This is a genomic window from Burkholderia sp. 4M9327F10 (assembly GCF_005503145.1).
Taxonomy (GTDB): domain Bacteria; phylum Pseudomonadota; class Gammaproteobacteria; order Burkholderiales; family Burkholderiaceae; genus Paraburkholderia.
Window position 1 is genome coordinate 1 of sequence record NZ_SCNV01000002.1, and the last position, 115,050, is coordinate 115,050.

104 protein-coding genes and 1 pseudogene (1 of these 105 only partly in view) are annotated in these 115,050 nt (G+C 62.3%); 47 read left to right on the forward strand and 58 right to left on the reverse strand.

Annotated features, from left to right (window positions below; translation table 11 throughout):
* Window positions 1–206 precede the first annotated feature (206 nt).
* Window positions 207–1,034 carry a YkgJ family cysteine cluster protein gene (locus tag FFS45_RS02400; protein WP_171029547.1) on the reverse strand — a complete coding sequence of 276 codons (828 nt, stop codon included), beginning with the start codon at window positions 1,032–1,034 and terminating at the stop codon, window positions 207–209.
* Window positions 1,035–1,401: 367 nt separating this feature from the next.
* Here FFS45_RS02400 and FFS45_RS02405 point away from each other — a divergent pair, with 367 nt between their 5' ends.
* A complete protein-coding gene (locus FFS45_RS02405) occupies window positions 1,402–2,319 on the forward strand; it encodes a DUF72 domain-containing protein (RefSeq protein ID WP_137953112.1) in 918 nt (305 codons plus the stop codon).
* 66 nt (window positions 2,320–2,385) lie between these two features.
* Here FFS45_RS02405 and FFS45_RS02410 read toward each other — a convergent pair whose 3' ends face one another.
* Entirely contained in the window at window positions 2,386–3,306 is a 921-nt protein-coding gene (locus FFS45_RS02410; protein WP_137953113.1) for a LysR family transcriptional regulator, read from the reverse strand.
* 114 nt (window positions 3,307–3,420) lie between these two features.
* Between FFS45_RS02410 and FFS45_RS02415 the strand changes: the two genes are divergently transcribed.
* The 4 genes from FFS45_RS02415 to FFS45_RS02430 all read left to right on the forward strand — a co-directional run bounded on the left by FFS45_RS02415 (window position 3,421) and on the right by FFS45_RS02430 (window position 7,057).
* Window positions 3,421–4,437 carry an alcohol dehydrogenase catalytic domain-containing protein gene (locus FFS45_RS02415; protein ID WP_137953114.1) on the forward strand — a complete coding sequence of 339 codons (1,017 nt, stop codon included), beginning with the start codon at window positions 3,421–3,423 and terminating at the stop codon, window positions 4,435–4,437.
* A 207-nt stretch (window positions 4,438–4,644) separates the two neighbouring features.
* Window positions 4,645–5,481: a helix-turn-helix transcriptional regulator gene (locus FFS45_RS02420; RefSeq protein ID WP_137953437.1), complete on the forward strand. Its 837-nt coding sequence runs from the start codon at window positions 4,645–4,647 to the stop codon at window positions 5,479–5,481.
* Between the two features lie 398 nt (window positions 5,482–5,879).
* Window positions 5,880–6,428 carry a carboxymuconolactone decarboxylase family protein gene (locus tag FFS45_RS02425; RefSeq protein WP_137953115.1) on the forward strand — a complete coding sequence of 183 codons (549 nt, stop codon included), beginning with the start codon at window positions 5,880–5,882 and terminating at the stop codon, window positions 6,426–6,428.
* Window positions 6,429–6,670: 242 nt separating this feature from the next.
* Window positions 6,671–7,057 (forward strand): potassium channel family protein, encoded by a 387-nt coding sequence (locus FFS45_RS02430; protein WP_137953116.1) that lies wholly within the window; start codon window positions 6,671–6,673, stop codon window positions 7,055–7,057.
* Here the strand turns inward: FFS45_RS02430 and FFS45_RS02435 are convergent.
* Window positions 6,993–8,435 (reverse strand): MATE family efflux transporter, encoded by a 1,443-nt coding sequence (locus FFS45_RS02435; protein WP_249362555.1) that lies wholly within the window; start codon window positions 8,433–8,435, stop codon window positions 6,993–6,995. The genes FFS45_RS02430 and FFS45_RS02435 overlap by 65 nt on opposite strands.
* A gap of 157 nt (window positions 8,436–8,592) precedes the next feature.
* Between FFS45_RS02435 and FFS45_RS02440 the strand changes: the two genes are divergently transcribed.
* On the forward strand, window positions 8,593–9,051 hold the full coding sequence (locus tag FFS45_RS02440; protein WP_137953117.1) for a MarR family winged helix-turn-helix transcriptional regulator: 459 nt from the start codon (window positions 8,593–8,595) through the stop codon (window positions 9,049–9,051).
* Window positions 9,052–9,082: 31 nt separating this feature from the next.
* Here the strand turns inward: FFS45_RS02440 and FFS45_RS02445 are convergent, their stop codons facing one another.
* Window positions 9,083–9,967, reverse strand: a complete 885-nt coding sequence (locus FFS45_RS02445; protein WP_137953118.1) for an SDR family oxidoreductase — start codon at window positions 9,965–9,967, stop codon at window positions 9,083–9,085.
* A 105-nt stretch (window positions 9,968–10,072) separates the two neighbouring features.
* Here FFS45_RS02445 and FFS45_RS02450 point away from each other — a divergent pair, with 105 nt between their 5' ends.
* Window positions 10,073–10,492 (forward strand): helix-turn-helix domain-containing protein, encoded by a 420-nt coding sequence (locus FFS45_RS02450; protein ID WP_137953119.1) that lies wholly within the window; start codon window positions 10,073–10,075, stop codon window positions 10,490–10,492.
* Window positions 10,493–10,607: 115 nt separating this feature from the next.
* Complete coding sequence (locus tag FFS45_RS02455) at window positions 10,608–10,958, forward strand: VOC family protein (protein WP_137953120.1); 351 nt, start codon at window positions 10,608–10,610, stop codon at window positions 10,956–10,958.
* An 87-nt stretch (window positions 10,959–11,045) separates the two neighbouring features.
* Here the strand turns inward: FFS45_RS02455 and FFS45_RS02460 are convergent, their stop codons facing one another.
* Complete coding sequence (locus tag FFS45_RS02460; RefSeq protein ID WP_137953121.1) at window positions 11,046–11,615, reverse strand: nucleotidyltransferase family protein; 570 nt, start codon at window positions 11,613–11,615, stop codon at window positions 11,046–11,048.
* Between the two features lie 165 nt (window positions 11,616–11,780).
* On the opposite strand from FFS45_RS02460, the gene FFS45_RS02465 reads away from it, so the two are divergent.
* From FFS45_RS02465 to FFS45_RS02475, 3 genes are all read left to right on the forward strand, one after another.
* Entirely contained in the window at window positions 11,781–13,322 is a 1,542-nt protein-coding gene (locus FFS45_RS02465) for a methyl-accepting chemotaxis protein (RefSeq protein WP_137953122.1), read from the forward strand.
* A gap of 158 nt (window positions 13,323–13,480) precedes the next feature.
* Entirely contained in the window at window positions 13,481–15,220 is a 1,740-nt protein-coding gene (gene argS / locus FFS45_RS02470) for an arginine--tRNA ligase (protein ID WP_137953123.1), read from the forward strand.
* Window positions 15,221–16,045: 825 nt separating this feature from the next.
* Window positions 16,046–18,796, forward strand: a complete 2,751-nt coding sequence (locus FFS45_RS02475) for a TonB-dependent receptor (protein ID WP_137953124.1) — start codon at window positions 16,046–16,048, stop codon at window positions 18,794–18,796.
* Between the two features lie 233 nt (window positions 18,797–19,029).
* Here FFS45_RS02475 and FFS45_RS02480 read toward each other — a convergent pair whose 3' ends face one another.
* Window positions 19,030–19,281, reverse strand: a complete 252-nt coding sequence (locus tag FFS45_RS02480; RefSeq protein WP_137953125.1) for a hypothetical protein — start codon at window positions 19,279–19,281, stop codon at window positions 19,030–19,032.
* Window positions 19,282–19,438: 157 nt separating this feature from the next.
* On the opposite strand from FFS45_RS02480, the gene FFS45_RS02485 reads away from it, so the two are divergent.
* Window positions 19,439–20,272, forward strand: a complete 834-nt coding sequence (locus FFS45_RS02485; protein WP_137953126.1) for a helix-turn-helix transcriptional regulator — start codon at window positions 19,439–19,441, stop codon at window positions 20,270–20,272.
* On the opposite strand, the gene FFS45_RS02490 is transcribed toward FFS45_RS02485, so the two are convergent.
* Window positions 20,203–20,724: a hypothetical protein gene (locus tag FFS45_RS02490; RefSeq protein ID WP_137953127.1), complete on the reverse strand. Its 522-nt coding sequence runs from the start codon at window positions 20,722–20,724 to the stop codon at window positions 20,203–20,205. The two genes, FFS45_RS02485 and FFS45_RS02490, sit on opposite strands and share 70 nt — an antisense overlap.
* A complete protein-coding gene (locus FFS45_RS02495) occupies window positions 20,721–21,716 on the reverse strand; it encodes a hypothetical protein (RefSeq protein ID WP_137953128.1) in 996 nt (331 codons plus the stop codon). Before FFS45_RS02495 ends, FFS45_RS02490 begins: the two co-directional genes overlap by 4 nt.
* Window positions 21,717–22,029: 313 nt before the next feature.
* On the opposite strand from FFS45_RS02495, the gene FFS45_RS02500 reads away from it, so the two are divergent.
* A complete protein-coding gene (locus FFS45_RS02500) occupies window positions 22,030–22,455 on the forward strand; it encodes a PRC-barrel domain-containing protein (protein WP_137953129.1) in 426 nt (141 codons plus the stop codon).
* Between the two features lie 137 nt (window positions 22,456–22,592).
* Here FFS45_RS02500 and FFS45_RS02505 read toward each other — a convergent pair whose 3' ends face one another.
* The 3 genes and pseudogenes from FFS45_RS02505 to FFS45_RS42205 all read right to left on the reverse strand — a co-directional run.
* Window positions 22,593–23,252, reverse strand: a complete 660-nt coding sequence (locus FFS45_RS02505) for a M24 family metallopeptidase (protein WP_137953130.1) — start codon at window positions 23,250–23,252, stop codon at window positions 22,593–22,595.
* Window positions 23,253–23,459: 207 nt separating this feature from the next.
* Window positions 23,460–23,969, reverse strand: a complete 510-nt coding sequence (locus tag FFS45_RS02510; RefSeq protein WP_137953131.1) for a GAF domain-containing protein — start codon at window positions 23,967–23,969, stop codon at window positions 23,460–23,462.
* Between the two features lie 307 nt (window positions 23,970–24,276).
* A pseudogene (locus tag FFS45_RS42205) lies at window positions 24,277–24,393 on the reverse strand (ATP-binding protein); the annotation flags it as partial.
* Window positions 24,394–25,221: 828 nt separating this feature from the next.
* On the opposite strand from FFS45_RS42205, the gene FFS45_RS02520 reads away from it, so the two are divergent.
* The 5 genes from FFS45_RS02520 (at window position 25,222) to FFS45_RS02540 (ending at window position 31,705) form a co-directional block, all read left to right on the forward strand.
* Window positions 25,222–26,304, forward strand: coding sequence for a porin (locus tag FFS45_RS02520; protein ID WP_137953132.1), 1,083 nt, complete (start codon window positions 25,222–25,224; stop codon window positions 26,302–26,304).
* 84 nt (window positions 26,305–26,388) lie between these two features.
* Window positions 26,389–27,750, forward strand: a complete 1,362-nt coding sequence (locus tag FFS45_RS02525; RefSeq protein ID WP_137953133.1) for an MFS transporter — start codon at window positions 26,389–26,391, stop codon at window positions 27,748–27,750.
* 546 nt (window positions 27,751–28,296) lie between these two features.
* Window positions 28,297–29,784, forward strand: a complete 1,488-nt coding sequence (locus FFS45_RS02530) for a diguanylate cyclase (RefSeq protein ID WP_137953134.1) — start codon at window positions 28,297–28,299, stop codon at window positions 29,782–29,784.
* A 157-nt stretch (window positions 29,785–29,941) separates the two neighbouring features.
* Window positions 29,942–31,060: a 3-deoxy-7-phosphoheptulonate synthase gene (locus tag FFS45_RS02535; protein WP_137953135.1), complete on the forward strand. Its 1,119-nt coding sequence runs from the start codon at window positions 29,942–29,944 to the stop codon at window positions 31,058–31,060.
* Window positions 31,061–31,114: 54 nt separating this feature from the next.
* Window positions 31,115–31,705, forward strand: coding sequence for a TetR/AcrR family transcriptional regulator (locus FFS45_RS02540; RefSeq protein WP_137953136.1), 591 nt, complete (start codon window positions 31,115–31,117; stop codon window positions 31,703–31,705).
* Window positions 31,706–31,719: 14 nt separating this feature from the next.
* On the opposite strand, the gene FFS45_RS02545 is transcribed toward FFS45_RS02540, so the two are convergent.
* Together FFS45_RS02545 and FFS45_RS02550 are read right to left on the reverse strand one after the other, a co-directional pair.
* On the reverse strand, window positions 31,720–32,283 hold the full coding sequence (locus FFS45_RS02545; protein ID WP_171029549.1) for a GNAT family N-acetyltransferase: 564 nt from the start codon (window positions 32,281–32,283) through the stop codon (window positions 31,720–31,722).
* A 1-nt stretch (window position 32,284) separates the two neighbouring features.
* Complete coding sequence (locus FFS45_RS02550) at window positions 32,285–33,169, reverse strand: LysR substrate-binding domain-containing protein (protein WP_137953138.1); 885 nt, start codon at window positions 33,167–33,169, stop codon at window positions 32,285–32,287.
* A gap of 108 nt (window positions 33,170–33,277) precedes the next feature.
* Here FFS45_RS02550 and FFS45_RS02555 point away from each other — a divergent pair, with 108 nt between their 5' ends.
* Window positions 33,278–33,793, forward strand: coding sequence for a lipocalin-like domain-containing protein (locus tag FFS45_RS02555; RefSeq protein WP_137953139.1), 516 nt, complete (start codon window positions 33,278–33,280; stop codon window positions 33,791–33,793).
* Window positions 33,794–33,824: 31 nt separating this feature from the next.
* Here FFS45_RS02555 and FFS45_RS02560 read toward each other — a convergent pair whose 3' ends face one another.
* From FFS45_RS02560 to FFS45_RS02580, 5 genes are all read right to left on the reverse strand, one after another.
* Entirely contained in the window at window positions 33,825–35,300 is a 1,476-nt protein-coding gene (locus FFS45_RS02560; protein WP_137953140.1) for a heavy metal sensor histidine kinase, read from the reverse strand.
* Window positions 35,297–35,983 (reverse strand): heavy metal response regulator transcription factor, encoded by a 687-nt coding sequence (locus FFS45_RS02565; protein ID WP_137953141.1) that lies wholly within the window; start codon window positions 35,981–35,983, stop codon window positions 35,297–35,299. The genes FFS45_RS02560 and FFS45_RS02565 overlap by 4 nt, the downstream gene beginning before the upstream one ends.
* 84 nt (window positions 35,984–36,067) lie before the next feature.
* The gene (locus tag FFS45_RS02570; RefSeq protein WP_137953439.1) at window positions 36,068–37,510 is read right to left on the reverse strand and encodes an efflux transporter outer membrane subunit; all 1,443 of its coding nucleotides are present in this window, start codon (window positions 37,508–37,510) and stop codon (window positions 36,068–36,070) included.
* A 35-nt stretch (window positions 37,511–37,545) separates the two neighbouring features.
* The gene (locus FFS45_RS02575) at window positions 37,546–38,769 is read right to left on the reverse strand and encodes an efflux RND transporter periplasmic adaptor subunit (RefSeq protein ID WP_137953142.1); all 1,224 of its coding nucleotides are present in this window, start codon (window positions 38,767–38,769) and stop codon (window positions 37,546–37,548) included.
* 22 nt (window positions 38,770–38,791) lie between these two features.
* Window positions 38,792–41,995, reverse strand: coding sequence for an efflux RND transporter permease subunit (locus FFS45_RS02580; protein WP_137953143.1), 3,204 nt, complete (start codon window positions 41,993–41,995; stop codon window positions 38,792–38,794).
* Between the two features lie 625 nt (window positions 41,996–42,620).
* Here FFS45_RS02580 and FFS45_RS02585 point away from each other — a divergent pair.
* The gene (locus FFS45_RS02585; protein WP_137953144.1) at window positions 42,621–43,637 is read left to right on the forward strand and encodes a DMT family transporter; all 1,017 of its coding nucleotides are present in this window, start codon (window positions 42,621–42,623) and stop codon (window positions 43,635–43,637) included.
* Window positions 43,638–43,741: 104 nt separating this feature from the next.
* Here FFS45_RS02585 and FFS45_RS02590 read toward each other — a convergent pair whose 3' ends face one another.
* Window positions 43,742–44,161: a type II toxin-antitoxin system HicB family antitoxin gene (locus FFS45_RS02590; RefSeq protein WP_137953145.1), complete on the reverse strand. Its 420-nt coding sequence runs from the start codon at window positions 44,159–44,161 to the stop codon at window positions 43,742–43,744.
* A gap of 168 nt (window positions 44,162–44,329) precedes the next feature.
* Window positions 44,330–45,454 (reverse strand): mandelate racemase/muconate lactonizing enzyme family protein, encoded by a 1,125-nt coding sequence (locus FFS45_RS02595; RefSeq protein WP_137953146.1) that lies wholly within the window; start codon window positions 45,452–45,454, stop codon window positions 44,330–44,332.
* Between the two features lie 126 nt (window positions 45,455–45,580).
* On the opposite strand from FFS45_RS02595, the gene FFS45_RS02600 reads away from it, so the two are divergent.
* The 4 genes from FFS45_RS02600 to FFS45_RS02615 all read left to right on the forward strand — a co-directional run bounded on the left by FFS45_RS02600 (window position 45,581) and on the right by FFS45_RS02615 (window position 51,128).
* Window positions 45,581–46,492, forward strand: a complete 912-nt coding sequence (locus FFS45_RS02600; RefSeq protein WP_137953147.1) for a LysR family transcriptional regulator — start codon at window positions 45,581–45,583, stop codon at window positions 46,490–46,492.
* A gap of 255 nt (window positions 46,493–46,747) precedes the next feature.
* Window positions 46,748–48,505, forward strand: coding sequence for an IlvD/Edd family dehydratase (locus FFS45_RS02605; RefSeq protein WP_137953148.1), 1,758 nt, complete (start codon window positions 46,748–46,750; stop codon window positions 48,503–48,505).
* A 189-nt stretch (window positions 48,506–48,694) separates the two neighbouring features.
* Window positions 48,695–49,690, forward strand: a complete 996-nt coding sequence (locus FFS45_RS02610; protein ID WP_137953149.1) for a dihydrodipicolinate synthase family protein — start codon at window positions 48,695–48,697, stop codon at window positions 49,688–49,690.
* A 130-nt stretch (window positions 49,691–49,820) separates the two neighbouring features.
* On the forward strand, window positions 49,821–51,128 hold the full coding sequence (locus FFS45_RS02615; protein WP_249362557.1) for an MFS transporter: 1,308 nt from the start codon (window positions 49,821–49,823) through the stop codon (window positions 51,126–51,128).
* A gap of 51 nt (window positions 51,129–51,179) precedes the next feature.
* Here FFS45_RS02615 and FFS45_RS02620 read toward each other — a convergent pair whose 3' ends face one another.
* Window positions 51,180–51,614: a VOC family protein gene (locus FFS45_RS02620; protein WP_137953150.1), complete on the reverse strand. Its 435-nt coding sequence runs from the start codon at window positions 51,612–51,614 to the stop codon at window positions 51,180–51,182.
* Window positions 51,615–51,979: 365 nt separating this feature from the next.
* Between FFS45_RS02620 and FFS45_RS02625 the strand changes: the two genes are divergently transcribed.
* Together FFS45_RS02625 and FFS45_RS02630 are read left to right on the forward strand one after the other, a co-directional pair.
* Window positions 51,980–52,618, forward strand: coding sequence for a LysE family translocator (locus tag FFS45_RS02625; protein ID WP_137953151.1), 639 nt, complete (start codon window positions 51,980–51,982; stop codon window positions 52,616–52,618).
* Window positions 52,619–52,626: 8 nt separating this feature from the next.
* Complete coding sequence (locus FFS45_RS02630) at window positions 52,627–53,007, forward strand: hypothetical protein (RefSeq protein WP_137953152.1); 381 nt, start codon at window positions 52,627–52,629, stop codon at window positions 53,005–53,007.
* Window positions 53,008–53,695: 688 nt separating this feature from the next.
* On the opposite strand, the gene FFS45_RS02635 is transcribed toward FFS45_RS02630, so the two are convergent.
* Window positions 53,696–55,405, reverse strand: coding sequence for a SulP family inorganic anion transporter (locus tag FFS45_RS02635; RefSeq protein ID WP_137953153.1), 1,710 nt, complete (start codon window positions 55,403–55,405; stop codon window positions 53,696–53,698).
* A gap of 625 nt (window positions 55,406–56,030) precedes the next feature.
* Between FFS45_RS02635 and FFS45_RS02640 the strand changes: the two genes are divergently transcribed.
* A complete protein-coding gene (locus FFS45_RS02640; RefSeq protein WP_137953154.1) occupies window positions 56,031–56,888 on the forward strand; it encodes a PA4780 family RIO1-like protein kinase in 858 nt (285 codons plus the stop codon).
* Window positions 56,889–56,931: 43 nt separating this feature from the next.
* Here FFS45_RS02640 and FFS45_RS02645 read toward each other — a convergent pair whose 3' ends face one another.
* The 6 genes from FFS45_RS02645 to FFS45_RS02670 form a co-directional block, all read right to left on the reverse strand.
* Window positions 56,932–58,044, reverse strand: a complete 1,113-nt coding sequence (locus tag FFS45_RS02645) for a LacI family DNA-binding transcriptional regulator (RefSeq protein WP_137953155.1) — start codon at window positions 58,042–58,044, stop codon at window positions 56,932–56,934.
* Window positions 58,045–58,068: 24 nt separating this feature from the next.
* The gene (locus FFS45_RS02650; RefSeq protein ID WP_137953156.1) at window positions 58,069–59,151 is read right to left on the reverse strand and encodes an ABC transporter ATP-binding protein; all 1,083 of its coding nucleotides are present in this window, start codon (window positions 59,149–59,151) and stop codon (window positions 58,069–58,071) included.
* Window positions 59,152–59,166: 15 nt separating this feature from the next.
* Window positions 59,167–60,099, reverse strand: a complete 933-nt coding sequence (locus tag FFS45_RS02655; RefSeq protein ID WP_137953157.1) for a carbohydrate ABC transporter permease — start codon at window positions 60,097–60,099, stop codon at window positions 59,167–59,169.
* Entirely contained in the window at window positions 60,099–61,034 is a 936-nt protein-coding gene (locus FFS45_RS02660) for a sugar ABC transporter permease (protein ID WP_137953158.1), read from the reverse strand. Before FFS45_RS02660 ends, FFS45_RS02655 begins: the two co-directional genes overlap by 1 nt.
* Before the next feature lie 8 nt (window positions 61,035–61,042).
* Window positions 61,043–62,281 (reverse strand): ABC transporter substrate-binding protein, encoded by a 1,239-nt coding sequence (locus FFS45_RS02665; protein WP_137953159.1) that lies wholly within the window; start codon window positions 62,279–62,281, stop codon window positions 61,043–61,045.
* A 74-nt stretch (window positions 62,282–62,355) separates the two neighbouring features.
* Window positions 62,356–63,747: a GH1 family beta-glucosidase gene (locus FFS45_RS02670; RefSeq protein ID WP_137953160.1), complete on the reverse strand. Its 1,392-nt coding sequence runs from the start codon at window positions 63,745–63,747 to the stop codon at window positions 62,356–62,358.
* Between the two features lie 277 nt (window positions 63,748–64,024).
* Here FFS45_RS02670 and FFS45_RS02675 point away from each other — a divergent pair, with 277 nt between their 5' ends.
* From FFS45_RS02675 to FFS45_RS02690, 4 genes are all read left to right on the forward strand, one after another.
* The gene (locus tag FFS45_RS02675) at window positions 64,025–64,477 is read left to right on the forward strand and encodes a GNAT family N-acetyltransferase (RefSeq protein WP_137953161.1); all 453 of its coding nucleotides are present in this window, start codon (window positions 64,025–64,027) and stop codon (window positions 64,475–64,477) included.
* Between the two features lie 189 nt (window positions 64,478–64,666).
* On the forward strand, window positions 64,667–64,921 hold the full coding sequence (locus tag FFS45_RS02680; protein ID WP_137953162.1) for a type II toxin-antitoxin system Phd/YefM family antitoxin: 255 nt from the start codon (window positions 64,667–64,669) through the stop codon (window positions 64,919–64,921).
* 7 nt (window positions 64,922–64,928) lie between these two features.
* The gene (locus FFS45_RS02685) at window positions 64,929–65,333 is read left to right on the forward strand and encodes a type II toxin-antitoxin system VapC family toxin (RefSeq protein WP_249362559.1); all 405 of its coding nucleotides are present in this window, start codon (window positions 64,929–64,931) and stop codon (window positions 65,331–65,333) included.
* Window positions 65,334–65,584: 251 nt separating this feature from the next.
* On the forward strand, window positions 65,585–66,352 hold the full coding sequence (locus FFS45_RS02690) for a DUF4410 domain-containing protein (protein ID WP_137953164.1): 768 nt from the start codon (window positions 65,585–65,587) through the stop codon (window positions 66,350–66,352).
* A gap of 68 nt (window positions 66,353–66,420) precedes the next feature.
* Here FFS45_RS02690 and FFS45_RS02695 read toward each other — a convergent pair whose 3' ends face one another.
* The 7 genes from FFS45_RS02695 to FFS45_RS02725 all read right to left on the reverse strand — a co-directional run bounded on the left by FFS45_RS02695 (window position 66,421) and on the right by FFS45_RS02725 (window position 73,838).
* The gene (locus tag FFS45_RS02695) at window positions 66,421–67,713 is read right to left on the reverse strand and encodes an MFS transporter (RefSeq protein WP_137953165.1); all 1,293 of its coding nucleotides are present in this window, start codon (window positions 67,711–67,713) and stop codon (window positions 66,421–66,423) included.
* Window positions 67,714–67,789: 76 nt separating this feature from the next.
* On the reverse strand, window positions 67,790–68,824 hold the full coding sequence (locus FFS45_RS02700) for an alginate lyase family protein (RefSeq protein WP_171029550.1): 1,035 nt from the start codon (window positions 68,822–68,824) through the stop codon (window positions 67,790–67,792).
* 89 nt (window positions 68,825–68,913) lie between these two features.
* The gene (locus tag FFS45_RS02705; RefSeq protein WP_249362561.1) at window positions 68,914–69,837 is read right to left on the reverse strand and encodes an SMP-30/gluconolactonase/LRE family protein; all 924 of its coding nucleotides are present in this window, start codon (window positions 69,835–69,837) and stop codon (window positions 68,914–68,916) included.
* Window positions 69,834–70,676: an NAD(P)-dependent oxidoreductase gene (locus FFS45_RS02710; RefSeq protein WP_137953167.1), complete on the reverse strand. Its 843-nt coding sequence runs from the start codon at window positions 70,674–70,676 to the stop codon at window positions 69,834–69,836. Before FFS45_RS02710 ends, FFS45_RS02705 begins: the two co-directional genes overlap by 4 nt.
* Before the next feature lie 19 nt (window positions 70,677–70,695).
* A complete protein-coding gene (locus FFS45_RS02715) occupies window positions 70,696–71,466 on the reverse strand; it encodes an HpcH/HpaI aldolase/citrate lyase family protein (RefSeq protein ID WP_137953168.1) in 771 nt (256 codons plus the stop codon).
* Between the two features lie 36 nt (window positions 71,467–71,502).
* Window positions 71,503–72,741 carry a porin gene (locus FFS45_RS02720; protein ID WP_137953169.1) on the reverse strand — a complete coding sequence of 413 codons (1,239 nt, stop codon included), beginning with the start codon at window positions 72,739–72,741 and terminating at the stop codon, window positions 71,503–71,505.
* A gap of 341 nt (window positions 72,742–73,082) precedes the next feature.
* Window positions 73,083–73,838, reverse strand: coding sequence for an SDR family oxidoreductase (locus FFS45_RS02725; RefSeq protein ID WP_137953170.1), 756 nt, complete (start codon window positions 73,836–73,838; stop codon window positions 73,083–73,085).
* Between the two features lie 214 nt (window positions 73,839–74,052).
* Between FFS45_RS02725 and FFS45_RS02730 the strand changes: the two genes are divergently transcribed.
* From FFS45_RS02730 to FFS45_RS02745, 4 genes are all read left to right on the forward strand, one after another.
* Complete coding sequence (locus FFS45_RS02730) at window positions 74,053–75,111, forward strand: LacI family DNA-binding transcriptional regulator (RefSeq protein WP_137953171.1); 1,059 nt, start codon at window positions 74,053–74,055, stop codon at window positions 75,109–75,111.
* A complete protein-coding gene (locus FFS45_RS02735) occupies window positions 75,108–76,370 on the forward strand; it encodes a glucarate dehydratase family protein (protein ID WP_137953172.1) in 1,263 nt (420 codons plus the stop codon). Before FFS45_RS02730 ends, FFS45_RS02735 begins: the two co-directional genes overlap by 4 nt.
* Before the next feature lie 98 nt (window positions 76,371–76,468).
* A complete protein-coding gene (locus tag FFS45_RS02740; protein WP_137953173.1) occupies window positions 76,469–77,353 on the forward strand; it encodes a 2-hydroxy-3-oxopropionate reductase in 885 nt (294 codons plus the stop codon).
* Window positions 77,350–78,282, forward strand: a complete 933-nt coding sequence (locus FFS45_RS02745; RefSeq protein ID WP_137953174.1) for a hypothetical protein — start codon at window positions 77,350–77,352, stop codon at window positions 78,280–78,282. The genes FFS45_RS02740 and FFS45_RS02745 overlap by 4 nt, the downstream gene beginning before the upstream one ends.
* A gap of 48 nt (window positions 78,283–78,330) precedes the next feature.
* Here FFS45_RS02745 and FFS45_RS02750 read toward each other — a convergent pair whose 3' ends face one another.
* A complete protein-coding gene (locus FFS45_RS02750; RefSeq protein WP_249362562.1) occupies window positions 78,331–78,918 on the reverse strand; it encodes a hypothetical protein in 588 nt (195 codons plus the stop codon).
* A 248-nt stretch (window positions 78,919–79,166) separates the two neighbouring features.
* Here FFS45_RS02750 and FFS45_RS02755 point away from each other — a divergent pair, with 248 nt between their 5' ends.
* On the forward strand, window positions 79,167–79,508 hold the full coding sequence (locus tag FFS45_RS02755) for a hypothetical protein (protein ID WP_137953175.1): 342 nt from the start codon (window positions 79,167–79,169) through the stop codon (window positions 79,506–79,508).
* A gap of 2 nt (window positions 79,509–79,510) precedes the next feature.
* Window positions 79,511–80,395: a 4-hydroxy-tetrahydrodipicolinate synthase gene (locus tag FFS45_RS02760; RefSeq protein ID WP_137953176.1), complete on the forward strand. Its 885-nt coding sequence runs from the start codon at window positions 79,511–79,513 to the stop codon at window positions 80,393–80,395.
* Between the two features lie 112 nt (window positions 80,396–80,507).
* Here the strand turns inward: FFS45_RS02760 and FFS45_RS02765 are convergent, their stop codons facing one another.
* From FFS45_RS02765 to tssF, 11 genes are all read right to left on the reverse strand, one after another.
* Window positions 80,508–81,419, reverse strand: coding sequence for a PTS sugar transporter subunit IIA (locus FFS45_RS02765; RefSeq protein ID WP_249362564.1), 912 nt, complete (start codon window positions 81,417–81,419; stop codon window positions 80,508–80,510).
* A 160-nt stretch (window positions 81,420–81,579) separates the two neighbouring features.
* Complete coding sequence (locus tag FFS45_RS02770; protein ID WP_137953177.1) at window positions 81,580–81,795, reverse strand: hypothetical protein; 216 nt, start codon at window positions 81,793–81,795, stop codon at window positions 81,580–81,582.
* 88 nt (window positions 81,796–81,883) lie between these two features.
* Window positions 81,884–82,177: a hypothetical protein gene (locus FFS45_RS02775; RefSeq protein WP_137953178.1), complete on the reverse strand. Its 294-nt coding sequence runs from the start codon at window positions 82,175–82,177 to the stop codon at window positions 81,884–81,886.
* A gap of 249 nt (window positions 82,178–82,426) precedes the next feature.
* Window positions 82,427–83,128: a response regulator gene (locus FFS45_RS02780; RefSeq protein WP_137953179.1), complete on the reverse strand. Its 702-nt coding sequence runs from the start codon at window positions 83,126–83,128 to the stop codon at window positions 82,427–82,429.
* Between the two features lie 63 nt (window positions 83,129–83,191).
* Window positions 83,192–85,276, reverse strand: a complete 2,085-nt coding sequence (gene kdpB, locus FFS45_RS02785) for a potassium-transporting ATPase subunit KdpB (protein WP_249362604.1) — start codon at window positions 85,274–85,276, stop codon at window positions 83,192–83,194.
* An 80-nt stretch (window positions 85,277–85,356) separates the two neighbouring features.
* Entirely contained in the window at window positions 85,357–86,373 is a 1,017-nt protein-coding gene (locus tag FFS45_RS02790) for a potassium-transporting ATPase subunit C (RefSeq protein WP_137953180.1), read from the reverse strand.
* Window positions 86,374–86,462: 89 nt separating this feature from the next.
* The gene (kdpB, locus tag FFS45_RS02795; RefSeq protein WP_249362605.1) at window positions 86,463–88,583 is read right to left on the reverse strand and encodes a potassium-transporting ATPase subunit KdpB; all 2,121 of its coding nucleotides are present in this window, start codon (window positions 88,581–88,583) and stop codon (window positions 86,463–86,465) included.
* Between the two features lie 110 nt (window positions 88,584–88,693).
* Window positions 88,694–90,496, reverse strand: a complete 1,803-nt coding sequence (gene kdpA, locus FFS45_RS02800) for a potassium-transporting ATPase subunit KdpA (protein ID WP_137953182.1) — start codon at window positions 90,494–90,496, stop codon at window positions 88,694–88,696.
* Window positions 90,497–91,042: 546 nt separating this feature from the next.
* On the reverse strand, window positions 91,043–91,708 hold the full coding sequence (gene tssJ / locus FFS45_RS02810; RefSeq protein WP_137953445.1) for a type VI secretion system lipoprotein TssJ: 666 nt from the start codon (window positions 91,706–91,708) through the stop codon (window positions 91,043–91,045).
* A 32-nt stretch (window positions 91,709–91,740) separates the two neighbouring features.
* Window positions 91,741–92,844 (reverse strand): type VI secretion system baseplate subunit TssG, encoded by a 1,104-nt coding sequence (gene tssG, locus FFS45_RS02815; protein WP_137953446.1) that lies wholly within the window; start codon window positions 92,842–92,844, stop codon window positions 91,741–91,743.
* Window positions 92,845–92,855: 11 nt separating this feature from the next.
* Complete coding sequence (tssF, locus tag FFS45_RS42210) at window positions 92,856–95,072, reverse strand: type VI secretion system baseplate subunit TssF (protein WP_249362566.1); 2,217 nt, start codon at window positions 95,070–95,072, stop codon at window positions 92,856–92,858.
* Window positions 95,073–95,341: 269 nt separating this feature from the next.
* Here tssF and tssC point away from each other — a divergent pair, with 269 nt between their 5' ends.
* From tssC to FFS45_RS02845, 5 genes are read left to right on the forward strand one after another with little or no spacing between them, the layout of a single operon-like run.
* On the forward strand, window positions 95,342–96,733 hold the full coding sequence (gene tssC, locus FFS45_RS02825) for a type VI secretion system contractile sheath large subunit (protein ID WP_137953184.1): 1,392 nt from the start codon (window positions 95,342–95,344) through the stop codon (window positions 96,731–96,733).
* 43 nt (window positions 96,734–96,776) lie between these two features.
* Window positions 96,777–98,123, forward strand: coding sequence for a type VI secretion system baseplate subunit TssK (tssK, locus tag FFS45_RS02830; RefSeq protein ID WP_137953185.1), 1,347 nt, complete (start codon window positions 96,777–96,779; stop codon window positions 98,121–98,123).
* Window positions 98,120–98,797, forward strand: a complete 678-nt coding sequence (locus FFS45_RS02835; RefSeq protein WP_137953186.1) for a DotU/TssL family secretion system protein — start codon at window positions 98,120–98,122, stop codon at window positions 98,795–98,797. The genes tssK and FFS45_RS02835 overlap by 4 nt, the downstream gene beginning before the upstream one ends.
* Before the next feature lie 7 nt (window positions 98,798–98,804).
* A complete protein-coding gene (tssE, locus tag FFS45_RS02840; protein WP_137953187.1) occupies window positions 98,805–99,236 on the forward strand; it encodes a type VI secretion system baseplate subunit TssE in 432 nt (143 codons plus the stop codon).
* Between the two features lie 30 nt (window positions 99,237–99,266).
* A complete protein-coding gene (locus tag FFS45_RS02845; protein ID WP_137953188.1) occupies window positions 99,267–99,542 on the forward strand; it encodes a PAAR domain-containing protein in 276 nt (91 codons plus the stop codon).
* Between the two features lie 113 nt (window positions 99,543–99,655).
* Here the strand turns inward: FFS45_RS02845 and FFS45_RS02850 are convergent, their stop codons facing one another.
* Window positions 99,656–100,903 (reverse strand): divalent metal cation transporter, encoded by a 1,248-nt coding sequence (locus FFS45_RS02850; protein WP_137953189.1) that lies wholly within the window; start codon window positions 100,901–100,903, stop codon window positions 99,656–99,658.
* 218 nt (window positions 100,904–101,121) lie between these two features.
* Here FFS45_RS02850 and FFS45_RS02855 point away from each other — a divergent pair, with 218 nt between their 5' ends.
* The 3 genes from FFS45_RS02855 (at window position 101,122) to FFS45_RS02860 (ending at window position 102,688) form a co-directional block, all read left to right on the forward strand.
* The gene (locus FFS45_RS02855; RefSeq protein WP_137953190.1) at window positions 101,122–101,829 is read left to right on the forward strand and encodes an MgtC/SapB family protein; all 708 of its coding nucleotides are present in this window, start codon (window positions 101,122–101,124) and stop codon (window positions 101,827–101,829) included.
* Between the two features lie 364 nt (window positions 101,830–102,193).
* Window positions 102,194–102,346, forward strand: a complete 153-nt coding sequence (locus FFS45_RS41565; RefSeq protein ID WP_171029551.1) for a hypothetical protein — start codon at window positions 102,194–102,196, stop codon at window positions 102,344–102,346.
* Window positions 102,347–102,451: 105 nt separating this feature from the next.
* Entirely contained in the window at window positions 102,452–102,688 is a 237-nt protein-coding gene (locus tag FFS45_RS02860) for a hypothetical protein (protein WP_137953191.1), read from the forward strand.
* Between the two features lie 18 nt (window positions 102,689–102,706).
* Here the strand turns inward: FFS45_RS02860 and FFS45_RS02865 are convergent, their stop codons facing one another.
* From FFS45_RS02865 to FFS45_RS02910, 10 genes are all read right to left on the reverse strand, one after another.
* Window positions 102,707–103,510, reverse strand: a complete 804-nt coding sequence (locus FFS45_RS02865) for an FRG domain-containing protein (RefSeq protein ID WP_137953192.1) — start codon at window positions 103,508–103,510, stop codon at window positions 102,707–102,709.
* Between the two features lie 25 nt (window positions 103,511–103,535).
* Window positions 103,536–105,305 (reverse strand): phosphonate metabolism protein/1,5-bisphosphokinase (PRPP-forming) PhnN, encoded by a 1,770-nt coding sequence (gene phnN, locus FFS45_RS02870; RefSeq protein WP_137953193.1) that lies wholly within the window; start codon window positions 105,303–105,305, stop codon window positions 103,536–103,538.
* Between the two features lie 41 nt (window positions 105,306–105,346).
* Window positions 105,347–106,183 carry a carboxylating nicotinate-nucleotide diphosphorylase gene (gene nadC, locus FFS45_RS02875; RefSeq protein ID WP_137953194.1) on the reverse strand — a complete coding sequence of 279 codons (837 nt, stop codon included), beginning with the start codon at window positions 106,181–106,183 and terminating at the stop codon, window positions 105,347–105,349.
* 66 nt (window positions 106,184–106,249) lie between these two features.
* The gene (locus FFS45_RS02880; RefSeq protein WP_137953195.1) at window positions 106,250–106,981 is read right to left on the reverse strand and encodes an ABC transporter permease subunit; all 732 of its coding nucleotides are present in this window, start codon (window positions 106,979–106,981) and stop codon (window positions 106,250–106,252) included.
* Window positions 106,982–107,007: 26 nt separating this feature from the next.
* Window positions 107,008–107,757, reverse strand: coding sequence for an ABC transporter permease (locus tag FFS45_RS02885; protein WP_249362567.1), 750 nt, complete (start codon window positions 107,755–107,757; stop codon window positions 107,008–107,010).
* 36 nt (window positions 107,758–107,793) lie between these two features.
* Window positions 107,794–108,651: an ABC transporter ATP-binding protein gene (locus tag FFS45_RS02890; protein WP_137953196.1), complete on the reverse strand. Its 858-nt coding sequence runs from the start codon at window positions 108,649–108,651 to the stop codon at window positions 107,794–107,796.
* Window positions 108,648–109,646, reverse strand: coding sequence for an ABC transporter substrate-binding protein (locus FFS45_RS02895; RefSeq protein WP_137953197.1), 999 nt, complete (start codon window positions 109,644–109,646; stop codon window positions 108,648–108,650). Before FFS45_RS02895 ends, FFS45_RS02890 begins: the two co-directional genes overlap by 4 nt.
* A 394-nt stretch (window positions 109,647–110,040) precedes the next feature.
* Window positions 110,041–110,523, reverse strand: coding sequence for a MarR family winged helix-turn-helix transcriptional regulator (locus tag FFS45_RS02900; protein ID WP_137953198.1), 483 nt, complete (start codon window positions 110,521–110,523; stop codon window positions 110,041–110,043).
* Window positions 110,524–110,688: 165 nt separating this feature from the next.
* Window positions 110,689–112,227, reverse strand: coding sequence for an amino acid permease (locus tag FFS45_RS02905; protein ID WP_137953199.1), 1,539 nt, complete (start codon window positions 112,225–112,227; stop codon window positions 110,689–110,691).
* A 90-nt stretch (window positions 112,228–112,317) separates the two neighbouring features.
* Window positions 112,318–113,094 carry an SDR family oxidoreductase gene (locus FFS45_RS02910; protein ID WP_137953200.1) on the reverse strand — a complete coding sequence of 259 codons (777 nt, stop codon included), beginning with the start codon at window positions 113,092–113,094 and terminating at the stop codon, window positions 112,318–112,320.
* 245 nt (window positions 113,095–113,339) lie between these two features.
* On the opposite strand from FFS45_RS02910, the gene FFS45_RS02915 reads away from it, so the two are divergent.
* Window positions 113,340–114,323 (forward strand): helix-turn-helix domain-containing protein, encoded by a 984-nt coding sequence (locus FFS45_RS02915; RefSeq protein ID WP_137953201.1) that lies wholly within the window; start codon window positions 113,340–113,342, stop codon window positions 114,321–114,323.
* A gap of 163 nt (window positions 114,324–114,486) precedes the next feature.
* Window positions 114,487–115,050, forward strand: partial view of an alanyl-tRNA editing protein gene (locus tag FFS45_RS02920; protein ID WP_137953202.1) — the 5' portion only. It continues 150 nt past the right edge of the window; 564 of the gene's 714 nt are visible here — the first part of the coding sequence; its start codon is at window positions 114,487–114,489; the stop codon falls past the right edge of the window.

Here is a 115,050-nt window from a genome sequence, read left to right on the forward strand (position 1 = left end):
CGGGGACGGAGTCGAAGATCACCGGCCATTCTTCTACACTACTGGTCTATATACCAAGGTAAGAATAGAAGGGAACCAGCCACAATCAAGCACTACGTGTCGACTGGTATGTGCACAAGCCTGTGGACAACCTGGGCGCAGACATCCCAAGTATCTGACGCAGAACGATTAACGCTCTGCGTTCTCGGGGCGGGCAGCGTGCCTGGCTAGGCGGCTGCCGGATAAAAGCCGAGATATTCAAACGGCATCGCGCCAGCGGGGTCGACCCAGGCGCCAAGCGCGCCCACCGACTCCAGCGTGTTGACGGTGGCCCGGCGGTTCGATGCGAAACGCCACACCGGCAAATCGTCAGACTTTGTCGCTTCTGGAGCAGTACCCGTTGCACCGGCCGCCGCGTCAGAGACAGAGGCCGCGGCATTCACCTGCTGCAATGCGGCTAGCAACGCAGCACGGGGCGGCGAATGGACGACAAAGCCTTCGTTGGCGAGCGCCGCCACATCGATGCCAAGCAGCGCACACAGCGCCTGTTTGGCCGGCGCGTCAGCGCTATCCGCCGCGCGTGAGCGCTGAATCAGATCGGCGGTCGCCGCATCCACGAGCTGGCCGCCGCGCAACAGCGGTGCGCGGCCGGGTTGCCAGGCCTCCGGCGGACAGGCCTTGCCGGCCGGGTCCAGCGCAATGAACGGATTGATTTCAGCCGGATAGATACGGCAGACAAGCGGCCGCGCCTCATAGATGCCGCAACGCATGTCGGGCTGCAGGTTCGGACAGGGGCCGGCAAACGCGCCTGTCAGGATCACGACAATGCGCGCCGGCAAGCTGCCGCTCATCGCAGCGAACGAGCGGCGCCGTTTGTGCGCCGCCTGCAGATTGTCCGCCGCGGGTTCCTCCGGCCAAGGCAACGCCTCGCAGAGAACCTGCACCTCATTGCCCCGCGCGAGCCATGCGAGCGCTTCTGCGAGCGTCAATGGCAAACGCAGATCGTGGCAGCAGTTGCCGCACATCGTGCACTCGAAATCGATATTCATGTTCATGCTCAATCAGCCTTGCACCGCGCACTGCAGTGAGTTGCCCGTCATCCTGCTTCGTGCCTCGCAACCCTGCGGGACCAGCCCGCCAGTTGTGCCATGCACAAGCAGTCAGGCTTAGTCGGTTCAAAGCGTCTGTTCTTACAGGCCGGCGAGCTTTTATTTCGACGCCCGGTCCACAGCCCCCTGCCGACGGCAGGCCGGGCGCACTCTATCACGCGTTGGCATCGCCAGCGCCGAAGCTGCCCTCGAACTGCCGCGCAAAGAGCGCTACGAGATACTATTAAGCGACACCCGCTTGCCGGTGCTGCCCGGCGGCGCACCGGCTAGGCAAACCGCACCGGTGCGCGGCGAAGCCAACAGGATGACACCGATGAACATTCAATGCGGCACGGCCGGCTGGACCGACAAAACGCTGATCGCCAGCAAGCGCTTCTATCCGCGCGGTTGCAGCAGCGCCGAAGCGCGGCTGCGTTTCTATGCCTCGCAGTTTCCGCTCGTCGAAGTCGACTCGGCTTACTACGGCATGCCGTCGGCAACCAACTCGCAGCTGTGGGCCGAGCGCACGCCCGCCGGCTTCACGTTCAATTTCAAGGCATTCCGGCTGCTCACCGGCCACCAGACCTCGCCCGACGTGCTGCCGAAGGACATCACGATGGCGCTGGGTACGCTCGCCGCACCGGGCAAGAAGAACCTCTACTACCGCGACCTGCCTGATGCGATACGCGATGAGATGTGGCGGCGCTACCTCGAAGCGCTCGAACCTCTGCGGCAGACCCAGCGGCTCGGAGCGGTGCTGTTTCAGTTTGCCCCGTGGATCACCAGCGCGCCGCAAGACCGCGCGCACGTGGAGGAATGCGCCGCGCGCATGGCCGGTTATACGATGGCGGTCGAGTTTCGCAACAAGTCCTGGTTCGATGAGTCGCACGCGGCGTCGACGCTCGCGTTTCTGCGTGAACGGCAACTGGCGCATGTGATCGTGGATGCGCCGCCCGATGTGACGAACCGCGTACATACCGTGTGGGAGGTGACGCATCCACAGCTTGCGATGGTGCGTCTGCATGGGCGCAACACCGAAACATGGAACCCGGGCGCGGGCGCCTCGGCCTCGGACCGCTTCAACTACGACTATAGCGAAGCAGAGCTCGACGAACTGGCTGGATCGATTCGCACGATTGCCACCCGCGCGGCGAAAGCGCACGTGATCTTCAACAACTGCTTTGAGGATCAAGGCCAGCGTAACGCGAAGACGCTGATGAATATCCTGGGGGTGAGTCCGGGACCGCCATGAGGCCGCCTGGATGGCCGTTTCGATGGTTGGTCCCGGCGCACCGGTGCACTCTGCGGATTCGACCGCTTAGCCGGTGAACCGAAGGTCCAATTGCTGACGCCTGAAGGCATCGACGACGAAATCGACAAAAACACGTGTCTTGGCCGAAATAAGTGTCCGTGAAGCGTAGTAGAGCGATATTGCACCGGCGTCCCCGTACCAGCCCGGCACTAGCCGGATCAGATCGCCGCGCTCCAGGTCCGGCACGACATCGAGCAGAGCGATCAATGACACCCCCAGGCCAAGACGCGCGGCCTCGCGCAGCGCAGCGGGGTCATTAACGATAATGGTTTCGGGGAGCGTGGCCGACACCTCGACGCCGCTCGCATTCCGAAACATCCAGGGGCGAATGCGCCCCGTGCGTGGCGAACGCATGACAATGCCGTTCAGGGCAGCGAGTTCCGAAGGATCTGTCGGGAGCGCCCGGCCCGACATATAGGCCGGCGAGGCCACGGCGACCAGATGCACCGGACCCAGCGTGCGCGATACGAGACCGGGAGCGAGATCGAAGCCGCCGCCGATGGCGGCATCGTAGTTCTCCGCGATCAGGTCCACGGGCCGGTTCTCGAAGTGCCATTCAGGGGTGATTCGCGGGTACTTTGCCAGGAAGGCCGGCAGCAAGGGCAGGATATACGCGAGGCCAATCGTTGGACCCAGGCTGACTTTCAAAACACCTGCCGGCTCGCTGCCGTGGGCGGCTGTCTCGGCAATCGCGGCCTGGAGCGCGTGGAGGTTGCCGCCGATCGCAACCAGGAACCGCTCGCCCGCTTCGGTGAGCGTGAGTTTGCGCGTCGATCGGTGAAACAGCCTGACTCCGAGGTTGCGCTCCAGCATCGCCACATTTCGGCTGACCGCGGCCGCAGTCAGTCCCAGCCTGCGCCCCGCTCCTGAAAAGCTGCCGCCTTCCGCGGCTCGCACGAAGGACTCAAGGTTCGTCAGCGTTTCCATAAGAGCCAGCACCTTCAACGATTACTTGAAATAGAAACAAAATAATACCCTCTAATCAAGACGCAATCCGGTTCCTATGATGGCTCCACCCCTAGCCCAGAATGGAGAAAAACCATGAAAGCCATCGTTGCCACCCGGTTCGGCGAGCCGGCCGAGGTTCTCGAACTGAAGACCCTGCCCGACCCGCTGCCGCCCGGACCCGGCGAAGTCGTGATTCGCGTGACCACGCGCTGCGTCCATCCCGGCAATCTCGCCATGATCCGCGGGCGCTTCCACATCCCGCTTCCGCCAGGCGGTCTGGTTCCGGGGGGTGATGGCGTGGGCGTCGTTGAAGCCGTGGGCGCAGGGCTGGACCCGGCACAGGGCATCAAGCCAGGCGTGCGAGTGATCTTCAATCCAAGCCCGGGGGCATGGGCGGAGCGTCTCACGACGCGCGCCGAGCTTGTGACGCCCGTCCCGGACGACCTGTCAGATGCCGTTGCTTCGCAACTGCTCCCGAACACGGTGATCGCCCTCCTCTTGCTGCGAGCCGCACAGCGAGCAGCGCCTGACGCCGGGCGTGAGACACCCATCCTCCTGACCGCCGCCGGGTCCGCCGTGGCGCGCATCGTGACGATTGCTGCCCGCCGGCGCGGCTTGAAGATCATAAGCGCGGTTCGCAGCAAAGCAGGCGCAACGGCCCTCTCGGCGCGGTTTCCGGACTTGACCGTGGTTTCGACGGCCGATCCCGACTGGACCGATCAGGTCCGCGCGGCAGCGGACGAGCGGCCGCTTCAGGTCATCATGGATCCGGTGGGAGGGGCAATGGTGAGCGATCTTGCCGGGCTGCTCGGTGGCGACGGAGCCCTGCTGCTTTATGGCGGACTTGCCCCGGAACCCATCACGTTCCCATCCATTGGGCTCGCGCATCGCGAGATCATGTTCAAGGGCGTGTCGTGCGCGCGCTGGCTGGAGAACACGTCGGCCGCACAGCGTCGCGAGGATGTGGCGGAGGCGATCGAGATCGGCCGAGCCGCGCCCGGACAATTCAATGTTGAGGGTGACTACGATATTGCCCGGTTTGCCGATGCAATCAGCCATATCGAACGTACGAATCGCAACGGAGCCGTCCTGATCAGCTCGGACGCGTGATCTGACAACCAGACCTGATTCGCAGTGCCTCGGCCAACTGCTTCCGAAGGCCCGGACCCATAAAACGTGGACGGGCCGATCACTTGCGAACGAGCGAAAGTACGACTATAGGGCGCTTTATTACGTCGAAGGTAATTGAGCTCAAACCCGGCTTCGGTAGTATGTATTGTCCAAGTTGACGACAGTCCTGACCCCGAGGCGCCCATCATGAATGCCACCGCTACAGCAACCAGACAACCTGCCAGCAAGCTGGGGGAGCTTTTGAGCTATTGGCGCGACCAGCGCGGCAAGAGTCAGATGATTCTTGCCCTCGAATCGGGTGTGTCGCAGCGGCATATCAGCTTCATCGAAAGCGGACGCAGTGCGCCGAGCCGGCAGATACTGATGGACCTGGCCCAGACCCTGAATATTCCGCTGCGCGAACGCAATGTCCTGCTGCTGGCCGCCGGCTACGCGCCGATATATTCCGAGGAAACCTGGAATGCGCAGGAGATGCAGATTGTGACCAGGGCGGTCGGCCGGATGTTGCGTCAGCATGAACCCTATCCCGCAGTGGTCATGGACCGGTACTGGAACGTGCTGATGACGAACGACGCGACCCAGCGCTTCTTTAATCGATTCATCGACATGGCGGCGCGCAAGGGGCCACGCAACATCCTGCACCTGATGTTCGATCCGGATGGCATGCGTCCTTTCATTGCGGATTGGCATGACGTCGCGAGCAATCTGATTCAGCGTATCCATCGTGAGGCCGTGGGGCGAGTCATCGACGACAAAACCCAGGATCTGCTTGCTGCCCTGCTCGCCTATCCCGACGTCGACGCGCGGTGGACGGTGGAATCGCGCACGTCCGGGCTCGCCGCATCTCCGGTGATACCGATCGGCTTTATCGAAGACGGCAAGGTGCTGCGGTATTTCTCCATGGTCACGACAATCGGCACCCCTCAAGCCGTGGCAGCAGAAGAGTTGCGTATCGAATGCATGTTTCCTGCTGATGAGGCGACCGAGGCCTGGCACTCGTCGACATTCGAAGCATCGCTCTAGCAGGAGGATGAACGGTGATAACTTGCCAGCACATGCCGCTGGAACAGGCGAGCGGAGCTTACCCGGTCGTCTGTCAAACACCGTGATCCATTGAGTCTTTCAACGTTAAGACTACTAATTAATATATTTCCAGACTTTCATCGCCCTATTTGCGTGACGAACACGTGTCCTCACGACACATTCACCAGCTTATCGGCACGCCTTGAATCCACAATGACCTGCCACGTAGTCGACACTGATTCAGCAATCAGGCGCCTCTTTTATGGCCCCGCGTTCGAGCAGGCCGAAGCCCGATCCGATTACCTGTGAGGTAGTTGGCGCGCAGATCACACGATCCTATTCTGCATCTGTCGTGCGATCACTCCCTGACGTACGCGCCTAACCCTCAAGGAAATATCATGGCCCGCTTTCCCATCTATACGCTCGAATCCGCACCGGAAGCATCGAAACCCGCACTTCAAGGTCTCGCTAACGCATTCGGCATGGTTCCCAATATCGCCGGCGCCATCGCCGGTTCGCCGAAGCTGATCAACGGCCTGGTCGGCGTGTTCCAGCAGGTTCACGGCGGCGGCTTCACGGAAGCGCAGGTCCAGGTTCTGCTGCTGACGAACGCCGTTACCAACGGCTGCACCTGGGCGGTTGCCTTCCATACCTTCCTGGGACTCAAGGAAGGTCTCGACGCCGCTGATGTAGAGGCGATCCGCGCACGCCGCTTGCCGCACGACAGCAAGCTCGCCGCGCTGTCGCATCTCGCGCGCACGCTGATCGACAAGCGTGGCCGCCTCGACGATCAGGATGTCGCTTCGTTCACCGCGGCGGGTTTCGATCAGGCGCTGGTGCTTGACGTGATTCTGGTGGTCGCTGCATCCACCATGACGAACTACAGCGGAAGCGCCACTAACCTGCCGCTCGAAGAAATGTTCAGTGAGTATGCGTGGGCGGCTTGATGATCGGCAAGTCGTTAAGTCTGCTGCCCGGCGTTGAGTAGTGAGTGGGGCATCCTGAGGGATGTCCCCAGGTGTGCAGAACAAAGCCGCATCCTGATCGCGCAGGCCTTGCGACCGTATCAGGATCACCAGGCGGTGTGGTTGACCGTGAAGATGACGGTTTCTTGCAAATTGACCGCGTAGTACCATCCAAGCAGGGCTTTATAACGAACAGGCTTGATAACCTGCGAGGTTCATGAAGCGTGGACAATTTCCCCGAAAACGACGTGCGCGCCAAAATCAATCCGCGCCATGCGATTGCCGAGATTGCCAGGGTCCTGTGGCACCTGCGAGGCATTCTGCTCATTCTGCTGATTCTTTTCCTGATTTTGTCGGTTGCGATGTATTACGTTGGCGGTGCGGTCGGTGCGACCACGCGAACACCGTCATCGTTGGGCGAAACCTTTTACTTCTGCGCCGTCACGGCGCTCACCATCGGTTACGGCGATGTCGTGCCGAGCACCGTGCTTGGCCGGATCATCGCGGTATTGCTTGGGTTGCTCGGTGTGTTAATGACGGGCGTGGTCACCGCCTCTGCGGTTTACGGTATTCAGGTGGCTGCGCAACGGGCCGGCCTGTTACCTCGTTAGTTGCGACGAACCACCGCCCTGACGCAATCGACCAGAGATTGATTGCGCCATACACCGCCATCGCTCCCGCGCCGACCGCAAAAAACAACGGAAGCGATCCGCTCACGCGCAACAGCAGCGTTCCGATGCCGGCGTACAGTGCCAGCCGCAGCGCCCCTGCAGCGAGGGGCCATCGCAGACGGCCCGCGCCCTGAGCTGCGAAGTACAGCGAAAAACCTAGTCCAAAGAAGCCGTAGAACGGTCCGATGATATGCAGGCAGATCGAGCCGGTCTGCACCAGTTGCTCGTTCGTTCCGAAAAGTTCCAGCCAGGCGTGCGGCCAGAGTGCGGCTGCGACGCCGACCAGTTCGGAAAGCGCAAACGCCATCGCCCCACCGGTCAGCGCAATGTTGCGCGCGCGCTCGTGTTGGCCTGCGCCGATATTGGCCCCCACGAGCGCGACCATTGGCGCACCCAGACCGAAAGCAATCGGCATGAGCAGGTACTCGAGACGCGCGGCGGTCGCGTAACCCGCGAGCGCCGCGGTGCCAGCATGTGCGCCGACGGCCGCACCGGTCAATGCCATCAGGGCGTTCGTCAGGACCGGATTCAGGCAGGCGAGCCCGCCAACGACAAGTATCCCGCGCATCGTCGCCCAGCGCAGGGGGCCGCGCAACAGACGGGCCGGATTGCGGCCGCTTGCGCAATACCAGCCGAGAATCATCGTGCCTGCCGAGTAGTACGCAATGAGCGCCCACGCGCCGCCTGCGACACCCAATCGTGGCACCGGCCCGATGCCGAAGATCAGGCACGGCGACAGCGGAATCAACAGCGCCGCGCCGCCGCAGATCACCGCACCGGGCACGATCATATTGCCGGTACCGCGAATCACGCTCGCCAGCGCATTCATTGCCCACATTAGCGGCAGCCCGGCAAACAGGACGTGTCCGTAGGTACTGGCTGCATCGAGTGCGGCGCCGTGCGCACCAAGCATCTGGAACAACGGCCTCGCGATCGCCAGCAGGATCGCCGAGAACACCATGCCGATAACCGTGTTAAGAGCAAGCGCATGACGCGCGAGTTGGCCGGTCAGTTCCGCGTTGCCGGAACCTAGCGTGCGTGCAACCGCCGACGAGATACCGCCGCCCATCGCGCCCTGCGACATGTTCTGCATCAGCATCAAGACAGGCACGACCACCGCGACACCCGCGAGCACCGAGGTGCCGAGTTTGGCGAGAAACCATGTTTCGACGAATCCGGTCGACGCCTGAGCGAACATCATCAGCATGTTCGGCCAGCCCATCCGCGCGAGCAACGGCGCGATCGGTGCATCGAGCATCGCGCGAAGACGTGGATTGATTACCGGCGCTGCTGCGCCACGCGGTTGGATCGTACTCATCCTTCGCTCTCCCGGCCGCAAAATACGGGCATATGCAAATAAATTGAGGCCCAATGTACTTGCATATGCCCGCATTGGTCAAGGTGATTTAAACTGTACGTGTGCCGAAGACGGAGCATGTCCCGGCTGGCTCGTGCAAATCACGGAGTAGCGATCAATGTCACCAACCAACCCCAAAGACCCGCTCGTCTGCAACGGCGCCGCCCTGCGCAAGGCGACCCGGCGGCTTTCGCAGCTCTACGACACGGTTCTGGCGCCATGCGGACTCAGCGCGGCCCAACGATCGATCCTGGTTCATGTCGAACGTGCAGGCAGCCCGACCATGACCGAACTGGCCTATGCGATGGTGCTTGACCGATCGGCGCTTGCACGCAACATCAAGCCACTCGAACGCGACGGCTATCTCGCGCAGCGGCCTGACGAAGACGATGGCAGAAGCCGCCGCGTCGATTTGACAGCGGCAGGCCGTGCCAAGCTTGCCGAATCCAATCGCCTTTGGCGCAAGGCTCAAAGCCGCTTTGAAGCGGTCTATGGCGAGGAACGGGCGGCGGCGCTGCGGGTTGCACTCGCGGAGATTTATTCGGATGAATTTGCCGCAGCATTCGGGCAGCCGTGAGCCCTGCTGGCTGCGCCGCGCGCCAAGACAATCAAGCTGCGTAGCTGGCCTTGGCCTCTTGCAGATAGTCGGCAAGCCGCTTCGGAGAGCGGCCGGTGAGCGATTCGAGATGGTCCGTGACGATAGACAGATTGCCGGCCCGAACCTCCGCCTCAGCCGACACCAGGACAGAAATGAATGTGCCTGGCACACCCGCCGCTTCCAGCCCCGTGACAAGCTGTTCGTCGGTCACATGGACGACGGCAAGAGGCTTGCCTGTCGCCTGGCGAGCAAGGTCGGCGATTTCTTCGTTGGACAGCGCCTCAGAACCTGTGAGCGTGTAGGTCCTGCTATCTGAGGTGGACGTAGCCAGTGCTGCGGCAATCGCTTCGGCGATATCCTCCCGTCCGACGTACGACGTTCTGCCGCCTTTGGTTGCCGAATGCCATTGCCCGCTCTTCAGCGCGTCAGGGAGCGACCTGAGAAGATTCTCCTGATACCAGCCGTTCCGGAAAATCACATGCGGCAGACCGGTGGCCTTGATGGCCCGCTCGGTTTCTAGGTGGTCCGGCGCGAAGGTCAGAAGCGAACTGTCCGGATTGGGCAGCGACGTATAGGCGAGGCGCCTGATACCTGCCGCGGCGGCTGACGAAACCGCGTTGCGATGCTGCTTCAATCGTGTGCCGGCCCCATCCAGCGCATCGGTTGAAATGATGAGGGCGGTACCGACGCCTTTGAAAGCTTCGGTCAGCCCTCGCGGGTCCTCGAAGTCCGCCTTGCGAACCTCAATGCCCGCCGCCGCAAGGTCGGCAAGCTTTTCGGCGCTGCGGGTACCGGCGATGATACGGTTGGGCGCCACGCCGCGCGCAAGCAGATGCTTGATAACAAGCTGGCCAAGTTGACCGGATGCACCGGTGATGAAAATCGTGTCGCTCATGGACTAGCCTCATTCTGAGTGTTACTCTCATTTTGAGAGCACCTCGATAATCAGGCCTCTGTGTTCGTCCGTAAAGAAGGCAGTTTTTCAGGAGATAGTTACCAGATGGGAACCACCAAGGTGTTGACTGGCCCTCTCAAAACGAGGCTGGACGAGGCCCGGGCCAAATACGGCGAGATTTCGAATTGCCCGGTGCGCGACGTCATCGATGTCATCAGCGGGCGGTGGAGTTCCTTGCTGATGCTGGCGCTGGCCGAGCGCCCCCATCGATTCGGTGAACTTCGCCGGTTGGTGCCGGACATTTCGCAGCGAATGCTCACACAGACACTTCAAGAGTTACAACGCGATGGCTACGTGCATCGCGAAGTCTTTCCTACAAAGCCACCGGGCGTCGAATACAGCCTGACCGGCCTCGGCCGTTCGATGTTCGAGGCGTTGAACGTTTTGATTACGTGGGCCGACGAGAATCATGCTGCGGTCACAGCGGCCCGTCTCGACTTTGATAGTGAGAAGGCGTCCGCGTAAGCGGTGTCACGCTCAGTCGATTGTGGGCAATATGATTTGCCGCAGCACATGCGGTCTCTTGCCTCGCATCTGAATTGCCGGTAGCTTCTCGACACCCCCTGTCCCGGAGCAACTGATGCGCATACGAACCGCATATTTCAAAGTCACCGACATGGCTAGCGCCACGGCATTCTGGGAGCGTTTGCTGGAGCAGCCGCCCGCCCGCAAGTCGGAGAGATGGACGGAGTTCCTCGTGGGCGAAGTACGGCTTGGCTTGCTGTTGAACGATTTCGGCGAAGAGCTAGTCGGCAGCGGTTGCGTGCCCGTGTTCGAGTTCGCCGCCGCGCAATTGCAGCCGTTTCTCGGCCGTGCAAAGGCACTGGGGGCAAGCGTGCTTCTGGACGGTCTGAACAATGAAGCCATGAAAAGCATCGTACTGGCCAGTCCCGATGGCCATGAGTTCGAGCTTTGCACTTGCCACGAGTAGGGTGTCGCACGGCGGCGGTATAGTGAAACCCACAATGCTTGCCGCTGCCGCAGAGCAGGAACAGATTCCATCCGCCTGAGACGTAACCTACCAGGGCTCGCGCCGAAGATGCGGCCACTCGTATTGCCAGCGGCCCGTCTTCTCCGCATAGACGCCGGGTATCGGCAACGCGCGGTTGGGCTTCAGGATTCCTTCGAACAGAGACCCCAGCCCAAACGGCGCATAGACCTCGAACCCCTCTTGCACGCGTTTGACGCCAATAGCCACCGTGGCACATGGAAACCGGTCGATACCGTCGGACGCCCGGCTAACCGCGCCGAACGGAGTGCCGAACTTCGTTTCGTACCACAGCGGCACTCTGGCCTGATTGCGCACCTGGACCTCGACCGGCAGATCCGCAAAGAGATGGGCGGCTCGTGCAATGACCTCGTTTTCCGCTTGCCACGACGTGTCTTCGTCGTAGTAGAACAGATCGTAGTCGCGAATGCCCGCATCGATATCGCGGCCACTAGCGTGGTTCCAGACCGACTGGGCAATGCAGCCCGCCGTTAGCCACCAGTCCTCAAACCCCAGCCGCGCGGCGCGCGCCAGGATCATTTCATTCCATCGGTTTTCCCGGATCACCTCAATGAGGCGCTGTTCTGATGTTGCGGACATGGATTCCTTACGTGTTTACCACGAACCTGCCTGAGTAAGGCGAGATAAGGCGGGATAAGGAGAGACCCGACCGCCACGCATAAAGTTTTGCGCCCGGCTGCCGATAATGACAATAGGACCGCAATGCTGGTCCCGTCGTCAAACCTGCCGGAGTCTTCGCCCCCCATGTTCTCTCGATTCTCGATCAAAATCCGCATCTGGGCGACGGTGGGATGCCTGGTCGTGCTCCTTCTGTTCATCGGCGCACTGGACCAGTTCAGCACCGAATCCGGCCAGACCGCGCTGCGCGAAACCTATTCCGTACAGCTTGCCTCGGCGGTCGCCATGAGCGACAGCAAGTACAACCTCGCGATTGCCCGCGTCACCATGGACCGCGCGCTGCTGCACCCCGAGTCGCCTGACCTGCCGACGCTGATCACCAAGACCCACGGCTATCTCGCCACCTCGAAACAGGCGCTCGCGCGCTACCTCGCCCTGCCCCACGATGCCGACGAACAGCGTCTTGTCGACGTGGTATCGGCCAACTTTGACAAGCTGCTCAACGAAGGCATTGAGCCGTCCTTGCAGGCGCTGCAGCACGGCGACCCGAAGACCGCCGACACGATCACGATGACGACCATGCCGGTCCTCTCGCTCGCCTTGACCAAAAGCACCGAGCAGTTGAACACCTATCTGCTCAAACGTGGCGCCGACAACTACGACGGCTTCCAGCACACGCTGAAGACCATGAGCATCGTCTCGGCCGCCGTGATGCTGCTCGGCATCGCGATCGCCGCGCTGTGCGCGCTCGGCTTGCAAAAAGCGATCTCCGTACCGCTTGCCAACGCCCTGCGCGCCTGCTCGGCGATTTCAAAGGGCGACCTCACTCATTCGATCGCGCCAGGCGGTCACGACGAGATGGGCCAGTTGACGCGCGCGGTAGCGGCGATGCGCGACGGTTTGCTGGGTACCGTGTCGTCGGTGCGCGACGGCAGCGCCACCATGGTTACGGCGACCCAGGAGATTGCCGCCGGCAATGCGGACCTGTCGCGCCGCACCGAATCGCAAGCGGCCGCACTCGAACAGACGGCCGCCAGCATGGAACAACTGACCGCCACCGTACGTCAGAACAACGCCAACGCAACGCATGCGAGCCAGCTGGCGAAGGAAGCGTCCGAGATCGCCTCGGGCGGCGGCGGTGTGATGGAGCGCGTGGTCGGCACGATGGCCGATATCCACGGCCAGTCGGCCAAGATGTCGGCCATCATCGGCGCGATCGAGGGCATTGCCTTCCAGACCAATATCCTCGCCTTGAACGCCGCCGTCGAAGCGGCTCGTGCCGGCGAACAGGGCCGCGGCTTCGCGGTCGTGGCAAGCGAGGTGCGCACGCTGGCGCAGCGCTCCGCCGCTGAGGCAAAAGAAATCAAGGCGCTGATCCAGGCCGCCGCAACCCGTGTCGACGATGGCACGGGTCTGGTCGAGACTGCCGGCGCCACGATGCAGCAGATCGTGCAAGCAATCCGGCGCGCCAGCGACATCATGACCGAAGTCGCCGCAGCTTCCGGCGAGCAGAGCGACGGCATCGAACAGGTCAACCGGGCCGTCGCGCAAATGGACGAGGTGACCCAGCAAAACGCGGCGCTTGTCGAACAGACCACCGCCGCAGCGCTCTCGCTCGACGAGCAGGCCAAGGCGCTGCAACTGGCGGTATCGCGCTTCAGGGTTTGAGCGGTCCATGTAGAATCGCTGCAGAGGCCCCTCGCTGCGAAGCCGGCGCTGCACCAGCGCCGGCGGCCCGATTTTCCGCGCATCTATAGCACGACAGGGTTGAGATCGATCAACCCTGTCCGGTCACCTCACCCTAAAAAAATTCAAGCCCCAGATCGATGCCGAACCCGACCCTGCTCCAGCTTCTCAACGCCCGCGTTCAGGATGCCCTCGCGGCAGCCGGCTGTGCGGATGCCGCGGCGAACGTGCAACCCGCCGGCCGTCCCGAGCATGGGGACTACCAGGCCAACGGCATCATGGCGGCAGCAAAGTCGCGCAAGCTCAACCCGCGTGCGCTCGCGCAGACGGTGGTCGATCACCTGCAGCTCGACGGCGTTGTTAGCCACATCGAGATTGCCGGGCCTGGATTTATCAACATGACTGTGGCGCCGGACTATCTGGCGCGCTGGGTGACGGCAGCGCTCAACGACGGCGGCGGCCTCGCGGTTCCGCGCGTGGCCGAAGGCGCCGCGCAATGTGTCGCGATCGATTACTCGTCACCCAATCTCGCCAAGGAAATGCACGTCGGGCATCTGCGCTCCACCGTAATCGGCGACGCGCTGGCAAGAGTGCTGCGTTTCGTCGGTCACAAGGTGATCGCGCAAAATCACGTCGGCGACTGGGGCACGCAGTTCGGCATGCTCACGGCCAGCATGGACGAAGCCGGTCCGGACGACGCCACGAACCTCGCCCTCGCCGATCTTGAAGTGTTCTACCGCAACGCCAAGAAACGCTTCGACGAAGACCCCGCATTCGCCGACCGGGCACGCGACTACGTGGTCAGGCTGCAAGGCGGGGACCCGCGCGTGCTGGACCTGTGGAAGCGGTTTCTTGAAGTCTCCATGAATCATTGCGAGGAGATCTATCGCCGGCTCAACGTCGGCCTGACGCCTGCCGACGTGCACGGCGAAAGCGCGTATAACGACGATCTGCCGGTGGTCGTGGCCGACCTTCAGGCAAAAGGACTCGCCGTCACGAGCGCGGGCGCGCAGGTCGTGTTTCTCGACGAGTTCAGCGGCAAGGACGGCGAGCCCGCCGCGTATATCGTGCAAAAGCAGGACGGCGGCTACCTCTACTCCACCACCGATCTCGCCGCGGCCCGTTACCGGGCCGGCACGCTCAAGGCTGACCGGATGCTGTACGTGGTCGACGCCCGGCAAAAGCTGCATTTCCAGCAGGTGTTCGCCGTTGCGCGCAAGGCGGGTTACGTGCCGCCGCGGGTCCAGCTCGAGCATGTCGGATTCGGCGTGGTGTTAGGCGACGACGGCAAGCCGTTCAAGACGCGCAGCGGCGACACCGTCAAGCTCGCCGAGCTGCTGGCCGAGGCCACGCAACGCGCCTTCAATCTGGTCACGGAGAAGAGCCCGGAATTGCCGGAGGAAGAGCGGCGCGCGGTGGCTCAGGTGGTCGGCATCGGCGCGATCAAGTACTTCGATCTGGCCAAGAACAGAAGTACCGATTACGTGTTCGATTGGGCCAGCATGTTGTCGTTCGAAGGCAATACCGCGCCATACCTTCAGTACGCTTACACCAGGATCCAGAGCGTGTTGCGCCGCGCCGGCGCGTGGGACGTCAATGGCGCCGTGACTCTCGCGGAACCGGCCGAGCGGCAACTCGCCCTGCAACTGGCGCGCTTTGCGGACGCGGTGCTCGCCGTCGCGCAAGACGCGCTGCCGAATTACCTGTGCGCCTATCTGTATGAGCTGGCCGCCGCCTTGATGCGCTTCTACGAAGCCTGCCCCGTGCTCAATGCAAGCGGCGAGATACGTGCAAGCCGTTTGCAGTTATGCCGCCTGACTGCCGATACGCTGCGCACAGGACTTGGCCTGCTGGGCATCGACGTTCTCGAAACGATGTAATTTCGCCGCGCGGGCGGAGATGCGCCCGCCGTGCGCGAACGGCGGGCTGGCCACAATTAGACGAAAGACTCTAACCCCTCAATCTGGCGATGCGGATCCGGGCATCATGCATCACGCCCGACCTTCACCGGCAGCTACCTCGCAGCCGCCCCAGACGGCGCTGCAACGCCACGATCCATCCCGCATAGTCCGCAGCAGCGACGACGATACCGGCATCATCGCCCCCGTGCGCCGCTTTGACGCATCGGCGAGAAAACAACAATATTTATTTCCATCAAACAAATTTTGACTCGGGCATTGTGGCTTGGTAGTGTCTTGCAACTACTCGTAAGGCATAGCCGAAGCTGTTATACAAGCCAGCCAATGCGGTGAGTTGGCTGCCTCAGTCATGCCAGTGAGGCAAGGTGCGCCGAGCCTCGCCACGAACAAGGGTTTCCCCCGTAGTTGGTTTCCTGTCGTGCGGTTAAGTTTATGCAACACGTGGAGCAAGAGTGAAGCATTTTGTAAGGAATGCTAAAGGTTTTCGTGTGCTTGAACAGCAGGCCTAGGTGTCGGAAGTATGGTTTGAGCATCAAATCGAGATACCTGCCTAGCAAGATTAAAAACGCTGCGCAATTCGATAAAAAAACAATTAGTAGTCCGATACTAATAGCAAGCTCCAATCCAATTTGGCTGCGCTTCGAGCGCGGCAGCAGAGGTGCGCGGCGACGCGTGGGAGCTTTTGAAGGAATACGGCGGAGTGACGCCGTCCATCGAGTGGAGAGGTCCAAAAGGCCTCTCTTCGCACAACAGCGTAAAGCCTTACTGACAAGTGTGAGGGGAATAATGAAACAAAGGGCATTAGCAATCGCCATCAGAAGAATAATCTGGGCGGAACTGGCACTCTCAGCTGCAATCGCCGTTCCGGCGTTCGCGCAAAGCCAGCCGGCCACAACGGAGGCCACACCGGCAACACCTGCCGCGACGGCACCAGGTGACGCAACAGGCGCAACACCGGGCACGGCCGACGCGCAGAACGGCACACCGGGCACCACGGGCACGACCGGCACCAACGGCAAAGTGCAGCAGTTGCAGAGGTTCGAGGTGACCGGCTCGCTGATCCGCAGTTCGGACAAGGTCGGCTACAACCAGGTGCAAACGGTTTCGCAGAAACAGATTCAGGATAGCGGCTCAACGACGGTCTCCGACTTCCTGCGCTCGACGTCTGCCAACTCGGCCGACAGCTGGAGCGAAGGCCAGTCCGGGAACTTTGCAGCGGGCGCCGCTGGTATTGCCCTGCGTGGCCTCAGCGAGAAATACACACTCGTGCTGGTCGACGGGCAGCGCGTCGCGCCGTTCGCATTCTTTTCCAACAGCGTCGACTCGTTCTTCGACCTGAACACACTTCCGCTGAACGACATCGACCGGATCGAAATCGTCAAGACCGGTGCCGTTTCGCAATACGGCTCGGACGCTGTTGCCGGCGTGGTCAACATCATCACGAAGCACGATTTTCAGGGCCTGCAACTCGATGGCGGCCTGGGCAGCTCGATCGCCAACGGCGCGGGCAATGGCACATACAAGTTTGGCGTGCTCGGCGGCTTCGGCGATCTGAACTCCGATCGCTTCAACGTCACCATAGCGGCGAGCGCCTACAAGGACAACGGTTCGACGCTGGCCGACCGCGATTCGACGGCTAACCAGGACTTCACCGGTCAGCCGGGCGGTTTGTCGTTGCTCGCGCCGTCGTACTGGAATCTGGCCAATGGCGTGCAGGCATTGAACAACTGCGCGTTCGGCGGTTCGGTGCGTCCGGCAGCCACCAACTCGCTGACTGCTGGCTCCGCGGGTACGGTCTGCAGCTACAACACGGCGGACAGCATGTCCATCGCGCCGATGACCGAGCGTCTCAACGCGAAGATTCACGCGGACTTCAAGATCAACGACACCACGACGGCGTACGCGGACTTTCTGGAAAGCAACAACACGACCACCCAGAACAACGGCTTGTGGGGCAACGTTATAGGCAATCCGCAGGCAGAAGCGCTGGTCTGGAATCCGCAGACGCAGTTGCTCACGCCGTTCAACACGACGGTGCCGGTGACCAATCCGTACAACACGACTGGAGCGGCGACTCCCCTCACCTATGCGTTCCCGAACGCGGTAGCGGAAAAGACATATGCCAACTATTACCGTGCGTCGACTGGCCTGAAGGGGTCGTTCACGCTGCCGTACGGTGACAGTGACTGGGACTGGGCAACCTCGGTCAGTCACTCGCAAAGCACGGTGTCGAATACGTACACCAACCAGTTGAACGTGAACCAGCTCACCAACATCTACCAGAACGGCGCGCTCAACTTCGCGAATCCGTCAGCTACGCCGGGCGCGTTCAACGGTCTATACCAGGACGCGAACAATCTGGGTATCTCGAAGCTAGACACGGTTGACGCGACGATTTCGACGCCAAACCTGTTCCATCTGCCGGCGGGTGATGTGGGTATCGGGTTCGGTGCGCAGTTTACGCACCAAAGCGAAGACCTGACTCCGGGTTACGAGTTCTCGCAGGGTGTTGTGGTCAGCCCTAATCTTCAGACGGTGGACGGCCAGCGTAACGTGGCCGCCGTGTACTACCAGATCGACGTTCCAATCATCCGCAACCTGACGTTCAGCCAGTCGGGCCGTTATGACCACTACAGCGATGTAGGCGGTGCGTTCTCACCACGCTTCGCCCTGCGCTATCAGCCCGTGCAAGCGCTGACGATGTACACGTCGTACAGCCGCGGGTTCCGTGCGCCGACCTTCGTTGAGGACAGCAAGTCGCAAACGCTGGGTCTCCAGGTTGATCAGCAGACCGGCGCGAACTATACGTCGATTACGGAGGGCAACCCGAATCTGTCGCCCGAGCGTACGAAAAACCTCAACATCGGCTTCGAACTGTCGCCAACGCGTACGACCGACATTGGACTCGACTGGTACAAGATTCGCATCGACAACGTGATTGGCCAAGGGCCTGCTTCGCAGTCTGTCTACGACTCGTCGGGCAACCTGCTGTACAAGGTGATCCCGTACGTGAACCTGGGCTACCTCGACACGAACGGTTTCGAAGGCACGTTCCGTCAGTCGTTGCCGACAAAGGTTGCGGGTACGTTCACCATCTCGGGTGACTGGGCTTACGTGAATAGCTTCAAGCTCGGCTCACCAGGCGCGTCCCCGGTAAACGGCGCAGGCAACAATTTCACCATCTCGCAACCGTTCGGCGGCAGTTTCCCTCGATGGAAGGGCAACACCACCTTGGACTGGGCTTACCACAAGTGGGATGCAGCGTTGACGTGGCAGTTCACGGGCCCGTACGCGCAGAATCTCTTGCCGGCGCCCGCTCCGGGTAAAGTCGGCTCGTACAGCCAGTTCAACCTGATGGTAACGTACACCGGCTTCAAGCACTGGACCCTCTACGGCGGCGTCGACAACATCTTCAACCGCACGCCTCCGTACGATCCGATCTTTGCAAACGGCACGCTGGATCAGACTGGCTACGACACCTCGATCTATAACTACGTGGGCGTGTTCGCCCAGATCGGCGCGACGTATAAATTCTAAAGACGTATCAGAGTCAGTCGTATTCGAGTTCCTCTCAGGCCGCTCCGGCTCCCCTTTTCAGCCACCGGAGCGGCCATTTTTCATGGCAGAACAGAATAACGAAGCGGCCTCCCCGTGCCCGTGCCACGCATCGAATCGTGCTTCCTTATCAGCAGGACACCTGATCTCTTCTGAAGTTACCCCCCATTGCTGTTCAGATTTCGTCCGCGAATTCGTCGAGCGGCCGGCCAAACTCAATGCGCTTCGATCAGCGTGCGCAGCGCGGCATCGCGAATCTCCATCACCTCGAAGATGCCCAAGGCCCGCAACGCCGGCAAGGCATCGACGATATCGCGCTCGGCGGCCGCTCGGGTTTGCACGCCGGCGCTGCCGTCACACCAGACGCGTGCGTTGAAAAGGAACGCGCCGACCGTGCCTTTGCGCACGGTGACGCCATTGAGGTCGGCCTGATTCACGTGGTCCGGCAATAGCTCTTCTGCTCTCATCGTTGCTCTCCTTGACGAGTGGGTGTAAATCGCGAAATGGCTGGCCGGTTGCCCGGCAGGTTGCGTCGCTCAGGCCAGCCTGTGTCGAGATCCCACTGTAGCTGGACGGCCCCGGCGCGTCTCCGGTATAAAGGTCATTCGATACGTTGATCCGGCCATGTCCAATCATTTGATTTCCCCGAGCCGAGCGCAGTCCTCAAGCGGCGCTTTTCTTATCGCCGTCGCACAGAACGGTATGGAGACGCGCGTCACGGCCTCGCACCATCACGCTCGCGGTCAATTGCTGGGGGCGATGCGCGGCCTGCTGTCGGTTGGCGTCGACAAGCAGCAATGGGTCGTGCCGGCCATCCACGCGGTATGGATTCCGCCGCATCGCGAACATTCGCTTCGCTCGCATGGCGCCTACTCCGGCTGGAGCGTCTATATCGAAGAGACGGCCTGCGCGCTGCTCCCCGCCGAGCCCTGTACGATCCGCACATCGGCGTTGCTGCGTGAAGCGGTGAAACGTGCCGCCAGTTGGCACGACGCTGTCCTCGACGAAGCGCAAATGCGCATAGCCGGGGTCATCGTCGATGAGATCCGCGGCTTGCCGCGCGAGCGCCTTGGCTTGCCGATGCCGGAAGATCCACGCTTGCAGCGTATTGCCGAAGCGCTCAGCCGCGACCTCGCGGACAACCGCCGGCTCGAAGAGTGGGCAGCATGGGCGGCCGTTGCGCCGCGTACGCTGACCCGCCGCTTTGTCGACGAAACGGGCTTCAGTTTTGCCGAGTGGCGCCAGCAGGCGCGTCTGCTGCGCGCGCTCGAGATGCTTGCCGCTGACCTGCCGGTTACGACTGTCGCGCTCGAACTCGGCTATGACAACGTAAGTGCCTTTATCGCCATGTTCAAGCGCGCCATGGGCACGACACCAAGCCGCTATTTTCAGTCATACGAATCGACTGGCGCGCCTGCGCGAGGCGTGTCGGCCGGCCCCGGCGACGCCGCCGCATAGCGTTCATCGCTGCGGCAAGCATCGAGCTGGTTCGTCACACTGCCAAAGGCATGCCGATAGGCGCCGGAACCTTTGCCGTAGTGGCGCGCGAGCTCGGCGAGGTCGAGCAAGGCCGCGTAGTGCAATCCGCATGGCGGCGACGCTGAATCCAGGGCAAGCGGGCGCGGCGCCTGTTGCACATGCGGCGGGAGTTCGTCCGTGAGCGGCGCTTTCGTGAGCGGCACCGCCGTGAACGGCACCTCTGAAGGCGGCGCCTCCGTAAGCGGCACCGGCAGCGCGAATGCGTTCGCCTCGCCACCGGCTGTGGCCGTAATCGCGACCACCGCCGAGAGTGCCGCCATCAGCAGCGCAATCCCGCAGCGTTTGCGTAACGAGCGGCTACGCGAGGTGGGCTCTGGCGAGCGCGTCGCCAGCGAGCCCGCTTGCAAGTCGAGGTGCAGGTCTTCGTTCATGCCCAGTGCGCCGGAATCCAGACCGCCCCGACCCAATGGCCCGGCACCCACACCACCGGACGCGGCGGAGGCGGTGCGACGTAGACCACGCGCGGCGCTACATACACCACCGGTGCCGGAGGTGGCGGCGGGACATAGACAACGGGCGGCGGCGGCACATAGACAGCCGGCGGCGGCGGCACATAGGCAACCGGCGGCGGCACGACTACCGCAGCAGTCGCAGGCGTGCGGACCACGACCGCGGCGCCGCCCGTTGTGACGGTGCCGGTTGTGACGGTGCCACCGGCGACCACCGTGCCGCTACCCGTGACGGTCGTGCCGTGCACGCCGGTCACGCTGCTGGTCGTCGTCACCACGCCCGGCGCGACCCGTGTCGCAGAGCCCGAGTGATTCACGGTACCGCCGTCGGCGCCGCTCACCGTGCCTGAGCGATAGCAGGAATTGCCCGCGCAACTGGTTGAAGCCGAGTGGTTGACCGTATTACCGTTCGCGCCCGTGACCGAGCCGGATGACGAATACTGGCCGGGTGCATCACGCGTCACGCTGCCTGACGTGGTCGCGGTCTTGCCGTCGGGCCCGGTCAGCGTGCCGGTGTGGGCGCAGGTGCCGCCTGCGCAGCTGGTATCGCCGGAGTGCTGGACCGAATTGCCATAGCGTCCGGTCGCGGTACCCGAATTCGAAAACTGCCCCGGCGCCGTGCGCGTCACGGTGCCCGTGTTGGTGGCGAGCCCGCCCCACGGACCCACCACGCCGCCCGCGTGCGAACAGCTTCCCCCGCCGCAGGAGCCTGCATGCGCGCCGTTGTAGACCCCGCGCGACGTGTAGGCGGTGCCGCGCGAGGTCCAGGCGGAGGCCGGCGCGCTGGCCAGCACCAACGCGGCAGCCGTCGCAGCAAGCGCGAGCTTTTGCACGGTGAGGCGGGCGCATGTGGCGTCCACTAAAGAGGCCAGCGAAGCGCCGGCAGCAGGAAGAGAGAATGATGGGAAATTCACGGCAAGTCCTTCACGGTTCGGGCCACATTGAGCGCTTCGGCGTGGCGACGAACGGAATATAGAAGGACCGGTGAACCTGAGCTATCGAGAAGATATGTCGCGCCGTTTCACCGTCCGGGGGGCCGCTGGAACGCCCGCCAGGCGGGCTTCAGCGGGCGCGGCCGAAACGCCGTGACATGGCGTGACATAAGTTCCTGCAAGCGCTTCACGCAGGTGCCTGCCGCAGCGAGGCCCGCTACGCTGCACCCTGGCGGCATGAAAGGTATGATGCGTGAACGCGGCAAGAACCGGATTCAACCACGGAGTAAACGACATGGCTTTGCACAAGACAATATGCGTAGCAGTGGCACTTGCAGCATGTATCGACGCCCACGCCCAGGTCGCCGGCGCCCAGCCTCTGAGCGTCACGGTCGAGCAATCCCAGGCGCTTCTGCAGGGCTGGAGCGTCAAGAAGAGCGTGCTCGGCAAGACGGTCTATAACGACCAGAACGAAAAAGTCGGCACGGTGCGCGATCTGATCGTCGCGCCAGACGGCTCGGTCTCCGCCGCCATCCTCTCGGCAGGCGGCTTCCTCGGTGTCGCCACGCATGACGTCGCGGTGCCGATCGAGGCGCTCGACGTGCGCAGCGGCAACCTGTATCTGCCGGGCGCCACCAAAGACGCGCTCAAGGCCACGCCGGCGTTCCAGTACGCCAAGGTGCAGTCGCCGCCCAAGCCCAAGAAGACCGACGCGCAATAACGGCACGGTAGAGGCCCCGGTAGCAGGGTCGCCGGATCTTTAACGCACTGCGGCTGCCGCGCGATGGTTGCAACTCACCAGGTTAGCTGCAACCATCGCACGCCATCGCAACGTCGTCGGGCGAGCCATTCAACCGGTTAGCCGAGCAGATCTTCGTAAAACGCGCCGAACGGCCGCGTCGGATGCGCGATCTGTATTTCCAGAATCCACAGGCACGGGTCGGGCCGTTCGTCATAGTCGCCGAGGTTTCCTGCCTTATAGATGGCGTGCGGGAAATCGCTGACGCGATGCCCTTTGATGTCCACGTTCAAACGCCAGCCCAACGCCTCGGCCTGCTGCGACGCATAATCGTAGAGTGCCTTGCCGCCCGCGCCCGTGGCGCGCCAGTGCTGCTCGACCTGCGCAAAAATCACCTTCGCCGCATCGGCGCAGGCTTTCATCTCGGGATCGCCGCCCACCACGAAGGTGGCGCCGGCATCGCCTTCGTGACGGTCCCAGACGACGCCGAGGTCGACGAAATAAATATCGTTGGCTGCCAGTTGCGGGTCGGACTGCGACGGTTGCTTGAAGGTTCTCAGCGTGTTTTCGCCGAAGCGGATCAGGATCGGATGCCAGATCCGGTCCATGCCAGACTCGCGCAGAATCTCTTTGCAAAGCACGTTCGCCTCTGACTCGCGCATGCCAGGACGGATTTTCTGCGCCACTTCATCAACCACCTTCCAGGTCATCGTGCGTGCGTGACGCATTGCTTCGACAGAAAAATTTTCGCCGACTGCCTGCTTCAGATTGCTGTTCAAAGATTACCTCTTTCCGGTTATCTGTCTGCGTATCGCGGTCGCCATGTGACCGTGAAAATGCATGCGCGATGAGCTGAAGGCTTCACCTCGCAGCTTACGTTATATCCGTGGGAATATAACGTGAATGCAGACGGTGGTAAATTGCAGCAACAGTCAAAGGGGAATCAAGGAAGAAAGACCGTCGCGAGCGGACGGCCTCTTTTGTCGTTACTTCGAACTCGCCGGCGTCCACGCGAGTTCGACGAAAACCCGGCACAACGCCTCCATGCCTTTGGCGTCCTCGTCATCAAAGCGTGCAACCAGCGGACTATCGACATCCCACACGCCGATCAATGCGCCGTCGGCGGCAACGAGCGGCACCACGATCTCCGACTGCGATGCCGAATCGCAAGCGATATGGCCCGGAAACTCATGGACATCGCGCACCACCTGGGTGGCACGGGTCTGCGCCGCGGTCCCGCATACACCCTTGCCGAGTGGAATGCGCACACAGGCCGGTTTGCCCTGGAACGGCCCGACCACCAGTTCGACGCCATCGAAGAAATAAAAACCCGCCCAGTTCAGCCCATCCAGCGAATTGAACACCAGCGAGGAAAAATTCGCCGCATTGGCGATGCGGTCCGCTTCGTCCGCCATCAGCGAGCGCGCCTGGGCGATCAGTTCGTCGTATTGAGCCGGTTTGGAAGGTTGCGATGAGGGGGTGGAAGCCTGAAACATGAATGACGCCATCCATAGCGAAAGCCAAGGGAACGAAGCGGCGCTCAGCGTGCTTCGCTGATGACGCCGCCCGTCGTTATGCAAACGCGTATCTTACGCTCCTCGGCTCGGCGGCGCTGGGGGTCGCTAAGGCGCTCGTTCTGCCCCGGACTCCCAGTTCAGACGCCGCTGGCCGCCGGGTCGCAACGACAGCGGCCAGGTCCGTACCGCCAATGAGGTACTCAGACGCTACGCCCTTAGCGTCTTGCCGCGCGGGCGTAGCATCTGGCTGCGCCATGACCGGCTGACCAGGGTACCGAGTATTGCGTATCGTCTCGCCGCCAGGATGCGAACCCCAGTCCTGTACGACACGATTCGATGCGACGACGACTCTGCGATCAAGCTTGTAGCGCTGGTGAATCAGCGTTTGCCGCAGCGCCCCGGCGTCACCAGGGTCCGTCGACATCGATCTTTCGGTTACCTTTGCCCGATGAATTATCTTTCAAAATCTTTCAATGGATGCCCGTGCCACACGGCAATGTCCCTAACGGCACAGGTTATAAGCGCAATATGTTAGTCATGCTTACATTTCAGATTATTACTTATCACATCCGCATGCTTTCAAGCATCGAAGCTTCTGACAACTTTCCTCACGAGCGGTAATGATTAGTAATGGGATATGCGAAACCACGCCCGCCAAGCAGCATACACATCAGGCGTTTTGCATCAGGCAAGTCAATTGCACGTGAATTCGGGAACATCTCTCGAAAATAGTTGACGCAGAGAACGTGCGTGATCTCCGAATACATACTATCCAAATACTCAATAGTACTCATCAAACGCGGCCGTATGCGGCTCGCCGATCGGGATGCCACACAATTTCTCCAGATCCCAGGGTTGCCCCGCATATGCGGAGCATGCGACGCGCTCCTAGTATCCGCAATATCTTGATTTGTTCGTTATACGGACAATATGTTCGATTAACGAACACAACATAGGCACTCGAAGAGTGACTGACACGGGAATCTCCCGCGGGACTTATGTCGCCGTATCCCAGGAATGGCTTTTCTGTGTTTTCGGAGGAGGCGTAAAAATATTTGCACGATGACCGGGTGATGCCCCGCCCCCGTCACGGCGGGCTTACTCGCCCAGCGGATTGATTTTGATCGCCAAGGTAATGGGACGGGTAGATATATGGGTCCAGGCTAAATCAATTACATAGCATTACTAATTATATTGACGTTGTTAGATTACGATAGAAAGGAGACAAGCCATGTCAGTCAAACGGGAATATTTCTTTAGAGCGTGCACGATTATCGCGGGCCTTGCGCTGGTTAGCGCGGCACATGCGCAAAGCAGCGTCACCTTGTACGGCATTGTCGATGGCGGATTGCTCTATACGAGCAAGACACTCGACTCCAGCACCGGACGCAATTCAGGTAGCCAGTTTTCCATGATCGATAGCGGTTCCGCCCCGTCGCAGTTCGGTTTGACTGGTACCGAGGATCTGGGAGGTGGCCTGAAGGTGAAATTCAATCTGCAAAGTGGGATCAGCGTCGCCAATGGTGGTTACAACGACTCGAACGGTAATCTGTTTGGCCGGCAGGCGTGGGTCTCGCTGAATAGCGACAAGTACGGCTCAGTGAAGGCGGGTATGCAGTTTTCGCCATTCTTTACATCCGCGCTCGAGGTGGACGCTCGCGGATGGTCGCAATTTGGCAGTGGTCTGGTCACGTACCTCGACAATGTCGCGGGTACGAGTGTGTTCAATTCGAATGCAGTTTCGTATACGACGCCTGATATCGCGGGGTTGGAGGCTAGCGTGATGCTCGCGCTTGGCGGCGAGGCCGGCAATTTCCAGGCTGGACGACAGTATTCAGCCAGCCTCAAATACAAGAATGGCGGCTTCCTGATCGACGCGTCATTCTATGACGGCAATAGTGGCGGTACGGTAGTCACAACACCTCCAACGACGCTCGCGTTCGTGGGCCGCATGATCGGTGTCAGCTATGCGTTCGGCACAGTTACCGCAAGTGCTTCTCTTGTGAACTATAACGTGGCGGGGTCTTTCAACAGTTATGTTTATAGCGGGGGGCTGGACTATTTCGTCACGCCGACTATCGATCTGAACGGTGGTGTCTATTACACGGTAGATCGCAACAACACTACAAATCATTCGGTGATGGGCGCAATCGGCGCCCAATATTTCCTGTCACACCGTACGGCGCTATATGCGCAGTTGGGTGCTGTGAACAACCATGGAGCAATGGATACGGGATTATCCGTCAGCAACGCGCTTAACGGCGTTCAGGGGACAACCATCGGAGCGGACATTGGCATCCGTCACAGCTTCTAGATGGCACAAGACGAGTCCTCGGTCCAGCGGGCGCTCGTCTGAAAACCACGAGCAAATTCTACATGGGACTCAACAGGAGAAGACATGAGTCAGCATTCATCTGTCAACGTACAGGATTTTATCAACGAACATCCATTTTCCGGATTTCAATGGCTGATCTTCACGCTTTGCCTGGTCATTGTTCTACTGGATGGATTCGATACGGCGGCAATCGGGTTTATCGCGCCATCTCTGGTCACCGAATGGCATATCAGTAAGCCCATGCTTGCGCCTGTACTGAGCGCGGCCCTGTTCGGCCTCGCGTTCGGGGCAATTGTGGCAGGCCCGCTATCTGACCGGATCGGTCGGCGGTCCTTGTTGATCGGGTCAACCATCCTTTTTGGTATCGCTTGCCTTGCTTCGGCGTTTGTCGCCGATATCTCACAGTTGACGATTGCGCGCTTTATCACGGGCATCGGACTAGGAGCCGCGATGCCCAATGCAGTTACGATGACATCGGAGTTTTGCCCAGATACGCGCCGGGCCATGCTGACCAACCTGATGTTTTGCGGTTTTCCCCTCGGCGCTGCCTGCGGCGGCTTTCTTGCCGCGTGGATGATTCCTCAGTTTGGTTGGCATAGCGTACTGTTGCTTGGCGGAATCACGCCGCTCGTGCTCGCCGCAGTGATGCTTTTCAAGCTGCCTGAATCGATCCGGTATATGGTGTCGAAGCCATTCTCTGGCGATGCGATCCGTGCAGTCTTGCGGCGTATTTCGCCGGACGCGAATGCGATGCCGTCGTTCGAGATGAATGCCGCACCCCAGGGCGGCAGCCGCAAAGGCGGCATTCGGGTGGTGCTGTCGCGCCGCTACATCGTGGGATCCTTGATGTTGTGGGTCGCCTACTTCATGGGACTTGTGATCTTTTACGCCGTGATCAACTGGATGCCGATTCTGCTCAAGGATTCTGGCCTGAGCCCACGCGGCGCAACGCTGATTTCCGCGCTATTCCCGCTCGGTGGAATCGGCGCTGTCCTGTCCGGAATCTTCATGGATCGCTTCAGTCCGGATCGCGTCGTCGCGGCATGCTATGCGTTGACGGCAGTAAGCGTGTGCCTGATCGGTCAGGTGATCGGCAATGTGGGGCTGCTGATCGTATTCGTGCTTCTCTCGGGCGTTCTCATGAATACGGCGCAAGTATCGCTACCCTCGCTTGCCGCCGCTTTCTATCCGACTGAAGGGCGAGGCACCGGCGTGGCGTGGATGCTTGGCATTGGCCGCTTTGGCGGCGTGGCCGGCTCGTTTCTGGTCGCGGAGCTTACTCGTGAGCACGCCAGCCTCGCGGGCATTTTTGCAACGTTGGCCATTGGCGGCATCGTGGCGGCCATCGCATTGATGATCAAACACTGGGGGCGTCGAGGCGAAAGCTCATCGCAGAATGGGATACGGGAGTCGGTGATGCATTAAAAAGCCGACGCGCTTTATCACGGCCGCCGCTTTCCGGCTCTTTGGGGAAAATCAGGGCACGAAAGCGTCGGCCAGAGTCCCGACTCCGGTTCGTCAAACGCTCGCCGCGTTCGCACAACGAACAACAAACAACGCACCAAAGAATCGACACGCACCGCCGCAAATCCAAACGGCGGTTTGAAAACATGAATGCGACGACGACGCAGTAACCAGCAACAAAATAACCATCGGCAACGATGGGCGGGATTGTCACGCCAAAGCGAAAAATGCGACACTGCCCCAAACACTGCGGGTCTGTACCTAATTCGCCAACCGGCGTGGTATGAGAATCTTTAACGGCCAAGCGGCATTAGCGTTAGATTCCGGATTACATAGGGGATAACCATGGGTCATACGGCTGTCCATCCATTGGCATTCAAGTTTTAGCCAGCGGCGCCGTTGATCGGAGTATGTGGATTGCCGGTATAAACGAGCAAAGAGAGCCTTGAATCGGCGTCAGCCCTTCCATCTGCTTTTCGTTGCCTTGCCGAACTCCGGGGACAAACCGTGCACCGCCCGCCGAAGCTCTCACATCTCGCGCTGTTCGCTATCTCGTTCGCCTCTTTGCACGCGATATGCCTACTGGTGTTTCGCGCGCAAGCCACGCTCATTACCTATCCGTTCATGTTGCTGGCTCCGGCCCTGGCCTTCGCCGCTTGCTGCTGGCGCGTCGGAGCCGAAGAGCCCGAGTCGCGTTCCCCGTGGATATTGCTGGCCGCCGGGATATTCCTGTGGACCTGCGGCATTTCCCTCAGTGCCTGGGAAGATCTCCTCCAGCACCTCCCGCAGAGCGCCGCGTGGTTCTCCGATTTTTCGTTTTTCCTCTACGGCGTGCCGGTACTGCTCGCCATTTCGTCGGTCTCGGCGAATCAGAACATCCCGTTCTTCGTCTGGATGGATACTGCGCAGGCCCTGCTGACGGGCTTCCTGTTCTACGTCAGCCTGTTTTCGGTGATGCCGTTTGCGGCCACACCGCTCGAACCCATTTCGACCACGACGCTGGTCCTGCTCTATAACGCGGAAAACGTCATCCTTGCCGTGGCGGCCACCTTGCGTCTTCTGGCGCAGCCGCGCGGCCCAGAGCGCCGCTTCTATGCGATCCTGTTCTGCTTCCTCTGGATCTACGCGATCGCCGCCTACGTGTATAACAATTGGGCCGCCACGAACGACGGGCACGCGGCGATCGACGCGCTGATCGACCTGCCGTTCCTGTTCCTCGCCGTGGCAGCCGTGGCGCCACGGGCACTGCGCGAGGAGCCCGAACGGACGCCGCACAAGCAGGCTCTCGCCCTGTTCATCGAAAACGTCAGCCCGATCTTCTATACGGTAGCGCTGCTCGCGCTCAGCATCTCGCTGATGCGCCAGCATTTCTATGCGGGGACGGTGGGCATCTTCACCGCCCTTGTCGTCTACGCGACCCGCTCGACCACGCTGCAGGGCCGCTATATCCGGGTACAACGCGAGTTGCACGAAGCGCACGACCGCCTCGAACAGATGGCGCTCACCGATGCGCTGACCAATACCGCCAATCGCCGCCGCTTCGACGCGGCGCTGGTGCTCGAATGGAATCGCGCGATACGCAATCGCTACCCGCTGGCGCTGCTGCTGATCGATATCGACTACTTCAAGATGCTCAACGACCGCTATGGTCATCCGGCCGGAGACCGCTGTCTCGTCTCGGTTGCGCTTGCCCTGCAATCGGCCTTGCCGCGCAGCGGCGATCTGCTCGCCCGCTACGGCGGCGAGGAGTTCGCGGCCATCCTGCCCGCCACCGACGCGTCCGGCGCACGCATGGTTGCCCGCAGCATGCAGGAAGCCGTGCGTACACTGAAGATCCGCAACGAAACGTCGACAGGACCTTTCGTCACCGTCAGTGTGGGGGTTGCCGTGCTCGAGTCGTCACAGTACGGTGTGAGCGAGCTCATCGAGGCAGCCGATCAGGCGCTATACCGCGCCAAACAGGGTGGCCGCAACCGCATCGAAGCGACCGCGTAGCCCGGCCAGCAGTAACGCACGGGGTGCGCCATATCACGAGAATTCTCGCGCCAAAGGCAATCTTCGTGCGGCACAGGCATCATTTACGCGCGAGATGAGCGCCGGGAGTGCGATAATCGAGGGTTACCATCGTGCATCCAGCACCCAGGAGAACATCTTGAGCAGCATCGACAATCCTTTACATGACCGCGAAGTCGGTGTGGCCGACGCGACCCAGGACACGACCCGCATCGACGACGTGCGGATCGGCGCGGTACGTCCGCTGATTTCGCCCGCCCTGCTGCAAGACGATCTGCCCGTGCCGCCCGAAGTGCAGGCGCTGGTCGAGCGCAGCCGCGCGGAGATCGCCGGCATCCTGCACGGCCGTGACGACCGGCTGGTGGTGGTGGTCGGGCCCTGCTCGATTCACGACCACGACCAGGCGCTCGACTACGCGCGCCGCCTCAAGCACGCCGCCGACGCGCTGCGCGACGACCTGCTGATCGTCATGCGCGTGTACTTCGAAAAGCCGCGCACGACGGTGGGCTGGAAGGGCTATATCAACGACCCGCGGCTCGACGGCAGTTTCCGCATCAACGAAGGCCTGCGCCGGGCGCGCGAGCTGCTGCTGGAGATCAGCGCCCTCGGCTTGCCCACCGGCACCGAATTCCTCGACCTGCTGAGCCCGCAATACATTGCGGACCTTGTGGCGTGGGGTGCGATCGGCGCGCGAACCACCGAAAGCCAGAGCCATCGCCAGCTCGCTTCCGGCCTGAGCTGCCCGATCGGCTTCAAGAACGGCACGGACGGCGGCGTGCAGATCGCCGCGGACGCGATCGTCGCGGCGCGCGCGAGCCACGCCTTCATGGGCATGACGAAAATGGGCATGGCAGCAATCTTCGAAACGCGCGGCAATGACGACGCGCATGTGATCCTGCGCGGCGGCAAGAAAGGCCCGAACTACGATAGCGAGTCGGTAGAGGCCTCCTGCTCCGCGCTGCGCGCGGCGGGTCTGCGCGAACAGGTCATGGTGGACTGCTCGCACGCCAACTCCGGCAAGTCGCACCTGCGCCAGATCGACGTGGCGCAGGATCTCGCGCGGCAGCTCGCGGGAGGCGAGCAGCGCATTATCGGCGTGATGATCGAGAGCAACCTGGAGGAAGGCCGTCAGGACCTGAAGCCAGGCGTGCCGCTGCGCTGCGGCGTGTCGATCACCGATGCGTGCTTGAGCTGGGCCCAGACCGAGCCGGTGCTCGACACGCTGGCCGAAGCGGCACGTGCGCGGCGCGCTCGCTGAGGCGCAAGGCACACGCGACCGGCCCTGACGGGCACCCGCGTCCTCAAAAAGGGCTTGAGTGAAGCGACCGCTTCATGTACCGTGCGCTTCATGGAACGAAAAGACGAACTGATCGCCAGGTCCCTCGATTATTTCCTCGCCCACGGGGTAGCCGATCTGTCGCTGCGCCCGTTGGCCGAGCAGATCGGCAGCAGTTCGCGCCTGTTGATCTATCACTTCGGCAGCAAGGACGAACTGATCACCACCGTGATGGATGAAGCGCGCCGGCGTATCCAGCAATCGCTGGAAGCGATGATGCGCGACGGCGGGAATGCCAACGGAATGATGTCGTTCTGGAAGTGGTCGGTGGATCCGCGAAACAGCCCGTATATCCGGCTGTTCTTCGAAGTGCATATGCTGGCGATGCAGAACCCGGCCGCCTATGCCCGCTATGTAGAGCGCAATGCTTCCAGTTGGCAGACGCTGATTGAGAATGCGCTGCCACCATCGCCGCAGCGTCCCGCCATCGCAACCTTATGCGGCGCCGTCATGGACGGCCTGATGCTGGAATTCCTGGGAAGCGGAGATCTTAGTCGTACTACGCAAGCGCTGGAAATTTTCAGCTCGATGTTGACGCGACAGCTTGCTCCCCGCGGTAAATCCTGAACCCGGGCGCCGCTTCAGGCGAGGCCGTGGCCCGCTTCGCCGCAGGTCTTCAACCAATGCTCGCGGGCGATGGAGCTGATGTGCAAGCCGGCGAGACTGCTATCCAGTTGTGCGCTGTCGACGGGCTGCAAGCCGAGCTTGTCGAGTGTCCGGATGCTGCGCTGGTTCCAGAGCGCGGCTCCGGCCCACACCTCATCGACCATCATGACGGTGAACGCATAACGGATCATGGCTTGTGCCGCCTCCGCCGCGAGGCCCGCGCCCCAATGCGACGAATGCAGCCAGAAGGCCAGATTCCAGCTCGCCGACGTGCCCCGACGCACGAGCGAGACCTGGCCGATGCAACGGGCGCCGCTCTGCAGATCGATTGAAAATACGCAGGCCTTACCTTCTTGCGACATGCTCAGCATCGAGTCGAACCAGGCTTGCAGCTTACCTTGCCGATACAGATCGGGAAGCGGGAGTTCCTGCGGAAACGCCGGTGAACCGATGGCCGCAACCAGCGCATCGTAGTCTTCCGGCGCGGCGGGTCTGAGCAGGCAACGACCGGTGGGAATGAGCACGGGCGCGTTTTCCATTTCAATCCTCCCGCATCTGCTCGTGCAGCCACGTGACAAAGACTCGCGCCGGCTCAGTGAGCGGCTGCCCCTCGGGATACACCACATAGTAGTCGCGCCGCGACGGAATCGACGGGCCCGGCAATCGCACGAGGGTCCCGGCCCGCAACGCATCCTCTACCAGCCGTTTCCGTCCTAGCGCGACACCTTTGCCTTCTTCAACCGCTTGCAGCAGCAACAGCGCATCTTCGTAGGTGGCCCCTGCGCGCGACGCCGCCGCGACCACGCCCGCACGGCGAAACCATTCGTCCCACGCATCGTATGGATTCAGGAGCGGATAATGCAGCAGTTCGTGCGCCGAGTGCGGTAGCGCCGCGAAACCATCAATGCCATGTGCGGCGGCCACGGGAAACAAGCTCTCCTCGGCCAAACGTTCGGCGCTCAAGCCTTCCCACTTGCCGGCACCGTTGCGAATGCCGAGCGAGATCCGCTTGGCGGCCAGATTGAGCGGCGCAATCGTGGCGATCACTTCCAGCTCGATGTCAGGATAGCGCGCCTCAAAGTCGCTTAAGCGCGGCGTCAGCCAGCGCGTGGCGAACGACGGCAGCACCGTGATCGGCAAACAACGACTCGACTCTGTTGCCTCGCGGCGCAATATGCTGGTTGAATCCGTAATCAGCTTGAGCGCATCGGTTACAGCCAGTTGCAGTTGACGCCCTTGCGGTGTGAGGACCACGCGGCGACCCACACGCGCGAACAACGTCACGCCGAGTTCCACCTCCAGGGCGCGCACCTGGCGTCCCACTGCGCCATGCGTCAGAAATAGCGCGTCCGCCGCCGCGCGAAAACTTTCATGACGTGCCGCTGCCTCGAACACCTGAAGGTTACGCAACGATGGAATGGGCATGGATCACTGGCGCCTTTAAGTCACCGAAACCGTAGCATATTTTTCGCTTTTCCGAACCTCGTGCCGTGACTACTCTTGGGCATCTCAAGCGGACAGAGGAAGCACCACATGATGAACCGAATCAAGTTAATCGCTATTGCGGGTCTGGCTCTTTCGGCCTTGCCGCCCGGGTCTGCGTTTGCACAAAACGCTGATTCCGTCCCCGCGCTAGCCGGCAGCTGGACGCTCGTGCGCGTCGACAATCTGCTGCCCGACGGTACGCGCATTCATCTGTACGGCGACAATCCGCAGGGCATGCTGGTGTTCGATGCGCACGGCCGCTATGCATTGCAGATGATGCGCGGCGACAACCGGAAATTCGCCTCCAACGATCGCTCGGAGGCAACACCGGCCGAATATAAGGCCGCGGTGACGGGCAGCAATGCCCACTTCGGCAGATATACGGTGAATGAAAACGCCCACACGATCACCTTCCATATCGATCATGCGAGCTTTCCAAACTGGGAGGGAACCGAGCAGATTCGCAAGATCCAGATCGACGGCGACACGCTGACATATATTGTGCCGACGCCAACCTCCGGCGCCGGAGCGACCGGCGAGGTGCAATGGCGCCGCCTGAACTGAGGCGCGTGGCTTGCCGCCACGCGCCGCGCCATCAACCTCGCATCGCCACTCTTCCTGCCGGCGCCACCTCTGCTGTGCCGCCGACCGCAGGCGCGCCGCGCTCGACTGTGACTGGCGCCGTCTCACGTACAGCGGGCACCTCGATGCGCGAAACATCGACGGAAAACGCGAACGTATTGACACCATCGCGGCTCTCAACCGACACCGTACCGCGGTGCATCTCCGCAATCGCCTTGACGATTGCCAGCCCCAGGCCGTGATTCTCACGGCTATTCGTACGCGACACCTCGGCCCGGAAGAAGCGGTCGAACAGGTGGTCGAGCGTCGAAGGATTGATCGCCTTCCCCGGATTCGCAACCGCGATGTGCACCTGGTCGTCTACACGGGAAATCGTCACCGTAACCGTGTCGCCGGGCGCGCAATGCTGGATCGCGTTCATCAGCAGATTGGTGCAGGCACGCCCGAACAGCGAGCGGTTCACCGGCGCCATGGCGTCGCCGCGTGAGACGGCCCGCACCTGTGCCTCGTCAAATGGAATCTCGAGAAACTCCAGCGTACGCGCGACTTCCGCAGCAAGCGACACTTCCACCAGCCCGGTGGCGCGCTCGCCCTGGTCGGCACGCGCGAGGAACAGCATGTCGTTGATGATCGCGCGCATGCGCTCGAACTCTTCGAGGTTCGATTGCAGCGTATGGCGCAGATCCTCGACCGAGCGGTTGCGCGTCAACGCCACTTCGGTTTGTCCGATCAGGATGGTGACCGGTGTGCGCAGTTCATGCGCGACGTCCGCGTTGAACGATTCGAGCCGGCCGTATGCACCGTCGAGCCGCTCCAGTGCGCCGTTAAAGGAGTTGGCAAGGTCGTTCAGTTCAAGCGGCAACGACGCTGTGTTGAGCCGCTGCGAGCGGTTGTTCGGACTGACTTCGGAGGCGTCCTTGGTCAGACGCCGCAGCGGCGCGAGGCCGATGCGCGTCACCGAGTAGCTGAGCAACAGCACCGCGAGACTGCCCAAGGCCGAAAGCGCGGCAAGCGCCGCGCCGAAGGCCCGCATGGTGCGCACGTTCGGCTGGCAGCTTGCGGCCACCTGTAGCTGGACGGTTGGCCGTATGCCGCTAGCGGGAATCGACAGGGTATTGATCAGCATCGCCTGCCCGCCGGTCGACGGCTGCACCCGCGTATAACCGCCGGGCCAGCTATCCGTGACGCGGCCCTGAACCGGCTGGCCGTAGTGGAAATTCGGATCGTCACTCGAGACCGAATACATGGTGGTGCCGTCGCGCGGCGACATGTCGGTCAGTTTCTCGCGCGCCATGCGCCACTTGTCCGACGTCACCGAGTGGGACACGATGATCTTCGCAATCTCCATGCGGTCGTCGAGCGACTCACGCAAGTGGTGGTCGAGTTGCATGCGCATCACGAGAAACAGCCCCGTGCCGACCAGCGTAAAGACCGACAACGCGACGAGTGCGAACATCAACGCGAGCCGGCGGGCAATCGAGCGGTTCATGACAATTCCGCCTCCTCCCTGACTTCGAGCACATAACCCATGCCGCGCACCGTATGCAGCAGCTTGGTGCGAAACGGCCCGTCCAGCTTGGCGCGCAGACGCTTGATAGCAGTCTCGACCACGTTCGTGTGACTGTCGAAGTTGACGTCCCAGACCAGCTCGGTAATGGCGGTCTTCGACAGAATGTCGCCCTGACGGCGCGCCAGCACGCTTAACAACTGGAATTCCTTGGCGGTCAGGTCAAGGCGCACGCCGTCGCGCGAGGCTCGCCGTCCAATCAGGTCTACAAACAGATCGCCGATCGAGATCAGCGTGGACTCCTGCGAGCGGGTGCGGCGCGCCAGCGCATGCAGCCGCTCCACCAGTTCGAGGAACGAGAACGGCTTGGTCAGATAATCGTCCGCGCCTTCGCGCAGGCCGCGCACGCGGTCGTTGATGTGATCGCGTGCGGTCAGCATGATGACCGGGGTGGACTTGCGCATGCGCAATGCCTTCAGCACGCTAAAGCCGTCACGTTTGGGCAGCATCACGTCGAGAACGATCACGTCGTAGTCGAACTCGGTGGCCAGATGCATGCCTTCCTCGCCATCGAGCGCAATGTCGACCACCCAGCCCTGCTCGGTCAGCCCCGAGCGCAGGTAGTCCACCACTTTGTGTTCATCTTCAACGATGAGCAGTTTCATTTGCGCCCCCTAATTCCTTACATTATACGAAACGCCTCGTTTTTCCGTCTGCGGGCCGTGCACTCCCCTCTCTCACTGCAAAACTCAGTTTGTATAGTTCGATGCTTCTTTATCGGCAGCCGGCGCGCTCACGTCCCAGCCGCCACCCAGCGCCTCGACCAGCGAGACCGATAACGTCATCTGCTGGCCGTGAATCTGCACGTCCTGGCGCTCGCTCGTCAACAGCCCCTGCTGCGCGGTGATCACGTCCAGATAGGCGACGAGGCCACCCGAATAGCGATCGTTCGCGAGCGACAGCAGCCGCTGCGCGTCGGCCACGGCATCGCGCGACTGCCGCGACGCGCCGTCGAGCACCGACAGTCCGGTCACCCCATCCTGCACCTGCTGGAACGCGGTAAGCACGGTCTGACGGTAATTCGCCTGCGCCGCCTGGTAGCCTTCGCTGGCAAACTTGACGTTCGCCGAGCGGCGGCCGCCGTCGAACACGACCTGCGAGAACGCCGCGCCAAGCGTCCACATCAGGCTAGGTGCGCTCAACAGGTCCGCAAAATTGGTGCTCTGCCAGCCGATACTCGGCGTGAGCGTGAGGCTCGGAAAGAATGCCGCCTTGGCGACGCCGATCTGCGCATTCGCCGCCGCCATCGCGCGCTCCGCCGAGGCCACGTCGGGACGCCGTTGCAGCAGATCGCTCGGCACGCCCAGCGGAATCTGCGGGACTGTCATCTCGATCACCTTGGGTTCGATCGAGAATTGCGGCGCCGGCACACCCACCAGCGCGGCAATCGCGTGTTCATTCTGCGCCCGTTGCACAAGCAGCAGTTGCGCCTGCACCTTGGTCGAATCCAGTTCGGACTTCTGCTGCAGCACGTCGAGCCCCGACACCGAACCCAGCTCGTGTTCCGAGGTAACGTAGTCGAGCGCCTTCTGCTGCAGGATCACGGACTGGTTCAGCACGTCGATCTCGGCATCGAGCTCGCGCAGCGAGAAATAGTCGGTGGCGAGATTCGTGGTCAGCACGAGGCGCGCGTTGGCGAGGTCGTCGCGCGATTGCTCCGCCGAGGCCTTCGCCCCTTCCACTTCGCGCCGGATCCGGCCGAACAGGTCGGTGTCGTAGTTGATCGACGGCCCGATCGTGAGGCCGTTCTGCACGGTCGTCTGGTTCGGCGTGCCATAGGAGGTCAGCGGCCGGTCCTTCGAAATCTTCAGCCGCTCCGCCGTGCCGCCGAGATCGACCTCGGGAATCCGTTGCGCCGCGGTGTTCGCGAGCGTCGCCTTGGCCTGCTCGTAGTGCGCAACCGCAGCGGCGAGCGTCTGGTTCTGGTCGAGCGCCTGGGCCTCCAGCGTGTTGAGCGTCGAGTCGTTAAAGCTCATCCACCACGTTGGCGCCAGCGGCGCGTGCGACGGCTCGGCCACATGCCAGTACGAATCGGTGCGCCACTCGGGCGGCGCGTCGGCATGCGGCTGCTGGTAATCGGGGCCCACGGTGCACGCTGCCAGCAGCGCCACGCCGGTAGCCGCCGCTACCATGCGGATTTGCGGCACAGCGATCGGGCGGAAACGCTTCACGCCGCCCCCTTGCTGGTCTTCGACACCGGCTGGATCTGCACGTGATCGCCATCGCCAATCGAGTCGCTCGGATTGATGATGACCTTGTCGGTCGGCTCGATACCGCTCTCGATCTCGAGCGTCTGTCCGAGATCCTGCGCAATCACGACCTTGCGCAGATGCACGACGCCGTTATTGTCGACCACCGCCATCCGCGGTCCCTCGGCGCGGAACAGCAAGGCATTGCCGGGGACCATGATGTCGGCATGCGCGATAGCCGGCACCGCCACCTGGACATACGCACCCGGGCGCAGCGCGCCGTCCGGATTGGGCAGCCGCACTTCGATCTGCAGCGAACGGGTCGGCACATCGATCGCACCGGCGATATGGGTGATCGTGCCGTGGAACTGTTTCCCCGGCAATTCGGCCTGGGTCACCACCACCTGCTTGCCGACCGACACATTCTCCGCATAAGCCTGCGGCAGTTGCACGTAGACCCGCAGCGGATCGGACTGCGCCAGTGCGAACAGCGCGCGGCTGGTGCCGCTGCCGGCATCGATCAGGTCGCCGACGTCGACGTTACGCTGCGTCACCACCCCGGCGAACGGCGCGACGATCCGCTTGAACGATTCGAGCTGCCGCAGGCGCCCGACATTCGCATCGGCTGCGGCGAGGTTCGCCACATCCTGGTTGTAGGTGCTTTGCCGCTCATCCAGTTCCTGCTGCGAGACCGCATCGCGCTGACGCAGTTGTTGCCAGCGTTCATATGAAGTCTTCGCCAGTCCGAGGCTCGAGTTGATCTGGTCGCGCTGCGCTACCGCCTGCGCCAGTTCCTGATCGATCTCCGGCGTGTCGAGATCGGCCAGCAACTGCCCCTGCTTCACCTGTGCGCCGATGTCGACGTACCAGTGCAGCAGGTAACCGGTTGCGCGTGCATAGATCGGCGACTCGACGTAACCGCGCATCGTACCCGGCAGCAGGGTGTTGCCACTGCCGTCGGCCTGCGTGGGTGTCACCACGTTGACGTATTCGATCGCGTTTTGCTGGGTCGTTTCCGCTACCGACCGGCTTTGCAGAATGTCCGCCACCACGGTGCGCAAGGCGCCGAGCGCCAGCAGGATCAGCACGATCCAGATGGCGAGCTTGGCGCGTTTCCACTCGCGGTTGCGGGGCGGCAACGCGTGCCCATCCTCGGTATCCCGCGCGGGGATTGCTAGCGAAGCGTGAGTTTTCTCAGTCATCTCAGTCAGCCGTCAATTAACGTTATGCGTGCTTGCCAGCGCCGGCGTTGCCGCCGTCGTCGGGGCCCTGCTCGCCATGCGCGCCACCGTTACGGCGGGCGAGGCGCGTATGGATCGCCGCAAAAACCAGCGGCACAAAAAACAGCGTGGAAACCGTGGCGAACAACAGGCCGCCGATCACCGCACGACCAAGCGGCGCATTCTGCTCGGCCCCCTCGCCGAGACCGAGCGCCATCGGGATCATGCCGATGATCATCGCAAACGCGGTCATCAGTACCGGCCTGATCCGGCTTGCCCCGGCTTCGAGCGCGGCGGTCAACGGCGGTGCGCCGGTGGCGAGCCGCTGGCGCGCGAACGCCACCATCAAAATACTGTTTGCGGTCGCCACGCCCATGGTCATGATGGCGCCCGTCAGCGCTGGCACGCTCAGGTGCGTGCCGGTGAGGAACAGCATCCACATGATCCCGGCCAAAGCCGCCGGCAATGCGCTGATGATGATGAGCGGATCGACCCACGACTGAAAGTTCACGACGATCAGCAGATACACCAGCACGATCGCCATCGCCACGCCCACGCCCAGACCGAAGAACGAGCTGCGCATGGTCTGCACCTGGCCGCGCACCACGATCTGGCTGCCGCGCGGCAAGGTTGCGCGGGCCTGATCCACCAGCTTGTTCACCTGGCGCGCCACGCTGCCGAGGTCGCGCCCTTCAACGCTTACATACAGGTCGATCACCGGCCGGATGTTGTAGTGCGAGACGACGGCGAACTGGTTCTGCGGCGCGACCTGCACCAGGTTGCCGAGCAGTTGCGTCGGCCCATTGGCAACCGCCGAAACCGGCGTGCGCAACAACTGGTCGATCGACGACACGTCATACTGCGGCGTCTGCACCGCCACGCTGTACTCGACCCCGTTCTTGTTGTTGAACCAGAAGCTCGGCGCGGTTTGCGAGCTGCCCGACAGCGAAATCAGCACGTTCTGCGCCACGTTGTTCGCGTTGAGGTTCAGTTGCTGCAAACGGGTGCGATCCATCTGAAGATTGATCACCGGCTCGTCGAGCTTCTGCTGGATGTGCGTGTCCACCGTGCCCGGAATCAGTTTCACCTGCTTGTAGAGCTTGCGCGCCACATCGAAGTTGCCTTGCTGGTCATTGCCGACAATCTGCACATCAATGGCCGCGGGCAATCCGAAGTTCAGGATCTGCGTCACGATGTCGGCCGGCTGGAAGAAAAACTCCACGCCCGGGAAGCGTTGCGGCAAGATCGCCCGCAGTTTGTCGATGTAGCCCTGGGTAGGCTTGTGATCCTCGTTAAGCGCCACCTGAATCTCGCCGTCCAGCGTGCCGATCGTGCCGGCATTGCTATAGGATAGGTTGATCCCGCTATACGGCAATCCCAGGTTGTCGAGAATGGTGACCAGCTCTCTCTGCGGCACCACCTGGCGCACGACCTTTTCGACCTCGTCGGCGAGCCGCGCGGTTTCCTCGATGCGCGTACCGGTCGGCGCGCGCATGTGCATGCGGATATCGCCTGCGTCGACGGTCGGGAAGAAGTCTTCGCCCAGCACCACCACAAGGCCCAGCGACACCACGCAAAAGCCGAGGAACACCGAGCCGAACACGCCACGGCGCACCAGCACGCTGCTCAGGATCACGATGTAAGCGGCGCGCATGCGCTCGAAACCCTGGTCGAAGCGATGGTAGATCCGCATGAACGGATTCGGCTTGCTCCCCGCTTTCGGCTTGTGCGCATGGCCCATCAGCAGCATGGCAAGCGTCGGCACCAGCGTACGCGAAAGGATGTACGAAGCCAGCATCGCGAACACCACCGCTTCGGCGAGCGGCACGAACAGGAATTTCGCCACCCCGGTCAGGAAGAACATCGGCACGAACACGATACAGATACACAGCGTCGAGACCAGCGCCGGCACCGCGATTTCACCGGCGCCTTCGAGAATCGCATCATGCAGGTTGGTGCCCATATGCAAATGCCGCTCGATGTTCTCGATGGTCACCGTCGCATCGTCCACCAGAATCCCGACCGCGAGCGCGAGCCCGCCCAGCGTCATGATGTTGATGGTCTGACCCAACGCGTGCAAAACAATCAGCGAGGTCAGGATCGACAGCGGAATCGACACCGCAATAATGCAGGTGCTGCGCCAGTTGCCGAGGAACAGCAGAATCATGGCGGCAGTCAGTGCCGCCGCAATCAGGGCTTCTCGCACCACGCCCTGCACCGCCGCCTTGACGAACACCGACTGATCGAAGAGCGCAGTAATTTTCAGATCAGGCGGCAACGCAGCCTGAGCGGTAGGCAGCAGATCATGCAGCGAGTTGACGATCGCCAGCGTCGACGCGCTGCCCGTCTTGAGCACCGACATCAGCACGCCGCGGTGGCCATCCTGACGCACCACGTTAGTCTGCGGAGAGAAGCCGTCACGCACGTGCGCGACCTCCCGCAGATACGTGGTCGCGCCATTGAGCGTGCGCACGGGGATATCGTTGAGGCCCGCCACCGTGGCCGGCGAGCCGTTCATGTTGACGGTGTATTCCTTGGCGCCGATCTTGGCCGTGCCGGTCGGCAGAATCAGGTTCTGCGCGTTAAAGGCGTTGACGACGTCGGCCGGCGTCATCCCCTTGGCGAGCAACGCGCGCGTGTCGAGGTCGACCGAAATCAGGCGTGACTTGCCGCCGTAAGGGTATGGCACAGCCGCCCCTGGGATCGTCACCAGTTGCGGGCGCAGGAAGTTAAGCGCGGTGTCGTTGAGATCCTGCTCCGAGAGTTTCGGACTGGATAGCCCGAGCTGGATCACCGGAATACTGGAGGCCGAATAACTGATCACCAGCGGCGGCGTTGCGCCTGGCGGCATCTGCTTCAACTGCGCCTGTTCGACTGCGACGGTCTGCGCGATGGCGGTCTGGATATTGGCCGTCGGCTGCAGGAACAGCTTGATGATCGTGATGCCCTGGAGGGATTGCGACTCGATGTGCTCGATGTCGTTGACCGTGGTGGTCAAACTGCGCTCATTGACCGAGGTGATCCGGTTGGCCATGTCTTCGGCCGACAGACCCGTATAGGTCCAGATGATACTGACGACCGGAATGTTGATTTCCGGCAGCACGTCGATCGGCGTCGTCAGCAGAACAAATGGCGTCGCCAGCAGAATCAGAATAGCCATCACGATGAACGTGTATGGCCGCTTTAGCGCAACGTTGACAATCCACATTGAAATGCGCCCGAAAAAATGCTGGAAAGGATGAGAAGTCGCCGTGACGCGAACGTACGCGCCACGCTAGCGGACGCAATGCCAGAACCGGCAGCCGCGCAGATAACCATGCATCGCGAAAGCGATGCCCGTCCCACGTTAAATCTGGGCTTATGCTAGATCGTTAGCACCAACGGCTGCATGACGCCAAAATGGCAAAACCGTCAGGAAGGAAAACGTAAGTTCAAACACCCCCGGACGCGATTTTCATTCTGTGTCTGGCGAGCCGTCATACGCAATTAGCATAGCCGCTTCCCCTGCCGGCGCGCATCGGGTGTGTTCCCACCCTGCGCCGCGTGCATGTTATGCGCCGCTGCGCGATCAAACAAGTGTGCGCCTTCCTTATCCGGTTACGAACACGCCTTGTATTTTTGAACGATCAGTCATAATATTCGGACGAATGGCGGAGCATCGGTGTTTCACACGCCACGGCTCTGAAGCGCTCTGGGGGAGTTCGCGTGTCAACCTCAGTTTGAACATTCAAGCGAAAATTTAATGGCTTCTGAGTGAGTGAGGCAATCGTCCCGATTCGCTGACGATGTAGATACCCGCTCTCATTTTTCATCCATTTTTTGAACGATCATTCATGAATACGCCACTCGAATCGCCTGCCTCCTTAAGTCTTGGCCGTGACGCGACGGTAGCGCCGGCGCCGCTCGCCTCCGCGTACGGCGGCTACGCGAAAGGCCTGATGTTCTGCCTCATCGCGACGGTCTCTTTCGGCCTGATGTTCCCGGTCATGACGAGCGCACTCACACGCATTGACCCGTTCACTTTCACATCGCTGCGTTACCTGATCGCAGGGGCAGCATTTCTGGTGCTGTTGCAGCGCAGGGAGGGCACGGCGGCCCTCAGTCTGAAGGGCGAACCGGTCGTGCTTGCGTGGCTGCTCGGTTCGATCGGCTTTGCCGGTTTCGGCGCGCTCGTCTTTCTCGGCCAGCAACTGGCCGGCAGGGACGGTGCGCTGACCGCGTCGATCATGATGGCGACGCAGCCCATGCTGGGCCTGCTGGTCAACTCCATTGTGCGGCGCGTGTTGCCGCCGCTCTATTCCTTCCTGTTCATCCTGCTGTCATTTTGCGGCGTCGCGCTTGTCGTCACCCAAGGCGATATTGCCGGGCTGTTGCATGCCCCCCAGCACTATGCGGCCAATGCGCTGATCGTCGTGGGTGCGCTGTGCTGGGTCGTCTACACATTCGGCGCGACGTACTTCAAGGAGTGGTCGCCGTTGCGCTATACGACGATGACGATCTGGCTCGGCCTTACCACCATCATCGGCCTGAACCTGGTATTGTTCGCGGTGCATGCGGTGCCGGTTCCAAGGCTCGCGGCACTCGGGGCAATCGTGCCGCATCTGCTTTATATGGGACTTTGGGCAGGCTTCGTCGGTATCCTGAGCTGGAACCTCGGTAACCGCATCCTGACGCCGATGAACGGCATGCTCTTTATGGATGTCGTGCCGATGACAACCTTTGTCGCGTCCGCTCTCGCCGGCGTTGTCGCCACGCCGTTTCAGATCGCGGGGGCGTGTATGACGGGGACGGCGCTGGTGCTCAACAATCTGTATTTGCGGCGCCGGGCGCGGAAGCTGGCGCGGGTGTAACGACGATTGGCCAGCCTTACTCCTCACCTTCGAACGCACGGCTACAAATAAAAAGTCCCCGACAACGCTCACGCGCTCCGGGGACGCATTTTGCAGACCTTGGTTCACACGATGGATACTTCCAACCGCTTGCCGAGCTTGTTAAACGCCGCCTCCATGGCGTCAAGCCGGGACGAATGACGCGGATCGAGCAACCGGTCGATCTGCGGCATATGAACATCCAGACGACGTGCAAGTTCTGACTTCCTGATGCCCTGACGGATCATTTCATTGGCGAGCAGAACCTTGGAAACAACGAGTGCCGGCAACGTCACGACAGGCTGTCCCTTCCTGGGCTTTGAGGGAGCAGGAATCTCCCGCCTCTCGTCAAAGTAGATCTCGATTGCGCTTTCCAGTGCATCCAGCGCGTTAAGCAGTGCCTCGTCTTCATCGTCTCCGACAGATACGGCTTCGGGGATATCCGGGAAGGTCACCAGATACGTGTTGTTCGTATCCAGTTCCAATTTCACAGGATAAGACAGCATGGCTATTTGATCTCGTTTACAAGTCAAGACCATAATGCGACAGTTGTGTTGTGCCCCGCAAGAGCGACGCAACAGATTTGTTGCACCACTCCCTTCGTAACCAGGGACATCAAAATCAACTTCGAAAACCGCTCTGATCGCGAGGCGCCGCTACGACTCGACTGAACCTTATCTAACCTCGCTCCACCTCCCATACTTCGCCACCGCCTGCTCATCGAAGCCGAACCCCAGCCCCGGTGTCTGGTGCAGCACAATCCTGCCGTTCCTGTGCTCAAGCTGCCGGTCGATCAGACGACGGAAGTTAAGCACCTGATCGTCCCAGAAGTACTCCACATAACGCGCATTCGGCGTCGCCGCCACCAGCGGCGCATGCGCGTCATGGAACCAGTGCGGACACATCACCACCCCATAGCTCGACGCGGTCGCCGCAATGCGCCGCCACTCGGTAATGCCGCCGCACACCAGCGCATCCGTTTGCAGGATCGCCGCGCCGCCCTTGTCGAGCAGTTCCTTGTGATACCAGCGCCCATAGCCGATCTCGCCGGTGGCAACCGGCACGCGCGTCAGTTTCGCAAGACGTGCGTGATTGTCGATGTCGTCAGGCGAAAACGGTTCTTCAATGAAGTACGGATCGAACTGCTCGAAACGGCGCACGTGCTGCAGCGCCTGGGTGACATCGGCCCAACCGTTGTTGATGTCGATCATCAGTTCGATATCCGGACCAATCGCCTCCCGCGCGGCTTTAACGCGGGCCTCCTCTTCGCGCGGCGAGAGCCGGCCACCCTTCATCTTCACAGCCTTGAATCCAAGCTCGACATAGTGCGCCATTTCCTCGCCGAGCATGCCCGGCGTCTTGCCTTCGAGGTAGTAGCCGCCGCTGGCGTAGGCCGGCACAGTTTCGAGTTCGTTCGCACCCAGATACTTGTGCAGCGGCACGCCATGCGTGCGCGCGTTGAGGTCCCACAAGGCCGTATCGAGAATGCTGATGGCCCGCATCACCGTGCCCGCCCGGCCGTGCAGCAGCGCCTCCTGGTACATGGCCTGCCATAATCCTTCTACCGCATAGGACTCCTTTCCGATCAACACCGGGGCGAGCAATTGCTCGACTGCGACGCGCAGCAACTCGCCTGCCGCACTACCGACATAGCAAAAGCCGATTCCTTCCACGCCATCGCTCGAACGCACCTTCACGAGGCCATAGTGACGGGTGGACACGGTGCGGGTCGCAAACGAAGTCACGCGATCGAGCGGAACGCTCGCGCTGCACACCGAAACCGATTCTATTCTGGGCATATCAACACTCCTCCTTGTTGGACGCCGTCCGCATCTCGCGCGGATCGGGCATGAACGAAGTGTGATAGCCTCGACACGTCAAAAACAGTATCCTTTGGCTTCTTCAAAAGATAAAAGTTTTATTCGATGGACTCGCGCTATCTGCAAAGCTTTGTCTATGTCGTCGAGCTCGGCTCGATTGCGGAGGCCGCCCGCCGGCTCGACCTGACGCCTGCCGCGGTGGCGCAGCGCGTGAAGATGCTCGAAGAAGAACTGGGCGCCAAGCTGGTGCGGCGCTCCGGCCGCACGGTGGGCACGACCGAGGCCGGCGAGCGCATTCTCGAGCGGGCGCGCGCCGTGCTGCACGATATCCGCGACCTCAGGTCGGATCTGAACGACGCCGCCGAACTGGCCGGCGAACTGCGCCTGGGCGGCACGCCGACCATGATGACGAGCCTGATTCCAGACGTGTTGTCGGAACTGCTCGCGCGCCATCCACAGATGGACATCTATCTTGAACCGGGCACCTCGGCGGATCTGTACCGCAAGGTTGTGAGCGGCGATCTCGACGCCGCGATGCTGGTCCAGCCGCTCTTCGATCTGCCGAAAAGCTGCGACTGGCACACGTTTCGCGAAGAGCCTCTGGTGCTGCTCGCGCCGGCTTCGCTGGAGGTGCGCGACGTCCACGAGGTTCTGCGCCGCGAACCGTTCCTGCGCTACGACCGCAACGTGGTGGGCGGACAACTGGCCGACGGCTATTTGCGCCAGCACGGCATCAAACCTCATCAACGCTGCGAACTGGACGGGCTCGATGCGATTGCGGTGATGGTCGACCGTGGGCTTGGCGTGTCGCTCGTGCCGGACTGGCAGATGACACGCTTTGCCGGCCTCTCGCTCGCCAAATGGCCGCTGCCCCATGCGTTTCCGAAACGCGTGGTGGGACTGCTGTGGAACCGTTCGTCGGCACGTATGCGGCTGGTGCAGGCGTTTCTGAAAAGCGCGCTGGAGCTGGAGTCGCGCTCGGCGAGTGGCAAGCCCGCCGGTCGCCGCAAGTCATAAGCCGCAAGCCATAAGCCGCAAGCCATAAGCCGCAAACCATCAACCCCGCCAAACTACCCGGCGCATCGCCAAGCCTCGCGGCGCAAGTCGGGAGCACAATATTGTTTGTGTCTTAAGACAGCAAAAGTTGCTTGTTGCCGCTCCCGCACATGCGATAGCGTGCGTGTTCCGGGCAGGACAAGCCGGTCCCGTCCGGCGCCCTGGCAGCGCATGCCTGAGCGGCCCCACCCGCCCCTTCACGATCGAGCCTACGCCATGACCGACAAGCCTGCCTCCCCGCCGTCCGAAGACACCCCTGCCGATACCGGCCTGCGCAAAGGCTTAACTCACTACGGCGACAGCGGCTTCTCGCTGTTCCTGCGCAAAGCCTTCATCAAGGGAGCGGGCTATACCGACGCCGCGCTCGAACGCCCCGTCATCGGCATCGTCGATACCGGCAGCGCGTATAACCCCTGTCACGGCAACGCGCCGCAACTGATCGAAGCGGTCAAACGCGGCGTCATGCTGGCGGGCGGCTTGCCGATGGAATTCCCGACCATCTCGATCCACGAGTCGTTCTCGCAGCCCACCAGCATGTATCTGCGCAACCTGATGTCGATCGACACCGAGGAGATGATTCGCGCACAGCCGATGGACGCCGTGGTCCTGATCGGCGGTTGCGACAAGACCGTGCCGGCGCAGCTGATGGGCGCCGCGTCGGCCGGCATTCCGGCCATCCAGTTGATTACCGGTTCGATGCTGACCGGCTCGCATCGCTCGGAGCGGGTCGGCGCCTGCACCGATTGCCGCCGCTACTGGGGCCGCTTTCGCGCAGAGGAAATCAGCGAAGCGGAAGTCTCCGCCGTCAACAATCAGCTCGTGGCCAGCGTGGGCACCTGCTCGGTGATGGGCACGGCCAGCACCATGGCGTGTCTTGCCGAAGCGCTCGGCATCACCGTGCCGGGCGGCGCGGCGCCGCCGGCTGTCACGGCCGACCGCATGCGGATCGCCGAACTGACCGGTGGCGAGGCCGTGCGGATCGCCCGCTCGCGCCTCACCATCGACCAGGTGCTGACGGCCGAGGCCTTCGAGAATGCACTGCGGGTGCTGCTTGCAATAGGCGGCTCGACCAACGGCATCGTGCATCTGAGCGCGATTGCCGGCCGCCTCGGTTTCGAGGTGGATCTGCAGGCACTCGACCGCATGGGGCGCGAGACACCGGTGCTGCTCGACCTGAAGCCCTCCGGCCAGCACTACATGGAGGACTTTCACAAGGCCGGCGGCATGGCCACCTTGCTGCGCGAGCTCAAGCCCTTATTGCATCTGGACGCACTGACGGTCACCGGCCGCACGCTTGGCGAAGAGATCGAAGCGGCCGGCCCGGGATTTGCGCAGGATGTCGTGCGCCCGCTCACCCGGCCGATTTATCCGCAAGGTGGAATCGCCGTGTTGCGCGGCAATCTTGCCCCGGGTGGCGCCATCATCAAGCAATCGGCTGCGGACGCAAAATTGATGGAACACACCGGCCGCGCGGTGGTGTTCGAAAACGCCGAGGATCTGGCGCGCCGTATCGACGCCGACGATCTGGACGTGAGCGCCGACGACATTCTGGTGCTCAAGAGCATCGGCCCCAAGGGCGCGCCCGGCATGCCCGAAGCCGGCTATATTCCGATTCCGAAGAAGCTGGCGCGCGCCGGCGTCAAGGACATGGTGCGCATTTCCGATGGCCGCATGAGCGGCACCGCGTTCGGCACCATCGTGCTGCACGTCACGCCGGAATCCTCGGTTGGTGGCCCCCTTGCCTATGTGCGCAACGGCGATTCGATCCGCCTGAGCGTGGCGCAGCGCGAGATCAGCCTGCTGGTTTCAGACGAGGAGCTGGCGCGCCGGGCGCAGGAAGCACCCCCCCATGCGCCGACTGCGGAACGCGGTTACCTGAAGCTGTTTCTGCAGACCGTCACGCAAGCGGACCAAGGGGTCGATTTCGATTTCCTCCGTGCGGCCAAGGTGCGCGGCACGATCCCCAAGACCTGACACGCTTCGGGGTGCCGCCGCCGCGGCGCTCCTGCGCTCCTGCGCTCCGGGCCAGACACAAAAATAATTAACGTTTGAAGCTAGCGCGCCACCCTTCTTCGCCGTTTGCCCTCACGCAATACTGCATTGGCACCTGCAAGCAAGACAACGGTGACCCAATCAAAACGGCATTCGAAGGAGACAGGCCCCATGAGCATTCCAAGCGCTGCCCTATCAGGCAGGCCAGATACATCATCGCTGCACGGCGTCCTCGCGCCGGTGCTGACGCCGTTCAACGCGGACGGCTCGCCCTCGACGGGCCGCTTCGTCAGACACTGCCGCCTGCTGCTCAGCCAGGGCGTGGGGCTGGCGGCGTTTGGCACGAACTCCGAAGCAAATTCGCTCGCCGTGCACGAGAAGCGCCGCCTGCTCGACGCCCTGCTCGATGCGGGCCTGCCGGCCGCACGCATGATGCCCGGCACGGGAGCGTGCGCACTGCCGGACGCGGTCGAGCTCACACGCCACGCCGTGCAAAGCGGCTGCGCCGGCGTGCTGATGCTGCCGCCGTTCTACTACAAGAGCGTGAGCGACGAAGGCCTGTTCCGCAGCTTCGCCCAGGTGATCGATGCGGTAGCCGACGCACGCTTGCGCGTCTATCTCTATCACATCCCGCCGGTCGCTCAGGTGGGCATCAGCTTCGGCCTGATCGAGCGGCTGCTCAGCCGTTATCCCGGCGTGGTGGCGGGTATCAAGGACAGTTCCGGCGACTGGCAGCACACCGCTGCGCTATTGGGCGAGTTCCAGTCCCCCGGCTTCGACGTGTTCGCCGGCAGCGAAACCTTCCTGCTTGCAACCCTGCGAGGCGGCGGCGCCGGATGTATCACCGCGACCGGCAACGTCAATGCGACGGCAATCGCCCAGCTCGCCTCGCATTGGCGAGACGACGAAGCCCCGGACCGGCAGCAGCGGCTCGACGCCACCCGTGCCGCATTTCAACGCTTCCCGATGATTGCCGCAATGAAGGCCGCACTCGCCTGGCAATCCGGCGACGAAGGATGGGCCAGAATGCGGGCGCCGCTCGTCGAACTCGATGCCGCGCAGCGCCAGGACCTGCAGGCGTCGCTTGCGCATATCGGCTTCGCGCTGCCGGAGGCCGCATCGCTCGCCGAGCCCGAAGTGGACGAAGTCGGCTCCACCGGCTGTTAAGCCCACCGCGCGCCGGCGCTTGCGTCCGGCGCCGCCCGGCACACCCAGAATCGCACCGAATCGCACCGAATCGCACTATTCGCCCGCGGCGCTCCCTACAACAATCCGCCTGACGGGCCAGGAGACAACCTTGTTCATTCGCACCTCGCTTTCCGCTACGCTCGAGGCAAACCCGGCCGACCTGCTGTTCCGGCGCGTCGCATGGCGCTTCATGCCGCTGCTGTTTATCGGCTATGTGGCGGCCTATCTGGACCGGGTCAATGTCGGCTTTGCCAAGCTGCAGATGCTCAATAGCCTGCAGTTGAGCGAAGCGGCGTATGGCCTGGGCGCGGGTCTCTTCTTTATCGGCTACTTTCTGTTCGAAGTGCCAAGCAATCTGCTGATGCACCGCCTCGGCGCGCGGCGCTGGATTGCCCGCATCATGATTACGTGGGCGCTGCTCTCGATGGCCAACGCATGGGTCCGCACGCCGCTCGAGTTCTACGCCGTGCGCTTCCTGCTGGGGGTGGCCGAAGCCGGCTTCTTCCCCGGCATGATCCTGTATCTGACCTACTGGTTTCCGTCGCACCGGCGCGGCAGGATGGTGGCGCTGCTGATGGCCGGCAATCCGGTTGCGGGGCTGCTGGGCGGCCCGCTCTCCGGCTACCTCATGCATGCGCTGCAAGGCCGATGGGGACTGGACGGCTGGCAGTGGCTGTTTCTTGTCGAGGCCCTGCCTTCGATCCTGCTCGGGGTGGCAATCTTGCGCTATCTCGACGACCGCGTCGCCGACGCGGCATGGCTGAGCGCCGCCGAGAAACGCCAGATTCAGGAGGAGATCGACGCCGATGCCGCAGTGCGTACGCATGGCTCGGTGCGCGCTGTGTTCGCCTCGGCACGGGTCTGGCTGCTCTGCCTGATCCTGTTCGGCATCGTGATGGGTTCGTATGCAATTGGCTTCTGGCAGCCCACCATCATTCGCGGCACCGGCGTCGACGACCCGCTCACGATCGGTCTGCTGACAACGATCCCCTATACAGCGGCACTGCTCTCGATGATTTTCGCCGGTCGTCACGCGGACCGCACGCGCGAGCGGCGCTGGCATATCGCGTTGCCGGCTCTGATCGCCGCAAGCGGCTTTACGATCTGCGCGATGAACGGCAATAGCGCCGTACTGTCGATGCTGGGTCTCACGCTCGCCGCAGCCGGCGTGGTGACCGCGCTGCCGATGTTCTGGGCGCTGCCCACCGCCTTCCTCGCTGGAACCGGTGCGGCCGCGGGGATCGCGCTGATCAACTGCACCGGCAATCTGGCGGGGTTTATCAGCCCGGCCGTGATCGGCTGGTTGAAGACGCATACCCACACGCTGTCTTCCGGGCTATTTGTGGTGGCCGGCACGCTGACGTTGTCGGCTCTGCTGATTCTCGCCTTCATTCCGGCGCGGCTGGTCAACCGGTGAGGGGGCGCGGCGACGGCCGTCTCTGCCGATAGCCGCCGCGCCGCCTACGCCCTACTTCGCAAACAACGAGGCGATGTTAGCGAAAGCCTTGAACTCCAGCGCATTACCCGACGGGTCGAGGAAGAACATCGTGGCCTGCTCGCCGACCTCGCCCTTGAAGCGCACATGCGGCTCGATGATGAAGCTGATACCGGCACCCTGCAGCCGGTCCGCGATGGCCTGCCACTGCTCCATCGGCAGGACGACGCCGAAGTGGCGCACCGGCACCGCATCGCCGTCGACCGCGCTGGTGTGCCGATGCCCGGCTTCCTCGGGCGAAAGGTGCGCGACGATCTGATGGCCGTGGAAATTGAAGTCCACCCACTCCGGTGAGCTGCGGCCTTCCGGGCAACCGAGCAATTCGCCATAAAACTCGCGGGCGGCAGCGAGGCTGTGGACGGGAAACGCCAGATGGAACGGCGGCAAAACGGCTTCGGAAGCGCTCATGATGATCTAGACCCGGAAGTTGACAACGAATAAAAACAGAGCTGACCGGCGAGTATATCCATTATGTAAATTGGTGAAAAACGATATATTTTTGATCTGATCATCACCAAAATCGATGAATTGGCCACGCTCGGCAAACTGAAGGCACCGTATCTTGCCAGCGGCACGGCTTTCGCAGCCGTGCTGAGTGTGCCGCCCCACCCGCAACGAACTGTACATGTGCGAACTGTACCTGTCCTCATTGTCGCTACGTCGTGCAGAATGTGACCTGCCACCCACCGGCCCAGCGATGACGCAAACCCGACTCCGCATCCAGCGACACCACGAGGCCGTTCTCCCACCCGCTCCCTGAAGGCATCGCCCCAATGACATTCAGCGCTTTTCTATCGGCCAACGTCCTGATCGCCTATACCGCGTACTTCGTCGGTACGGCAAGTCCCGGCCCGAGCAATCTCGCCATCATGTCCCTCGCCATGGGCTCCGGCCGCAAGGCGGCGTTCGCTTTCGCGCTCGGCGTCATGTCCGGCTCGTTTTCATGGGCCCTGCTGGCATCGCTCGGTTTGTCGGCCGTGCTCGCAACCTATTCGCAGTTGCTGGTGGCAATCCGCGTCGTGGGCGGCCTCTATCTGCTCTGGCTGGCGTGGAAATCGGCCCGCTCGGCACTCACACCGCAACAGCCGCTCGCCAGCGTGACGCGCGTGCCGGAGTCGTCGCGGCGGCTCTACGTGCGCGGCCTGCTGTTGCACCTCACCAACCCCAAGGCGATTCTGGTCTGGCTGTCGATTGTCTCGCTGGCCATTCCCGCCTCGGGTGGCGCGGCCCATACGGCCCCGGTCGTGCTCGGCTGCATGGCTATCGGCGTTTGCGTGTTCAGCAGCTACGCGATCCTGTTTTCGACCGAAACGGCACGCCGCGTGTATGGCTCGATCCGCCGCTGGCTCGACGGCACGCTGGCTGTGGTGTTCAGCGTGGCGGGTTTGAAGCTGCTCACCTCGCGCAGCTAACCGGCAAAATGAGCAGCCGGGAACCACACGACGCGTCAGCACCACACTCGCCATTACAGGTTCGCCTGTACCTGGCGAGCGTCGTCATCCTTGTGGCCGGCCTGATTGGCGCAGCAATCATCTATGCCACCGCGCCTGCCCCGGACAGCGCGGAATTGATGTATGGCACGGCGAACCCGCAATACCAGCTCGAACTGCAGCGCATCGGCGGCACGGCCGAAGTCGTGATGGCGGAATTTCATCAATGGTTCGATAGCCTTTGGCACGGCAAACCGCTTGCCTATACCGTGGCGGTTTTATGCACGGCGGCGGCGGGCGCCTGCTTCATGGCGGGCCATAGCCGGATCTTCGACACGCTGCACGAACCGGCAGACGATCAGGACAATTAAGCAGGCAAGCCGTTTCGCCAGCCCTTACACTGCGGTCCTGATCGACGCCGCAGCGGTGCTCCTGAACACCGCTGCCTGCATCTGCCAAGCTGCGTCGCGTTAATGGAAAAGCGCGGTAGGCCAATCTGATTTGGGTATTCCTCGAATTGCGCACCGCCAGTAATGAGCGGCCGAAAAACCTTCGCATCCTGCGAAGGTTTTTCATTGATGATCTCCTCACGAATGGAATATATAGTGAAATAGGGATTCAGCAAGGAACAACACAATAGCTAAATTCCTGCCTGTCGACGAGACCAGATTTTATATTCAATGAGTGTAGCAACGCGGATTCATTAACTGACCAAATAGCTGGCCGACCTGCCGGCGACGCAACCCGCACCGCACCGCCATTTCTCGCATATCGCCACATCATCCAATCGCAACCGAAGCAAAGCCAAACGGAGACGGTGCAACGATAATTCAATAAATCGGATCAACAGTTTCATTATTTGATTTATGTTAACTGATCCTTTCGATCGATGAAACAAGGCGCCGATAGTTTACAATTCGATTATAAAAATCCACTACCATTACCGTCGATCTGGACTAGACTTTATTTGAGTCCTTTTATGGTTCCCCGCACGTTGCAACCTTCCCCGGGTTGCAGCTGATGAACGCGCCCGCCACCGGCGGGCGTCTTTTTGCGAAGCTAGATCGTTCCATTCACCCGTGGGTCCGAATCCACCCCCACCGCCGCCAGCGCCTCATGCAAGGTGCTGAAGATGCACGACGCCTTGATGATCGGCGTGATCCCGTGGCGGTCCATATCGGAGCGCAGATAGCGGTTCACGCGCGCGAACACCACTTCGACGTTCTGCTGCTTGAGCGAATCGAACAGATCGGTCAACGAGCGTGCCGCCGAGTAATCGAGGTCCGTGATTGCGCCTGCATCCACCACGAACGAGCGCAGCTTGCTCGGCGCCTGGTCGATCAGCAGGCGCACCTCTTCGACAAAGAAATGATCGTTCGCGTAGAACAGGTCCGCGCCGAAGCGATAGACGATGAGCCCAGGCGCCGTCTGCGTACCGGGCTTTGCCGGTACCGGCTGCCAGCGTCCATCGGCTCCTGGCGCCAGCATCATCGTATGCGGCCGGTAGCTATGGCGCACATGGCGCAGCAGCGAGAGCGCCACTGCGATCAGAATCCCGTGCTCGACACCCAGCACCACCACTGCAAGCGCCGTAAAAATGGCCAGCGTGAATTCACCCGGGCTCTCACTGCGAATCGCCGCGAGACTTTGCACATTGATTAGCCCCACCGCAATCGTGAACACGATGCCGGCCAGCACGCAGTGCGGCAGGTATTGCAAATACCGGCTGAAAAACAGCAGCACCACGACCACCACCGCCGCAAACACCAGTTGTGCGAACTGACTGCGCGTACCGGCCCGATCGGCCATCGCGGTTTGAGTAGGACTGCCGTTGACAACGAAGGCGCCGGAGAAAGAGGCAACCGTGTTGGCTGCGGCGAGACCAAGTATGTCCGCGTTCAGGTCGACGTTCTCGTGATAGCGCTGGGCAAACACGCGTCCTGCAGCAGCGCTCTGCGCGACGATCATCACGAAGCACGACGCGGCCACCGGCAGCAGATCGAGAATCTGCCGCCAGCTCGCAACCGGCAGGCGCAACGGCGGCAAACCGCCGGCCACGGGACCGAGGATCGAGATACCGTGCCCGGCGAAATCGTAGAGGTCGCTGGCGGCAATCCCGCCCACCACAGCCAGCAAAGGCACCGGCAGGCGCGGGACAAAGCGTTTGGCGAGAAGAATGCTCACCACCACACCGGCTGAAATCGCCAGTGTCGGCAGGTTGACCTGACCAAGGCGGCTCAAGATCTGCTCTAGCTGCACCGTGCTGCGTGGCGACGAAACCGCAATACCGAGCATGTCGCCCAGCATCGCGATGCCCACCTGCACCCCCACGCCTGCCAGAAAGCCCACCAACACGGTACGCGACAGGAAGTCGGCGAGGAAGCCCAATTTGAATATGCGGGCTACCAGCAGCAGGATCGCGGTCAGCAAGGCGACCATGCCGGCAAGCGCAACGTATTGACCGCTCGCGATCGGCGCCATGGTGGAGAGCTTGCTGGCGAAAATAGTCGCGGTGGCCGAGTCGGCTGCCACCACCAGATGGCGCGACGCGCCGAAGAACGCGAACGCCACCAGCGGCAGGAACACCGTATACAGGCCGGTCACGGCCGGCATGCCGGCAATGCGCGCGTAACCGAGCACCTGTGGGATGTCCATGGACGCCAGCGTGACCCCGGCGAGTGCGTCACGCAGCGCCGCAGCGCGATTCAGAGGGAGGATGCCTTTGAGCAGGCCAAACCGGGTGGCTAGTTTTTCTGGAGATTCTTGCATGCAGGAATGGCGTCCCAATCAGATGAGGAATCCAGCATCCTGCCGCGAGTGGGCACTACAGCGCAAGACTCGATTACGTCTCGGGCGCCGCCCGGGCACAAGAATCAGAGGCCGCCGGCCCGCTTGAACTAGCGCTTGAGTTGCCCGGTCAGGGGATCGACGATCCGGGCGAAACCAAACAAGGCGGCGATCGCAAGCGGACAGGTAATCAGGAAAGTGACCAACATCTTTCACCCCGTAACAAAATATTTCCGCGAGTGTAAAGGATCGACCGTTCTTTTAAATAAGGTAAAACCCCGCAAATCCGTGTTGGCAATGCGGTCTCGCCGGCTGGCTCCACCGCCGTTGACGTAGCGCGGTCGCAGAGTCCGCGTGCTTGATGAGTAGAAGTCCTACAAAGCTTACGAAATTGCAAGCCAAGCTGTACCAGGCAGGCAGCTTGTCACTACCGCCGAATCCAGCATCAAAGATGTGCGAGTTCTGAGAATCGCGCACACACCTTATAATCGGGCATGACTTTATCCCCGCTCCAGGCCGCCGCTTTGCAGGCAGCCACGCTTACCCGCCCCGCCGTCCTTCTTTTCGCCCCCCTCGCGTCCCCGTGCCGCACGCAGGCGGTGGCCGCATGAAGACACCCAAACGTCTGCTCCCGCTCGTCGAAGAGGGCCTGATCGACGAAGTCATCAGCCAGTTGATGAGCGGCAAGGAAGCCACCGTATACGTGGTCCGCAGCGGCGATTCGATCCGTTGTGCGAAGGTCTACAAGGATGCGAAGCAGCGCAGCTTCCGCCAGGCGGCCTCCTATCTCGAAGGGCGCAAGGTCAAGAACAGCCGGGAAGCGCGCGCCATCGAAAAAGGCAGCCGTTATGGCCGCGAGGTGCAGGAGCAGCACTGGCAGAACGCCGAGGTCGACGCGCTGTTTCGTCTGGCCAATGCCGGCGTGCGCGTGCCGCAGCCGTATATCTGCACGGACGGCGTGCTGCTCATGGAGCTCGTGACCGACGCGGACGGCAACGTCGCGCCGCGTTTGAACGATGTGGATATGAGCGAAGCACGCGCGGTCGAACTGCATGAGCGGCTGCTCAACGAAGTGGTGCGTATGCTGTGCGCGGGCGTGATTCACGGCGACCTGTCCGAGTACAACATCCTGCTGGCCGAGGATGGCCCGGTGATCATCGACCTGCCGCAGGCGGTCGATGCCGCCGGCAATCTCGAAGCCCCTGCCATGCTGGAGCGGGACGTCGACAATCTGGCAGCCTACTTCGGCCGTTTTGCACCGCATCTGCTGAGTGCGAATTACGGCAAGGAGATCTGGGCCTTGTTCGAAGGCGGCGGTCTGCATCCCGAAGTGCAATTGACCGGACAGATCGAACTCGACACCACGCCGGTCGATCTCGACGCGGTGCTGCAGGAACTCGAGGACACGCGCCTCGAAGAAGAAGCCCGCTTGCGCCACGAACAGTCGCTGCGCGAAGGCGGCTGAGCGCCTGTATCTTTGCTAAACGCGCTGCCACACGCGCTTTACTCTACGCGTTGCCGCCGGCGCGGCTCGCGCCGCGTCGCGCCTTGGTCGATGCGCGCCTCGCTGGGAGCGTCGGCGCCACTGCCGGCGCACACCACGGCGCCGGCCCTTGCCGGGGCGCCCCCACCGAGGCGCGCATCGTCACCGTCACGGGAAACTCGCGGAAAATCTCCCACGACGTTCCGTAGCATTGATTCACCAGCCAGCGCACCGCGTTTTGCGTCAGGTCCGCTGTAGGAATATGCACCGAGGTGAGCGCCGGCGCCGCATAGGCCGCTGAATAATCGTCATCGTAGCCAATCACCGAGAGATCGCCCGGCACCGAAATGCCGGCCTGCTGAAAACGCGCGAGAGCGCTCACCGCCATCGTGTCGTTCGCGCAAAACACCGCGGTAAACGGCTGCATCAGGTCGAGCAAAGCCTGCGCCGCCGCATAGCCGCCTTCCGGCGAGAAGTCCGATTCGATCAGCGGCACCTGCGCCCGTTCAATGCCGTGGAGCGCCAGCTCCGCAAAGAATCCCTCGAGACGCGCCCGGTTGTCCGAGGCGCTGAAAGGCCCCGCGATGACCGCAATCTCGCGATGCCCCTGCTCGAGCAAGGTACGCGCAGCCAGTTCGCCACCGCGCACGTGATCGGCGCAGAACGACGCCTCCGGCAATTGCCCGAAAGCGCGGTTGAGAAACACCATCTTCGGATGCATCCGATGCAGGCGGGTCAAATCTTCGTCGTGCAGGTCATGGCTGATCACGAGCACACCGTCGCAATCGCGGCCAATCAGGAAATCCACCGCTTCGAGCGCCTGCTCGCGCGGCGATGCGTCACCGCAGCCGGTTGCCACCACCACGTGACGATGCACCGCGCGCAACTCGGTGTCGGTCTGCTTGAGGATGGTGCCGTAGTAGGAGCCAAAGAAGGTCGGCACGAACACGCCGATCATGCCGAGTGACTGCGTCGCCATGGCGCGGCCAATCGAGGAAGGCCGGAAATTCAGCGCCTCGATGGCAGCCTGCACACGACGCGCGGCATCGGCCGATACCGGTCCCTTGCCGGAAATCGCCCGCGATGCCGTCGACATGCCGACCCCGGCCAGTTCCGCCACGTCTTTCAGGGTTGCCACACACGCTCCATCAAACCGTGCCGTTCAGAGACGGGCGCCACTGGCCTCGTCGAACAGCGAAATATGGGCGCTGTCGAGCGAAAAGGCACGCGTTTGCCCTACCGCGATAGGCGCCTTGTCCTGATCGATCGACGCGATCTGGGCGCCATGATAATCGAGCCAAATAACGCGGTGGTTGCCCATCGGCTCGACCAGCGATACCTGGCCTTGCTGCGCGAAGTCCTGACCCACGCGCACGTCTTCAGGACGCACGCCGAGCACGCACGGCAGCCTGGTATCGGGCAGTGTCCTGAACGGGTAGCGCGACACATCGAGGTCGAGATGGGCCGTGCAAAAATGCACGCCGTCCTCGCGCCGTTCCAGCCGCCCTTGCAGCATATTCATCGCCGGCGAGCCGAGAAAGGTCGCCACGAACAGATTGTCGGGCCGCGCATAGACCTCGGCAGGCGTGCCGATCTGCTGGATCACGCCGCCGCGCATCACGGCCATGCGGGTGGCGAGCGTCATCGCTTCCACCTGGTCGTGAGTCACGTAGATCATCGTGGCGCCGAGCCGTTGATGCAGTTGCTTCAGTTCGCGGCGTAACTCGGTGCGCAACTTGGCGTCGAGATTCGACAGCGGCTCGTCGAACAGAAACACGTCCGCCTCGCGCACAATCGCGCGGCCGATCGCCACGCGCTGGCGCTGGCCGCCGGATAGTTGCGCCGGCTTGCGCTTGAGCAGCGGCCCGAGTTGCAGCATCTCCGAAGCCCGCGACACACGCCGCTCGATTTCCGCCTTCGGCGTGCCGTTGATGCGCAACGCAAACGACAGATTGCGCTCCACGCTCATGGTCGGATACAGCGCATACGACTGGAACACCAGCGAAATGCGGCGATCTTTCGGATCGGCCCAGGTCATATCCTCGCCGCCGATTTCGATGCTGCCGTCCGTCACGTCGATCAACCCCGCAATGCTATGCAGCAAGGTGGACTTGCCACAGCCCGACGGGCCGAGCAACACGACGAATTCGCCGGCATTCACATCGAGATCGAGCGACTCGATGACCGTGTTCGCGCCCAGCTCGATGCGCAGATTGCGAACCGATACGTTCGATACATTGGCCATGCCCTGTCCCTTGACTTATCCCTTGACCGCGCCGGAAGCAATGCCGCGCACAAACCAGCGGCCCGAGATGAAGTAGATGGCGAGCGGCACCATCGACGTGAGGATGGTCGCCGCCATATTGACGTTGTAAAGACGCTCGCCGGTGGTGGTGTTGATAATGTTGTTCAACTGCACCGTCATCGGCAGGTTCCGCGTGCCCGCGAACACCAGCCCGAGAATAAAGTCGTTCCAGATGCCGGTGACCTGCATGATGACCGCCACGACGATGATCGGCGTGGACATGGGCAGCATCAGTTGCAGAAAGATGCGCCAGAAACCGCCGCCGTCAATGCGTGCCGCCTTGAACAGTTCCAGCGGAATCGACGCGTAGTAGTTGCGAAACAGCAGCGTCATGATGGGCATGCCGAAGATGGTATGAATCACCACAATGCCGGGCAACGAACTGAACAGATGCACGCTAGCCAGCACCCGCACCAGTGGATAGACCATCACCTGCACCGGAATGAACGCACCCATCAGCAGGACGGCGAACAGCAAGCCGGCGCCGCGCGGCCGCCAGAACGACAGCGCATAGCCGTTCACCGCGCCGATCATGATGGACAAGATCGTACTCGGCACGACAATGCGCACCGAATTCCAGAAGCCGACCTGAATGCCGTTGCAGTCGAGACCCGTGCAGACCGATGCCCACGCGTCATGCCACGGCGCGAGCGTGAAATGCAGCGGCAGCGCCAGAATATTGCCCATGCGAATCTCGCTCATCGGCTTGACCGAGGTCACGAGCATCACGTATAGCGGCAACAGGAAGAACAGTGCGGCCGTAATCAGGAACGCGTAGACGCCAAAACGAGCGGGCGTGAAGTGGGAGCGGCGTTTCGCACGAGGTCTGGCCGGCGGGTTGACGCCGGGCTTGCCGGCGGACTGGGCAACTGAAGGGACCGTATTCATCAAACGTCCTTCCGTAAAGCACTGCGGCTGCGCACGTAAAAGAACGGCGCGAGAATCGCCAGCACGGTGACCAGCAACACGACCGAGGCCGCCGAGGCAAGGCCGATATTGGCGCGGCCGAACAGATAGTCCATGATGAACTTGGCCGGCACTTCGCTCGCCGTGCCCGGGCCGCCTAACGTCATCGCCACGACCGCGTCGTACAGCTTGACCACCATCACGAACAGCAGCACGAATGCCGTGGACATTGAGGTCTTGAGCATCGGCACCACAATGCTCACGTAGACCCGCCAGCGCGGAATGCCGTCGATGCGGGCTGCTTTCCAGATCTCGTCGTCGATGCCGCGCAGGCCGGCCAGCAGCAACGCCATCACCAGCCCGGACGCTTGCCAGACCGTGGCGATCACGAGCGTATAGACCACCCAGTCCTGATCGACGATCCAGTCGAAGCGCGCGTGGACAAAGCCGATGCGATGCAGGACCTCCTGCACGCCGAGCTCAGGATTGAGAATCCATTGCCAGACGAGACCTGTAGCCACGAACGACATCGCATACGGATACAGAAACACCGTACGCAACGCCCCTTCCGCCACCACGCGCTGATCGATGAAGATAGCCAGCAGCAGACCGATCACCATGCAGGCGACGATGAAGCACACCCCATAGATGATGATGTGCTGCAGCGACACCATCCAGCGATCGTTCTGGAACAACCGCACGTACTGCGTCACGCCGGCGAAGTGGTTGGACGGAAAGGTGCGCGACAGCGTAAGCGACACCTTGACCGTCCACAGCATGGTGCCGAGGTAGGCGAACAGGACCGTCGCCACCATCGGCAGCAGCGCGATCCAGGCCGCCAGCGGCCAGCGCCGGCCAAGCGGTTTCGAGCGCCTCGCGTGGCGCTCCTCTACCGACGGTAAGCCGATTGCGCGCATCGCCGTGCTCAGCTCTTCAGCGCGCTGGCGAACGCCTTTTGCGCATCTTCAGCCGACTCGTTCTTGTTCCAGAAGTTGGTGATGACGTCCGTCAACGCACCTTGCAGGTCCGGCGAAATCAGCATCTCCGGGTTCGGCAACTGACGCGACTTGTCCTTCATGATGGCAATGCCCTCCTTCGCGCAGATATCCAGGCTCGAGGTATCCACGTCCGGGCGGATCGGAATGGAGCCTTTCCTTGCGCTGAACGCAACCTGAGCGGGTGGCGATGTCATGACGGTGGCCAGCAGGTTCTGTGCCTTGATCGCATTGGCATTATCCGTCTTCGGGAACACGAAGACGTCTCCCGCCACCATGTAAGGCGAATGTGGCCCGAAGCCCGGGAAGCAGCCGAAATCCTTGCCCGCTACCTGGTTGGCGGCCGAGAACTCACCCTTCGCCCAGTCGCCCATGATCTGCATGCCGGCCTTGCCCGAAATCACGAGCGCCGTGGCGTCATTCCAGTTGCGGTTGGGCGAACCCGCATCCACGTAATTGTGCAGGCGCTTGAAGGTGGTCAGCACGTTCCTGAAAGCCGGCGAATTCACCGCATTCTGGTCGCGATCGTGGTAGACCTTCATATACAGGTCGGTGCCACCGACGTCGGCGAACACCGCGTCGAAAGTGATTTTTTCCTGCCACGCCTGGCCGCCGAGCGCGAGCGGGATGAGATCGGCCGCTTTCAGCTTGTCGAGATCGGCGAACAGTTCGTCGAAAGTTTGCGGCTCGCCCGCGATGCCGGCTTTCTTGAAGGCCGGCTTCGAATAGAAGAACCAGTCCTGCATGTGAATGTCGACAGGCGCCGCGTAGAAGTGCCCATTGACCTTGATGGCGTCGAGAATCGATGGCGGGAAAATGGCGTTCCAGTTCTCTTGGGCCGCCACCGAGTCGACGTTGTTGAGCATGCCCTGATCGATCAGGTCATGAAACTGCTTGGAGGTGTTGAACTGCGCGGCGGTGGGCGGATCGCCGCCGACAATCCGGTTGATGGCCGTGGAGCGCGCCTGATCGGCACCGGCCACGGCGTTGTCGACCCACAGGCCGCCGGCCTTGTCGTAGGCATCCGCAAACTGCCGGATAGCGGCCGATTCGCCGCCCGAGGTCCACCAGTGAATCACGTTTGCCTTCAGCGGATCGGCGTGAGCAACGATGCCATTGAGTGCGAGGGCCAAGGCAACGCCGCTCACGAGTTTCCTTCTGCAGTTCATTCCGTCTCCTCCAGGCTTTGCGCCTTTGTTTCAGGTCGACATACAAACCAGCTCAACGTATTCGGTTGCAGACTTCAGTTACGTTTCTTGCGCTCCTCGATAAACTTTGCAATCAGTTCGGCACTGCGTTTGACGGTGCGCTTTTGCGTCTCATAGTCGACATGCACTACGCCGAAGCGCCGCTCGTAACCGAAGGCCCATTCGAAGTTGTCCAGCAGCGACCACACGAAATAGCCGCGAATATCGACCCCGGCCTTGATCGCGCTATCCACCGCCGCCATGTGGCGTTTGAGGAACGAGATACGCTGGGGGTCGTCGACACGGCCCTCGATCACGCGATCGTCCGACGCCATGCCGTTCTCCGTAATATAGATCGGCGGCAGGTTCGGGTAGCTTTTGTGAAAACCGATCAGCAGGTCGCGCAAGCCGTCCGGATGCACTTCCCAGCCCATCTGCGTGCGTTCGACGCCTGTCGGCGGCACCTCCGTGAAGCCATGTCCACCGTCGCTCTGCACGTTGGTGCGGAAGTAATAATTGATGCCGAGAAAGTCGAGCGGCGCGGAGATGGTCTTGAGGTCGCCCTCCAGCACGAGCGGCTCGGTACCGGGCCAGAGATCGAACAGATCGTCAGGGTATGCGCCTTTGAACAGCGGGTCGAGAATCCAGGCGTTGTGCTGGACTTCGAACAGATGCGCCGCGTGGCGATCGGCGGCGCTTTCCGAATTCGCGGTGCCGCGGCCTACGTTGGCGACGAGCCCTTTCAGCGAAGCAGGGTCGTTGGCGCGCAGCACGGGAATTGCCAGGCCGTGTGCAAGCAGCAGGTGATGCATGGCCTGGGTGGCGAAGCGCCCGTTGGCGAGGCCCGGTGCGTGATGGCCGTTGCCGTAGCCGAGATACGCCGAGCACCACGGTTCGTTGAGCGTCATCCATGCATCGACCCGGCCGGCAAGCTCGCGGCTCATCAGGTCTGCATAGTCGGCAAAGCGGTACGCGACGTCGCGGTTGAGCCAGCCGCCACGATCTTCCAGATATTGCGGCAAATCCCAGTGGTAGAGCGTGACGAAGGTCTTGAGCCCCTTTTCCTTGAGGCGATCGAGCAGGCGTTTGTAGAAGTCGAGGCCCTTCTGGTTAGGCTTGCCCTGCCCGTCCATGACGCGCGGCCACGCGATCGACAGGCGATAGGCTTCGAAGTTGAGCGCCGTCAGCAGATCGAAGTCCTCTTCCCAGCGATGATAGTGATCGCAGGCAATCTCGCCGGTGTCGCCCGCCAGCACTTTGCCGGGGGTAGCCGAGAAGGTGTCCCAGATCGAGCTCAGGCGGCCGTCTTCATGGACAGCCCCTTCAATCTGGTAGGAAGCGGTAGCGGCGCCGAGCAGGAAGTGCTTGCGCCAGAGCGCGGAATCGGCGGGCGGCGTGAACGGGTCGCCGTTCAGGTCTTGAGGCGGAGCGGATAGATCGTTTGCCATGAATCCTCCTTTGAGAGGTCGTCAAACCGGTCGGGCGAATGCGCAGTGGAAGCGCTTCCACAAGAACCAGCGAACGATATCAGCGGCTAAATCCAGGCAGCAATCAGGGTTTGTCTGGAGGGGGGGAGCCCATTGAGGCGTATGAGCGCTGCGGTCGTCCCGCCATGCACGAGACATTTCAGAGCCGTGGTTTTCTCGCGTAGGCTTTGGAGGAACAATCTCGCGACATCACGACCGTTACACTCATGCTGACAGACACCAACTTGAGGCAAGACTGATGCCCGCTCATAATACGATCCGCCTGTCGCCGCCAAGCGAGGCTTCGATTGACCGATCCACTCTGTTTGAGCTCTATAAAACGTCCTTGCATGACTACATCGAGGCGACGTTCGGATGGGATGACGACTACCAGATACGGCGCTTCGATACGGAATACGGCGAAGGTGTGTTGTCGTTGATCTGGCAAGGCGCCGAAGCCGCGGGCGTACTGGCGTTGCGAAGCGAAGCGGAATCGCTGCACGTATCACTGCTGCTTCTGTGGCCCGCCTATCGCAGCGAAGGGATTGGGCGCGAGGTCATGCAGATGGTGATGGAGCAGGCTACGCGTAGCGGCATGCCCGTCACGCTGTCGTGTTTCCAGCGTAATCACGGCGCCCTGCGCTTCTACCGAATGTTGAACTTCACGGTCCTATCGGTTGACGAGCATTTCGTCAACCTGCGCTATGGCTAGGCGAGCAAAAGACGGTAGGCGTCGAAGTTGAGCGTCGAGAAAAGGTTGAGGCTCGCTTCCCAGCGATCTATCGGCTAGCGGACCGCGTCGGCCCGGTTGCACTCGCTAAAACGAACTTTTCGCCCAATTCTTGCGTTATGGCGAGCCAAGTATTAAACTAGTCATATGCCTAGTCACTTCGAGCCCATCATGCATACTTGGCCTGTACAAGACGCGAAAGCCCGCTTCAGCGAACTACTGGACGCCTGTGTCAGCGAGGGGCCGCAACTGGTGACCCGTCGCGGCACAGAAACGGCTGTACTGGTGCCTATCGCCGAATGGAAGCGGTTGAACGCCGCTGCACGTCCCTCGCTGAAGGCCTTGCTATTGTCCGATGTAGGCCGTGGTGACTTTGACTTGCCACCGCGCGGACGTGCGAAGCGTCGTACAACTACTTCTCTGTAAGGCAACCGTGTTTCTTCTGGATACGAATGTTGTTTCGGAGCTTCGCAAGCCCCGCCCACATGGTGCCGTTGTCTCATGGATCGAAAGTGTTGAGGACAGCGATCTTTACCTATCGGCCGTGACACTCGGTGAAATTCAAGCAGGCATCGAAATCACCCGCGAACAGGACGCCGACAAGGCCGCGATGCTTGAAGCGTGGGCCGACCAGGTCAACGGGACCTACAATGTTTTGCTCATGGATGCAGCGACCTTCCGGCTTTGGGCGAAGCTGATGCATCGTCAGTCGAACACCGTCTACGAAGACGCCATGATCGCAGCCAGCGCAATGGTGCACAAGCTTACTGTCGCCACACGAAACGTCCGGGACTTTGAACGCTTTGACGTGCCGGTGTTCAACCCATTCGGGAAATAAGCCTGCCGATCGGCGCCAAGGTATCGCGCGAGCGCCATGACATACCCCGACATAATTGAAGCATGGAATCCCAACTCCCCTTCCCCCATACTCGCCTCTGCTGACGGTGCACCTGCATGAACGTGCGTGAGTTCAGCAGGTGAGTCAGATATGAACGAGATCGCAAACGCGCAAGCATGCTGCGGCTCATCAATCATCCGACGATACGTTTAAGCGAGCGACGACACGACCGTGTCAGGGACAGGACGAGCATGTGGACTTCAATTCAATTCGTACGAAACAAAGGCGTGCGCGGCGCGGCGGCGGCAGCAGTAGTGCTTTGCACGTTGCTGGCCGGCTGTGCGGGCGGCGTCACCAACACCGCCCAGTATTCGGCTCAGCCGCAAGTGCGCCCCGATAACATCTACGTCTATTCGTTCGACAGCACGCCCGACCAGGTAAAACTCGACAATGGCGGCCTGATCCAGAAAGTGAAGTCGCAGTTTGACGGCACCTCCGCTGCGCAAAAACAGGCCGAGGAAGCCACCGAAGTCCGCGAGCAGGTCGCCAATGAGATCGTGCGGCAGTTGCAGTCCATGGGGCTGCGCGCCATCCGCTCGGACATTCCGGCGCCGGCCGATCAGAACGTCCTGCTGGTGCAAGGCAAGTTCGACACCATCGATTCAGGCAATCGCCGGCGCCGCATCCTGATTGGACTCGGCGCGGGCAAGAGCGAACTCAGCACCTCGGTGCAGTTGCTGTACAAGCCGGCCGGTGGCACGCCGCGGCTCGTGCAGAGCTTCGACGCCAGCGCGGATAGCGGCAAGATGCCCGGCATGGCGGAGACGGCGGGCATAGGGGCGGCTGCGGGTCATCTCGCCACCTCAGCGGCGGCGGGCGCTGGACTGCATGGCGTCTCCGAGACCACGCACGGCGGCGCGGCGGGCAATGCGAAAAAGCTAGCCGAGTCGATCGCCAAACAGGTGGCGGAAATCGGCAAAGTGCAAGGCTGGATGCCCGCGGAGCGCACCAAAGGTTAAGGGCGGAGCGGTTTGACCGCACTAGGCCGCCCGGTCAACGAGACGAAGCGGCCACCTCAAAGAGTCAATCACGCCCCCACTTCGCTCGTCAGCGTCTCAACAGGCCGCGCCTTTAGCGGCTTGACCACGGTCCACAGCACCGTAGCGCCGATCAGGTCGCCAAACCCCAGCGCAATGAAGAACGGCGTATAACCTACCCGGCTCACGAACCAGCCAATCACGAGGGTGAAGGCCAGATTGCCGATCCCGGCGACACACCCCGCCAGCCCCGTAGCCGTTCCCACCTCACGGCGCGGGAACAGGTCGGCGGACATGGAGATCACCGTAATCGACAATGTCTGGTGCGCAAAACCGCCCAGGCACAGCAGGAAAATCGCCATCACCGGACTCTGCACCAACCCTACTCCCGCCATGCCGATCATCAGCACGGCCGCGAGCGTGAACACCATGCGTTTGCCATCGACGATGGGCGTGCCGAACCGGCTCCTCAGCCACGCCGAAAGCGACCCGCCCATCAAACAGCCGATGTCGGCGGTCACGAACGGCAGCCATGCGGTCATGGCAATCGTCTTCAGATCGAAACCGCGCGCCTGGTAGAGATAAAGCGGCATCCAGTAGACCAGCGTGCCCCAGACCGGGTCCGCAAAAAAGCGCGGCAAGGCAATGCCCCAGAAATTACGTTGCTTGAGAATTGCCAGCACCGATGGCTTCTCCGCATCGTTCTGACGCAGCGTGCTCTCCTGGCCCGCGGCAATATAGGCCGCTTCCTGCTTCGACAAGGCCGGATGCCGGTCCGGATGCCGGTAGAACACGAGCCACAGGACAGCCCAGCACAGACCGAGGCCACCGGCGATCACGAAGGCCATCTGCCAGTTGTAGTGCAGGATCGACCAGGCAATCAATGGCGGTGCGAGAATGGCGCCCGTCGAGGTGCCGAGATTGAACACGCCTGCCGCGATGCCGCGCTCGCGTGCCGGAAACCAGAAGGCGGTGGCGCGCATGCCACCGGGAATAAAGGATGCCTCCACCAGGCCCAACGCGCCGCGCAGCAGGAACAGCCCCACCCAGCCGGACACCAGGCCGTGCGACATGCAGATCAGCGACCACGCCACCCCGCAGATCAGAAAGCCGGCCCGTAGTCCAATACGGTCCATCATATAACCGGTCAGCGGCGCACCGATCGGGTACATCACCATAAAGGCGCCGGTAATCCAGCCGTATTGATGCGTGCTGATATGCAGGTGCTGCATGACCGTCGGCGCGGCGACGCTCAATGAGCTACGTGCCAGATAGTTGGTGATCGTGCCGAGCGTCAGCAGTCCGATCATCCACCATCTGAGTCCTTTCACCTTGATTGTCATGATAGGGCTTCGTCTCCTATATCTCTTGCTCAGTGTTTTGTGATGGTTGTTGCGATAACGCGGGGAACTGTCGGCCTCAGGCGAACAGGCCCCGCACTACCGGTTGCGCGTCGAGCGCATCGGCCATGCGCGCAAAGCGCGGATCGAGTCGCGCGGCGATCCAGTAGAGGTTCGAGGCCTCTTCGCGTTGCCAAAGTCCCGCGTAACCCTGCACATGCGCTGCCGCGCGGCGTGCGTCGAAACCCACCGTGCTATGCACGAACTCCTCATGCTGCTGGTCGCCCGCCGCATACGGCGAGAGCCAGCTCAGCGCGGCCGCCAGCCGTCCCTGCAGCGCGGCGAGGCCGTACCAGTCGTCGCCGTGCGCGGCGGCAATCGAAGCCGCCGTCAGGAGCGGTTCGAGGTCGTAGACCACGTAGTGCATCGCATCGCGCTGGCTGAAGTCGTAGGTGTGGCCATCGCTATCGATGTTGCGCGTCACATGTGCAATGAAGCCGTCGCGCGCGGCGGCAATCAGACCGGTGTCGCCCGAGAGATACGCACCGGCGCTCGCCAGCTTGATGCGGTGGCTCTGCCAGTTGTTCAGGCCGGTGCTCGGATCACCCACGCGCCGGGTACCCAGATAGCCGGTTGCCAACTCGCGGCCGAGCTGACGGGTCTCGTCGAGCGTCGCCGGAGCCAACCGCTCCTGCACGAAGTCGAAACCGAACAGCAGGTCGACGAGATCGGCTTCATCGATCGGGTTGAATGAAGGCGCATAGCTGCCCACCCAGGCTTCGATATAGGTGGCGGCTTTGGTTGCATATGGCGCATGGCCGGTAACGCACCACGCGAGTCCCTGCGTGAGCGTCTGACGCCAGTCCTCCTGCGCAAGCACGCTCGCATCGCGCTCCTGCTCATGCGGCAAGAGCCCTTGCGTGTGAACGACCGCGCGGGGATGCGGCTCGCGCGCCAGACCCGCGTCAGCCAGCAACCTGATCTGTCCGGCCAGTTCGGGCGTCACACGCTGCCGTATCTGCGCGGCGCGTTGCGCCGAGGACAGCGCGAATGTTCCGCCCGCCTGGGCCGTATTGCTTTCCTGGGCGCGCACGCCACCCGGTAACGCGGACATTAACCACATCGCCGGAAGCGCGGCAGCTGCACCTAGCAACCGGCGCCTCTCCAGAGAAGGCAGCTTGCCTCCCTCGCCATTCATGTAATTCATAGTACACCTGCATATTCAGGTTCCCGCAGCCCAGTCACGCCAGGACGTAGCGCGAACAGATGCCCGTCATCCTCTGTAGCGCCCGTGGCGGGACGGATCGAGGTGACAAACAGCGTGTCGAGCGCAGCGCCGCCGAACGCGCACATGGCGGGCTTCACGGCAGGCACGGCAATCTGCCGGTCCAGCTTGCCCTGCGGTGTAAAGCGCAGCAGCAGGCCTGCGTCGTTGGCGCAGATCCAGTAGCAACCGTCCGCGTCGACCGCTGCGCCATCGGGACGGCCCGCATGGTGATGCAGATCAGCAAACACGCGCCGGTTATGCGGCTCGCCCGTCACAACGTCGTAGTCGAACGCCCAGATCAGCCGGCGCGACGGATGCGAGTCGGACAGATACATCGTCGTCCCCTGCGGCGACCATGCGAGACCGTTCTGCACGATCAGCGCATCGACTACGGGTGCCGACAGAACCCCGCGCTCGTCGAAGCGGTATAGCGCCCCCGCGGGATTTGCCGCCGCCATGTCCTGCACCATCGTGCCGGACCAGAAACGCCCCTGGCGATCGCAGCGTCCGTCGTTAAAGCGCATGCCTGCAAACGGAAACGCGGGCGCAGCGAGCTTGCGGCCGGTGATGGGCGCCGCTGCCCCGCCAGCAGGCGCTTGGGTCAGCGTGAACGCAAAGAGACCCGTCTCGCAGCCGGCCAGAACCGTGCCCTCACGATCGAACGCGAGGCACGCCACCTTCTCCGGCAAGAGCCATTCGGCGCGCTCGCCTGTCTCGACCCGCAGACGCACGATCTTCTGTGCAGGAATGTCGACCCAGTAGAGCGCCTTTTCCTGGGTACGCCATACGGGACTCTCGCCCACCATCGCCGGGGCTGCGCCTGTCACACGTTCCACTCTTACGTTCGTCGTCGCGCTCACCGTTGTGGCTCCATCGGACCTGCCAGCACGAACGGGCCGCCCTGGAAGCGCTGGGTCGGATCGTCGAGATCCGCATCGGGCGCCGTGAGCGGAAACAGATGCTCGAACTGCTCCGAGCTGTCCTGCGGCCGGAAGCCGAGAAAGGCCGCCTTGGTGTTGTCCACCCACTTGCGACGGTTATCCGACACGCCATACACAATCGCGTGCCCCACCCGGTTGGTGAACAGCGAGCAGCGCACCAGTTCGATGAAGTCACGATAGCTCAGATACGTCACCAGCATGCGCGGGTTCTTCGGCTGCTCGAACGACGAGCCGATCCGCAGACACACCGTCTCCAGCCCGAAGCGGTCGAAGTAGTAGCGCGACAGCGATTCGCCGAAGCACTTGCTGACGCCGTACAGGCTGTCGGGACGCAACGGCGCGTCGATATCGACCACCGAATTGACCGGATGAAACCCCACCGCATGATTCGAGCTGGCGTAGACGATGCGCTTCACGCCCTGCTTCCGCGCGGCCGAATACAGGTTGTACAGGCCGCGGATATTCGCTTCGAGCAAATCCTCGAACGGCGCTTCGACCGAAATGCCGCCCAGGTGAATCACCGCGTCGACACCTTCGAGCAGTGCATGCACCGCCTGCTGGTCAGCGAGATCCACCACCGCCGCCTCTTCGTGCCCGGCCAGTTCGCCAAGGGGCGCGATATCGCTCACGCGCACGATCTCGGCCCACGCAGCGAGCGCGCCGCGCAGCTGCTTGCCGAGATTGCCGGCGGCGCCCGTCAGCAATAAACGCCGGAATGGCTTACGGCTCGCGCCGGATTCGAATTTCGGGTCCGTCATGTTAGTGCCTGTTCCTCGATTACCTGGGTTGGTGGCCGATGGCCTGTTTCAATGCAGCGTCTGCGCCGCCGCGCAACAGACCGATATCTGTAGCGAGCGCAATATAGTCGAAGCCCTCGCGCACATACTGCGCCGAGAGCACCGGGTCCGGCATCAGGATGCCGACCGGTTTGCCGCAGCGATGCCCGCGCGCCAGCGCGTCGTGAATCGCCGCCTGCACGTCGGGGTGCCTGAAGTCACCGAGATGTCCGAGCGCGGCTGCCAGATCGGACGGCCCGATAAACAGCGCGTCGACGCCCTCGACCTCGGCGATTGCTTCGAGATTCGCGAGCGCCTTGACCGTCTCCAGTTGCACGAGCAGGCAGACTTCACGGTTTGCCTCGTGCAGATAGTCGCTATCGCGCCCGTAGCGGTTGGCGCGCGTCGCCGACGAGACGCCGCGAATGCCGGCCGGTGGGTAAAGCATCGCGGCGACCGCCCGGCGGGCATCGTCGGCGCTATCGACCATTGGAACCAGCAGTGTCTGTGCGCCGATGTCGAGCAGCCGCTTGATCTGCACCGTGTCGTTCGTGCTCGGGCGCACGACGGCCGCCACCGTCGATTGCGCCGCCGCGCGCAACTGCTCCTGCACCATAGGCACTTCGTTGGCGGCATGCTCGGTGTCGAGCAGAATCCAGTCGTAGTCCGTTTGCGTCAGGACTTCGACCGCATTGCTGCTCGCCAGCATGCTCCAGATGCCGAACTGCTGTTTGCGGGCAAGCAGGGTTGCCTTGAACCGGTTACGCTGCATGAGAGACCTCGGTGTAGAAAATGACGTCAGATGCCGTCAGAAGTAGTGGCGAATGCCGAAGCCGACACCCACCGGCGACGCGCCGGGGGCGCGGTTCGCCACCGCGGTGACAACCGGGTTGGTGTCGTAATCGTAGGTCGCGAACGAGCTGTTGTGGATGCGGCTCACGTAGCCTTGCAGCATGGTGCGCTTCGAAAGCCAGTAGTGGTAGGCGAACACCATTTGCTGCGCGCCCGTATGCGGCTGCTCGGCCGCCGAGCACTGGCCGTTGGTCGCCGCGCCGGAACAACTGAGCGGGCGCGACACTGCATAGTTGAAGATGAATTCCTGCAGGCCGACCTTTTGCATCACGGCGACGCTGAAGGCATCGCGATAGGTCTGACCGGCGCCGGCCGCCTTGCCGGTGCCGAAGGTGCCGGTAGAGCCGAGGCGGTCCCAGCCCACGCCGAAGGTGGTCGAGCCGAACCCAAAGAAGTTCGCCTCGTAGCGCACCGCCACCCGGTGCTCCCAGTCGTTCGAATAGCCGGTGGCCGCGACGCCCATGCCCGCACTGCCCGCACCGGACAAGCCGGCGCCCGCGCCGAGCAGATCCTGGTCGCGGCGTGTTTCGTACGCGTAGGCGGCATACAGGGGACCTTTCGCGTATTGCGCACCGGCGCCCCAGGCATACATGCCGTTGTTAGGCGAGCCGGCCGTGCCCGACACGCTGCTGTTGGTCGGAGAAGTGTTGCCGCCGCCCGGCGAGTAGATAAACTGCGCATTCAGCCCCTGCAACAGCAGCGGCGAGGTGTACATGATCGAATTGGCGAGACGCGCATTCAGGTTCGTCTGCGTCCCGTTGAGCGTGGTCATGACGCCGATATCGTTGGCAATCGAGGTGCTGCCCGGAATGAAGTTGAGCTTACCGCCGAGGCCGCGCATCGGCGAGGTCACGTAACCGAATTGCAGCGTGCCGTAAGCGTCGCTGCGCAGACCGACGAACTGGTCGCGCGCACTCGGGCCGCTGCCGCTGTTGACGTTGTAGCCGTACTCGATCTGAAAGATCGCCGCGAGGCCACCGCCGAGATCCTCCTGCCCCTTCATGCCCCATGCCGAACTGTTGCTGACCTCGCGCCCAGCCCAGCCGAGATCCGCGCCCTTGTTGGCGCCGGTGGTCCGCACCAGTTCCACCGTCGAGTCGGCGACGCCGTACAAGGTCACCGAACTCTGTGCGTAGGCATTGGTACAGACATAGGTCATTGCCGCTAAACAGCTCAACTTTGTCTTGCTTAACATTTAGAACTCCAAACCGTATGGATATTTTTTTTAGTGATGATGTCTCGAGGAATGAAGCCGTGCTGCACAGAGCACGCTCGAGAGGCGGACGCGCCGTTTCAGGCGGGTGGCCGAGGTGTGAGCCACGCGGCAAAGTGGCAATCGGCCGCGACGGGGCGCGGCGGGCGGGAACGCGGCAGCGTGGGCTTCCCATACGGAGAAGCCCAAAGCACGGTTAGCGAGTCGATACAGTTCATCTTGTCTCCTTGATTTTTTTGCTTTCTGAATGCGCTTCGGTGTGCGAGTCTCGCGCTCGCGTTCACCGCTACGTTTTACCTACACCGCTGTTACAGCGTGGCGAATCATGCGGCCGCCGTGCGAAGCTGCGCCAGCAGGCCACCGTCGACCGGCAGCACATGTCCCGTGATAAACGAGGCCGCAGCAGATGCGAGGAACAGCACCGGCAGCGCCGCTTCGTCGGCTAAGCCATGACGCGGCAGCGGCAAGCCCAGCGCCGCCGCTGGATCGACCCTGAGCGTGTGCGAATGCGGAATCTGCGCCGGGGCAATGGCATTGACGCGAATCCCATAGCGGCCGAAGTCGACCGCGAGGCAGCGCGTCAATGCATCCACGCCGCCTTTGCTCACGTCGTAAATGGCGTTGTTGCGATGGGCACGCTGCGCACCCGGCGACGACACATTGACGATCACGCCCTGATGTTCGCGCGCGGTCCAGCCGCGAATCGCATCGAGACTCAGCGCGTACATGGCGCGCAGGTTGACACCGATGATTTCGTCGAACTCCTCGAGGCTGGTGTCGCCGGTGGGCTTTTTGGTCATGGTCAGGCCGGCGTTGTTAACCAGCACGTCCATACCGCCGCGCTCGGCGGCCAGCGTGACGATCGCTTGCCGGTGCTCAGCACTCGCGATGTCACCGGCAAGCGCGTCGCAACGCCCGCCCAGTTCTTCGCGCAAGCCGGCAAGCACGTCACGATTGCGGCCCGCCGCGATGACATGAGCGCCCGCCTGATGAAAGCGCCGCGCCGTCGCCATGCCGATCGCGCCCGTTGCGCCGGTCACCACCACTACCTTGCCGCTGAAATTGAATTGAGTCTGCATAGCCTTGACGAGTGAAACGCCGGCCGCCTCGAAGGCCCGGCTTGGAAAACGTTTTCCAAATATAATGAGGCGAAAACGGCAAGTCAATCGTTTTCCTAACCCTGTGGCATTGGTGAAAACCCGAGATTATTAAGATATACACCACAGCAGCTGGAAAGCCTGTTTACCGCGAATCGAATTTCAACTAGCATTGGAAAACGTTATCCTTAATCAGATGAAAAAAGCTTCCCCTACGATCCGCGACGTCGCGGCCAGCGCCGGCGTTTCCGTCGCCACCGTCTCGAAGTACATGAACGGGACGCAACGCTTTTCCGCGCCGGTCGAGGCCAAGCTGAAGGCCGCCATCGAACAGTTGGGCTACCGCTCCAACCCGCTCGCGCGTTCGATGATCACCGGCGAGACGCGCACGATCGGCCTTGCGATCCTCGACATCCGCAACCCGCACTTCACCAACATCGTGAAGGGCGCGAACCGGATCGCCCTGCAGCACGACTACACGCTGCTGCTGGTGGACACCGAGGAAAGCCAGGAGCGCGAACGGCCCCTGATCGAGGCGCTCGCGCAACGGGTGGACGGCATGATCGTCAGTTCGCGCATGCCAGAGGAATCGGTGCAATGGATGCTCGAGCTGAACAAGCCGGTCGTGCTGTTTGGCCGCAACCAGCATTTCCCGATTCCGAGCGTGGGCACTGACAGCTATCTGGCGGCCTACATGCTGACGCGCCATCTGCTGAATCAGGGCCATCGGCGCCTGGCCTATCTCGGCTTCGAACAGTCGCGCTGGAACGCCGAGCGGATTCGCGGCGTGCAGGCGTGTCTGGCCGAGATGGGCTTGTCGGCCGCCGTGTACGACGCCCACGCGCCCTCGCCGCAAGCCGGCGAACGGGCCTGTTCGGCCATCATGCTCGGACCGGACCGGCCGGAAGCCGTGATCTGCTACAACGACCTGATTGCCCTCGGCTTCATCAAGGAGGCCCGCGCACTCGGCTTTAGCTTGCCGCAAGATGTCTCGGTAGGCGGCTTCGACAACGTGCCATACGGCGAATACGCCTACCCCGCCCTCACCACGGTGGATCTGCAAAGCGAGCAGATGGGCGAGCTGGCCATGCGCAAACTGATCGATTCGCTCGCCGGCAAGAGCGACATCGAATACTCGCTACTCGAACCGCGCCTCGTCGTGCGCGATTCCACCATGCGGCGCCCCGAGGCGCCGCACTCCGCCGGCACGCCCCACACGAGCGCCGGCTCCCCCGAAAAAGGAACCCCCAGATGAAGATCGCCGCCGTCCGCGTCACCCCCATCGCCATTAGCGACCCGCCCTTGCTCAACGCGAGCGGCGTCCATGAACCGTATGCGCTGCGCTCCATCATCGAGGTGGAAACGGACAACGGGCTCATCGGGCTGGGAGAAACGTACGGCGACAAACCGGTGCTCGACGGCCTCCTGCGCGTCAAGGACGCACTCGTCGGACTGAGCCCGTTCGATCTCAACGGCCTGTGGCGGCGCGTCTGCTCGGCGGGAACATCAACGGCGCAGGGCGTGGAGCTTGATGTCGCGCCCGGCTCGCAGGCAAGCAATGCGCAGCGCAAGCTCTTCGGCGCCTTTGAAGTGGCGTTGCTGGACGTGCAGGCACGCTCGCTGGGCGTGCCGGTGCATGACCTGCTTGGCGGCGCGGTGCGCCGGCAGGTGCCGTTTTCTGCGTATCTGTTCTTCAAGTTTTCCAGCGACGTCGATCCGTCATACCGGCGCGACCCGTGGGGCGAGGTGCTCAACGCAGAGCAACTGGTTGGCGAGGCGCGCACCATGATCGAACGCTACGGCTTCGGCAGCATCAAGCTGAAAGCGGGCGCGCTCGACCCCGATCATGAAGTGGAATGCCTGAAAGCACTCAAGCGCGCCTTTCCGCAACACCCGCTGCGCATTGATCCGAACGCGAACTGGTCGCTCGAAACGGCGATCCGCATGGCGCAGCGTCTGCAAGGCGATCTGGAGTACTACGAAGATCCAACCCCGGGTCTCGAAGGCATGGCGGAGCTACACAAGGCCACGGGCCTGCCGCTTGCTACCAACATGGTCGTCACCGACATGGAGGAATTCCGCCGCAACGTCAGCCTGAACGGCGTGCAGATTGTGCTCTCAGACCATCATTACTGGGGCGGCCTGCGCGCCACCCAGGTGCTGGCGACAATGTGCGAAACCTTCGGGCTCGGTCTTTCGATGCACTCGAACTCGCACCTCGGCATCAGCCTCATGGCCATGTCGCATCTGGCAGCAGCGGTGCCGAATCTGACCTACGCTTGCGATACGCACTACCCGTGGCAGGACGATGAGGTGATCAAAGGCGGCAAGATCGCGATTGAAAACGGCTGTGTCACGGTGACGGATGCGCCGGGACTTGGCGTCGAACTGGACCGCGATGCGCTCGCCGCGCTGCACGAGCAGTATCTGCGCTGCGGCATTACGAATCGCGACGACGTCTCGCAGATGCGCAAGTTCCGCCCGGACTGGACGCGTCAGAAGCCCCGCTTTTGAGGGCGGGTTTTGGGGCTGGTTTTTGAGGCCTGCTTTTAAGGCTTGCTCTTGGCGCGGCCTCGTTCACTCTTTAACGGAAAGGTCTACGGACAACCATCATGGCAAAGATCGGCTTTATTGGACTCGGCATCATGGGCGCGCCGATGGCGCGCAACCTGCAGGCAGGCGGCCACACGCTATTCGCCTACAAACGCAGCGGGGCATTGCCCGAAGAGCTCGTCGCAGGCGGCGCAACGCGCTGCCATTCGCCGAAAGACGTTGCGCAACAGGCCGACGTCATCATTACGATGCTGCCGGACACGCCGGATGTGCAAGACGTGCTGTTCGGCGGCGACGGCGTGGCGGAAGGTCTGAGCGCCGGCAAAACCGTGATCGACATGAGTTCGATCGCGCCGCTGCCCACCAAGGAGTTCGCCGCCAGAATTGCAGCGCTCGGCTGCGACTATCTAGACGCGCCGGTTTCGGGCGGTGAAGTGGGCGCCAAGGCAGCGACGCTGACGATCATGGCCGGCGGTTCGCAAAGCGCCTTCGACAAGGTGAAGCCCCTGTTCGAACTGATGGGCAAGAACATCACGCTGGTCGGCGACACCGGCGCGGGACAGACCTGCAAGGTGGCGAACCAGATCATCGTGGCGCTGACCATCGAGGCAGTCGGCGAAGCGCTGCTGTTCGCCTCCAAAGCCGGGGCGGACCCGGCGCGGGTGCGCGAGGCGCTGATGGGCGGTTTCGCGTCGTCGCGGATTCTCGAAGTGCATGGCGAGCGCATGATCAAGCGCACCTTCGCGCCGGGCTTCCGGATCGAGCTGCACCGCAAGGACCTCGGGCTCGCGCTCGAAGGCGCGAAGACGCTCGGTGTCGCGTTGCCCAGCACGGCCCTGTGCCAGCAACTGTTCAACCTGTGTCGCGCACACGACGCGGACCAGCTCGATCACTCGGCCCTCGTCAAGGCGCTTGAAGTCATGGCGAATCATACGGTCGCATGACGTACGGGTTGTACACCGCGAGCCGTCCGGTCGACGCGGCTCGCGCGCCGGTGCGGCTCGCGGACGGCGATCTCGAACTATTGGTCTACCCTGAGCTGGGCGCGCGGATCGGGCGGCTGTTGCGGCATCTGCCCGACGGCGCAAGCTTCGACTACCTCGTGCCGCTCCACACCGCCGGTTTCGACGCCGCGCGGTGGCCACGCGCCGGCTGCTTTGCCATGCTGCCGTTCACCAACAGGTTCTCCGGCAACGCTTTCAACTGGCGGGGCTGGCCAGTCCGCGTGGCGGACGTGCAAGCGGCGGGTTTTCTGCACGGTTGGGGGTTGCGGCGGGCGTGGTCAGTGGTGCAGTCCTCCGCGAGTCATTGCACGATGACCCTTCAGGTAGCCGCCAGTAGCGAGTGGCCGTGGTACTACGAAGCATTCCTTACTATCTCGCTCGATCCGGAAGGCGTCAATTTTGCGCTCGCTGTCGTCAACCGTTCGCCTGAGCCGATGCCGGCCGGGCTCGGCTTTCATCCACATTTCCCGCTGTACGGCGGAGTCCAGGCACGGGTCGAAGCTTGCGCGCGCTGGCTAGCCGGTGAACGCAGCCACGGACTGCCGGAGCATCGCGAGACGCTGGCTGCGCCGCTGCGGTTCGAAGCGGCAGCGGGCCGGGCCGAGGACACCGGCAGCCCCCTAGGCGCAGCGCCGACCTGGTTCTGCGAAACCGCTCTGTGCGACAACGAACTCGTCTATGCCGCCGAAGGACGCCGCATCCGGATAACCAGTGAGGAAGCCCGCTACACCGTCGTGCATGCTCCGCCAGCGGGCCAATACCTTTGCATCGAGCCGAGCAGCCACCTGGCTGGACGCTTCGACGCTCAGAGCGACATCGCGCTACCGAATCAGCCGCTCACCCTGTCGATGCGCATCGAAGCGCGGTAGCGCGGCTGAGCGGCTGAGCGGCTGAGCGGCCACGCCACGCGGCACGGTTCAAAACACCCCGTCGCCGTTCTGATTGAGCGTATCCGGCGACTTCTGCGTCATGCGCAGCACACCGGAGTGGTCGAAGTAGAAGTTATAGAGCAGCTTCCACGTACCGCCTTCCTGATACCGATAGCTCCAGATTTCCTGGTTCTTCAGCGGCATATACACGGCTTCCTCCGGCCGGCCGAAGTTTGTCAGCACATCATGCTCGGTCCATGTGCCTACCTGCGCCCTGGCGAACTCGTTGGGTTGCAGCACCTGGCGCACACTCTGGATCGTGCCTTCGGCGGAGACGTCGGCGGCGAGCGTGGTCTCGCCGAACGGCTGGGTCGGCCACATCAAACGCTTGCCGCCGTCGGCGAGCGCGTATACCTCGGATGGCTGCCCAAGACGGGCGGACAACGTCGCCGCATTGGTGCCGGGCTGGTAAGCCAGCGGATTCTGGGCACAGCCGGCGAGCAATAGCGCAGCGAGCGCGCCTGCACCAGCGGCGCCGCTCAGACGCCATGACCCAGCGGAAGTCTTCCCTGAATCAGGCTTAAGCTTCAGGGCAGACAAGCGCCGTGCAGCAGCAAACGAATTCCGGGTATCCATGACAGACCTCGCTTTCTCAGATTGAGGTCTCCATTTGACACCTATTCCTGAAGCTGCGCATCTTCATGGCAAAAACTTCATATTGCGGACGGCTCGCCGCCATGTTTGCGTCATCTCGCCGTCAGCCAGCGCGCGAGACAAGGCACCACCGCATTTTTCCGCCGGGGCCGTGGATTTTAGCGTTGTGTTTACATCAACGGGGCTACCCTAGTTACTGTGTTGAACAACCGCAGTAACACAACCTACTCATGGCACTTCCCCAGTCACTTCATGTCTTCGACGCTGGACCGCAACGTGCGCCGGTCCTCACCCGTCACAACGTCATTCCCTTTCCTTCGCCACGGGTGCAACTGCCGGTGACGCTGCTCGGCCAGTCCGAACAGGACGCCCGCTCGCAACTCAAAGCCCTGTTGCACTCCCCGCTGGGTGTCTATGTGGTCAGCACCGAGGTCGTGCGCGACCAGGCTCTGGTGGACCTCGATATCGCCCCTGACGACCTCGACTTCACCCTGCACGCGTTAATCAACACGCTGCCCCACGCGATGATCGGCGCGCTCAAGCGCCGCCCCTCCAGCCGGGAGAGCCGCTAATCATGTATTCAGGCATCTGGTTGCCGCTCGTTACGCCGATGCGTAACGGCGAAGTCGATATCGACGCGCTGCAGCATCTGGCAAATTACTATTCACGCACCGAGATCAGCGGCCTGGTTGCGCTGGGCACGACCGGCGAAGCTGCGCTGTTGTCGGAAACCGAGCGGGTCACGGTGCTGCAGGCCATCACCGATGTGGTCGGCAGCAGCCTGCCGGTGCTGGTCGGCGTGGGCGGACCGGATACCCGCGAGGTGATCCGCGAGTTGCGCCGTTACGAGCATTGGGACTGCAGCGGCTATCTGGTCTCGCCGCCTTCCTACATGTGCCCGGACCAGGCCGGCGTGCAATGGCACTTCGAACAGATTGCGGCCGCAACCGACCGCTCGATCGTGCTGTACAACGTGCCGCACCGAACCGGCGTGGCTATCGCACCGGACACGGTGGCGCGCCTGACCGAACTGGACAACGTGGTCGCGATCAAGGAATGCGTGAAGGACAACTTCGACAAGCTGCGCAGCGTGCCGGTCAGCCTGCTGTGCGGTACCGACGATGCCTTTCTTGATTGCATACGCCAGGGCGGAGCGGGCGGCATTCTGGCCAGCGCCCATGTCTGTGCGGATCTGCTGATCGAAGTGCAGGCGCTCGCCGAGACCCAGCGTGCCGAGGAAGCTCAAACGCTATTCGCCCGCTTGCAGCCGTTGATCAGGCTGCTGTTCGCCGCCCCCAATCCGTCTGCGATCAAGGCCATGCTGGCTTTCGATCATCCGATGACGGACGAAACCCGCATGCCGATCAGCCGTGCTCCAGCAGATCTGGTGGCCCGCCTCGCTGAAGCCCGTGAGGTGTTGCAGGACTTGCGCGCGGAATATGCTGTGGCGGCGCACTAACGTCACCAGCGATCACCATTAGTCACCAGCGTCACGCCAAACCAATGAGCCTCAAGCGCGCGGCCTGCACCGCGCGCTACCTCCCCTGCACAGACCGTTACCCCACCCTCGCTCAAGCCGCAACGTAATCGACGAAAAGCTGGCAAACGCCTACCTCATCGTCACAGGCGTGCAGTTGTTCACGGAAGTGGTGGTCGCAAAAGCGCTCGGCCACATCCGCGAGCAAACGCAGATGCGTCGAATTCGCCCACTTCGGCACCAGCAGCGCGACGATATCGCTAACCGGTTTGCCGTCCGGTGCATCGAAGGCAATCGGCGTAGCCGGGCGCACATACAGCACCATCGCGTGCCGCAGCCCCTTGATCTGACCATGCGGCACGGCGACGCCCTGGCCGAGCCCGGTCGAGCCCATCGCCTCGCGGGCCTCGAGGCCTGCGGTCACGGCGGCGGCCGGCAAGGCGTAATGCTGTTCGAAGAAACGGCCCAGCGCAACAAACAGATCCTGGCGGTTCGCGACCTCCAGTCCGAGCAGCACATGCTCCGGCGAGATCAACCGCCCTATCGCGCTGCCGGCGACGCTGTCTTCATCCAGCTCCGCGATTGCGTCGATCCGGTCCGCCGCAGCGGCCAGGTGAACCGCATTGCCGGCGCTGACGCGCGGTGCCGCGTCGGCGCGCATCAGGCCACGCCACGAGTCGGTGGGTGTATCGGGAACTTCAAAGAGCTGCCCCAGTTCGGCAGTGGGCGCCAGATGAGCGACCCGCCGCATCGCTCCGTCAACGGCAGTCCTCGGCAGATAGAGCGAAAGCTTCACGCGGCCGGTTCCGGGCAGCGGCGCGACCCGTATGGTCCACGGCTGGTCGCCGCAGTCGCGTGTCAGCGCCTGGCGCAACGGGGTGGCGTGTTGCGCGTCGAGCGTGACGTGCATCATCACATTACGGCCCGGCGCGGCATGCGGCCGGGAGCGGACTGCGCTCTTGCCCGCTCCGAGCAGAGCGCGCAGGCTGGTCATTGGGTGCGTCATGTCGCCCCTCGCTTCGTTTACTTGATGTCAGGCTACACGAATCGGCGTCAAGCTCGCGTAAAAATATTCGCTGTTTCGGCATGTGCCAACCGCTTTTCCCGTCGCGCTCAGCTCGAGCAAACGCGACCGGAAAAGCGGTCGAAATTCCATGCCGCCTGTCTCAGAGGCCGAGAATGCGCCGGGCTTCGAGTTCCGCCAGCTCCAGCGCGGCATCGGCACTGCGCATCGGCCGGCCGCAGCCGCGTCCAGTGATTTGCTCGAGCGTCTTGTCGTGGCGTTGGGTGGTCACGCGGAGCGCACCTTTGAACATCTGACCCGGAGCGGGAAACACGCAGGCCTCCACGGTCATGTTTCCCTTGGTTTGTTTGAATGCCATGATATTCCTCATACTTTTTAAGCGGAGCACCGTGCGGCGGCGCGCCGTTTCTTCATTACGCTCAGCACGTCAGGTGCGTGCAGCGTGTCTAGTGCGCCGAGCCGTTGATCGCCAATCCTGCCGGCCGGGCTTCAAAGCGGTACTGCAAATGGGTCGGATAATGCGGATCGACTTCGCGCACCAGGCGGTCGATTTCGCGTCCGAGTTCGCTCACCCCATCCACGCCGAGTAGCTGGGTGGCTCTCGCAATACCCTCGCCGAATTTCTCGACCATCAGCGCCGCAAGCGCCGGCGTTTCCGCCCCGCGCGCCACATCGGCGCGGCGGTTTTCCGCATAGCGCCGGATCTCCACGATCAGCGCCTTGATCTCGTCATTGGTCATGGTTAGCCTCTTTTTCTGTTTGCTGTCGCGCTGCAATGCGGCCAGAGCGTTTCATCCGGATTTCAGCGCAACGTGACGCTTTACCTGGCAATCCGAATTCTTTAGCGAATCCATCATGATGCTTCTATTTCAGCACATGCCTCGTCAAGAACCTGAAAAACCGGACGGTATCTGTGCAAAGAATGTGTAATGACGCACGCCGCGCCATGAGCGCGTTGCTCACGCGTGATTCGGGGAATGTCGGTGCCATTAGTCCTCGACGCCGATCAGCCGGTAACCAACGCCGCTCTCAGTGACGATGTGTTCGGGCTGGGCCGGATCGCATTCGAGCTTCTGGCGCAGATGCCCCATGTAGATGCGCAGGTAGTGGTAGTTGTCGGCGCGCGCCGGGCCCCACACTTCCTGAAAGAGCTGGTGGTGAGTGAGCACCTGGCCCGGGTGCCTTGCCAGGGCGGATAGCAGCCGGTATTCAATCGGACTCAGATGAACCGTCTCGCTGCCGCGCACCACCCGTCTCTGCCCGAGATCGAGCGTGACGGCGCCGAAGCGGATCTGCGTCATCCCCGCGCGGCCGCCCCGCGCCTGACGGCGCAGATGGGCGCGGATCCGGGCCGTCAGTTCAGGCAAGCCGAAGGGTTTGGTCAGATAGTCGTCGGCGCCGGCGTCCAGCGCGCGAACCTTGTCTTCTTCACGGCTACGGGCCGACAGCACCATCACCGGCACCGTGGACCATGTCCGCAGCTCGCGGATCACCTCGGTGCCGTCCATGTCCGGCAAGCTGAGATCGGCTATCACCAGATCGGGGCGGCGCGTGGCGGCGTGGGCCAAGCCCTGCAGCCCGGTGGCGGCCTCGAACACCGTCATGCCCTCGGCCTCCAGCGAGGCTCGCACAAAGCGCCGGATATGCCTGTCGTCGTCGATCAGGACCACAGTGACGGTCGGTTCGCTCATGGATGCACACCGCGGCCGGAAATCGCACGAGGCGCGGTACTCCTGATGTTGTGCCCCATCCGCTCAGGTCCACGCAAACGCGGTGAGCACCATATCGATCAGCTTGATGAACGGGAACGGCAGCAGGATGCCGCCGAGGCCGTAGATCAACAGATTCCGGCGCAACAGCGACGCAGCTCCAAGCGGCCGGTATTTAACGCCCTTCAAGGCCAGCGGAATCAGCGCCACGATAATCAGCGCGTTGAAGATCACCGCCGATAGAATCGCCGACGAAGGCGAGCTCAGATGCATCACATCCAGCACCCGCAACTGCGGATAGGTGGTCGCGAACGCTGCCGGAATGATCGCGAAGTACTTGGCGACGTCGTTGGCGATCGAGAAGGTCGTGAGCGAGCCGCGCGTCATCAGCATCTGCTTGCCGATCTCGACGATCTCGATCAGCTTGGTCGGATTCGAATCGAGGTCGACCATGTTGCCGGCCTCCTTCGCCGCCTGCGTGCCGGTATTCATTGCCACCGCCACGTCGGCTTGCGCCAGCGCCGGAGCGTCGTTGGTGCCGTCGCCGGTCATCGCCACCAGCTTGCCTTCGGCCTGGTGCGCGCGGATCGTCGTCAGCTTGGCTTCCGGGGTCGCTTCCGCGAGGAAGTCGTCCACCCCTGCCTCTGCTGCAATCGTAGCCGCTGTGAGGTGGTTGTCGCCCGTCACCATGATGGTCTTGATGCCCATCTTGCGCAGTTCGGCGAAACGCTCCTTGATGCCGCCCTTGACGATGTCCTTCAGCTCGATCACGCCGAGCACATGCGTCGTTTCGCCGAGCGTTTCCGCCACAACGAGCGGCGTGCTGCCGCGCCGCGCCACCTCCATGACCGCGCTCGCCACTTCGGCCGGGTAGCGGCCGCTGCGCTGTTCGACATAGTGGCGCAACGCGTCTGCCGCGCCCTTGCGGATCTCGCGCCCCGGCGCCGCGGAGGACGTTCCCGCGGGGGACAGGTCGACCCCGCTCATACGCGATTGCGCGCTGAACGACAAAAACGTTGCGTGCAAGGCATGCATGTCGCGCTGGCGAATGTTGAAGCGTTGCTTGGCAAGCACGACGATACTGCGCCCCTCCGGCGTTTCATCGGCAAGCGAGGACAGTTGCGCGGCATCGGCCAGCGCCTCTTCCGTCACACCGGGCGCCGGAATGAAACGCGACGCCTGACGGTTGCCGAGCGTGATCGTGCCGGTCTTGTCGAGCAGCAGAACGTCCACGTCACCGGCCGCTTCAACCGCACGGCCCGAAGTCGCAATCACATTGGCCTGCATCATGCGGCTCATTCCCGCCACCCCGATGGCAGACAGCAGGCCGCCAATGGTGGTCGGAATCAGGCAGACGAGAAGCGCTACCAGCGCGGTGATCGTCACCACATGGCCGGCCTTGACCGCTTCCACTGCGAACATGGAGAACGGCAGCAGTGTAGCCGTGGCAAGCAGCAGCACGATAGTCAGCGCAACCAGCAGGATGGTGAGCGCGATCTCGTTGGGCGTCTTCTGACGCTTCGCGCCTTCGACCATCGCAATCATGCGGTCGAGGAAAGCTTCGCCAGGATTGGCCGTGACACGCACCACGATCCAGTCCGACAGCACGCGCGTGCCCCCCGTCACCGATGAAAAGTCGCCGCCCGATTCACGGATCACCGGCGCGGATTCGCCGGTAATGGCCGACTCGTCCACCGACGCCACGCCTTCGATCACTTCGCCGTCAGCCGGAATCACATCGCCGGTTTCCACCAGCACCACATCGCCTTTACGCAGATCCGTGGCCGTCATGATGCGCACGGCCGCTTTCGGATGCGGTTCGTGCAGGCGCTTGGCCACCACGTTGTGCTTGGCGCTGCGCAGCGAATCCGCTTGCGCCTTCGAACGCCCTTCGGCCAGCGCTTCCGCGAAGTTGGCGAACAGCACGGTGAACCACAACCACAATGCGATTGCCAGTATGAAGCCCGAAGAGGTTTCAGCCTGGCCGTTAAGCGCGGCGACCCAGAGGATCGTCGTGAGGATGCTGCCCACATACACGCAAAACATCACCGGATTGCGCAACTGCGTGCGCGGCGTCAGCTTGCGGAACGCGTCGGCGAGCGCCGGCGTGACAATCGCCGGATCGAACATCGAACCCGCCGCGCTGCGCGCCTGCCCGAGATTGCCGGGCTGATGAACCGGAGGCGGGCTTTGCTCCCGTGTCTGCATGGTCATGCCGGAGCCCCGAAACGCCTGCGCAGTTCCAGATTCACCGCCAGTACATTGACGAGCGGCTCGCCCACCAGACCGCCAAACGGCGCATGGGTCTGCTGCGCCAGAATCGCACTGATATCGGCGCGCACCGCGGCCGGATCGCGCTTCGTGTCCTTGGCCCACGCGCCCGCGACACGATCCAGTTGATAGTTCGCGTTGGCGAGCGTGATGTCGGGGTCGAGGCCGGAGCCGGAGGTCGTCACGAAGTCGCCCGGCACGTTCTGCAAGGCCACATCCGGATGATCCCCGCGCCACATATCGAAGAACATCGACTGGATATCCGCGCCGGTCTTCACCGGCTGGATCGACGTCACGCTCTTGCCGTCACTGCCCGTCTGGGTGACGCTCGACGGAAACTGCCCCGGATGTTCATTCGAGAACGACTCGAAGAACGGTACGGCAAGATCCGCGGCTTTTGGCTGCGGTGTGCCGGGGTTCGCGGCAATCCATTGCTTCACCGCGGCCGGGTGCTGTTTCGCCCAGTCGTCGACGTACTTGCCATGCGACGGGTCCGCATTGACCCATGCCTGGGCGAGCGAGTTGTGCGCATCGGCCCATTGCGCGACGATATGCGGCTGGCCGCCCGCGTGATCGGCCTGGAACCAGGCTTCCACATCGGGCGCCACCAGTTGCCCCGCTTTCGGGCCGTTCGCGTATTGCGCAATTGGCCCCAGCGTGCGCGCTACGCGGTCACGCAGCGCATAGTTGGTGGCGGCGAGCGTGGACGATCCCGAAGCCGAACCGTCATACGATACGGCCGAGGGACGCGACTGGAAATATTCGTCCTTGGTGAATGGCTGCGCGATCAGCAACGAGCCGACCGGCTTGCCGTCAGGTCCATTGACGATACTGCCGTTCGCCTGGAACGGAAACGCGGTCTGGCCGATCACCCACAGAATCCCGGGATAGACACCGCAGACGAGCACAGTGACAAGCCCGAGCAGCCAGATACTTTTGGACAGATGGCGCAACATGGTTTTCTCCTTCATGCGCGACGCTTATGTAACCTGTTCGACGACCGCTCATGCAGCCGCCCATGCAAACCCTGAAACCCCGCAACCCATCAAGCCACCAGATGCAGGCCGACCATGAACAGGTCGATCAGCTTGATCCCCGCGAACGGCACGATCACTCCGCCAAGCCCCCACACCAGCAGATTGCGCCGCAGCAGCGCGTCGGCGCCCAGCGCCCGGTACTTGACACCTTTCAGCGCAATCGGAATCAGCAGCGGAATGATGATCGCGTTGAAGATCACCGCCGAGAGGATCGCGGAGGTCGGCGAATGCAGATGCATCACGTCCATCGCGGCGAGCCACGGCAAGGTGCCGGCAAACAGCGCGGGAACGATCGCAAAGTACTTGGCCACGTCGTTGGCAATCGAGAAGGTGGTCAGCGCGCCGCGCGTCATCAGCAACTGCTTGCCGATTTCGATCACTTCGATCAGCTTGGTCGGGTCGCTGTCCAGATCGACCATGTTGCCGGCTTCCTTGGCCGCCTGCGTGCCGGAGTTCATGGCGAGCCCGACGTCGGCCTGCGCGAGCGCTGGCGCGTCGTTGGTGCCGTCGCCCATCATCGCGACCAGCTTGCCTTCGGCCTGCTCCTTGCGCAGATAGGTCAGTTTCGCTTCGGGCGTTGCTTCGGCAATGAAGTGATCGACACCCGCGAGACGCGCCAGGGTGGCCGCCGTCAGCGCGTTGTCGCCGGTGATCATCACCGTATACAAGCCCATCTTGCGCAGATGCTGGATCCGTTCGCGAATGCCGGGCTTCAGGATGTCTTCGAGCACCACCACGCCGACGATTTCGTTGCCGCTTGCCACCACCAGGGGCGTCGCGCCCTGTTCGCCGGTTTGCTTGAGAAGCGGTTCCAGTCCATACGGCACTTCGCCGCCCTGTTGCTGCACATAGGCGATCACGGCGTCGGGCGCCCCCTTGCGGACCGACCGCCCATCGGGCATATCGATGCCGCTCATGCGGTTTTGCGCGCTAAACGGAATCACTTTTGCATCGTGAGGCACGTTGTGCCCGGCCGCATACTGCGCAAGCGGCAGGACCACGGCGACGATGCTCTTGCCTTCCGGCGTCTGATCGCCGAACGACGCCAGCGCGGCGAGGCGCTTCAGTTCGTTCTCGTCATACTTACCCACCGGCAGAAACGCAGTTGCACGACGATTGCCAATGGTGATGGTGCCGGTCTTGTCGAGCACCACGGTGTCGATATCGCCCGCGACTTCAACCGCCTTGCCGCTTTTGGCGATGATGTTGGCGCGCAGCGCGCGGTCCATCCCCGCAATGCCGATGGCTGCCAGCAACGCGCCGATGGTGGTCGGGATCAGACAGACCAGCAGCGCGACCAGCGTAGGCACATCGGTGCCGAGACTGTGCAGGGGATCGGACAAGCCCAGGTAGCTGGTCATGTACTGCTCGGCGTTGAAGGCCATTGGCCACAGCGGCACCACGACGATCAGGAAGATCAGCGTAAATGCCGACAGCACCAGCGTCAGCGCGATCTCATTGGGCGTGCGCTGCCGCACTGCGCCTTCCACGAGCGCAATCATGCGATCGAGAAAGGTCTCGCCCGCTTCCGCCGACACGCGCACCGTGATCTCGTCGGAGAGCACCGTGGTGCCGCCCGTGACGCCCGAACGGTCGCCGCCTGCATCGCGGATCACCGGAGCGGATTCGCCCGTGATGGCGGATTCGTCCACCGAGGCGGTGCCGTCGATGATTTCGCCGTCGCTCGGAATCACTTCACCGGCGCGCACCAGCACCAGATCGCCGCGTTTGAGCTTGATCGACGAAACGGTTTCGCGCGCCCCATCCGCACGCAGACGATACGCAACGGTGTCGCGCCGCGCGCGCTTGAGCGCATCGGCCTGCGCCTTGCCGCGCTCTTCCGCAATCGCCGTCGCAAAGTTGGCGAACACCACCGTCAGGAACAGCCATGCGTCGAGCGCAATGAAGTATGTGAGCGGCGCCTGGCTATGCGCCGCACCCAGCGCCATCTGGATGATGAACACGAGCGTGAGCACCGCGCCGATCTCGACCACGAACATCACCGGGTTCTTCCACTGGATGTCGGGGCGCAACGACACCAGCGACTGTCGCAGCGCGGCGCGTACCAGCGGCGACGTGAACAGGCTTTCGGTCTGCGACTTGTGCGGCGGACGCGGGCCTGCGGTCATGCCGGGCGCCGGACCGTGCGCGACTTTTACTGTTTCCATGATGGATGCTCCTCGATCCAATGACTGCAGTCATGCCTGGGTGTTAGCGTTCTTTCAACAGATGGGCGGCGTCATCCACCGAATGGAATGGGCCCAAGATGCTCCGCAAACGGACCGAGCGCGGCGACCGGCAGGAACAGCAGCGCCCCCACGATCAGGATCGTGCCGAGCAGCAGAAAGCCGAAGGTCACCGTGTTGTCGCGCATGGTCCCAAGCGTCGCGGGCGCGATCTTCTTGCGGCCGAGATAGGCTGCCATGGCGATCGGCGCGATGATCGGCAAATAGCGCGAGAACAGCATCACGAGGCCGGTTGCCGTGTCCCATTGCACGGCCGTTGGCGCCGGGCTCGGGTTGCTGTTCAAGCCATAGGTCGTGCCCAGACCGTCGAATGCCGAGCCGTTGTTGGCCGAAGCCGACGAGAACTGATACACGATCTCACTGAAACCATGCGCGCCGGGGTTGGCCTCGGCCTTGGTGCCCCAGTCGGTCGCGGAGAACAAGCCAGTTGGACCGAGCACCAGGATCGGATGCACCAGCAGCGCAATCATTGCCAGCTTCATTTCGCGCGCACCGACCTTGCGGCCCAGATACTCCGGTGTGCGGCCGACCATCTGCCCCGCGAGGAACACACCGACGATCAGGAACAGCAGCAGGTTGATCATGCCCACGCCCTTGCCGCCGAACACACAGTTGAGCCACATGCCGATCAGCGGCGACAGGCCCGCCAACGGGTTGAGGCTATCGTGCTCGGCATTCACCGCGCCGCACGTCACGTCTGTCGTAATGGCCGCGAACGTCGCGCCCGCCGAGGTGCCGAAGCGCAACTCCTTGCCTTCCAGATTGCCGAGATGCTGCTCAACCGGCAATGCGGCGAGAGGTGGAATCGTCAGCGAATGATTCGTGCCGGCCAGCTGATAGGTGCGCGCGACCGGGTGTGCGGTCAACGCCGGGTTCGGCTGCAAGGTGTCGAAGCAGACCGCCCAGACAATGAGTCCGATCATCATCGACAGCATCACGCCGTAGATCACGATCGAATGCCTGAGACGTCCCAGCATGCGGCCGTACATCAGCACCAGCGAAAACGGGAAAATCATCATCGCAAGGGTCGTGACGAAGTTCGAACCGGCGCTCGGGTTTTCGTACGGATGCGCCGAGTTCATGCCATAGAAGCCACCGCCGTTGGTGCCGAGCATCTTGATCGGAATCACGGCCGCAACCGGACCGACGATCAATGTCTGCTGCTTCGGCTGGCCGTTGTCGGCCGTACCCATGGCGGCGGGTTCGAGCGTCGTGACCTGATAATCGCTCTGGTAGGTCATCGGCATGCCCTGCTGGATGAAGATGGCGCCCACGATCAGCGCGATCGGCACGAACATGTAGACCACCACGCGCCACATATCGACAAAGAAATTGCCGACGAGCTGCTCGCCGCGCAGCGCACGAATAATCGCAGTCAGTGCGCACAGGCCGACCGCTGCCGACAGGAACATGTTCGGCAGGATGAAAAAGATCTGACTGAAATTCGAAAAGTGCTGGTCGCCCGAATAATGCTGCAGGTTCGTGTTGGTCATGAACGAAATGACCGTATTGAAGATCGTCGACGGCGCGAGCATGCCGCGGCCGAGCGGATTGAGCGGCATCAGCGGTTGCAGCGACAGCACCACAAAGCCGAACACGAACAGCGCCACGTTGAAGACGAGCAGCGCCACCGTGTACTGCTTCCAGTCTTGCGGGCCGCTATCGAGCTTCGTTTCGAACCAGCGCAGCACGCGCGGCGCACGGTATCGCCCGTCGAGAATCCACGCCATGTAACGGCTCAGTGGGATCGACACGACAATCGCCGTGACCAGTATCAGAAGCGGCAGGGTCCACATGGGCTTCCCCTTCTACGCGGAAAAAGATGACGGGATGTTTCGGGCGTGGTTCAGAACCACTCGGGTCGAACGAGCGCGACGAACAGATAAATGAAAGTCAACGCGGAAATCGCGGCAGCAAGCCAGGCCATGATGGTCTCCTCAGATCTTGTCGCACGCGTCGATAAACGCGACGCACAACGCCATACACCCCAGTCCAAGCAGGAACAGGCCAGGCAGCCAGATCATCACGTTCATGACGAACCTCATTTTGCAGGGACGACAACATTCCACACCGGTGCGGGAGCCACGGTGTCGCAACCTGTTTCATCAGGTTTGCTAAAGGTATAGCGCGGAGCGGATAAAAATGTTGTAAATCCGGATTAATCGAAAACCACTAGGGCCACCGCGGCGCGCAGGGCGGCACGGGCTAGCAGCATTGCGCCGGTAGCAGACGCGTTTTTTGACACGGCGTTTACACGCCGGTTGTAGATTCTTGTGCAATATTGATGCCGCCTGGTGTGAAATGAAGGAGTGTTGGCCAGCGCAAATCGCCAAGCACTCCGGTTACGGCAAGGGCGTTATCGAGGGATGACCTTCAGCTTTGCTTATGAGCGCCGGATTGGGCGCCGGCGCCGGCGCCGACGCCGGGCTCGACGGTACAGCCTGCTGCGGGGCTTCGTGCCTGACGGGCTGCGAATCTGCACCGACCAGCACCAGCTCGTTTCCGTTGACCTCGATCTTGACAGGGTCAGTTTTCTTCCACTGCTTCTTCTGGATGACCAGCTTCCACGTTCGTTCCTGCGTGGGCTCCCGAAAAAATGCGACCACACCCACGACCTGTGCATCCGGATTCATTGGCTCGGCGATGCTTGCGCCCGCGTCCGGGCGCAGCACAACGTCTTTCGTGGCCAGTAGATCCGTCTTGAGAAGATTCAGATCGTCAGACTGCAGTTGTGCATAATTCAATTGCGCAAATGTCTTCACGTCCTTGAGCTGGTAAAACCTGACGACCGTCGAAAGCGATTGACCCTGTGCATCAGCATTGAGCGATGTACGGCCTTTGAGGTCGACGTTCATCGTCTTGACCTGGGTCGTGAAGGCCCACTTCGCGGCATCCACGGTTCCGTCGCCGACCGCCTGCGCAACACCACATCCGGCCGTGGCCACAGCCGACAATATTGCAATCGCGAGACTTGCGCGCCGTGCCGATTGCCTGATCTTTGCGTTCATAGCGGGAATACCCTTGCTTCTTTTGCTGTTCTTCATCCGTTTGCCTCCGCTGCTCCTTTCCAGCGGCCGAGCTGGACACGCGTGATGCGCATCGCTACACCGGTTGCCGGCTGCACCGGTGCCTCCAGTTGCGCCGTAAAACCCAGATTCGCCTGATATGGCTCGAGCGTGGGATCGGGCATGAGATCGGCCCGCACGTGCATCTCCAGATCCGCTTCACTCTCGTAGCCGAGATAGAACTGCAGCAGCGTCATGACCTCACGATGCGAGGATTGCCCCGGCACAAGCGACAGGACGGTTTCACGCGAAGCCGGCGTGATCACAACCCGGACCACATTCGCACGGTCGTAAAATCCGCGGCCCAGCAGGCACTGTTCGCCGAGCGCCGCAGGCTCACATTCATCGACTTCCCGCCAGACGGGATGGAACTCCTCAACCGCGATTGCGGCGTCAGGCACGGCATGCCGAAGCACGCCTGTCAGTCCTTCTGCCGTGCGCGTCTTCTGCATGACGAGCGCGAGCATCGACAGCAGCCGGCGTTTGTCGGCCACCTCCATGAGCCATTGGCGAGCGGTCGAGGACTTTTTCTCCTGTGTGGCCACAGGTAGCCCTGTATCGGACGTGACGATGCGCGTGGAGGTACTGAACCCGAATCCGGCAAAACTGAGCAGATAGCGCGACACCGGGTCCGTGCCATCCCGCTTGAAGCCAACCGGATAGCGGTACTTGTGCGAGACGCGGTAGAACTGCGTGATGATGCGATGATGGAAGAGATCGAGGAACGCCGCCAGGGGCTCTGCTCCATCGCGATGCTGCGCTACCTCGTCGACGAAGTACGCGGGCATGCGCGCGTCGACGCCATAGAACCCCAGAAACGTCGTGACCACCGACGGCGCCAGCGCGGGGTTATCGACGTCGTACCTGACCGCATCGATCTCACGGCCCGGAAAACCCAGCTGTGCGCGCGAGCGAAACCGGACCGGTTCCGCGGCCGGTGAATCCGTTGTGCCGAGCGATGGCATGTCCGGCGCGGCGAGTTCGAGCAGTTCGCAGAAGCGGATGAAGTTCATCCGCGTTGCCTGATCGAATAGCGCGGGTAACAATGGCGCACCATGTGCAGGTACCGCCAAGGGCATGGTGGGTTTGTTCAAAAGGGCGCTCCCTCGCCCTTCGTTTCAGGCCATTCGACACGGCGTCCTGTCGGCTGGGTCACGATTACGAGCTTCGTGTACAGGTTCAGCGTCGCGTAGAGACCAATGAAGCGGTTGAGCATGTTGCCAAAGAGTTCGAGATCGCCGTCGCCGGCGAAGCGCGCGGCATCAAGCGTGACAATGATTTCCACACCGCGCATCAGCCCGCCCTTCACGAGCTTGCTCAGAGGCCGATGGCGCACGTCAGTAATGGCGTTGATGCGCCGGCTGTTGAGCTCGCCATCCGTCCAGTCGTAGAGCGCGAGCGAGCCGCGCAGCATCTCCGCGTCGAGCAGCGACAGGTAGTTCGGCGCAAGATGCGAGAGCACACGCCAGTGGTACCGGTCGCCCGTGGGCGGATAGACCGGGAGCGTGGGCGCCGTGAGGTTGCGTACCGCACCGATGTTGGTGAAGCCGCCACGCATGCGCGTGATCCCTGCTTCGCGCAGGGTCTTGCGCGGCAGCATGCCGTTGGTGCCGGTTACCCACAGCGTTAGCGTTTCGGTGGGCAGCGTATTCATCTTGTCCCACGCATGGCCACCGAGCACGAGCCAGGTATCGAACCGTCCGGATGGCCCACGCCGCATGCGGGTATGGTAGTAGCGCTCTGGCATGTCGTGGCGCAGCATGCCGCCACGATGTTTGAATGCCGCGAAAGGCACATACTCGAAGCGCCGGCCGCGCTCGAAGTACTCCACGCCGTCGACCGAATAGATGTCGATGAGCGAACCATGCCCGGCCCGCGCGCGCACCCGGTATTCGGTCTCGTGCTGTGTGACCGTCACGGGATCCGCCCCTACCGTGAATAGATTGATCACCGGCGTGCAGTAGAGACGGATATTGTCTGCGGTAAAGCGCATGTCGTCAGGATATGGGCGCTCGAGCACGACCTCGACATCGAGCGAGGTCGCCGAGGCCGGGATCGCCTGTATGTCGAGCCCGAGCAGGTCGATGAACATGAACTTCTCGGGGAACGTGAAGTACTCGAGCAGTAGCTGGTAGCCATAGGTGTACTTGTCGGGGCTGCATACGCGTGCGCTCAGTGTGCCGGCGATTTTTGCCCACCTGGCAGGTTCGAGCTGCAGACGAAAGCGCCGGTCGGCAGGGATGGCCCTATATGTGTTGGTATAGGGCCTGTCGCGCGCACCGCTGTGCGTGATCTCCGTGATCACCTGCCCCTGAGGTGCATCGGGCAGCACCACATCCGTCTCCAGCACGCGCGCGCACTGCAGCGCAAGCACCGTGCTCGTGCCTTCGTACACCACCTGGCGAGCCATGGCCGCCTCGTGGCGCAACTGCGCCTCCCACTTCGCACCCTGCTGGTCCAGGTGCCCGGTGCCGTAGATGTACGGCTGGCCGTAGGTGGTGGAATCCTGGGGGGCCACGTTGGCCTGGTCTTTAAAGCGCTCCCAGGCAGCCTCAGGATTGTAGTCCGCAACCACGATGGACTGCGGCACGATCTGCGTGTGCGTTCTGAGCGTCGTGACGGCTTCCATGCCCGCCGACTCGAGGCCGGCCGCCTCACGGTACGGCGCGATGAGCCGCGGGTCGTAGAGGTAGTGGTCGATATCATCGGCAAAGACGATCATGTCGCCGTGTTCGGTCTCCACGATGTAGCTCCAGATGCCTGTCTTCTGCATGAGCATGTGCACATAGTCGAAGTCCGTCATCTGGTACTGGAAGCGCCACAACACCTTCGGATAATCGCCGCGCAGCCGGAACTGCATCTGATGCTCGCGGATGCCGTGGGCGCGCAGGATCTTCTGCAGGATCTGCGGGATCGTGAGGTGCTGGAAGACCTGGGTGTTGGCGCCAGCCTGCAGGCGGGCGAAATGCGACTTGAGGACGATCTCGTACTTCGTGTAGTCCTTGGTGGTCTGCACCGTCGAGAAGCGTTCGATGTAGCCGGAGAATTTTCTCACGGCTCCGTCATCGGGCACGATCGAGAAAACAGCATCCACGTTCAGGTAGTCAGTGCGCGGGAGCTGCGCCGGATGCGTGAGCACGATACGCACCACGTTGGGTTCACCCATCTTCTCCGTGGCTTCAAACGACACGACCGACAACTGCCCCGCGCTGGCTGTAGCCGGCACATCCAGAAAGTACTTCTGCCTGCCGGGTACCGCTGTCAGGCTCGATACCAACTCTTTCGCTTCGTCATACAGGCTTGCCATTCTTGTTTATTCCTCACCTGATCTGCACTGCTTCGTAACCACGACTTGAACCGCTACACGCGAAAGATGACTGCGCAGTCAATTAATATTTGGGGTGCTTACAATACGCGCCTTCGATGTTCCAGTGAAGCACTGGTCACATCGACAGGTAACGTTTGTTGTTTTTATTCTGACTGCAACAAACATTCACATTTCAATCTGTTTTCGAGATGAATCGCGTGCTATACACGACAGCTCAAAGGAAGCCGGGAAAGATCAGATACCGAACGATGAGCGCAAGCTTCGAGAACAACACGCGGCAGAATCTGAAGACCGTAACAGCCAGCATGCCTGTGCAAACCGATGTGAGTGCGTCGGTGAGGATGGATGTGTCACGCCTCGACCACGATCTCGCCACCATCGACCGGCTGCTTGGCAGGCAGATCGACGCCATCCTTCACCACCCTGCTTTCCAGGCCCTCGAATCGCTGTGGCGTGGTCTGCAATTTCTGATTGACCGGACGGATTTCCGGCGCAACGTTCGTATCGAGGTACTCGACGTCTCGAAGGAAACCTTGCATCAGGATTTCGAGGATGCGCCCGAGCTGATCCAGAGCGGCCTGTTCGTTCAGACGTACATCAAGGAATACGACACGCCAGGCGCATACCCGTTCGCCGCGATGATCGCGAACTACGAGTTTGATGCCAGCGCGCCCGATATCGCGTTGCTGCGCAATCCGTCGAAGGTAGCGGCCGCGGCGCACATGCCATTTATCGGCGCGGTCTCTCCAGCCTTTTTCGGCAGGACGTCGATGGAGGAAGTAGCGGGCATACGCGATCTGTCCAGCCATTTCGAGCGCGCGACCTATCTGAAATGGAAGGCGTTTCGTGAAACAGAGGACGCTCGCTATGTCGGGCTCACGCTGCCCCGGTTTCTCGCGCGCCTGCCATACGGACCCGACACGAATCCCGTACACGCGTTCAACTACACCGAGGATGTCCGTGCTGGCGGGAGTAGCGCCTTCGTGTGGGCGAACGCGGCGTTTGCGTTCGCCGTGAACCTCGTGAAAAGCTTCGTGCGCAATGGCTGGTGCCTGCAGATCCGTGGCCCCCAGGCGGGTCGCCTGATACCCGATCTGCCGGTCCACCTTTACGATCTCGATACCGGACATCTAGGCAAAATCGCGACCGACGCGCTGATTCCCGAAACCCGTGAATTCGAATTCGCCGGGCAAGGCCTCATCGCGCTTTCATACACCAGCAATCACGACTACGCGTGCTTCTATTCTGCGCATTCGACGCAGAGGCCGGCCCTGTACGACACGCGCGACGCAGCAGCCAACAGCCGCATCAACGCGCGTCTGCCGTACATCTTCCTGCTCTCGCGCATTGCGCACTATCTGAAGCTGATCCAGCGCGAGAATATCGGCACCACCAAGGATCGCAGGCTGCTCGAGCTGGAACTGAACACCTGGGTCCGCTCGCTCGTCACGGTCATGACCAAACCGGGTGACGACTTGCAGACCTCACACCCGCTGCGTGAAGCCAGAGTCGTGGTGGAAGACATTGAAGACAACCCAGGCTTCTTCCGCATCGCACTCTTCATTGTTCCGCACTTCCAGATCGAAGGCATGGACGTGAGTCTGTCGCTCATCTCCCGGATGCCGAAGGCAAAGCGTTGAACCCCACTGTCTCTTCCTACGTGAATCACGACCACTATCAACGATGCAGATAACGAAACCCCTGTGGGCGCGCGGCATTTTCATGACGCCGCAGCACTTCCAGCAGCAGGCGCTCTGGGAGCAGTTTGCCAATGACCAGATCGCCCGTATCGCGAGTCCCGACGCCTGGGGAGTAGTCGGTGTCGCACTGGATACGCAGGCGCTCGCCGTCGGCCGGCTGCAGCTCACGAAGCTGACAGCGCGTCTGCGTGACGGCACGTTCATCGACAGCGAAACCGCCGACTGGCTACCCGGTGCGCGCAGTCTGGCAGACGTGCCGGCTAATGTCGAAGCGGTAACGGTGCTTGCCGGCGTAGCGCTTGTCGATGCGCAGGGCGGCAACTGTGTGGAGCCTGGAGAGAAGCCGGCACGGCCGCGGCGGGTGACCCGCGAATTCCTGCATGTCGTCGACATCAACGGACAGGGAAAGGAAGAGATCAGCGTCGAGCGTCAGCTAGTGGTGCTGCTGTTCGATTTCGAACAGGCGGGCGACTACATTACGTGCCCCGTTGCGCGCCTTGTGCGCACACCGCAGGGCCGCTTCGAACCGGATGAGACATCTGTGCCACCCTGTCTCTTCCTGTCGGCCAGCACTCGGCTCACGCAGCGCATGCAGCGCCTCTCGGAGATCCTGACGGCCAAGAGCGCCAGTCTTGCGGTGCGCCGCAAGGAACGTTCGGACCAGATCGCGGATTTCGCGGTGTCCGACGTGGCGCTCTTCTGGCTGCTGCATGCGGTCAACAGCACCTGGCCGGAACTGGCGCGGCTCGCCCAGGCGCCCGACCAGCATCCAGAACGGCTCTATGCCTTGCTCGCGCGTCTGGCCGGATCGCTCCTCACCTTCTCGACCACGGAAACGCTGCAGGCCATCCCCGCATACGATCATCACGCACCGGAACCCGTGTTCGCAGAACTGGAATCGCTGATCCGCGCACTGCTCGATGCCGTAATCCCTTCGCGGGTCGTGCCCATCGCGCTTGAACGCGTGCGCCCCTCAATGTGGCGTGGCCAGATCAACGACGAGCGTCTTACCGAGGATGTCGACTACTACCTGTCAGTGCGCGCGACAATGCCAGCTCACGCGCTGCTCGAACTGTTGCCGAAGCTGTGCAAGATGGGCGCACCCGACGAGGTCGAACAGGTCGTCAATTCCGCACTGGCCGGTATCCCGCTGAGACCGGTTTCGCGTCTGCCTGCCGCCATTCCCGTGCGCATCGAAAACCAGTACTTCGCGGTAGACAGCACGGATCCGGCTTTTGCCCGCATGATTGCCGCGCGCGTCTGCCAGATCTACGTGCCCGGCTCGATTAGCGAAGCCGAGCTTGAGCTCTACGCAGTGCTGCCGTCATGAAGGTCGCCACAGTACAACCGGCCCAGGACCTGCTACCCGTTGCCATGCGCGATACCGCCCGTACGGTCATGGCACTACGCAGCGACCAGACTCCCTCGCTCGAGACCCTGCGCAAAGACTCTGATGCCCAGGTCGCCTGCCTGCGCGACGAACTGCAGCGGCGTGGCCATCCACCAGACGTGATCGACGATGCACTCTATGCACAATGCGCCTTGCTCGATGAAGCCGCTCTCAACGGACTGCACGCCGAGGCGCGCGGCGCATGGGAACGTGAGCCTCTGCAGGTTCGCGTGTTCGGTCGCAATGATGCGGGCGAAGAACTGCTCAGGCGGATGGGTCAGCGGCTGCGTGAGGCAAAGCCTGTGCTGCCTCTGCTGAATATCTTTGCCGCCGTGCTCGGACTCGGGTTCAGGGGCCGTTATGCCGTGAACGAGGCCGAGGCGCGCGCAAAACTCATCCGCGCGATTGACGAGCGGCTTGCGCGCGCCACAGGTGGTGGCACAGGCAGAAACACACCCGATCAATCGGGCCCTGTGGTAGTGAACTCGTCCCGCTGGCGCCGACGCCCCGTGTCGCCGCTGGTGTGGGTTTTCATCGCCTGTATCGCTGCGGGACTTGTCTGGTTCGCCATCGACCAGTGGCTTCTTTCATCGATCGCCGGCATGGCGCATTAGGGTGCCCATGCGTACAGGACCTGGACTTTTCGAGCGCATCACCGGGTATTTCGCCGACGGAGCAGCCGTAAGCGATTTCACGCTGGAGGAACAGACGTTTCTCTCGGTGCGGGACAACATCGAGCGCATCCTGAACAGCCGGCGCCGCTCGCTTGCGCACCTGCCGGACTTCGGGCTCGATGATCTGTCGGAAATCTACCGGAATCTGCCTTCGTCGACGCACAGGCTTCGCAACGCCATCGAAGCGACGCTGCTCAAATACGAGCCACGCCTGAAGGCGGTCGAGATCGAGGTGCAGGCCCCGGAGCCTGGCATGACGGTCAGCTTCACGCTGGCCTGCCACCTGCACAAGGAAGGGCTCGTGCGGTTTGACACGGTGTTTACGCCTGACGGCAAGACCCGCCTGCGGATGCTGCAGGCATCGATCGATCAGTATTGACGTTTTTTCCACCCCACCAGGGAGCATGGCATGGTAACGATGCTGGCAGTCAAGGGTAACAGGACGACGACCGGGGGCGAGGTGCTGGACGGTGACGAGGACTTCTCCGACGAGAACGGGGCGCTTGCGAAAGATGGAGGACTCGCGTCATGCGGGCGCTGCGGACACAACGGACCGATGCTGGGCACGGCGAAGAACTGGGGGCTGACAGGTGCAACGGCCGTGAAGGACAACGATATAGTCGCGTGTCAGTGCCCGCGCGGCATCAACCGCGTGATCGCCCGTTCGGAGTTCTACGACGAGTAATGATGATCCGGCGATAGTGTCGCGCGCAGTCGATAGAACCCGTCAGTCTATCCATGCCCGCGAAGCGTTCCGGCAAGCACTGCACAGGGCACAGGGCGCAGACGCCACCCGCCTCACGACATCATCCCCCACACCGCACCGACGATCCCGGCAATGCTGACGACCGCGGCAACGCCCGACACCAGCCACAGATAAATACCGCGCGGGCGGTGCGCTTCAGGAAGCGAGGTCACGCTAAGTGCAATCAGCAAACCGACCACCAGCGGCAACATCAAGGCGTTCACCACCTGGGCCGCGACGTTCAAGGTGACGAGGTTGGGCGCCAGCCAGACCAGGTACGCGCTGCCCGCGACCGAGGCCACATACACGCCGTAGAACCACGGTGCACCAGTCGGCCGGTCTTCGAGCGAGTGCTTGTAGCCCGCCACTTCGCCCAGGCCCCAGGCAAGCGAGAGCGAGCAGACAATCGCGGCTACCATCGAGGCGCCGAGCACGCCCGCACTGAACAGGACACGGCCCGCCTGCGGTCCCACCACGGTCGCGAGCGCGTTGCTGATCTCTCCCACGCTGTCCAGCGTGTGCGATTTGCCGTCGCCTGCCAGCGTGGCAGCGGCAGCAACCAGCACCGCTGCCGTCAACAACTGCGTGAGGACCGCACCCAACGCTGTTTCCGTTCGGGCCGCTCCATAGTCTTGCGCGGTGAGTTTCTTGTCGGCGACGGCGGCTTGCTGATAGAACACCATCCACGGATTGAAGGTCGCGCCAATCAGCGCTGCCGCCATATAGGCAAACTGGCTGTTGCCCAACGGCAGGCTCTTCATTTGCCGGACCGCGTCGCGCATATCCGGGTGAGCCTTCCAAGCCACCACGAAGAACGTCAGCTCGAACGCGCCGATCAGCATCGCGGCCTTGTCGACGCGCTTGTGCGACCCGGTCAGCACCACCGCGATCAGGGCAAGCACGGCAAGCGGCAGCGTGACAGAGCGCGACACCCCGTACATCTCGCCGATACCCGCTACCCCGGTGAACTCGGTGACCAGCGAACCCAGCACCGCAATCACCAGCCCGGCCGCGGAGACCCACGCCCAGAGCGCGCCGAAGTTCGAACGGATCAGCTCACCATGCCCGCGGCCGGTGAAGATGCCAAGCCGCACCGTGAGTTCCTGGACCATATACAGCAGGGGAATCAGGCCAAGCAGCACCACCAGCAGTTGCAGGCCCCATTGGGCGCCCGCCTGTGCCGCGGTGACGACATTGCCGGCATCGCAATCGGCCAGCATGACGAGGAGGCCCGGGCCCCATAAGGCGAGCCAGCGCAGATTGAGTGAGGGCTTCGGTTTGGACAGCGGTGCACCGGACATGCGTTCTAACAGGATACAAAGGTTGAGTGAGGCAAGCGCGCCGAATCTCGCGCCGCAGGGCACGCCGCAGCGCCAGTTTGCCTACCTGAAAGCGGCGAGACACCGTACGATAGCAGGATACGCCGCCAGCGCCGCTGCCGCGCTGCCCTGCCGCCACTCCCTGCAACTCCCTCCTGCAGCTAGCCTATACTTCACCCACCCCGGACGCCCCGAAACACATGACCCTCGACTTTGTCCTGCGCCTGCTTGCTGCATTCGCCTGCGGCGTCGCCATCGGCTTCGAGCGCCAGATGCGGCAGCGCACGGCGGGACTGCGCACGATCACCCTCGTCGCGAGCGGCGCGTGCCTGTTTGTCACGCTGGGCGTGCTGACGGGCAACGGCTCCACCGGGGTCACCCAGATCGCCGCCTATGTGGTGTCCGGCATCGGCTTCCTGGGCGGCGGCGTGATCATGCGCGACAAGGGTTCGATACAGGGCATCAATACGGCCGCTACCCTGTGGTGTTCGGGCGCGGTCGGCGTTTTATGCGGTGCAGGACACTTCGGCCCGGCCCTCGCCGGAACCGCGATTGTGCTGCTGACCAACACCGTGCTGCGCGAACTCAGCCGCGCGATCAATACGGCGCCGGTATCGGCAGCAGATCTGGTGCGCGAATACACGCTGACCGTAGTGTGCCGCGAAGAGGACGAAGTCCATATCCGTGCGACGCTGTCCAATTCGATGTCGTCGACGCCGCTGTCGTTCCAGAGCCTCACCAGCCGCGACTACGAGAACAATCCGCAGCGCATCGAAGTCACCGCCACGCTGAAACTGCATCCCAAAGACCAGCCCAAGCTGGAGCAGATCGCCAGCCGCCTGAGCATGGAAAAGGGCATCTCGAGCGTGAGCTGGACCGCGCTCGACGCGGAGCCGACGCCGGAATAGCCGGCGCAGCTTGCAGGGCGCCCACATGGTCTTTACAGCCTTTTTACTTGCTGCCCGATTTGCAACAGGCCTAAAATCTCAGCAACGTCAACCAGAGGACTCCGACCTTGTCTAGTCGATGTCGAGGCATGTTTAGCAGTTACTCTGCCTGACCAGCAGGACGTTCGCGCTCTCTTCCCCAGCCGCCGTCTTGCCAGCAGGCAGACGGTGCGCGCCGTAGCATTGCTCTCCGTGCACCACGATTTGCGCCAGATGGACGCGATGCTCTTGCGCGCCCGTCCGGCGGACCTTGAGCCGCAGCAAGCGGCGCCAGGCAAAACCAGGCGGCCCCAGCCGCCCTAAGCCATATGCACGGAGAAATATCATGAACTTTGGCCTGCTGCTGTCCCAACTGCCCCACGTCCAGGATTCGCGTGGTCACTACGACGAAATGCTCGCGCTGCATGCCGCGCAGCCGCGTGGCCTGGCGGCATTCTGGCAGCGCCTCAAAGCGCTCTCCTCCCGTAGCATCTCGTAGCACCGTGCGGCCCGTTCGCGGGCGGCCAGCCGGTCAATCAGGCATTGCAGCGCCGTGCAGCCTCACCCAACGTTATGCACGGGCGCTACCGAAAGGATGTTTGCCATGCAGGCAACCCAACTCAATAACAGAACCGCCGGCACGCGGTATCTGAGCGCGCATGAAATCGCCACGCTTCTGGTGCTGCTTCAGGCGCCTGTCGATGTGATGGCGGCAACGCCCGACGTAGCCGCGCTCCGCGAGGCAGGCCTCGCCCAGGTGGTGGACGCGGGACAGGGCAAAGCGCGCTTCGCGATTACCGATGAAGGCAATGCGGTGCTGCGCGTGCTCGGCGCTCGCTAGGGCAAACGGCCAACGGCCCTATTGCCCTGTCTGCGGCGCCATCCTGCCAGTTGTCGGCCAGACCATCTCCAGCTCCAGTGCGATCGAGCGCGCGAGCCCCTCCAGATCCGGAAACAACGATGCGTTGGTAATGTTCATCCGGTACAGCGCGCGCATCGCGTCGTCGCGAACCGAGCGAGGCAAGACGATTTTCCGCAGCAGCTCGTCGTCACTGGAATAATTGTTGAGGATCTCATCGAGCGGCTCCTGCAGCAAACCCGGCAACACAAAGGTGCCGGCCTGCGCGATCAGCCGCTGGTCCATCTCCGAGGGCTCGCCGAACCAGATCACCGGATTCTTGTCGGTGAGGAAAAATTTCTCGAAGTTGCCTTTGCGGCGCGGATCGATCATGTCGCGAGTCAGATGCGGCGTGCTCTCCGGAATGGCGCGGTTGGTCCACAACGCCGGCGTATTCACCGCGAAAATTGCCGCATCCGACACCGCACGCTCCAGCGCAAAGAAAGCTGCAACGAAAGGCGACTTGGTGAAATCGAGCATCCGTGTCGGTGCGCCGTGGTGCTGCATCAGCCCGAGGCAGCGCAGATCGTCCGAGAGCGCGCGCACGTCGGACAGATAGTTGTGGGCCTTGCGGCGAAAAATGCGGATAGCGCGCTGCTCCTGAATCTGCCATGTCGAGCGGTCCGGCACAAACGCCGCCAGGTAGCGTGACAGCGAACTCTGCAACAGCCAGTTGGCATCCTGCTGACCTCGAAATGCCCAGCCGTCGAGCTCGGCAGTCAGGCTCATGAACTGCTGCCAGCTCGAAACCACCGTCGTCTTCACCTTGGGTATACCTCACTCAGTTCTTTCACTCGATCCTGCAGGCCGAATCGCGCGCCGCCGCGCGCATCGCGCGTTCGAGCGCGGCGCTGTCGCTGGCGTGGACCCGATACAGCGCGTCGCCTGCCGCTACCGTTTGTCCGACCCTGCACAGCAGGTCGATGCCGGCTCCGGCGTCCGCCGGCGCGCCGGCCTCACGCGCAATCTCTGCGATCAGCCATCCGTCGATCGACGTGATAACGCCGGCATGCGCGGCGGCGACGGCGTACATCTGCCGTGCCGGCAAGACGGGCGAGGCGCGCCTGCCCTGCGCATCGACGATCCGCTCGAACGCCGCGCGCGCCGCGCCGCTCGCCAGCAGCGTTTCGGCGAGCCGCCGGCCCTCGGCCACATCCTGCACCGCGGGCGCCCACGCTAGAATATGCGAGGCAAATGTCAGTGCCTTGTCACGCAAGTCGCCAGGTGCATCGGCATGATTATCGAGTACCAGGCCCACGTCGCGCACCTCCAGCGCCGGGCCAATGCCGCGTCCGACCGGCGCCGTGCCGTCGGTCACCAGCGCCTTGACCGTCAACCCGAGCCCCCTGCCGACATATTCAAACAACGCCCCGAGCGCGTGCGCTTCTTCGGCGGTTTTCAGCTTGGCGCGCGGCCCGCATGGAAGATCGACAATCACGTGAGTCGATCCGGCAGAGCGTTTTTTCGACAAGATCGACGCCACTGACCAGCGGTTGGACGCCAGCCCAAGCGGCCGTGTAAATGCATTGATGCGCTCGTCGATCAGCGAATGATTCAGGCGGCCGTTCCAGGCAATGCAAGCCCGCGCTTCGTCGACGCAGCGCCGCACCTCCTCCGCCGTCAGGTCCACGCGAGCGACGGTCTCCATGGCGTCGGCGGTGCCGGCGGCCGAGGTAATGGCGCGCGAGGACGTCTTGGGCATCGCCAGACCGTAAGCCGCAACGATCGGCGCCACGATCAGCGTGATCCGGCTGCCGGGGATGCCGCCCATCGAATGCTTGTCGACGACGATGGGCTCGTTCCAGGCGATCCGGGGCATCAGCTTCGCCCGCGCTTTGGCGAGCGCCAGCACTTCCGCGTCGCTCAGGTGCTCGCACGCATGCAGCAGAAAGCGGTTGATATCGCGCTCGGCATAACGCAGCGCGAGCATGTCGTCGAACAGCGCGTCGTATTGTGCTTCGTTGAGCGCATCGCCGGCCAGCTTGGCATGCAGGAACGGTGCGCTCGCCGGCGGCGGCAGAATTGCGCGTTCGAGCGCCGCGACGAAACGCTCGATGCCTTGCTGCAGCGTGCCGTCGTTGGCAACCTGCACTGTGGGCACATCCGCCCCATGCGGCTCCACCTGGCGCTGCACCCTCAGCCGCACCTGCTCCGGCGTCTCGCGCCCGCGAGCCAGAATCCGCGCGGCCAGCACCTCGGGCGGCGCGCTCACTTCGATCACCACCAGATGCGGCACGCGCGCCGCCAACGTCGCAATCATGCCGCGCGAGCCGTTCGCAATGACATGCCGGCCATTGGCCAATACGTCCAGCAGATCGCGCCGCAAGCCATAGCGCAAACCGTGTGCGGCCCACGTAATCAGGAAGGCACCCGTGCGCTCCAGTTCGGCGAAGCCCGCCTCATCGAGCGCTTCGTGATTCTCACCGGGAGATCCGGCAGGCCGGGTAATCACCCGGCGCGCGAAGCAGAACCGATCCGCGAGGTGGCGCGCACCCTCGATCAGCGCGTCCTTGCCGGCGCCGCTCGGACCGACCACGAAGAAAAAAATGCCGGAGGCCATGGCCGCTTAGTTGACCATCGAGTTGACCACTGACGTGACCATTACTCGGCCTCGTCCAGACCAATGTCGACACACGCTGCCGCCTGATTGATCTTGCTGGTGGAGATGTAATCGACGCCGGTCCGGGCAATCGCGCCGATGGTCGCAAGGCTGATGCCGCCCGACGCCTCCAGCAGTACGCGCCCACCGACGATCTCCACCGCGCTGCGCATGTCCTCGACCGACATATTGTCGAGCATGATCACGTCGACACCCGCTTCGAGCGCCTCCTTGACCTGATCGAGGCGGTCGCATTCGACTTCCAGCTTCGTCAGCACCGGCAACTGGCGGCGCGCACGCTGCACGGCCTTGGCGATGCCGCCGCACACGGCAATATGGTTGTCCTTGATCATCACGCCGTTGTCGAGGCCAAGCCGGTGATTCAGGCCGCCGCCGCAGGTGACCGCGTGCTTTTCGAGCATGCGCAGACCGGGGGTAGTCTTGCGCGTATCGATCAGGCGCGCCCGCGTGCCCGCCACCGCCGCAACATACTGCTCGGTCAGGTTGGCGATGCCCGACAGGCGCTGCACGATATTGAGCGCCGTGCGCTCCGCCGTCAGCACACTGCGCGCCGTGCCGCTCACGTCGAGCAGCACCGCGCCCGGCCCAACCTTCTCGCCGTCTTTCACGCGCACCACGACTTCGAGCGACGGGTCATAGCGCTTGAAGATGCGCGCGGCAATGTCGATGCCCGCCACAATCAGCGGCTCGCGCGCGTTCATGAAAAAGGCGCCGGTCTCGTCCGCCTCGATCATCAACTGGGCAGTGAGGTCGCAATAGCCGATGTCTTCGGTCAGCCAAAGGTCGATCAGGCGATCCGTCTGGAATACGTCATACATGTTCTCTCTACCTTTCTGGATAAATGAAATGGAATCGATCGTTCACAACAACGTATGACACAGCGCTCAGCGATGCTTCAGGCGCCGGTCGGCCATCATCAGCAAGCCATTGCAGGACAGTGCGAATACCGTCAGAAACAGCGCGACGGCCATGATCGTGCGGATATCGCCCAGGTTCATGGCACTCGTCAAGACGTAGCCGAGCCCGCGTTGCGAGGCGAACATCTCGCCGATCAGCACGCCGAGCAAGGTCAACGAGAAGCCGAGCCGCAAGCCGGCCACCACTTCCGGGAAGATGGCCGGCAGCACGACATGAACAATCGTGCGGACAAACGAGAGGCGCATGGTCTTCGACGCACGCAGGTACACCGGCCGCATCTGGCGGATCGCGTTCATCGTGAACATCAGGATCGGGATCAGCCCGTGCATCACGCCGAACGCCACTTTCGCCGACAGGCCGAGCCCGAACACGAGCAGCACCAGCGGATACAAGGTGACCTTGGGCAGCGAGTAAAGATTCAGCAGGATCGGTTCCGCGACGAGGCCGGACAGGCGGTTCACGCCTAGCAGCACACCCAGCGTCACGCCGCCGGCCAATGCAATGACAAGTGCGTAGGCAAGCGCCCTGGCGGTCTCGCCGACGTTGTCCCAGAACGCCGTTGTGCCGAGCATCTGCAGCAGCGCCCCGAGCGTGCTCCACGGCGAACTGAGGGAGCTGTTGCCCACCGCCCAGTGCAGGCACTGCCAGCACACAACGATGGCTAGCGCGACAAGCAGCGGATCGACGAATCGTTTCATGACGGTGCCTCCTGGTATCCGCACGCCTAGCGCTGCCGGCGTGCCTGAAACCGCTGGTCGATCCGGTTCAGCACGACGTTGACCAGCGTCACCAGCACGAGCACGAACAGCATCAGCGAGTACATGTCGTCGTTCTGGAAGTTGTTGTATGCATAACCGATTGCGTAGCCGATGCCCGAACCGGACAGAATGAATTCCGATGCGATCACGCCAATGAACGCATACGCCACCGCGAGCTTCACGCCGGTGAACAGATACGGCAGCGTGGCGGGCAGCTTGATGTAGATCGCCGAGCGCCATGGCGAAAGCCGCATCACCTGGGCGCTCTTATGCAGGGCGCGCGGAATGCGGTCCAGCCCGTTCAGCGTCGCGGTGATCATGGTGACGACCGAGAGCATCACGGCAATCGCGATGATGGGCAGCGAGCCGATACCGAGGACGACGATAAAGACCGGATAAAAGATGAAGGTGGGGATCGCGTAGTAACTCGATAGCAGCGGCTCGATTGAGCGCCGCACCGACGGCAGCGCGTGAATGCCCAGACCCAGCACAAAACCGAGCAGCACGGAGACGATCGACGCGGCGACAATATTGAAGAGGCTCGTGACGATGTCGTGGTCGAATTTGCCTTCGCGCAACAGGTCGATACCGTGCGCGAACATCGCGGACGGTGGAATCAGCACGCTGGACGCAATCATGCCGCTACGGCACAGCAGCTCGATCAGCACGACGAAGCCGGCCACCACAGCAATACGGATCAGACTTTCGGCCTTCACTTCGAACTCCCGGGTTCGCAGGAAAAAACCGCGCGCCTAGTGCGCGCCCATCACCTTCAACGATTCGACGCGCAGCTTTTCCCACAGGCGGGCGTTGATCTCGCCGAAACGCGGCGTCGAGACAATCCGGCTGTCGCGCGAGCGCTCCCAGCCGGTTTCGACGATATCGATGAAAAGCCCCGGCCGCGCCGACATCACGCCAACCCGGTCGGACAGCATCGCGGCCTCGTCGAGCGCATGGGTAATCAATAGCACCGTTGCCGAGGTTTCGCGCCACAGACGCAGCAGCTCGTCGCCCATCAGCAAGCGCGTCTGCTGGTCGAGCGCGCCGAACGGCTCATCGAGCAGAATCAGGCGCGGCTGCAAGACCAGCGTTCTGGCGATGCACACGCGCTGGCGCATGCCGCCCGACAACTGCGACGGGTAGGCGCTGGCGAAGTCCTTCAGGCCCATGAAGCCCATCGCATAGTCGACCCGGCGCTTGATCTCCGCGCCGTCCACCCCTGCCATGCGCAGCCCGAACGAAATGTTGTCGCGCAGATTCAGCCACGGAAAGGACGCATCCTCCTGGAACACGACGCCCACTCCATCGGGTACGCCTTTCACGGGCTGGCCTTCGAACATCACTGTGCCGGAACTCGGCGTGGCGAGCCCGGCAAGCGCATCGAGCAAAGTAGACTTGCCACACCCGGACGGCCCGACCACCGAGAAAAACTCGCCCTTGGTCAACGTGAGATCGATGGGCCCGAGCGCATGGAACAATTCCCGGGAATTGCTGCGCGTGAAATAGCGCGTGACGCCGGTGAGTTCGACGTGCGCCTCAGGCGTGGCCGGCTCGTGCTGTGCAGGCGACTCGACGACCTGCAGCGTTGGATGACCGTTGCGTGCTTTCATAGCGTGCTCTTCGCTTTCAGATCAGCGGGCAGGAAGCTGGTATCGACAAGCTTCGGCCAGTCGACATCGCCATTCAGTTCGCCAACGAGCTTCAGGCCTTCCGTCATGCGGTCGAGCTCGGCGCGATCGAATTCGCCTTCGCTCCACATGCGCGACTTGACCATGTTGTCCACGGCTTCGCGTGCGACGTCCGGCGTAAGCTTGAAACTCGTTTGCAGCAGCTTCGCAGCGCCGGCCGGGTCGGCGTAAACCGCATCCACCCCGGCGCGGCGCCCGGCAATGATGGCGCGCAGTTCGTCGGGATGGGCCTTGGCGAATTCGCGCGTGGTGATGCCGACCGAGGTGGTCATCGGTTGCAGGATGTCACCCGCCCGGTACACGGTGCGGTAGCTGGCCTTGCGCACAATCGAAAGCGGTTCGATCAGCACGGCGCCGGAAACCGCCCCTTGTTCCAGCATCGTCAGACCGTTGACATAGCCACCCGAGGCGACGCGGGTCACCTTGCCTGCGTCGATGCCCTTTTGCTTGAGCACCATCAGCAGCAGCATTTCGGAGACGCCCTTGGGCGAGGTAATCGCGACCTTCTTGCCGGCCAGGTCCGCGACGCTTTGCACGTTGGTGGTGGGCATCGTGACCATCGAGGCTTCCGCAACGCTGCGTGTGCCCACGTTCACGATCACCAGATCCAGACCTTGCCGTTGCGCGGCAAGCGCGGCCGCCACGGCGACTTCGCCGTACGGCGTCTTGCTGGCGAGGATATTGCGCACCGTCGTGCCACCGCCGCTCGACGTCAGAATGCCGGTGATGTCGGCGCCGGCCTTCTTGAAGAGACCCTTGTCCATCGCAACGGCATACGGAAGACCGTACAGGCTGCTGCCCCACTGCGTGACGGAGATTTCGTCCGCCTGCGACACCGGCCCACCCATCAAGCCAGCCACCAATAGCACCAGCGACGCACCAAGCGTCGCCCCGATCCGTCTGACGAACCACTTCATATAGAGCACTCCCGACCTTGAAATCAGATGGCTATAGTAGCGGTGCACCGCCAGAACGCTCGACTAAAAGTGCCAAATGAGCGTACACGCGGTAATTGGAAGCTTAGTCGCAATGAGCATGCCACTGTTAACCGTGTTTACCCGAGACGGCGTTTTTAGCGGCATAAGCGCTCCAAACCCTTTAAATTCAATGCTCTTAGTTTTGAACGAGCGTGCTTTTGGCGCCGCGGCCGGGTGCGCGCCTGAAATCAGGCTGCACCACTAAAAAACATGTACACACTATAAATGCGCACCGCACGGATTCAGCCCATGCCTGGTGCACGCTGCACCGATACCGGGGGATTGGGTACAAGACTCGCGAGCGCCGCTGCCGCAATGGCAGCCGCCCCCTGCTTCATTCCAGATCGGGGCCGCAGAGCTTGCGCAACAGATAGAGCACGGCCACCCGCTCGACGGCGTTCAGGTCGCTCATGGTCAGCTCGCTGATATGCGCAGCGGTCGGGGTGGTCACATCGAGCAGTTGCCGGCCGCGCTCCGTCAGGTCGACCACGCTTTTGCGCCGATCGTCCTGATTGGCCTGCAACTCCATCAGCCCGCGCGCCTGCAGGCGTTCGATGATGCCGCGCACGGTCGCCCCGTCGATGGCTGTGGCCTTGCCGAGATCGCTCATCGAAGAAGGTCCGAGCCGCCGGTTCGCACTGAGCACGGCGAACTGGACAGCAGTCAGTTGCGGATCGTCGATTGTCTGGGCGAAGATCGCCAGATGCCGCTGGTAGGCCCGGCGCAACAAATGACCGATCTGCTCGGAGAACTCATAGCGGGAAATATCGAACCCGGTGGGTGGCGTCGGCTCGGAAGGGGACTTGGGCGGCGCCATGATCGATAGATCTCTTGAAGGTGTTGTCGTGGATCGAAGCGGGGCTGGACACTGGGCAGGACAGCGCCATTCTACAAAGATTTTCGGAAACAGCAGGCAGGCGCCGCCGGTTTGCGTAACAAACCGGCGGCGTGATAAAGAATTACCCGGGATGACGAGACGCGATCAGCTTTCGCCCAATTGCCCCTCCATGCCGCTCAGCTCGCGCTCGCGTTCCTTCGACAAGCCCGCGAGCGGCGGACCGGCGAAACTCTTGCGCACACCTGCGCCGTACCAGATCGCCAGCAGCACGATCAGCAGTCCGGCGAGAACGTACACGACTTTCTGATTCGGCGGCTGCATGCCGACGTAGGCCAGCACCAGCGCACCGATGACCGCACCTATCGCGAACGGTTTGGACAGCATGCCAAGCTGGAACGGTCCCTTTTCCGTCCACGTGCGGCCTTCGGCGAAAATCCCCGCGGCAACCGGCATCGCATAGGAAATAAACAGGAACACGGCGCTGCCCGCGCTCAGCACGGTGAAGGCGTCGCCATACAGCGTCACCACGATAGCGAGCACCGCCGAGGTCCAGATCGCAGCGCCGGGCGTGCGATGCGAAGCATTGACCTTGCGCAGCCACTTTGACGCAGGCAAACCGCCATCGCGGGCAAATGCAAACATCATCCGTGAGGTGGAGGTCACTGCCGCGAGGCCGCACACGTAGTTGATGAAGAACATCAGCACTTCGATCACAACGCGCAGCGTAGTGGGAATCGGCGCGAGAATCGCCTCGAAGAAACCGGTGCCCTGCTTCACGGCTGCAGTGATATCCGGCATCACCAGCACGAATGCGCACACCATCACATAGCCAAAGGTGGTCGACCAGAACACCGAGCCGATAATGCCGCGCGGCACGTTGCGCGCCGCCTGGTGGGTCTCTTCCGAAGTGTGGGCGGAGGCGTCAAAACCGGTGATCGTATAGGCGATCAGCAACAAGCCGGACAGGAACGCCATCGCCATGGTCTGCTTCGGCCACTGGCCGCCATCGACTCCGGTGAAGTTGGTGAACGTAAAGAGCCGCGAGAGATCCAGCTTGACCGGCGAGTAGACCAGCAGCGACACGACCAGTATCACCGTGACCGCGAAGATCAGATAGCCGGACAGGTCGGTGATCTTGCTCGTGATGCGGATGCCGCGATGATTGAGAAACGCTTGCGAGGCGGTGATCACGGTCAGGAAGATGGTCTGCTGCCACCAGCCGAGCGAATCGGGATTCACGCCGAACATCGGCGCAATCAGCGTGCGGAAAAACGGATCGTAGGTGCCGTAATTAATCGCCGCGACGACGAACACGAGACCCAGCAGATTGAGCCACGCGGTGAGCCACCCCCAGGTTTTACCGCCGAGAATCGAGCTCCAGTGATACAGGCCGCCCGCCGTGGGATACGACGACGCAATCTGCGCCATCGCGGCCGCGACGATCAGTGCGAACGCGGAGCCTAACGGCCAGCCAAGCCCGATCGATGCGCCGCCCGCTGCCGACAAGCCCATCTGGAACGAAGTGATGCCGCCCGACAGGATGCAGATCAGCGAGAACGACACGGCAAAGTTCGAGAACGCCCCCATGCGCCGGGACAATTCCTGCGCGTAGCCCATTTTATGCAGCAGCTTGACGTCGCTATCGGCAGGCTCGGCCGAAGGCGCGGTCGTGTTGATGTCCATAAGGCGATCCTTTAGTCAGGGTTGTGATGTAACCGGCCTGGTGATACGGAGGTCAGGCGGTTCGGCGTGATCGCATGGCGTGCTACCGGCTCACGCAGCCGTAAAGCAGTTATCGACGTACAGATGGGCGCCGTTGACGAAGCTCGCGTCGTCGCTGGCAAGGAACAGTGCAGCTTTGGCCACCTCTTCAGGCGCACACAAACGGCCTTGCTGGACGGACAGTGCGGCCTCGCTGGCGTCAAAGCCGTAGTTCGCCAGCGCGGCAATTTCGCGGCGGCCGTGCGGCGTGTCGATAAAGCCCGGACACACCGCATTGCAGCGAATCCCGCGATCGCGATACTCGACGGCGATCGAGCGGGCGAACATCGCGCAGGCGCCCTTGGTGGTGCAATACAGCACTTCGAGCGGCGTGGCCGCGACCGACGAAATCGATGCCGTGCAGACGATCGATCCGCCGCCCGCCGCGAGCATGTGCGGCAGCACCGCGCGCGTCATCATGAACATGCTCTTCACGTTCACGTTCATGAGCCACTCGTAGTCGTCGTCGGTGGTGTTGATGAAGGGCTTCACGACGATGCTGCCGGCGTGATTGAAAAGCACGTCGACCCGGCCGAAGTGCGTCATGACGCCCGCCACCGCGGCATCCACTGCGGCGCGCTTCGAGACATCCGCCGCGAACAGTTCGGCCACCCCACCCGCGGCACGAATCCGCGTCACGATCTCCTCGCCCGCGTCGGTGTTGATATCGACCACCGCCACCTGCGCGCCTTCCTGTGCGAACAGCAGCGACGCCGCGCCGCCGGCGCCTGTGGCGCCCCCCGATACGATCGCGATCTTGCCGGCCAGCCTGCCGCCCGCCTTGCTCATGCGTCACCTCATGTGCGTACCCGTTCTGCACAAGGTAGGGCGCGCAAAAATGAGCGACTATCTAAAATCGGCAAAAAGATAAAAATCGTATAAAAAAATCGCTCGCATTCCTGACAAATTCATTACATGAAAAGACGCTGCCTGATGCAAGGCGGCCCATATCATCAATCTGTCACATGCTTTTTTTTCGCTTACACTGGGCGCCACGGGGCTTTGGAGCGAGCAAAACTGACACAGGAGACGCCATGCCGCCGCACCACCGGACGAGTGCTGCCGTCGAGATTCACTGTTGCCGCAATATCGATGAACAGGCCATGCTGCTCGACGCATGGAATCAGAGCTATTGCCAGATTTCGCGCGGCGCCTTCGACGGCTCCGTCAGTTCGATCAGCGCAGGTGGCGTGCGGGTACTGGTGGAGCGCCTGAACCGTGCCGTCTACCAGCGCGGCCACGTTGCGGCGCAAAAGATCGCGGTGGGCATTCCGTTCCAGCTCGAAGGTCATGCATTGCTCTGCGGGCAGACCAGTCACCGCGATGGCCTGCACGTGTTCTCGGGGGATGGCGGCTTCGAATTCCTGTCGCCCGACAAACACGTGGTCGTGAACCTCGAAATCGAACCGGGCGCGATCGCGGACAAGCTGGTGCGCGCACAACTGGATGAACTGTTGCCGCTGCTGGGCCAAAGGCCCGGTGTGCTCAGCGTCAATCCCGCGCTATTGCAAGAACTTCGCGCGGTACTCAGGCAACTGCTCGATACGGTTGCCGCCACGCCGGCCCTGCTGGACGATCCCGGCGTCATCAACGCATTTGAAAAATCGGTGATCTTCGCGCTGGCCGAGACACTGCAAGGCGCGCGCGCAAGCGACCCACGCGGACACCTCGAAGCCCACACATCGCGCAACTGGCAACTGGTGCGCAGCGTGCGCGAACTGGTCGAGGCCTCGCCCGAATGTCCGCTGTCGGTCGCGGAACTGTGCGCCCGGTTCCGCGCGAGCCGCCGCACGCTGCAATACGCCTTCGAAGAGACGCTTGGCGTCAATCCATCGGCCTATATACGCGCAGTGCGCCTGCACCACGTGCGCCGCGGATTGCGCGGCGCGGCCTCGGTCACCGAGGCGGCTACGCGCTGGGGCTTCTGGCACTTTGGAAATTTTTCGAGCGAATACAGGGAGCAGTTCGGCGAGTTGCCGTCGGAAACGTTTCGGCGCGCTAAAGGCCGCGTCGATTAAGCGATCCGCCAAGGGCGCATGCCCTCTGTCCAGTCCGCCTCGTCTCACGGGTCGCCTCACAAGAAAGCAGGCGAAACAGCACTTTTGACCAAGACGGACCCTGCGTGCTGCCGACTATACTGTCCCCATCGAAATCCTGTGCGCGTGACGCCGATTTGCTGCGATGCCCCATTATCTTTGTCATGACGAGCCCGATCTGCTCGAGTTCGAAGCCAGCGTAGTTCAAGCGCGGCCCGGCGCCGTACTGCTGTCACGCTCGGCGCTTCACCCCGGCGGCGGCGGTCAGGTTTGCGACACCGCAACGCTCAGACATGCGCATGGAGAAGCGCGCATCGTGGCAGTGGCGCTGCAGGACGGCCGCTACTGGCATGAGCTCGATACGCCACTCGAACTGGCGGGCGAACTGCATGTATCGATCGACGCGCAACGGCGCTCGACGCTTGCGCAACTGCATACCGCGACCCACATCCTCAACGCACTCGTCTACCAGCAGTTCGCCGGTGCGCTGGTGACGGGCGCGCAGATCAACGCGGACGGCAGCGCGCGCATGGACTTCGATCTGCCTGAGGCCGATAACGACGCCTTGCGTGCGCTCGAGGGACCGCTCAACGACGTCATTCGCCAGGGTCTGGACGTGCGCGCCAGCTACCTCGGCCTGCGCGAAGCCCAGGCGACACCCGGACTGATCCGCAGCCTGTCGGTCGCGCCGCCGCCCACGCCGGACGGA

Bases quoted from the DNA above. Each gene is read 5' to 3' on its own strand.
- FFS45_RS02400 (WP_171029547.1), bottom strand. From the start codon at position 1,034: ATGAACATGAATATCGATTTCGAGTGCACGATGTGCGGCAACTGCTGC.
- FFS45_RS02405 (WP_137953112.1), top strand. From the start codon at position 1,402: ATGAACATTCAATGCGGCACGGCCGGCTGGACCGACAAAACGCTGATC.
- FFS45_RS02410 (WP_137953113.1), bottom strand. From the start codon at position 3,306: ATGGAAACGCTGACGAACCTTGAGTCCTTCGTGCGAGCCGCGGAAGGC.
- FFS45_RS02415 (WP_137953114.1), top strand. From the start codon at position 3,421: ATGAAAGCCATCGTTGCCACCCGGTTCGGCGAGCCGGCCGAGGTTCTC.
- FFS45_RS02420 (WP_137953437.1), top strand. From the start codon at position 4,645: ATGAATGCCACCGCTACAGCAACCAGACAACCTGCCAGCAAGCTGGGG.
- FFS45_RS02425 (WP_137953115.1), top strand. From the start codon at position 5,880: ATGGCCCGCTTTCCCATCTATACGCTCGAATCCGCACCGGAAGCATCG.
- FFS45_RS02435 (WP_249362555.1), bottom strand. From the start codon at position 8,435: ATGAGTACGATCCAACCGCGTGGCGCAGCAGCGCCGGTAATCAATCCA.
- FFS45_RS02440 (WP_137953117.1), top strand. From the start codon at position 8,593: ATGTCACCAACCAACCCCAAAGACCCGCTCGTCTGCAACGGCGCCGCC.
- FFS45_RS02445 (WP_137953118.1), bottom strand. From the start codon at position 9,967: ATGAGCGACACGATTTTCATCACCGGTGCATCCGGTCAACTTGGCCAG.
- FFS45_RS02450 (WP_137953119.1), top strand. From the start codon at position 10,073: ATGGGAACCACCAAGGTGTTGACTGGCCCTCTCAAAACGAGGCTGGAC.
- FFS45_RS02455 (WP_137953120.1), top strand. From the start codon at position 10,608: ATGCGCATACGAACCGCATATTTCAAAGTCACCGACATGGCTAGCGCC.
- FFS45_RS02460 (WP_137953121.1), bottom strand. From the start codon at position 11,615: ATGTCCGCAACATCAGAACAGCGCCTCATTGAGGTGATCCGGGAAAAC.
- FFS45_RS02465 (WP_137953122.1), top strand. From the start codon at position 11,781: ATGTTCTCTCGATTCTCGATCAAAATCCGCATCTGGGCGACGGTGGGA.
- argS (WP_137953123.1), top strand. From the start codon at position 13,481: ATGCCGAACCCGACCCTGCTCCAGCTTCTCAACGCCCGCGTTCAGGAT.
- FFS45_RS02475 (WP_137953124.1), top strand. From the start codon at position 16,046: ATGAAACAAAGGGCATTAGCAATCGCCATCAGAAGAATAATCTGGGCG.
- FFS45_RS02480 (WP_137953125.1), bottom strand. From the start codon at position 19,281: ATGAGAGCAGAAGAGCTATTGCCGGACCACGTGAATCAGGCCGACCTC.
- FFS45_RS02485 (WP_137953126.1), top strand. From the start codon at position 19,439: ATGTCCAATCATTTGATTTCCCCGAGCCGAGCGCAGTCCTCAAGCGGC.
- FFS45_RS02490 (WP_137953127.1), bottom strand. From the start codon at position 20,724: ATGAACGAAGACCTGCACCTCGACTTGCAAGCGGGCTCGCTGGCGACG.
- FFS45_RS02500 (WP_137953129.1), top strand. From the start codon at position 22,030: ATGGCTTTGCACAAGACAATATGCGTAGCAGTGGCACTTGCAGCATGT.
- FFS45_RS02510 (WP_137953131.1), bottom strand. From the start codon at position 23,969: ATGTTTCAGGCTTCCACCCCCTCATCGCAACCTTCCAAACCGGCTCAA.
- FFS45_RS02520 (WP_137953132.1), top strand. From the start codon at position 25,222: ATGTCAGTCAAACGGGAATATTTCTTTAGAGCGTGCACGATTATCGCG.
- FFS45_RS02525 (WP_137953133.1), top strand. From the start codon at position 26,389: ATGAGTCAGCATTCATCTGTCAACGTACAGGATTTTATCAACGAACAT.
- FFS45_RS02545 (WP_171029549.1), bottom strand. From the start codon at position 32,283: ATGGAAAACGCGCCCGTGCTCATTCCCACCGGTCGTTGCCTGCTCAGA.
- FFS45_RS02550 (WP_137953138.1), bottom strand. From the start codon at position 33,169: ATGCCCATTCCATCGTTGCGTAACCTTCAGGTGTTCGAGGCAGCGGCA.
- FFS45_RS02555 (WP_137953139.1), top strand. From the start codon at position 33,278: ATGATGAACCGAATCAAGTTAATCGCTATTGCGGGTCTGGCTCTTTCG.
- FFS45_RS02560 (WP_137953140.1), bottom strand. From the start codon at position 35,300: ATGAACCGCTCGATTGCCCGCCGGCTCGCGTTGATGTTCGCACTCGTC.
- FFS45_RS02565 (WP_137953141.1), bottom strand. From the start codon at position 35,983: ATGAAACTGCTCATCGTTGAAGATGAACACAAAGTGGTGGACTACCTG.
- FFS45_RS02570 (WP_137953439.1), bottom strand. From the start codon at position 37,510: ATGGTAGCGGCGGCTACCGGCGTGGCGCTGCTGGCAGCGTGCACCGTG.
- FFS45_RS02575 (WP_137953142.1), bottom strand. From the start codon at position 38,769: ATGACTGAGAAAACTCACGCTTCGCTAGCAATCCCCGCGCGGGATACC.
- FFS45_RS02580 (WP_137953143.1), bottom strand. From the start codon at position 41,995: ATGTGGATTGTCAACGTTGCGCTAAAGCGGCCATACACGTTCATCGTG.
- FFS45_RS02585 (WP_137953144.1), top strand. From the start codon at position 42,621: ATGAATACGCCACTCGAATCGCCTGCCTCCTTAAGTCTTGGCCGTGAC.
- FFS45_RS02590 (WP_137953145.1), bottom strand. From the start codon at position 44,161: ATGCTGTCTTATCCTGTGAAATTGGAACTGGATACGAACAACACGTAT.
- FFS45_RS02595 (WP_137953146.1), bottom strand. From the start codon at position 45,454: ATGCCCAGAATAGAATCGGTTTCGGTGTGCAGCGCGAGCGTTCCGCTC.
- FFS45_RS02600 (WP_137953147.1), top strand. From the start codon at position 45,581: ATGGACTCGCGCTATCTGCAAAGCTTTGTCTATGTCGTCGAGCTCGGC.
- FFS45_RS02605 (WP_137953148.1), top strand. From the start codon at position 46,748: ATGACCGACAAGCCTGCCTCCCCGCCGTCCGAAGACACCCCTGCCGAT.
- FFS45_RS02610 (WP_137953149.1), top strand. From the start codon at position 48,695: ATGAGCATTCCAAGCGCTGCCCTATCAGGCAGGCCAGATACATCATCG.
- FFS45_RS02620 (WP_137953150.1), bottom strand. From the start codon at position 51,614: ATGAGCGCTTCCGAAGCCGTTTTGCCGCCGTTCCATCTGGCGTTTCCC.
- FFS45_RS02625 (WP_137953151.1), top strand. From the start codon at position 51,980: ATGACATTCAGCGCTTTTCTATCGGCCAACGTCCTGATCGCCTATACC.
- FFS45_RS02630 (WP_137953152.1), top strand. From the start codon at position 52,627: ATGAGCAGCCGGGAACCACACGACGCGTCAGCACCACACTCGCCATTA.
- FFS45_RS02635 (WP_137953153.1), bottom strand. From the start codon at position 55,405: ATGCAAGAATCTCCAGAAAAACTAGCCACCCGGTTTGGCCTGCTCAAA.
- FFS45_RS02640 (WP_137953154.1), top strand. From the start codon at position 56,031: ATGAAGACACCCAAACGTCTGCTCCCGCTCGTCGAAGAGGGCCTGATC.
- FFS45_RS02650 (WP_137953156.1), bottom strand. From the start codon at position 59,151: ATGGCCAATGTATCGAACGTATCGGTTCGCAATCTGCGCATCGAGCTG.
- FFS45_RS02655 (WP_137953157.1), bottom strand. From the start codon at position 60,099: ATGAATACGGTCCCTTCAGTTGCCCAGTCCGCCGGCAAGCCCGGCGTC.
- FFS45_RS02660 (WP_137953158.1), bottom strand. From the start codon at position 61,034: ATGCGCGCAATCGGCTTACCGTCGGTAGAGGAGCGCCACGCGAGGCGC.
- FFS45_RS02665 (WP_137953159.1), bottom strand. From the start codon at position 62,281: ATGAACTGCAGAAGGAAACTCGTGAGCGGCGTTGCCTTGGCCCTCGCA.
- FFS45_RS02670 (WP_137953160.1), bottom strand. From the start codon at position 63,747: ATGGCAAACGATCTATCCGCTCCGCCTCAAGACCTGAACGGCGACCCG.
- FFS45_RS02675 (WP_137953161.1), top strand. From the start codon at position 64,025: ATGCCCGCTCATAATACGATCCGCCTGTCGCCGCCAAGCGAGGCTTCG.
- FFS45_RS02680 (WP_137953162.1), top strand. From the start codon at position 64,667: ATGCATACTTGGCCTGTACAAGACGCGAAAGCCCGCTTCAGCGAACTA.
- FFS45_RS02690 (WP_137953164.1), top strand. From the start codon at position 65,585: ATGTGGACTTCAATTCAATTCGTACGAAACAAAGGCGTGCGCGGCGCG.
- FFS45_RS02695 (WP_137953165.1), bottom strand. From the start codon at position 67,713: ATGACAATCAAGGTGAAAGGACTCAGATGGTGGATGATCGGACTGCTG.
- FFS45_RS02700 (WP_171029550.1), bottom strand. From the start codon at position 68,824: ATGTCCGCGTTACCGGGTGGCGTGCGCGCCCAGGAAAGCAATACGGCC.
- FFS45_RS02710 (WP_137953167.1), bottom strand. From the start codon at position 70,676: ATGACGGACCCGAAATTCGAATCCGGCGCGAGCCGTAAGCCATTCCGG.
- FFS45_RS02715 (WP_137953168.1), bottom strand. From the start codon at position 71,466: ATGCAGCGTAACCGGTTCAAGGCAACCCTGCTTGCCCGCAAACAGCAG.
- FFS45_RS02720 (WP_137953169.1), bottom strand. From the start codon at position 72,741: ATGTTAAGCAAGACAAAGTTGAGCTGTTTAGCGGCAATGACCTATGTC.
- FFS45_RS02725 (WP_137953170.1), bottom strand. From the start codon at position 73,838: ATGCAGACTCAATTCAATTTCAGCGGCAAGGTAGTGGTGGTGACCGGC.
- FFS45_RS02730 (WP_137953171.1), top strand. From the start codon at position 74,053: ATGAAAAAAGCTTCCCCTACGATCCGCGACGTCGCGGCCAGCGCCGGC.
- FFS45_RS02735 (WP_137953172.1), top strand. From the start codon at position 75,108: ATGAAGATCGCCGCCGTCCGCGTCACCCCCATCGCCATTAGCGACCCG.
- FFS45_RS02740 (WP_137953173.1), top strand. From the start codon at position 76,469: ATGGCAAAGATCGGCTTTATTGGACTCGGCATCATGGGCGCGCCGATG.
- FFS45_RS02745 (WP_137953174.1), top strand. From the start codon at position 77,350: ATGACGTACGGGTTGTACACCGCGAGCCGTCCGGTCGACGCGGCTCGC.
- FFS45_RS02750 (WP_249362562.1), bottom strand. From the start codon at position 78,918: ATGGATACCCGGAATTCGTTTGCTGCTGCACGGCGCTTGTCTGCCCTG.
- FFS45_RS02755 (WP_137953175.1), top strand. From the start codon at position 79,167: ATGGCACTTCCCCAGTCACTTCATGTCTTCGACGCTGGACCGCAACGT.
- FFS45_RS02760 (WP_137953176.1), top strand. From the start codon at position 79,511: ATGTATTCAGGCATCTGGTTGCCGCTCGTTACGCCGATGCGTAACGGC.
- FFS45_RS02765 (WP_249362564.1), bottom strand. From the start codon at position 81,419: ATGACGCACCCAATGACCAGCCTGCGCGCTCTGCTCGGAGCGGGCAAG.
- FFS45_RS02770 (WP_137953177.1), bottom strand. From the start codon at position 81,795: ATGGCATTCAAACAAACCAAGGGAAACATGACCGTGGAGGCCTGCGTG.
- FFS45_RS02775 (WP_137953178.1), bottom strand. From the start codon at position 82,177: ATGACCAATGACGAGATCAAGGCGCTGATCGTGGAGATCCGGCGCTAT.
- FFS45_RS02780 (WP_137953179.1), bottom strand. From the start codon at position 83,128: ATGAGCGAACCGACCGTCACTGTGGTCCTGATCGACGACGACAGGCAT.
- kdpB (WP_249362604.1), bottom strand. From the start codon at position 85,276: ATGTTCGATCCGGCGATTGTCACGCCGGCGCTCGCCGACGCGTTCCGC.
- FFS45_RS02790 (WP_137953180.1), bottom strand. From the start codon at position 86,373: ATGTTGCGCCATCTGTCCAAAAGTATCTGGCTGCTCGGGCTTGTCACT.
- kdpB (WP_249362605.1), bottom strand. From the start codon at position 88,583: ATGACCGCAGGCCCGCGTCCGCCGCACAAGTCGCAGACCGAAAGCCTG.
- kdpA (WP_137953182.1), bottom strand. From the start codon at position 90,496: ATGTGGACCCTGCCGCTTCTGATACTGGTCACGGCGATTGTCGTGTCG.
- tssJ (WP_137953445.1), bottom strand. From the start codon at position 91,708: ATGAACGCAAAGATCAGGCAATCGGCACGGCGCGCAAGTCTCGCGATT.
- tssG (WP_137953446.1), bottom strand. From the start codon at position 92,844: ATGCCCTTGGCGGTACCTGCACATGGTGCGCCATTGTTACCCGCGCTA.
- tssF (WP_249362566.1), bottom strand. From the start codon at position 95,072: ATGGCAAGCCTGTATGACGAAGCGAAAGAGTTGGTATCGAGCCTGACA.
- tssC (WP_137953184.1), top strand. From the start codon at position 95,342: ATGAGCGCAAGCTTCGAGAACAACACGCGGCAGAATCTGAAGACCGTA.
- tssK (WP_137953185.1), top strand. From the start codon at position 96,777: ATGCAGATAACGAAACCCCTGTGGGCGCGCGGCATTTTCATGACGCCG.
- FFS45_RS02835 (WP_137953186.1), top strand. From the start codon at position 98,120: ATGAAGGTCGCCACAGTACAACCGGCCCAGGACCTGCTACCCGTTGCC.
- tssE (WP_137953187.1), top strand. From the start codon at position 98,805: ATGCGTACAGGACCTGGACTTTTCGAGCGCATCACCGGGTATTTCGCC.
- FFS45_RS02845 (WP_137953188.1), top strand. From the start codon at position 99,267: ATGGTAACGATGCTGGCAGTCAAGGGTAACAGGACGACGACCGGGGGC.
- FFS45_RS02850 (WP_137953189.1), bottom strand. From the start codon at position 100,903: ATGTCCGGTGCACCGCTGTCCAAACCGAAGCCCTCACTCAATCTGCGC.
- FFS45_RS02855 (WP_137953190.1), top strand. From the start codon at position 101,122: ATGACCCTCGACTTTGTCCTGCGCCTGCTTGCTGCATTCGCCTGCGGC.
- FFS45_RS41565 (WP_171029551.1), top strand. From the start codon at position 102,194: ATGAACTTTGGCCTGCTGCTGTCCCAACTGCCCCACGTCCAGGATTCG.
- FFS45_RS02860 (WP_137953191.1), top strand. From the start codon at position 102,452: ATGCAGGCAACCCAACTCAATAACAGAACCGCCGGCACGCGGTATCTG.
- phnN (WP_137953193.1), bottom strand. From the start codon at position 105,305: ATGGCCTCCGGCATTTTTTTCTTCGTGGTCGGTCCGAGCGGCGCCGGC.
- nadC (WP_137953194.1), bottom strand. From the start codon at position 106,183: ATGTATGACGTATTCCAGACGGATCGCCTGATCGACCTTTGGCTGACC.
- FFS45_RS02880 (WP_137953195.1), bottom strand. From the start codon at position 106,981: ATGAAACGATTCGTCGATCCGCTGCTTGTCGCGCTAGCCATCGTTGTG.
- FFS45_RS02890 (WP_137953196.1), bottom strand. From the start codon at position 108,651: ATGAAAGCACGCAACGGTCATCCAACGCTGCAGGTCGTCGAGTCGCCT.
- FFS45_RS02895 (WP_137953197.1), bottom strand. From the start codon at position 109,646: ATGAAGTGGTTCGTCAGACGGATCGGGGCGACGCTTGGTGCGTCGCTG.
- FFS45_RS02900 (WP_137953198.1), bottom strand. From the start codon at position 110,523: ATGGCGCCGCCCAAGTCCCCTTCCGAGCCGACGCCACCCACCGGGTTC.
- FFS45_RS02905 (WP_137953199.1), bottom strand. From the start codon at position 112,227: ATGGACATCAACACGACCGCGCCTTCGGCCGAGCCTGCCGATAGCGAC.
- FFS45_RS02910 (WP_137953200.1), bottom strand. From the start codon at position 113,094: ATGAGCAAGGCGGGCGGCAGGCTGGCCGGCAAGATCGCGATCGTATCG.
- FFS45_RS02915 (WP_137953201.1), top strand. From the start codon at position 113,340: ATGCCGCCGCACCACCGGACGAGTGCTGCCGTCGAGATTCACTGTTGC.